This window comes from Pedobacter frigiditerrae (assembly GCF_032678705.1).
GTDB classification, from domain to species: Bacteria; Bacteroidota; Bacteroidia; order Sphingobacteriales; family Sphingobacteriaceae; genus Pedobacter; species Pedobacter frigiditerrae_A.
This window is the reverse complement of sequence record NZ_JAVTSS010000002.1, coordinates 1,557,133-1,672,475: the sequence shown is the minus strand read 5'-3', so window position 1 is coordinate 1,672,475 and position 115,343 is coordinate 1,557,133. Positions and strand designations below refer to the sequence as shown.

The 115,343-nt window shown below is 40.4% G+C and carries 97 protein-coding genes and 1 tRNA gene (2 of these 98 only partly in view); 28 read left to right on the top strand and 70 right to left on the bottom strand.

Going from position 1 to position 115,343, the window contains the following annotated elements:
* Positions 1-1,513, top strand: partial view of an NRDE family protein gene (locus R2Q59_RS17845; protein WP_316786676.1) — the 3' portion only. The gene continues 278 nt to the left of window position 1, outside the view; only the last 1,513 of its 1,791 coding nucleotides appear in the window; the start codon falls outside the window, past its left edge; the stop codon is at positions 1,511-1,513.
* A 114-nt stretch (positions 1,514-1,627) separates the two neighbouring features.
* On the opposite strand, the gene R2Q59_RS17840 is transcribed toward R2Q59_RS17845, so the two are convergent.
* Both R2Q59_RS17840 and R2Q59_RS17835 read right to left on the bottom strand, forming a co-directional pair.
* Positions 1,628-2,614 carry a glycerophosphodiester phosphodiesterase family protein gene (locus R2Q59_RS17840; RefSeq protein WP_316786674.1) on the bottom strand — a complete coding sequence of 329 codons (987 nt, stop codon included), beginning with the start codon at positions 2,612-2,614 and terminating at the stop codon, positions 1,628-1,630.
* Between the two features lie 784 nt (positions 2,615-3,398).
* Positions 3,399-4,220 (bottom strand): hypothetical protein, encoded by an 822-nt coding sequence (locus tag R2Q59_RS17835; RefSeq protein ID WP_316786672.1) that lies wholly within the window; start codon positions 4,218-4,220, stop codon positions 3,399-3,401.
* A gap of 95 nt (positions 4,221-4,315) precedes the next feature.
* Between R2Q59_RS17835 and R2Q59_RS17830 the strand changes: the two genes are divergently transcribed.
* Positions 4,316-4,522, top strand: coding sequence for a hypothetical protein (locus tag R2Q59_RS17830; protein ID WP_316786671.1), 207 nt, complete (start codon positions 4,316-4,318; stop codon positions 4,520-4,522).
* Between the two features lie 62 nt (positions 4,523-4,584).
* Here the strand turns inward: R2Q59_RS17830 and R2Q59_RS17825 are convergent, their stop codons facing one another.
* The 7 genes from R2Q59_RS17825 to R2Q59_RS17795 are packed head-to-tail and all read right to left on the bottom strand — an operon-like array spanning position 4,585 to position 8,970.
* A complete protein-coding gene (locus tag R2Q59_RS17825) occupies positions 4,585-5,319 on the bottom strand; it encodes a metallophosphoesterase family protein (RefSeq protein WP_316786670.1) in 735 nt (244 codons plus the stop codon).
* A gap of 3 nt (positions 5,320-5,322) precedes the next feature.
* Positions 5,323-6,093: a metallophosphoesterase family protein gene (locus R2Q59_RS17820; RefSeq protein WP_316786669.1), complete on the bottom strand. Its 771-nt coding sequence runs from the start codon at positions 6,091-6,093 to the stop codon at positions 5,323-5,325.
* 19 nt (positions 6,094-6,112) lie between these two features.
* Positions 6,113-7,192, bottom strand: coding sequence for an ACR3 family arsenite efflux transporter (gene arsB, locus R2Q59_RS17815; RefSeq protein ID WP_316786667.1), 1,080 nt, complete (start codon positions 7,190-7,192; stop codon positions 6,113-6,115).
* Positions 7,193-7,195: 3 nt separating this feature from the next.
* Entirely contained in the window at positions 7,196-7,615 is a 420-nt protein-coding gene (locus R2Q59_RS17810) for an arsenate reductase ArsC (RefSeq protein WP_316786666.1), read from the bottom strand.
* Between the two features lie 6 nt (positions 7,616-7,621).
* Positions 7,622-8,107, bottom strand: coding sequence for an N-acetyltransferase family protein (locus R2Q59_RS17805; protein WP_316786664.1), 486 nt, complete (start codon positions 8,105-8,107; stop codon positions 7,622-7,624).
* Positions 8,108-8,116: 9 nt separating this feature from the next.
* Positions 8,117-8,584, bottom strand: coding sequence for a DUF6428 family protein (locus R2Q59_RS17800; RefSeq protein WP_316786662.1), 468 nt, complete (start codon positions 8,582-8,584; stop codon positions 8,117-8,119).
* Between the two features lie 56 nt (positions 8,585-8,640).
* A complete protein-coding gene (locus R2Q59_RS17795; protein WP_316786660.1) occupies positions 8,641-8,970 on the bottom strand; it encodes a metalloregulator ArsR/SmtB family transcription factor in 330 nt (109 codons plus the stop codon).
* Between the two features lie 286 nt (positions 8,971-9,256).
* Here R2Q59_RS17795 and R2Q59_RS17790 point away from each other — a divergent pair, with 286 nt between their 5' ends.
* From R2Q59_RS17790 to R2Q59_RS17765, 6 genes are all read left to right on the top strand, one after another.
* Positions 9,257-9,736 (top strand): HYC_CC_PP family protein, encoded by a 480-nt coding sequence (locus tag R2Q59_RS17790; RefSeq protein ID WP_316786659.1) that lies wholly within the window; start codon positions 9,257-9,259, stop codon positions 9,734-9,736.
* A 77-nt stretch (positions 9,737-9,813) separates the two neighbouring features.
* Positions 9,814-10,296 carry a DUF3347 domain-containing protein gene (locus R2Q59_RS17785; protein WP_316786658.1) on the top strand — a complete coding sequence of 161 codons (483 nt, stop codon included), beginning with the start codon at positions 9,814-9,816 and terminating at the stop codon, positions 10,294-10,296.
* Positions 10,297-10,362: 66 nt separating this feature from the next.
* Positions 10,363-10,929, top strand: a complete 567-nt coding sequence (locus R2Q59_RS17780; protein WP_316786657.1) for a DUF3347 domain-containing protein — start codon at positions 10,363-10,365, stop codon at positions 10,927-10,929.
* 1 nt (position 10,930) lies between these two features.
* Positions 10,931-11,398, top strand: a complete 468-nt coding sequence (locus tag R2Q59_RS17775; protein ID WP_316786656.1) for a heme-binding domain-containing protein — start codon at positions 10,931-10,933, stop codon at positions 11,396-11,398.
* A 23-nt stretch (positions 11,399-11,421) separates the two neighbouring features.
* Positions 11,422-14,163, top strand: a complete 2,742-nt coding sequence (locus R2Q59_RS17770) for a multicopper oxidase domain-containing protein (RefSeq protein ID WP_410478932.1) — start codon at positions 11,422-11,424, stop codon at positions 14,161-14,163.
* Positions 14,164-14,183: 20 nt separating this feature from the next.
* Positions 14,184-16,739, top strand: coding sequence for a heavy metal translocating P-type ATPase (locus R2Q59_RS17765; RefSeq protein ID WP_316786653.1), 2,556 nt, complete (start codon positions 14,184-14,186; stop codon positions 16,737-16,739).
* 977 nt (positions 16,740-17,716) lie between these two features.
* Here R2Q59_RS17765 and R2Q59_RS17760 read toward each other — a convergent pair.
* From R2Q59_RS17760 to R2Q59_RS17735, 7 genes are all read right to left on the bottom strand, one after another.
* A complete protein-coding gene (locus tag R2Q59_RS17760; protein WP_316786652.1) occupies positions 17,717-19,723 on the bottom strand; it encodes a heavy metal translocating P-type ATPase in 2,007 nt (668 codons plus the stop codon).
* Positions 19,724-19,738: 15 nt separating this feature from the next.
* The gene (locus R2Q59_RS17755; RefSeq protein WP_316786651.1) at positions 19,739-19,915 is read right to left on the bottom strand and encodes a hypothetical protein; all 177 of its coding nucleotides are present in this window, start codon (positions 19,913-19,915) and stop codon (positions 19,739-19,741) included.
* A gap of 55 nt (positions 19,916-19,970) precedes the next feature.
* Positions 19,971-20,384, bottom strand: coding sequence for a Fur family transcriptional regulator (locus R2Q59_RS17750; protein WP_316786649.1), 414 nt, complete (start codon positions 20,382-20,384; stop codon positions 19,971-19,973).
* A gap of 1 nt (position 20,385) precedes the next feature.
* Positions 20,386-21,585, bottom strand: coding sequence for an efflux RND transporter periplasmic adaptor subunit (locus R2Q59_RS17745; RefSeq protein WP_316786648.1), 1,200 nt, complete (start codon positions 21,583-21,585; stop codon positions 20,386-20,388).
* Positions 21,586-21,587: 2 nt separating this feature from the next.
* Positions 21,588-25,961, bottom strand: a complete 4,374-nt coding sequence (locus tag R2Q59_RS17740) for a CusA/CzcA family heavy metal efflux RND transporter (RefSeq protein WP_316786647.1) — start codon at positions 25,959-25,961, stop codon at positions 21,588-21,590.
* A 73-nt stretch (positions 25,962-26,034) separates the two neighbouring features.
* Entirely contained in the window at positions 26,035-26,352 is a 318-nt protein-coding gene (locus R2Q59_RS20605; RefSeq protein WP_410478924.1) for a DUF6660 family protein, read from the bottom strand.
* A 614-nt stretch (positions 26,353-26,966) separates the two neighbouring features.
* Positions 26,967-27,929, bottom strand: coding sequence for a toll/interleukin-1 receptor domain-containing protein (locus tag R2Q59_RS17735; RefSeq protein WP_316786645.1), 963 nt, complete (start codon positions 27,927-27,929; stop codon positions 26,967-26,969).
* 248 nt (positions 27,930-28,177) lie between these two features.
* Between R2Q59_RS17735 and R2Q59_RS17730 the strand changes: the two genes are divergently transcribed.
* The 7 genes from R2Q59_RS17730 to R2Q59_RS17700 all read left to right on the top strand — a co-directional run bounded on the left by R2Q59_RS17730 (position 28,178) and on the right by R2Q59_RS17700 (position 41,622).
* Entirely contained in the window at positions 28,178-30,094 is a 1,917-nt protein-coding gene (locus R2Q59_RS17730) for a DUF262 domain-containing HNH endonuclease family protein (protein ID WP_316786643.1), read from the top strand.
* 188 nt (positions 30,095-30,282) lie between these two features.
* Positions 30,283-31,878 (top strand): DNA (cytosine-5-)-methyltransferase, encoded by a 1,596-nt coding sequence (locus R2Q59_RS17725; protein WP_316786641.1) that lies wholly within the window; start codon positions 30,283-30,285, stop codon positions 31,876-31,878.
* Positions 31,879-31,898: 20 nt separating this feature from the next.
* A complete protein-coding gene (locus R2Q59_RS17720) occupies positions 31,899-33,419 on the top strand; it encodes an ATP-binding protein (protein WP_316786640.1) in 1,521 nt (506 codons plus the stop codon).
* A gap of 3 nt (positions 33,420-33,422) precedes the next feature.
* The gene (locus R2Q59_RS17715; RefSeq protein ID WP_316786639.1) at positions 33,423-36,599 is read left to right on the top strand and encodes a Z1 domain-containing protein; all 3,177 of its coding nucleotides are present in this window, start codon (positions 33,423-33,425) and stop codon (positions 36,597-36,599) included.
* Positions 36,600-36,608: 9 nt separating this feature from the next.
* Positions 36,609-37,580, top strand: a complete 972-nt coding sequence (locus tag R2Q59_RS17710; RefSeq protein ID WP_316786638.1) for a PD-(D/E)XK motif protein — start codon at positions 36,609-36,611, stop codon at positions 37,578-37,580.
* Positions 37,580-39,970, top strand: a complete 2,391-nt coding sequence (locus R2Q59_RS17705; RefSeq protein WP_316786637.1) for an AIPR family protein — start codon at positions 37,580-37,582, stop codon at positions 39,968-39,970. The genes R2Q59_RS17710 and R2Q59_RS17705 overlap by 1 nt, the downstream gene beginning before the upstream one ends.
* Positions 39,971-40,071: 101 nt before the next feature.
* Entirely contained in the window at positions 40,072-41,622 is a 1,551-nt protein-coding gene (locus R2Q59_RS17700; protein ID WP_316786636.1) for a hypothetical protein, read from the top strand.
* A gap of 16 nt (positions 41,623-41,638) precedes the next feature.
* Here the strand turns inward: R2Q59_RS17700 and R2Q59_RS17695 are convergent, their stop codons facing one another.
* The 35 genes from R2Q59_RS17695 to R2Q59_RS17525 all read right to left on the bottom strand — a co-directional run bounded on the left by R2Q59_RS17695 (position 41,639) and on the right by R2Q59_RS17525 (position 72,652).
* Entirely contained in the window at positions 41,639-43,378 is a 1,740-nt protein-coding gene (locus R2Q59_RS17695) for a hypothetical protein (RefSeq protein ID WP_316786633.1), read from the bottom strand.
* Positions 43,379-43,416: 38 nt separating this feature from the next.
* Positions 43,417-45,183, bottom strand: coding sequence for a DUF4209 domain-containing protein (locus R2Q59_RS17690; RefSeq protein WP_316786632.1), 1,767 nt, complete (start codon positions 45,181-45,183; stop codon positions 43,417-43,419).
* A complete protein-coding gene (locus R2Q59_RS17685; protein WP_316786630.1) occupies positions 45,183-45,926 on the bottom strand; it encodes a hypothetical protein in 744 nt (247 codons plus the stop codon). The genes R2Q59_RS17690 and R2Q59_RS17685 overlap by 1 nt, the downstream gene beginning before the upstream one ends.
* 11 nt (positions 45,927-45,937) lie before the next feature.
* A complete protein-coding gene (locus R2Q59_RS17680; protein WP_316786628.1) occupies positions 45,938-47,377 on the bottom strand; it encodes a hypothetical protein in 1,440 nt (479 codons plus the stop codon).
* A 130-nt stretch (positions 47,378-47,507) separates the two neighbouring features.
* A complete protein-coding gene (locus R2Q59_RS17675; protein ID WP_316786626.1) occupies positions 47,508-48,146 on the bottom strand; it encodes a hypothetical protein in 639 nt (212 codons plus the stop codon).
* An 8-nt stretch (positions 48,147-48,154) separates the two neighbouring features.
* Positions 48,155-48,961, bottom strand: a complete 807-nt coding sequence (locus R2Q59_RS17670) for a DUF4099 domain-containing protein (protein WP_316786624.1) — start codon at positions 48,959-48,961, stop codon at positions 48,155-48,157.
* A 28-nt stretch (positions 48,962-48,989) separates the two neighbouring features.
* Positions 48,990-50,216 carry an ArdC family protein gene (locus R2Q59_RS17665; protein ID WP_316786622.1) on the bottom strand — a complete coding sequence of 409 codons (1,227 nt, stop codon included), beginning with the start codon at positions 50,214-50,216 and terminating at the stop codon, positions 48,990-48,992.
* A complete protein-coding gene (locus R2Q59_RS17660) occupies positions 50,206-50,367 on the bottom strand; it encodes a hypothetical protein (protein WP_316786621.1) in 162 nt (53 codons plus the stop codon). The genes R2Q59_RS17665 and R2Q59_RS17660 overlap by 11 nt, the downstream gene beginning before the upstream one ends.
* Before the next feature lie 4 nt (positions 50,368-50,371).
* Entirely contained in the window at positions 50,372-50,863 is a 492-nt protein-coding gene (locus R2Q59_RS17655; RefSeq protein ID WP_316786619.1) for a M23 family metallopeptidase, read from the bottom strand.
* 10 nt (positions 50,864-50,873) lie between these two features.
* A complete protein-coding gene (locus tag R2Q59_RS17650) occupies positions 50,874-51,302 on the bottom strand; it encodes a hypothetical protein (protein ID WP_316786617.1) in 429 nt (142 codons plus the stop codon).
* Positions 51,303-51,349: 47 nt separating this feature from the next.
* Positions 51,350-53,389, bottom strand: coding sequence for a TraM recognition domain-containing protein (locus R2Q59_RS17645; RefSeq protein ID WP_316786615.1), 2,040 nt, complete (start codon positions 53,387-53,389; stop codon positions 51,350-51,352).
* A 54-nt stretch (positions 53,390-53,443) separates the two neighbouring features.
* Positions 53,444-54,286 carry a conjugative transposon protein TraN gene (gene traN / locus R2Q59_RS17640; protein ID WP_316786613.1) on the bottom strand — a complete coding sequence of 281 codons (843 nt, stop codon included), beginning with the start codon at positions 54,284-54,286 and terminating at the stop codon, positions 53,444-53,446.
* Positions 54,287-54,297: 11 nt separating this feature from the next.
* Positions 54,298-55,509, bottom strand: a complete 1,212-nt coding sequence (traM, locus tag R2Q59_RS17635) for a conjugative transposon protein TraM (RefSeq protein WP_316786612.1) — start codon at positions 55,507-55,509, stop codon at positions 54,298-54,300.
* A gap of 2 nt (positions 55,510-55,511) precedes the next feature.
* Entirely contained in the window at positions 55,512-55,937 is a 426-nt protein-coding gene (locus R2Q59_RS17630) for a hypothetical protein (protein ID WP_316786610.1), read from the bottom strand.
* Positions 55,915-56,535, bottom strand: coding sequence for a conjugative transposon protein TraK (gene traK, locus R2Q59_RS17625; protein WP_316786608.1), 621 nt, complete (start codon positions 56,533-56,535; stop codon positions 55,915-55,917). The genes R2Q59_RS17630 and traK overlap by 23 nt, the downstream gene beginning before the upstream one ends.
* Positions 56,535-57,686: a plasmid transfer protein gene (locus tag R2Q59_RS17620; protein WP_316786607.1), complete on the bottom strand. Its 1,152-nt coding sequence runs from the start codon at positions 57,684-57,686 to the stop codon at positions 56,535-56,537. Before R2Q59_RS17620 ends, traK begins: the two co-directional genes overlap by 1 nt.
* 6 nt (positions 57,687-57,692) lie before the next feature.
* Positions 57,693-58,475 (bottom strand): hypothetical protein, encoded by a 783-nt coding sequence (locus tag R2Q59_RS17615; RefSeq protein WP_316786605.1) that lies wholly within the window; start codon positions 58,473-58,475, stop codon positions 57,693-57,695.
* Position 58,476: 1 nt separating this feature from the next.
* Complete coding sequence (locus tag R2Q59_RS17610) at positions 58,477-59,148, bottom strand: hypothetical protein (protein ID WP_316786604.1); 672 nt, start codon at positions 59,146-59,148, stop codon at positions 58,477-58,479.
* Positions 59,149-59,151: 3 nt separating this feature from the next.
* On the bottom strand, positions 59,152-59,805 hold the full coding sequence (locus tag R2Q59_RS17605; protein WP_316786600.1) for a hypothetical protein: 654 nt from the start codon (positions 59,803-59,805) through the stop codon (positions 59,152-59,154).
* The gene (locus tag R2Q59_RS17600; protein WP_316786599.1) at positions 59,802-60,464 is read right to left on the bottom strand and encodes a hypothetical protein; all 663 of its coding nucleotides are present in this window, start codon (positions 60,462-60,464) and stop codon (positions 59,802-59,804) included. The genes R2Q59_RS17605 and R2Q59_RS17600 overlap by 4 nt, the downstream gene beginning before the upstream one ends.
* Positions 60,461-62,959 carry a TraG family conjugative transposon ATPase gene (locus R2Q59_RS17595; RefSeq protein ID WP_316786597.1) on the bottom strand — a complete coding sequence of 833 codons (2,499 nt, stop codon included), beginning with the start codon at positions 62,957-62,959 and terminating at the stop codon, positions 60,461-60,463. Before R2Q59_RS17595 ends, R2Q59_RS17600 begins: the two co-directional genes overlap by 4 nt.
* Complete coding sequence (locus R2Q59_RS17590) at positions 62,931-63,239, bottom strand: DUF4133 domain-containing protein (RefSeq protein ID WP_316786595.1); 309 nt, start codon at positions 63,237-63,239, stop codon at positions 62,931-62,933. Before R2Q59_RS17590 ends, R2Q59_RS17595 begins: the two co-directional genes overlap by 29 nt.
* Positions 63,239-63,550 carry a DUF4134 domain-containing protein gene (locus R2Q59_RS17585; RefSeq protein ID WP_316786593.1) on the bottom strand — a complete coding sequence of 104 codons (312 nt, stop codon included), beginning with the start codon at positions 63,548-63,550 and terminating at the stop codon, positions 63,239-63,241. The genes R2Q59_RS17590 and R2Q59_RS17585 overlap by 1 nt, the downstream gene beginning before the upstream one ends.
* Before the next feature lie 41 nt (positions 63,551-63,591).
* Positions 63,592-63,912 carry a DUF4134 family protein gene (locus tag R2Q59_RS17580; protein ID WP_316786591.1) on the bottom strand — a complete coding sequence of 107 codons (321 nt, stop codon included), beginning with the start codon at positions 63,910-63,912 and terminating at the stop codon, positions 63,592-63,594.
* Positions 63,913-63,918: 6 nt separating this feature from the next.
* A complete protein-coding gene (locus R2Q59_RS17575; protein WP_316786589.1) occupies positions 63,919-64,248 on the bottom strand; it encodes a hypothetical protein in 330 nt (109 codons plus the stop codon).
* Entirely contained in the window at positions 64,245-64,610 is a 366-nt protein-coding gene (locus tag R2Q59_RS17570) for a hypothetical protein (RefSeq protein ID WP_316786587.1), read from the bottom strand. Before R2Q59_RS17570 ends, R2Q59_RS17575 begins: the two co-directional genes overlap by 4 nt.
* A complete protein-coding gene (locus R2Q59_RS17565; protein WP_316786585.1) occupies positions 64,607-65,242 on the bottom strand; it encodes a ParA family protein in 636 nt (211 codons plus the stop codon). The genes R2Q59_RS17570 and R2Q59_RS17565 overlap by 4 nt, the downstream gene beginning before the upstream one ends.
* Before the next feature lie 13 nt (positions 65,243-65,255).
* Positions 65,256-66,470, bottom strand: a complete 1,215-nt coding sequence (locus R2Q59_RS17560) for a relaxase/mobilization nuclease domain-containing protein (RefSeq protein ID WP_316786583.1) — start codon at positions 66,468-66,470, stop codon at positions 65,256-65,258.
* On the bottom strand, positions 66,467-66,874 hold the full coding sequence (locus R2Q59_RS17555; protein ID WP_316786581.1) for a plasmid mobilization relaxosome protein MobC: 408 nt from the start codon (positions 66,872-66,874) through the stop codon (positions 66,467-66,469). Before R2Q59_RS17555 ends, R2Q59_RS17560 begins: the two co-directional genes overlap by 4 nt.
* Positions 66,875-66,885: 11 nt before the next feature.
* Positions 66,886-67,866 (bottom strand): DNA cytosine methyltransferase, encoded by a 981-nt coding sequence (locus tag R2Q59_RS17550; RefSeq protein WP_410478931.1) that lies wholly within the window; start codon positions 67,864-67,866, stop codon positions 66,886-66,888.
* Positions 67,867-68,605: 739 nt separating this feature from the next.
* Positions 68,606-69,589 carry a toprim domain-containing protein gene (locus R2Q59_RS17545; RefSeq protein ID WP_316786578.1) on the bottom strand — a complete coding sequence of 328 codons (984 nt, stop codon included), beginning with the start codon at positions 69,587-69,589 and terminating at the stop codon, positions 68,606-68,608.
* 24 nt (positions 69,590-69,613) lie between these two features.
* The gene (locus tag R2Q59_RS17540) at positions 69,614-70,429 is read right to left on the bottom strand and encodes a hypothetical protein (protein WP_316786577.1); all 816 of its coding nucleotides are present in this window, start codon (positions 70,427-70,429) and stop codon (positions 69,614-69,616) included.
* A 24-nt stretch (positions 70,430-70,453) separates the two neighbouring features.
* Positions 70,454-70,732 (bottom strand): hypothetical protein, encoded by a 279-nt coding sequence (locus tag R2Q59_RS17535; RefSeq protein ID WP_316786575.1) that lies wholly within the window; start codon positions 70,730-70,732, stop codon positions 70,454-70,456.
* 301 nt (positions 70,733-71,033) lie between these two features.
* The gene (locus R2Q59_RS17530) at positions 71,034-71,312 is read right to left on the bottom strand and encodes a hypothetical protein (protein WP_316786573.1); all 279 of its coding nucleotides are present in this window, start codon (positions 71,310-71,312) and stop codon (positions 71,034-71,036) included.
* A gap of 170 nt (positions 71,313-71,482) precedes the next feature.
* On the bottom strand, positions 71,483-72,652 hold the full coding sequence (locus R2Q59_RS17525; RefSeq protein ID WP_316786571.1) for a hypothetical protein: 1,170 nt from the start codon (positions 72,650-72,652) through the stop codon (positions 71,483-71,485).
* Positions 72,653-73,029: 377 nt separating this feature from the next.
* On the opposite strand from R2Q59_RS17525, the gene R2Q59_RS17520 reads away from it, so the two are divergent.
* Positions 73,030-73,257 carry a hypothetical protein gene (locus R2Q59_RS17520; protein ID WP_316786569.1) on the top strand — a complete coding sequence of 76 codons (228 nt, stop codon included), beginning with the start codon at positions 73,030-73,032 and terminating at the stop codon, positions 73,255-73,257.
* A 56-nt stretch (positions 73,258-73,313) separates the two neighbouring features.
* On the opposite strand, the gene R2Q59_RS17515 is transcribed toward R2Q59_RS17520, so the two are convergent.
* From R2Q59_RS17515 to R2Q59_RS17470, 10 genes are all read right to left on the bottom strand, one after another.
* Positions 73,314-75,053, bottom strand: coding sequence for a TetR/AcrR family transcriptional regulator (locus tag R2Q59_RS17515; protein ID WP_316786568.1), 1,740 nt, complete (start codon positions 75,051-75,053; stop codon positions 73,314-73,316).
* Between the two features lie 4 nt (positions 75,054-75,057).
* Complete coding sequence (locus R2Q59_RS17510; protein WP_316786566.1) at positions 75,058-76,311, bottom strand: aminotransferase class I/II-fold pyridoxal phosphate-dependent enzyme; 1,254 nt, start codon at positions 76,309-76,311, stop codon at positions 75,058-75,060.
* Between the two features lie 253 nt (positions 76,312-76,564).
* Complete coding sequence (locus tag R2Q59_RS17505) at positions 76,565-76,912, bottom strand: hypothetical protein (RefSeq protein WP_316786565.1); 348 nt, start codon at positions 76,910-76,912, stop codon at positions 76,565-76,567.
* Positions 76,913-76,947: 35 nt separating this feature from the next.
* Positions 76,948-79,485, bottom strand: a complete 2,538-nt coding sequence (locus tag R2Q59_RS17500; RefSeq protein WP_316786564.1) for a prolyl oligopeptidase family serine peptidase — start codon at positions 79,483-79,485, stop codon at positions 76,948-76,950.
* A gap of 107 nt (positions 79,486-79,592) precedes the next feature.
* Positions 79,593-80,936: a RagB/SusD family nutrient uptake outer membrane protein gene (locus R2Q59_RS17495; protein WP_316786563.1), complete on the bottom strand. Its 1,344-nt coding sequence runs from the start codon at positions 80,934-80,936 to the stop codon at positions 79,593-79,595.
* Between the two features lie 100 nt (positions 80,937-81,036).
* Complete coding sequence (locus tag R2Q59_RS17490) at positions 81,037-84,378, bottom strand: SusC/RagA family TonB-linked outer membrane protein (protein ID WP_316786560.1); 3,342 nt, start codon at positions 84,376-84,378, stop codon at positions 81,037-81,039.
* A gap of 121 nt (positions 84,379-84,499) precedes the next feature.
* Complete coding sequence (locus tag R2Q59_RS17485) at positions 84,500-85,633, bottom strand: FecR family protein (RefSeq protein WP_316786559.1); 1,134 nt, start codon at positions 85,631-85,633, stop codon at positions 84,500-84,502.
* Positions 85,634-85,704: 71 nt separating this feature from the next.
* The gene (locus R2Q59_RS17480) at positions 85,705-86,319 is read right to left on the bottom strand and encodes an RNA polymerase sigma-70 factor (RefSeq protein WP_316786557.1); all 615 of its coding nucleotides are present in this window, start codon (positions 86,317-86,319) and stop codon (positions 85,705-85,707) included.
* A gap of 496 nt (positions 86,320-86,815) precedes the next feature.
* Positions 86,816-88,072: a phage integrase SAM-like domain-containing protein gene (locus R2Q59_RS17475; protein WP_316786556.1), complete on the bottom strand. Its 1,257-nt coding sequence runs from the start codon at positions 88,070-88,072 to the stop codon at positions 86,816-86,818.
* 237 nt (positions 88,073-88,309) lie between these two features.
* Positions 88,310-88,383: transfer RNA gene (locus R2Q59_RS17470), tRNA-Asn, on the bottom strand.
* Positions 88,384-88,527: 144 nt separating this feature from the next.
* Between R2Q59_RS17470 and R2Q59_RS17465 the strand changes: the two genes are divergently transcribed.
* The 3 genes from R2Q59_RS17465 to R2Q59_RS17455 all read left to right on the top strand — a co-directional run bounded on the left by R2Q59_RS17465 (position 88,528) and on the right by R2Q59_RS17455 (position 92,663).
* Positions 88,528-89,451: a PfkB family carbohydrate kinase gene (locus R2Q59_RS17465; RefSeq protein WP_316786555.1), complete on the top strand. Its 924-nt coding sequence runs from the start codon at positions 88,528-88,530 to the stop codon at positions 89,449-89,451.
* 228 nt (positions 89,452-89,679) lie between these two features.
* On the top strand, positions 89,680-91,317 hold the full coding sequence (locus R2Q59_RS17460; RefSeq protein WP_316786553.1) for a TldD/PmbA family protein: 1,638 nt from the start codon (positions 89,680-89,682) through the stop codon (positions 91,315-91,317).
* A gap of 8 nt (positions 91,318-91,325) precedes the next feature.
* Positions 91,326-92,663 (top strand): TldD/PmbA family protein, encoded by a 1,338-nt coding sequence (locus R2Q59_RS17455; protein WP_316786551.1) that lies wholly within the window; start codon positions 91,326-91,328, stop codon positions 92,661-92,663.
* Between the two features lie 97 nt (positions 92,664-92,760).
* On the opposite strand, the gene R2Q59_RS17450 is transcribed toward R2Q59_RS17455, so the two are convergent.
* The 5 genes from R2Q59_RS17450 to R2Q59_RS17430 all read right to left on the bottom strand — a co-directional run bounded on the left by R2Q59_RS17450 (position 92,761) and on the right by R2Q59_RS17430 (position 96,124).
* On the bottom strand, positions 92,761-92,994 hold the full coding sequence (locus R2Q59_RS17450) for a cytochrome b5 domain-containing protein (RefSeq protein ID WP_316771342.1): 234 nt from the start codon (positions 92,992-92,994) through the stop codon (positions 92,761-92,763).
* Positions 92,994-93,671: a lycopene cyclase domain-containing protein gene (locus R2Q59_RS17445; RefSeq protein ID WP_316771340.1), complete on the bottom strand. Its 678-nt coding sequence runs from the start codon at positions 93,669-93,671 to the stop codon at positions 92,994-92,996. The genes R2Q59_RS17450 and R2Q59_RS17445 overlap by 1 nt, the downstream gene beginning before the upstream one ends.
* Positions 93,672-93,794: 123 nt before the next feature.
* Positions 93,795-94,322, bottom strand: coding sequence for an RNA polymerase sigma factor (locus R2Q59_RS17440; protein ID WP_131554874.1), 528 nt, complete (start codon positions 94,320-94,322; stop codon positions 93,795-93,797).
* A gap of 157 nt (positions 94,323-94,479) precedes the next feature.
* The gene (murB, locus tag R2Q59_RS17435) at positions 94,480-95,496 is read right to left on the bottom strand and encodes a UDP-N-acetylmuramate dehydrogenase (RefSeq protein WP_316786550.1); all 1,017 of its coding nucleotides are present in this window, start codon (positions 95,494-95,496) and stop codon (positions 94,480-94,482) included.
* A gap of 40 nt (positions 95,497-95,536) precedes the next feature.
* Complete coding sequence (locus tag R2Q59_RS17430; RefSeq protein WP_316771334.1) at positions 95,537-96,124, bottom strand: TMEM175 family protein; 588 nt, start codon at positions 96,122-96,124, stop codon at positions 95,537-95,539.
* Between the two features lie 434 nt (positions 96,125-96,558).
* Here R2Q59_RS17430 and R2Q59_RS17425 point away from each other — a divergent pair, with 434 nt between their 5' ends.
* The 4 genes from R2Q59_RS17425 to R2Q59_RS17410 are packed head-to-tail and all read left to right on the top strand — an operon-like array spanning position 96,559 to position 103,147.
* Positions 96,559-97,179, top strand: a complete 621-nt coding sequence (locus tag R2Q59_RS17425) for a helix-turn-helix domain-containing protein (protein ID WP_316786549.1) — start codon at positions 96,559-96,561, stop codon at positions 97,177-97,179.
* A gap of 6 nt (positions 97,180-97,185) precedes the next feature.
* Complete coding sequence (locus R2Q59_RS17420) at positions 97,186-98,523, top strand: TolC family protein (RefSeq protein ID WP_316786547.1); 1,338 nt, start codon at positions 97,186-97,188, stop codon at positions 98,521-98,523.
* A gap of 20 nt (positions 98,524-98,543) precedes the next feature.
* A complete protein-coding gene (locus R2Q59_RS17415) occupies positions 98,544-99,629 on the top strand; it encodes an efflux RND transporter periplasmic adaptor subunit (protein WP_316786545.1) in 1,086 nt (361 codons plus the stop codon).
* A 56-nt stretch (positions 99,630-99,685) separates the two neighbouring features.
* On the top strand, positions 99,686-103,147 hold the full coding sequence (locus R2Q59_RS17410; protein WP_316786543.1) for an efflux RND transporter permease subunit: 3,462 nt from the start codon (positions 99,686-99,688) through the stop codon (positions 103,145-103,147).
* A gap of 452 nt (positions 103,148-103,599) precedes the next feature.
* Here R2Q59_RS17410 and R2Q59_RS17405 read toward each other — a convergent pair whose 3' ends face one another.
* From R2Q59_RS17405 to lpdA, 3 genes are all read right to left on the bottom strand, one after another.
* On the bottom strand, positions 103,600-104,790 hold the full coding sequence (locus R2Q59_RS17405) for an MFS transporter (RefSeq protein ID WP_316786541.1): 1,191 nt from the start codon (positions 104,788-104,790) through the stop codon (positions 103,600-103,602).
* Between the two features lie 239 nt (positions 104,791-105,029).
* On the bottom strand, positions 105,030-106,562 hold the full coding sequence (locus R2Q59_RS17400; protein WP_316786539.1) for a choice-of-anchor I family protein: 1,533 nt from the start codon (positions 106,560-106,562) through the stop codon (positions 105,030-105,032).
* Between the two features lie 242 nt (positions 106,563-106,804).
* Entirely contained in the window at positions 106,805-108,211 is a 1,407-nt protein-coding gene (gene lpdA / locus R2Q59_RS17395) for a dihydrolipoyl dehydrogenase (protein WP_316771322.1), read from the bottom strand.
* Positions 108,212-108,553: 342 nt separating this feature from the next.
* On the opposite strand from lpdA, the gene R2Q59_RS17390 reads away from it, so the two are divergent.
* The 5 genes from R2Q59_RS17390 (at position 108,554) to R2Q59_RS17370 (ending at position 115,012) form a co-directional block, all read left to right on the top strand.
* Positions 108,554-110,431 (top strand): CocE/NonD family hydrolase, encoded by a 1,878-nt coding sequence (locus R2Q59_RS17390; protein WP_410478923.1) that lies wholly within the window; start codon positions 108,554-108,556, stop codon positions 110,429-110,431.
* A 10-nt stretch (positions 110,432-110,441) separates the two neighbouring features.
* A complete protein-coding gene (locus R2Q59_RS17385; protein WP_316786537.1) occupies positions 110,442-112,100 on the top strand; it encodes a M1 family metallopeptidase in 1,659 nt (552 codons plus the stop codon).
* A 148-nt stretch (positions 112,101-112,248) separates the two neighbouring features.
* Positions 112,249-112,986 (top strand): head GIN domain-containing protein, encoded by a 738-nt coding sequence (locus R2Q59_RS17380; protein ID WP_316786535.1) that lies wholly within the window; start codon positions 112,249-112,251, stop codon positions 112,984-112,986.
* Positions 112,987-113,536: 550 nt separating this feature from the next.
* Positions 113,537-114,199 (top strand): hypothetical protein, encoded by a 663-nt coding sequence (locus R2Q59_RS17375; RefSeq protein ID WP_316786533.1) that lies wholly within the window; start codon positions 113,537-113,539, stop codon positions 114,197-114,199.
* A gap of 147 nt (positions 114,200-114,346) precedes the next feature.
* A complete protein-coding gene (locus R2Q59_RS17370; RefSeq protein ID WP_316786531.1) occupies positions 114,347-115,012 on the top strand; it encodes a hypothetical protein in 666 nt (221 codons plus the stop codon).
* 205 nt (positions 115,013-115,217) lie between these two features.
* Here the strand turns inward: R2Q59_RS17370 and R2Q59_RS17365 are convergent, their stop codons facing one another.
* A protein-coding gene (locus R2Q59_RS17365) for a hypothetical protein (protein ID WP_316786529.1) crosses the window boundary here: on the bottom strand, positions 115,218-115,343 show its 3' portion. 765 nt of this gene lie beyond the right edge of the window; only the last 126 of its 891 coding nucleotides appear in the window; its start codon lies beyond the right edge, outside the window — the gene reads right to left on this strand; its stop codon occupies positions 115,218-115,220.

The window sequence follows — 115,343 nt, the reverse complement described above, 5'->3', positions numbered from 1 at the left end:
AAAGTTTCCTGAAAAAACCTTTGATCAAATAAGTTTAGCTGAGATTGAAAATTTCACACTCATCCTTTATAAAAAAGGTAGCTTAATGGAATGCAGGTGGGATGGGTTTCAAAAACACAAGAAATCGATAAATGTTAATCAACCTTGCATTTGGTCTTCTGCTACGCTTTACTCTCGGCCAATAAGAGATGAAAGAGAACAGTGGTTTGCCAGTTGGTTAGAAAAGGAGCCAAACATCAATCAAGACAAAGCCATTCGCTTTCATCAGTTTGCAGGCACCGGCGACCAAGAGAATGCATTGGTCATGGCACGTAGCAACAATATTTCGACAGTTAGCATTACGTCTGTAAAAATTACCTCAGCAACTGCTGATATGCTTTATAAAGACCTTAAAAGTGGGATCGATAAAGAGATTAGCTTTAAAATACCTAGAGCTAAAACCAAACTATCAATCTTTGAAAATTTGAAGCTGAATTTCAGAATTGCAACCATCAAAACCTTTAACTGGGAATATTGGCCTATGCACCTAGTTTATGCACCGATGTATATTTATTGGCTATATCTAAGTACTAAAGCACGTACTTTCTTTTTCTTTAGTGCAGCAAACCCAATGAGGCTTAACTCAGGCTTTGCCATGGAAAACAAAAGTGATAGCTACAAACATCTTGATCAGCAGTTTTACCCAAAAACAGTCTTATTCGCCAATGGCACCAATGCCCCAGAATTAAAGGCAAGGTTAGCGGATAATGAAATTTGTTTCCCCTTAATCGCTAAGCCGGATATGGGAGAACGAGGCACTGGTGTAAAATTGATCAATAATTTGGCCGACCTTGTTGACTACAGCAGGCAGAGCAAAGCCAATTTTCTAACACAAGAGTTTATTGACTATAAAAATGAAGTGGGTATCTTTTATCATCGCTTACCAGATGAAGATTATGGTAAAATTACTGGAATCGTTGGTAAAGAATTTTTGATGATTACTGGAGATGGGAAATCAACATTGGAAATGCTAATCAGAAAAAATGATAGGTATATTTTGCAATTTAAAACCTTAAGAAAGCATTATGGAGATCAGTTGGAACAAATATTATCGACGGATGAAGAAAAGGTTTTAGTACCTTTTGGCAATCATTGCAGGGGTGCTAAGTTTATAGATTTGAGTTACATGATTAGTAAGAATCTTACACAGGTTATAGATAATGTTTGCAAGCAATTACCAGAATTCTATTTTGGAAGGCTCGACATTAAGTTTAAGAATTGGAATGATTTTGAACAAGGAAAGAATTTTTCAATCATTGAATTGAATGGCGCAGCAAGTGAACCAACTCACATGTACGATCCAAGGCATTCGATATTTTTTGCTTGGGGAGAAATTAAAAAACATTGGGATTTACTTTATAAGATCAGTAAAAGTAATGCTAAAAATAAATCTATCCCATTGATGACTACTGTTGAAGGTATGAAAATGCTTCGAGCGCATAGCCAGCACATCAAAGGGCTTTCAAAAATATAACCTCCCTGTTAACTCTTTAGTTGAAAAATTATGATTAAAAAAAGCCTTACAACTTACGTTATAAGACTTTCAACCTAATTTATGATTTGATGGGGATTTAAAAACCTATAAAGATTATTTTGATTTTTTCTGATAACTACCAAAAAGCTTAATTAAAATATCTGGACTATTAGTGATGATTCCATCGACACCAAGTTTGCCTAAGGCAATCATATCTTCTTCTTTATCAACTGTCCACGGAACAATTTGCATCTTTTTATCGTGTACTTTTTTTACCATTTCGGCATCTACCCCACTATAATATGGGCTATAAATAGCTGGCACAAAACCCAAAATCGCTAAATCTCCTTCTAGTCCACCTTTATTAGTACTCAATTGCTTAAAATAATCCTCAACTTCTTTAGCTGAAAGGCCATACTTTTTAAGTTGTTCTTCAGTAAGATTCATTTTCCCTTGAACCAAAAGAGATAGTTTTAGTTCTGGTTCAGTTTGATGCAAAATCTTCAGCGTTCTCACATCAAAAGATTGAATAATGACTCTTTTTTTGATCCCTTTTTGATTAATCACATCCATCATTGTTTGCACAAATATGGCTGGAGAAGGATTATATTTTCCATCACCCATAGGAGAACATTTCGTTTCAATGTTATAATAAACCGGCTTAAGCTTGTTTGCTTTCACATAAACTTCCACACTATCTATTAGATCACTTAACAATGGCTTATGCGTTTTTAACTTTAGTTGTCTAGGAAACATAGGATGTGTTTTAACTCCTGATTGATAGCGACTAATACTTTCATAAGACATTTGAAATAAACTCAATGTCTTCTCTTCTTCTTTAGTAATTTCAGAGCCATCTGGTTTAGTCATAAAAACTGCTGACATATAGCCGTCATGAGATACAACTACTTTTCCGTCTGCTGAAATAACCACATCCAACTCTAATGTTTTAGCCCCTAATTTCACAGCATTTAACATTGCCGGAATAGTGTTTTCAGGAATTAAAGCCATACCACCACGATGCGCTTGAACATCTAATTTTTGCTGACAAAAGGCAGCTCCGCTAAATAACATACTTACTATTACTAATACTCTTTTCATTATTTTATCTGTTTAAGATGGCTTAAATGCATTATCTTTCCTTTTCTTAAGGAAGGATTTCATAGCACGAAAATAATGGTGGGTATAGCTTAATTTTGTTATGTTAATATTAAGTTTAGTATTGATTGGAAATACTTAGGTTGCGAGGTTAAGAGAATGAATATATAGACATAGAGCAAAAACCTTTAAAAACAAGAAAGCCTTACCGGGCATGGTAAGGCTTTTTCTTGATATTGGCTCCCTCTGCTGGGCTCCCCGATAAATCGGGATAAACTTCTCGTCCAGCTATAAACGAAAAAAGCCTACAACTTTCGTTGTAGGCTTTGGCTCCCTCTGCTGGGCTCGAACCAGCGACCCTCTGATTAACAGACAGACGCTACCCATTTCTAATAATTTGTATATCAATTAGTTACAAGCCTTCAAAGAAATCCCGTAATGTATTTGTAACGGTTTTTTTTATCAACTCAAATTTAAAATTTTTTCTTGAACGCATGCCTTATGGTTCAAATTTTTTGAAAAACCAACAAGAATACTACACAAAAGGAAGAGAAGAAAACAATAACTTGATAATATGTATGTAAAAAAAGAAGGTCAAAAGCTCGGATGAGTCATAAGAGTATTAGGCAATATTCATTAGTTGTATCAATATCTATGGCAAGAAAAAAATGGAAAAAACATAAAATGATGTTTAGGTGCCTCGCAACCAATTTGGCCTAAGTCGATGCTTCGATCGAAAGAGCTCCATTTTACATTTGTACTCTTAACCATTCAAATCAAAATTTTACTACTGTCTCTTACGTTTCGCCCGGTGTTTGGTTGGATAACGCTTATTCACAAAACCTTCAGGAAATGCACTTTGACTACAAAATTCCTGTTCCGGCTTCTTCGGTTTGGCTTCCTGCTGGGTAGGGGGATTTTCTGAATCAGTCCTTCGTAGATAATTCATGATCTTATAGTCCTTGAGATACTCAAACGGATCGCAGCACTGGTACCATTTCAGGTGGCGCTCATAAAGTTGCCCGTCCACTTCCTGCTCTACGGTGTCCCAGAACCGGAGCATTTCCTTTTGGGGAAGAAAGCCATAATTGTCCGCAATCAAAAATATCCGTAGGTGCTTAGCGCTGGGATTATCGAAACGAGGGATGATGCGCGGCCTGATGATTCCTTTACCAATCCACTGTGTCAGGGCTTTTCCGTGCACATTAAAAAGTGATTCCAGATCATAATCGGTGTAAAAACTCTCGTGGTCATTAGTCAGTTCGCCATGGATCAGTCCAGATTCCACAGCTTTCTGACAGTGCATACACTTAAGTCCATATTTATCATACCACATGCCAACATCCGACCCACCTCTATTGCACAGCCTGCAGCTATACCCCTTGGGTTCAAAAGCATACCCTTTTGGCTTTCCTTCAAGTTTCTGTTCCCATTCATGTTCATCCATCACCTGGTCGAGAGACAATCTCGCCAGCTGGTACATCAGCTCGGCAACATCGGACACTTCTTTGTCCGTGAAATCGCGACCGTGTTCCTTTTCTAGGCTCAATTTAATTTCATTCAGCCTTGCGGCAGGGATCGTGAATTCTTTTCCTTTAAAGTCGAACATAACTTTGGGGATAAAGTTAAACCTAAGTGAGCGTAGCTTCCTGTCATCTGGCACATCGCAAACCAACACTAACTATCTAAAAGTTCAACGTCGAAATGACAGGAATAATTGCCCAAAAACAAAAAAAACTGACCGTTTCCAGTCACGTTCTTACCCAAATTACTATCGCTTACTTTGCATTTTTCCTTTCTGTCACCTCTTTTCTGATTCGGTTACCAAAACATTTAAGTCCTGTATCGCCTTACTCATTGTGGCTGTTGCAAAACTCCATTCAGAAAAATGAGCTAGCTCTTGGTTTCTAAATACAATACAAATAACAAGGCCGGAGTTGATCCGGCTTTGTTATTTGAAATCTCATTTATGGTTATTTAGCGAAGCGTAACGAAGCTGCAAACTCATCGGGTAGCATACTATCTTCAATCGATTTTGCAGATGCTTCGACATCATATTCAACTCTTCTGAATTCTATCATTATGCAATCATTGGTTAATGCTGAAGAGTCTTTATCCAAGGTAACCATAACATAGCAACCCCTTGGATCACCATCTTTTGGTTTTCCAACAGAGCCAAGATTGATAACGTGTTTGAACCTGCCATCAGTTTGTATAACGCGATGGTATGGTTTATGTGAATGCCCCACAAAAAGTAGATCAGCATCTGCTTCTTCCATCATCTGTAATACATAATTTTCATCCGTGTCAAAAAGCACATATTCGTCGATAGTTCGAGTACTTCCATGTGCAAATACAAGGTTGAACTTTTCGTTATTCATTTTAAAGTCAAGTCTGATATGGGCTGGAAGTGTCCTTAAATATTCTTTGTTATCTTCACGGATCAAATGATATGCGTATTTCTTGCCTGGTTCATTAAGGCTTTCCGCATTAGTGATGATGTTTTCAACCTTTTCATCATGATTGCCTTTAAGAGTTGGTATACCCCGTCTCCTTATTTCATCAATAACTTCATTGGGGTAGATGTGGTAGCCAACCAAATCTCCGAGGCAATAAACAGCATCAGGTCTTAGACTGTCCATATCTTTTAGCATAGCTTGGAAAGCTAGAAGATTGGCGTGTATATCTGAAAATAGTGCTATCCTCATGATCTATCCGTTGCGAAGCATATCAGCGTATTCATTTGGTAGCGGACTATCCTCTACTGCCTTTGCTGCTTTTTCAACATCATATTCAAAGCGGATAAACTCTACTTTTATACTATCCTTGTCCGTTACAGTACTGTCAGGGTTTATGGTCAGGATCACATAACCACCTCTTGGGTCTTTATCCTTTGGTTTTCCTACAGATCCGATGTTTATCGCATGCCTGAAATGATTACTACCATCCGTTCCAGAATTTAAAATGCGGTGATAAGGTTGGTGGGTATGACCAAAACACATAATATCAGCTTCTGCCTGCTCCATGATCCTTAACATGCTTTTCTCATCACGATCTTCAAATAGGTATTCATTTACCTTTCTTGGACTTCCGTGTACAAAAAGGATATTGCGTCTGTCATGGTTCAGCTGGTACTCCAGCCTAATGTGGGCAGGTAGCGTTCTGAGGTAGGCTCGCTGTTCGTCTTTTACCACTTCATTAGTATAGGAAATGGAAACTTTTCCCATTGCTTTTTCTTCATCGGTCTTATAGGCACAACCGCAATCGTCACTTGAACGGCCAATGCCCCAATCATAATTCCCTGCTATGGTGGGAATGCCTCGTCTTCGGATTTCATCAATCACCTCATTCGGCCAGATGTTATAGCCGACAAGGTCGCCCAAACAATAGATGGCATCGGTATTTCTGGTTTCAACGTCTTTAAAGAATGCTTCCAGTGCCGGAAGATTGGCATGGATGTCAGAGAATAAAGCAATTTTCATAATATAATTGTTGGTTTTCTTAATTGTTGATTTTTGGTGTGCGATAGTATTTTTTCCTGAACCAGAAAGCCAGGTTTACCAAGGCGATCAGTGCAGGAACTTCAACCAAAGGGCCGATTACACCAGCAAAAGCTTGCCCTGAATTGATCCCAAATACACCAATTGCAACTGCAATGGCGAGTTCAAAATTGTTTCCCGTAGCGGTAAAGGCAATGGAAGTGCTTCTTGAATAATCTGCACCAAAGTACTTGCCCGCAAAAAAACTTACTACGAACATAATAGAGAAATAGATCACCAGAGGTATGGCGATACGGACTACATCCATTGGTATCTGCACGATAAGGTTACCCTTTAGGCTGAACATAATTACAATGGTAAATAGCAAAGCGATCAAGGTGATTGGCGATATAAACGGAACGAACTTGTTCTGGAACCAGTCTTCACCTTTAAGTCTGATCAGGGCATACCTACTGATAATGCCCATTGCAAAAGGCAGTCCCAAATAGATGCCCACACTTTTGGCAATCTCTCCAATAGTTATATCTACTTCTAGGCTTTTAAGTCCAAAATATGGCGGCAGTACGGTGATGAAAACATAAGCGAAAACGCTGTAGAGCAAAACCTGAAAGATGCTGTTCAGCGCAATAAGTCCAGCGGCATATTCCCTGTTGCCCTCTGCAAGCTCGTTCCATACCACAACCATAGCGATGCATCTTGCAAGACCGATCAGTATAAGGCCGACCATATATTCGGGATAATCCCTTAAAAATGTAATGGCCAAAAAGAACATTAAAAGTGGGCCAATTAACCAGTTAAGCACCAATGAAACGCTCAATACCTTGGTATCCTTGAATACTTCGCCCATTTTTTCGTACTTCACTTTTGCAAGTGGTGGATACATCATAAGTATGAGGCCGATAGCCAAAGGTATATTGGTGGTTCCCGAAGAAAAGGAATTGATAAGGCCTGAAGAGGACGGGATAAAGTATCCTGTCCCTACACCGATTGCTATAGCTATAAAGATCCATAGGGTCAGGTAACGATCTAAAAAGCCCAGTTTTTTTCGTTCGGCCACAGGGGCACAATTGTTAGCACTCATGATTTATTCATTTATATATTGATTTACAAAATCTGCTGAAAAAGCTTTGATCAGGTCACGCACCCTTCTGAACTCGTCCATGATTTCTTCTGGTGTTCCAGTAGCCTTTGCAGGATCGGGAAAATTCTGGTGAAGACGTTCCACTTTTCCGGGAAAGAATGGACACGCTTCATTGGCATTATCGCAAACTGTTATTACCATATCGAAGTCGATTTTAGAATATTCATCTACATGGTTAGAGGTATTACCTGAAATGTCAATATGATCTTCTGCCATCACCTGTACCGCTTTGGGATTTACACCATGTGTTTCTATTCCTGCACTATAGATTTCTGCCCGATCTCCTGCATAAAACCTCAGATACCCTTCTGCAATTTGGCTTCTGCAACTATTTCCGGTGCACAGCACTAATATTTTTTTCATATATATTTAGGTGATAATTTTACTTCTTCTCTCCAACAGTACCGTATCCCGCCAAGCTCCATTCTGCTTGCCGATCCTTTCCCTTGTTCCAAGTATCCTAAATCCAGCTTTCTCATGGATACGAAGACTGGCCATGTTTTCGGGAAAAATTCCTGCCTGTAATGTCCAGATTCCTTCGGCTTCGCTCAAGGCAATAAGACGATCTAACAGTGAAAGACCGATGCCCATTCCGGAAAATGTAGGGTCGATATACACGCTAACTTCCGCAACTCCTGCATACACGCAACGTGAAGATACTGGCGTTAGCGCCGCCCAACCAGCAACATTTCCGCTTTCTTCAGCCACAATTCTGCACGAAGAAAGATGCGAACTATCCCACTCCTCCCATGATGGCGCCGAGGTCTGAAAGGTAGCATTACCTGTAGCAATGCCCTTTTCGTAGATCAACCTTACTGCCTCCCAATCGGAAGCCACTAAACTTCGTATTTCCATAATTGAGAATTAGCAGCAACCACCGCCAGGAGTACAACTGCTTGCTGAACCCGCAAGATTGACCATTCCTTTTTTGGGAGCATCTTCCACACCACATGCTTCTTTTGCAAGGCAGGCAGTCTGTTTTGCAAGAAGCAGAAAGTTTGTACCATCAAAGCCAAGGTCATACTTTCCGATAGTGTTCGACTGGTATTCAACTTCAATTTCCAAGTCCTCCATGCCCAATACCTTTTCCGAAAGGGAAATGATCCCTAAAAGTTTCCCAGCTTTCAAACGGTGCTCATAATCATCGGCATCCCACAACTGAAAGTTCGCCACTTTCTCATGGCGCACCTTGCCGCCACAGTCAATAAAATCCTTTGTAACGATCCCCACTTCGGTAACATGGAAATGTTCAGGTACGGCACTGCCATCTTCCAACTGGAAATTCACACTTTCCGCGCTTGCTAAAATTTCTTTTATTTCTGATAATTTCATAGTTTATATATTTAAAGTATTATTGCAATTTAACGATTGATACGAGCAAAAAAAGTTTAACAGCAGGTTGTCTCACCTTTGTAAGAACCTAGAAAAGCTCCAAGCTGGTCTTCCAGAAGCTTCCACGTTTTAGGGTTGATACAGTAGCAGACACTGACACCCTCTATAGTGCCCTGTATGATCCCGACATTTTTCAGTTCCTTCAGGTGCTGCGAAATGGTCGCCTGAGCCAGTCCAAGTTCACCTACCAGATCACCACAGATACAGGTGTTAGAAATGATAATTCTTTGGAGGATTGCGATACGTGCTGGATGCGCAATGGCTTTCAACAATGTTGAAAGTCGGTTCTGTTCATCTGTGAATATTTCACTTTTTGTAAGTCCCATAATTTTATATTGCAATATTACGATATATAAGTAGCATACACAAATTATTTGCAAAAATCAACCACTAACATACCCATGTCACTGACTGTCAATTGGATAATTTCAACCTTAAAAATAATTATCTTTATTCTAAAAATAGAACAGACTACCATATCCCATGCGACATCATATGGAACATTTTTCCCATAATTATATAAATCTTCGTGGAAATTGTGTAAATTTAATCAAACATAGTAAAGCTATCTTTGTGTTAGACATAAAGGACATCAGCCATAATCTTTAAAAAATGAAGATCCGCCCATCCGTTAGAGCAAAAGCCATATTTCTCACATTCGTTTTTCTTTTGAATACGATGGTGGGCTTTGCCTGTTCGCTCGGGATAGGCATGGGTTTCAATAAGGGACATCATGACCTGGGACATTCCACTGTCCAAATAGCTGAACATTCCCATCCGCCAGGTACAAAAAAGCACGGCCATTCACATGCTAAAGCTGAACAGCACGACCATCCGGCAAAAGAGAAAACTGCAACCAAAGACAACTGCTGCAAGGACGAAGTTGCGAAATTTGTCGATGCAGATAAACAGCTCAATAAAGCTATCGACATAAAACTTCCCTTGCTTTTCCCAGTTGCCATTGTTCCTGCTTTTTTACAGTTCGTCAGCATTGCAACTGGCATACATTCACCGAATAACAGCTATTTTGTAAGGCACCACCATCCACCCATCCCCGATATCCGTATTGCGGTACAAAGCTTTCAGATCTGATTTTTTAACCATTTTTTATTTTGATGCAGCTTCGCTGATATCAACATGATAATCTATGTACATTAAAAATCAAGGAAATGAAAAAAATACTAATATTGGTTGTCGCAATGGCTTCAACCCTAGTGCAAACAGGTTTTGCACAGAACGATCATAATACCCACCATCAAGCACCAACTGTCATTGCTTCCTACTACGGATTAAAGGATGCCCTAGTCAGCGGCGATGCATCAACTGCTTCGGCAAAATCGGCTGAACTTACAAAGGCTATCGAAAGTTCGGATAGCAAGACAATCGGCGATAAGGACAAATCCGACCTTCTAAAACACGTTGCTATGATTTCTGGCGATAAGGACATCAATTTCCAAAGAGCGCATTTTGCTCCACTTTCAAGCAGTATCATTACGCTGGCCAAATCTGCCAAGCTTTCGGACGCACCAATCTATGTCCAGTACTGTCCGATGAAAAAGAGCAGCTGGATCAGCAGTGAAAAGGCCATAAAAAATCCCTACTATGGGTCCTCGATGCTGACCTGCGGAAAAGTAACAGAGACCATAAACTAACTTAAAGGCTGCACCCTTGGCAAAACATCCCAAGGGTGGTTGCCCACATCCACAAAAAAATCAACAATGAAAAATATCATATTTGGTATGGCCATGGCCAGCCTTTTGTTTGCTGCATGCAATACTACTACAAAAACGACCGACAAAAAAGTATCTGATACCACTAAAAGTACGCTCGCGTCTAGTCCGGCAAAGAAAGATGCAACTGCAAACCTCATCAGCGATTACCTAAAGCTGAAGAATGCCCTTGTACAAGATAACGATGGGCAGGCAGCCCTAGCAGGCAGGAGCCTTGTCGTTTCCATTGGTAAGATCGACACCTTATCCCTTGCTGCGGCACAGGCAAAGGTATTTGCAGATATCAGTGCGGATGCCAGGGAACATGCCGAGCATATCGGAGCCAATGCAGGGAACATCAGCCACCAGAGAGAACATTTTGAAACCCTCAGTGGAGAAATATATGACCTGTTGAAAACTGGAAACTCTACTGGAAAAAAACTCTATTATGCCAATTGCCCTATGTACAACAAGGGTAAAGGAGGTAATTGGATCAGTGAGACCAAGGAAATTCACAATCCCTATTATGGGAAGGCCATGCAGGACTGCGGCAGCCTAAAGGAAGAGCTCAACTAAAATGAAAAACAGCAGTAAGGTGTTCATCGGGATTGCAGCATTAATTATCGGGTTGCAGTTTATCCAACCGTCCCGCAATGACCAGGGCGATCCTTTGCATGGGGATTTTCAAAGGGAGTTCAACGTCCCACAACAAACTGGACAGATCCTTAGTAGATCCTGCTTTGACTGCCACAGCAATAGGACCAGCTACCCATGGTATACCATGCTGCAACCGATAGGTTGGTGGATGGGATCGCATGTCAATAAAGGGAAGGTGGAACTTAATTTTGATGAATTTAGCACCTACAGCCTGCGAAGAAAACAGAGTAAGCTAAAGTCCATTGCAAACCGTATCGGGGATCAGAGCATGCCACTTCCTTCTTACACCCTGGTCCATCGCAGTGCAAAGCTTTCGGACAGGGAACAAAAAATACTGACGGACTGGGTCGATGGCACATTGGACAGTCTCAATCAAAACAAAAGATAATGAAAAAATTAATCCTATTTATAATGGCAATCTGTACCTTTCAGGTTGCCCTTGCCCAGCACTCGGGACATAAAACTGTAAGTGCCAGTCCAAAAGCTGAGATCTACACCTGCCCAATGCATCCTGAAATTAGTAAGGCCGGACCGGGCAAATGTCCCAAATGCGGTATGGCCCTGGTCAAAAAGAAACCTGTAGCAGTTAAAAATATAGCTCTGGCAAAAAAGCCTAGCACTCCCCAAAAGATGCAAATAATGGCTATGCCAAATGCAGACCAGAACAATAATCAGGCTACAAAAACAGAATCTTATACCTGTCCCATGCACCCTGAAGTCCATCAGACTGGACCTGGAAACTGTCCTAAATGTGGCATGAAACTGGTGAAGGAGAAACCAAAGGCAGATGCAATGGTTAATGTCGGAATGCAAATGCCCCAGAAAACCAAAGATGAGAAAATGGCTGGAATGGGCGGCATGGACATGGGAGTTGGTGATATGGTCATGGCAAACATCAAAAAGGCAAAGGCGAACCTTGGCCCAATTAAAACAATTGCCGACGGTTCGAAGCCCAGAACAGTTCGCTATGATCTTTACATTGCCGATACAACCGTAACATTCGGGAAGAAAACAAAACGGGCAATTGCAGTAAACGGACAGATACCAATGCCAACCTTAACCTTTACCGAAGGTGATACGGCATTGATCTACGTACACAATAACCTGGATGAGGAGACAGCTTTGCACTGGCATGGCCTGTTTTTGCCGAACCAAATGGATGGAGTTCCTTTCCTTACACAAATGCCTATTAAGCCCCATTCAACCTATATCTACAAATTTCCCATCGTTCAGAATGGAACACACTGGTATCACAGCCATAGCGGATTGCAGGAGCAGATTGGTATGTATGGCGCATTCATTATGAACAAAAGGAAAGAATGGGATATTCCAACCCTTCCGGTAGTATTGAGTGAATGGACGGATATGAAACCAGAAGAGGTACAGAGAAGCTTAAAGAATGCCAATGATTGGTTTGCCATTAAAAAAGGAACGACCCAAAGTTATGCCGAGGCAATCAGGACAGGACACTTCAAAACCAAAATCAATAACGAGTGGAAGCGCATGAATGCTATGGATGTTAGTGATGTCTATTATGATGCCTTTCTAATCAACGGCAAGAACCAAAATGTTCAGCCCCAGTTTAAAGCAGGCGACAAAGTAAGGCTTCGTATAGCCAATGGTGGCGCATCCGATTATTTCTGGCTAACCTATGCCGGTGGTAAGATCACCGTAGTGGCTACAGATGGAAATGATGTAGAGCCCGTAGAGGTAGACAGGTTGATCATTGCCGTATCCGAAACGTATGATGTGGTAGTAACTATTCCAGAAAATAAGAGCTACGAATTTTTGGTAACGCCCGAAGACCGCACCAAATCGGCATCATTGTGGCTGGGCGAGGGAGAAAAAGTTCCGGCCCAGAAGCTACCTAAGTTGAAGTACTTTGCCGGAATGAAAATGATGAATGATATGATGGACATGAGTGGCAACATGATCGAAATGGAAGGTATGAAAATGCAAAACCAGGTCATGGATATGAATACCGTCATGTACCCAGAGGTGACGGGAGAAGAGAAGCCAAAAAAAGAGAATAAAAAAGCAGCCATGGCAGGTATGCAAATGCCGAACGATAAAAGTATGGCAGGGATGAATATGGCCGCTGATAACCCGGATATCGTTACTTTAAACTATGGAATGCTCCGTGATCCGAAGAAAACAACTTTACCTAAAGGACCGTGGAAAGAGCTGAAGTTTGACCTTACCGGGAATATGAACCGTTATGTATGGTCTTTGGATAACAAAACGGTTTCTGAAAGCGATAAAATCCTCATTAAAAAAGGTGAAAATGTAAGGATTATCCTATTTAACAATAGTATGATGCGCCATCCAATGCACCTTCACGGTCATGATTTTAGGGTAGTTAACGAACAGGGTGAAAATGCACCTATGAAAAACGTTATCGACATTATGCCGATGGAAAGGGACACCATTGAATTTGCTGCTACGGAACCCGGAGGTGATTGGTTTTTCCATTGCCATATTCTTTACCACATGATGAGCGGTATGGGCAGGGTATTCAGCTATGAAAATTCGCCACCTAACCCCGAAATCCCAAATCCTAAATTAGCACAGCGCAAATTGTTCAGTGATGACCGGGAATTTCATCCCATGGCAAGGGTTGGAATAGAAACCAATGGTAGTGACGGTGAAATTATGCTGGCCAATACCCGCTATCGTTTCACAACTGAGTGGAGAATTGGCTTTGATAAAGAAATGGGCTATGAAAGTGAAAGCCACTTTGGAAAGTATATCGGGCGAAATCAATGGCTATTACCTTACGTGGGTTGGGACTTTAGAAAAAGGACTATTGATCCATTGGATAAAAATATTTTTGGACAATCCCTATCACCAGGCAACAACCTTTTCGGACAGAGCAATTCTAAAAACTTTAGGCAGGTATTTCATTTAGGGGTACAATATACTTTGCCAATGTTAATTATCGCAGATGCTTCTGTGGATCACAAAGGGAACGTCAGATTTCAGTTGATGCGGGAAGATGTACCAATCTCCAAAAGATTACGCTTTCAGTTTATGGTCAATACAGATAAGGAGTATATGGCCGGATTTAGATATATCGTTACCAAATATTTTGGCCTATCTACCCACTATGATAGTGACATGGGCTATGGTGCCGGACTAACCTTAAACTATTAACTTATTAAAATCATCACGTTATGAAGCATATTTATAAAATAACCGGAATGACCTGTCAGGGTTGTAGAACAAAGGTTGAAAACGCATTGAACGGGATTGGTGGTGTTTCTGCAAAGGTTACCTTGGAAACTGCGGAAGCAACAATCACAATGGATAAGCACATTCCAATCGAAAAATTGCAAGAAACTCTTTCCGCTGCTGGAAATTACACGATCCAAATGTCAGGATCGCATAAGATTACCGAGGATAAACAAATGCATAATCACGGGCATCAGGAGTATTCTAATTCTGTCCATCATCGCCATGATAATGCTCCATTAAAGGCTCATGAAAATGAAACTAGCGGAGTATACTATTGCCCCATGCATTGTGAAGGGGATAAAACCTATGATAAACCAGGTCATTGCCCAGTTTGCGGGATGGATCTACTAAAGCAACCTGAATTAAAACAAAGAACACAATTTACCTGTCCTATGCATCCCGAGATCATTAGAGATCAGCCTGGTGCATGCCCTATATGTGGAATGGATTTGGTGCCGCTGGGTGTTAATTTGGAAGAGGAAGATAAAACCTACGTGACCTTGTTACGTAAATTTAGGATTGCCACCATTTTTACCGTTCCCATTTTTTTAATCGCAATGTCAGAAATGATACCCGGTAATCCGATCTTTAAGTTAATGGAACTGAAATATTGGAACTGGGTTCAATTCGTCTTTTCTATGCCGGTGGTTTTTTATGCAACATGGGTGTTCTTTGAGCGTGCATGGCAATCGATGGTCACCTGGAAGTTAAATATGTTTACATTAATTGGAATTGGTGCGGGGGTCGCTTGGCTATTTAGCCTTGTGGCCCTGCTTTTTCCCGATATTTTTCCAGACCAGTTCAAGACCCATGATGGTACCGTCTATGTTTATTTTGAAGCGGCAACCGTGATCTTGACTTTGGTCTTGCTCGGCCAGCTTTTAGAAGCTCGTGCGCACGGCAAGACCAATAGCGCCATTAAAGAATTATTGAAATTGGCACCAAATACAGCCACAAGGATTGTAGGGGACAAAGAGACAATTGTTTCCATAGATGACATCCAAAAGGGAGACCTGCTCAGGGTAAAGCCCGGTGAAAAAATACCTGTCGATGGCAGTATCAAAACAGGAGAAGCCGTCATAGACGAATCCATGATCTCTGGAGAACCTATTCCGGTCGAGAAAAAGGTTGGGGACAAAATCAGTTCAGGAACCATCAATGGCAACAAGACCTTTGTCATGCTTGCCGAAAAGGTAGGCTCGGAAACCCTGCTTTCCCAGATCATTGAAATGGTTAATTCCGCTAGTCGTTCAAAAGCACCTATCCAAAAAATGGCCGATAGGATTTCGGGATATTTTGTGCCTGTGGTGGTATTGATTGCCATAGTAACGTTCATCGTATGGGCAATCTATGGGCCTGAACCTTCTTATGTATACGCCTTTGTAAATGCCATTGCCGTATTGATCATTGCCTGTCCATGCGCACTGGGTCTCGCTACGCCAATGTCTATAATGGTTGGTGTTGGTAAAGGCGCCCAGTCTGGCATATTGATCAAGAATGCGGAATCCCTTGAAAAAATGAACGCCATTGATGTAGTGATCATTGACAAAACAGGGACGGTTACCGAAGGAAAACCTTCAGTTGAAAGCGTTGTTAGTGTAAATCCGGATTTTGATGAAAAGGAAGTCCTTGAAAGAATAGTGTCGCTAAATAGTAGCAGTGAACATCCTTTAGCGCAGGCAACATTACGTTACGGAGAAGAAAACAAAGTAAAGGCTCAACCAATTTCAAATTTTGAAGCGGTAACCGGCAAAGGTGTAACTGGCACATTGAAGGAGGAAAAACTTGCTTTGGGTAATCAGAAATTAATGGAACACGTTAAGGCCAAAATTGATCCCGAATTGCAAGAGCAGGTCAAAGCTGCCCAAAAACAAGGCAAGACGGTCTCTTATTTAGCCGTTGGAAATAAAGCTGTTGGTTTTGTGGTAATCTCTGATAAAATCAAAGCATCCAGTGCAACCGCTATCAAAAAACTTCAGGATGAAGGCTTGGAGGTAATTATGTTTACTGGCGACAATGAGGATACTGCAAGGGCAGTTAGCGGAACCTTGAATTTAGATGGCTTCAAAGCTGGGATGCTGCCAGAGGATAAATTGAACGAAATCAAAAAACTACAGGCCCAAGGAAAAAAGGTAGCTATGGCTGGCGATGGCATTAATGATGCCCCAGCATTGTCGCAGGCAGATATTGGTATCGCTATGGGGACAGGAACCGATGTTGCTATTGAAAGTGCTGCAATTACCCTTGTAAAGGGAGATTTGAATGGGATTGCAAAAGCACGATTGTTAAGCCACAAAGTAATGGGTAATATTAAGGGAAATCTCTATTTCGCCCTTGGATATAATGTATTGGGGATACCTGTGGCCGCTGGACTTCTATATCCATTTTTTGGAATTTTACTATCACCAATGATAGCTGCACTTGCCATGAGTCTTAGTTCTGTTTCTGTCATTCTGAATTCCCTACGCCTGAGAACTGCAAAGCTGGATCAATAAGCCATGACATCACTTTTAAGCACATGCTTTTGTTTTGGATCCAGTTCACCTGCTTTTGTCATAATTACAATGAGCCATCAATAATTTGATAGAAATGGAAACTTATCAATCTGAAATTACGTTATTTGTATTATGAAGCCGATCGCTTATTTTCTGGCAGCTTGTCTATTGTTCCTTTCTTCCCTTCATGGAAATGGAAGCGTTACGCAATCGACTTCGATTGCAGCTTGCTGTAAGGGAGTTTCCTGTAATCATGGGAAACACACACAGCAGGATAAGGGTTGCGATAGCAAGGCTTGCAACAGAATGGCTTCCTGTGGCCGTTGCGGTTTCGTCGTTACAGAACAATTGTTATTACTGGATCAGATTGACTTAGCTACGGACAAACCTATTCTATTCTCGACTATCGGTATCGTCACAGGCTATCCGCAGATTGGCTGGCATCCTCCAAAAGTTTAATAATAACTTCAGTACATCTACCTGTAGGTAAATATTATTAATCATTTAAAATCAAGATCATGAAAAAATTTCTTTTCATCACCATGGTGATGCTATCGTCTATATCCTCTATTTCTTATGCCAACACCCCTTGCTGTAACAGCAAGATGAACAGTTGTACAAAATGTTCAAAGACCTGTGGCAAGCCAAATTGCCTGGATACCTGTAGCAAGGCCTGTAAGGCATCAGGAGAATGCAAAAAGACCTGTAAATAGGAACAGGAAGCCGGGATTTAAAATTCCCGGCTTCTTTTATTTTGTCTATTATTCCATCATCATAAAAAACAAGCTTCCAAGGATACGCTGTTAATTAAAAACATGCATATTAAACACATGCAAAAGTTTCATAACGGCCGCAGCACCAAGTACAATCCACATGATCCAAAAGAATACCGTTTTTATCATATAGGCTGTTGAACGCTTTCTTTTGGCTTTCTGCTTCGATGATCTGGTAGTTTTTTTATGCACAGCTTCGCGTGATCAGATCTTTTTCTTTTGAATCCTTATTGCATTCAGTATCGCAAGGAATGCAACCCCCACATCGGCAATAACTGCTTCCCATAAATTGGCAACGCCAAAAGCTCCCAATGATAGCACTGCCACTTTCACCGCCATGGCTAGGATAATATTTTGCCAAACAATATTGCGTGTTAATTTTCCAATTTTCAATGCAGATACAATCTTTAAAATCTGGTCGTTCTGGATCACAATATCAGCCGTTTCAATTGCCGCATCACTGCCCAGCCCGCCCATTGCAATACCTGCATCAGCAAGGGCAATAACTGGAGCATCATTGACCCCATCCCCAACAAATGCAATATGTCTTCCTTCCTTAATTAGTGCCTCTACTTTTTCAACTTTACCTTCTGGTAATAAATCTCCAAATGCATTATCGATACCCAGTTTTTTCGCTACATAATCCACCACTGCCTGTTTATCTCCAGAAAGCATAACAGTTCTTATGTTTAAGGAATGCATCTGTTTAATTGCTTCAGCGGCATCTTCCTTTATTTCATCCGCGATGGTAATATAACCTGCATATTTTTTATCGACAGCAATAACAACGATCGTTTCAACAATGTCTTCTACTTCCTTTGGGTAATCTATCTTGTATTTTTTTAAAAGCTTCAGGTTTCCGGCCAATACATCCTTACCATCAACTTTGCCTTTTAGACCATGACCAGATATCTCTTCCACGCCAGTTGCCTTTTCACCATCTGCTGCTTTTCCGGCATATTCAATAATTGCCTGTCCAACTGGATGCGTAGAGTTCTTTTCCAGCACCGCTGCTAACTTCACCAGTTGTTTCTCTGTAAAACCAATAGGAACTACCTTTTGCACCTTGAATACACCCTTGGTTAATGTTCCTGTCTTATCCATCACGATGGTATTGATCTTTGTCATCACATCCAGAAAGTTTCCTCCCTTGAAAAGGATCCCATTTTTAGATGCCAATCCAATTCCCCCAAAATATCCAAGCGGGATAGAGACCACCAGCGCACATGGACAACTGATCACCAAGAAAACCAAAGCTCGGTACAGCCAGTCATTGAACACATAGTTCTCTACCACAAAATAGGGAACAAGCGCCAGTGCTAATGCCAAAAAGAATACGATTGGCGTGTAAATCTTCGCAAATTTCGAAATAAAAAGCTGGGTCTGGGATTTACGGGAAGAAGCATCCTGCACCAGCTCTAGTATTTTGCTGAGTTTACTATCCTTGAATAATGCCGTTACCTTAACTTCTGAAACGGTGTTCAGATTGATCATTCCTGCAAGCACAGCTTCACCCTTGTATTTGCTATCAGGGCGACTTTCACCTGTAAGTGCCGCAGTATTGAAAGAACCCTTGTCCGATAAAAGTTCACCATCAAGCGCCACCTTTTCCCCAGCCTTAACCTGTATCGTTTCATCAAGAGAAACCTCAGCCGAGGGGATAACCTGTGCTTTTCCATCCCTGATTACCGTTACCTCGTCTGGCCTAATATCCAAAAGCGCTTTGATACTTGCCGTTGCCCTATCTACCGCAGAATCCTGGAACCATTCCCCAATGGAATAGAACACCATCACCGCCACACCCTCCGAATACTCACCGATATAGAAAGCGCCCAACGTGGCAACACTCATCAGCACGAACTCATTAAAGAAATCGCCCCTAATTGCTTTTCTGAAAGCAAGGTTGAGCACACCCCAACCTGCCAGTAGAAATGCCGCACTGTTTACGCCAAGGGAAACCCATTTGGAAAGCTTAATGCCAAAACCGTAATCTGCAACCAGCACGCAGACTAATATAAAAAGCCCAATAAGCAATCCCAGATGTTGTTTCCATTGGGGCTCGTTAGGATCGGAATGCCCATGGTCATGTTCATCTTTCCCTTCATTTTCCTCGTGCGTATGCCCTGCCGCCTCTTTTTTTGCCGAAGTATTCGGTTTCTTCACCGTATGCTTAGCATTTTTCTTGGTCTCTTTTTTTGTAGTAGCCTCCATAACAGTATTTTTAATTTATCCTTCTGAATCCATAAACCAATTTTCTGCCTGCTCGATCGCCTTTTTTATTGCCGATTTTTGATCCATCCCGGTTTCAATTGGCATAGCATTCAAAATTTCCAGTGCCTTTTTCCTAACGGCAGGCTTAAGATCTTTCAATTCCAGTTCGATATTTTTAAATTGATTGTTCATATTTTTTATTAATAACAAATCTAACCCCAATACGATTGCAATCGTATTGCAAACATTAGATTCCACATTCTCTACATATTCCCTTGACCATCAATTGGGTTTCTAAGGATTGGTATCCTTTGGGCAAGCTGATTTCTGGTATCATAGTTTTTGGCAAACAATGGGTCTGCTTACATACCGTACAATAAAAATGCAGATGAAGATCGTGGTGTCCCTTTACATCGCATCCAGCTGCACAAAGTGCAAACTTGGTTATGCCACTTCCATCTTCAATACGATGCACCAACCCATTTTCTTCAAAAGTCCTGATCGTTCGATAAAGTGTTACCCTATCGGTACGAACCATTTTCAGTTCCATATCGGTCAGGCTCTGGGCTGAAGATTGGCCAAGCAAAAAATCCAGGACTACCAAGCGCATAGCGGTTGGATTGATTTGTTTATCAATAAGTCGTTGCTCAAGCTCTTTCATTTTACTCTTCCTCCGCTCCACCAGCACCTTTAGATTCCAGATAAAATGCACCCTTAGTTACCACTTTTGTATTTTTCGGCAATTCTTCCAAAGGCGTAACCTGAATATAGCCAAGTTCTAAAACGCCGGCTTTCACTTCAGCTTTCACAAAACGGAATGTACCCGTCTTTGAATCCTTATTATCGTCGGAAACAATGAAAATATACTGTTTGCCTCCCGAGCGGACAATGGCCTCAACGGGTAACGATGGCGTCATCTGGCTGCCCGTACTGATCAATGCCGTTACGTACATCCCTGGTATAAGGTTCTTTTTGGTCGCATTATCGATTACCGCATGAACGATTACACCTTTGGTCTCGTTCTGGAAAGATTTGTTGATCCCGTTGATCTTTCCGGTTATTACCTGATTGCCCTGGTTGGTCAATTGGAAGCTTACTTTTTGTCCAATTTTTACCGCCATCAAATCTTTTTCGAAAACAGTAAGGTCGCAGTGTATCTTTGAATTATCGACCACTTCCATAATCGAGGTTCCAGGTTGAACGAATGCACCTGTATTTGCTGTAATCTGTCCAACCGTACCATTGATTGGTGAAATCACAGGAAACTGTGAAATGATCTTTCCCTTTGCAATACTGGATGGAGAAACGCCAAGTTGGCTGAGCTGGCTTTCATAGGCCATGAGCTTAGATTTTTCTGCATTGTAGGTAGCCTCTGCTGACTGAAAAGACTTTCCTGTTCCTGCACCAGCATCCTTTAACTGTTTTTGGCGCTCATATTCTGCCTGCACATAGGTAAAACTATTTTTGCTAGATAGATAATCTTGTTGGATCTTGATCAAATCCTGATTGTTTATTGTTGCCAAAACCTGCCCCTTTCTTACCTGTTGTCCTTCCAGCACGTTTATACGTGTAATGATGCCTCCAGAAAGGATACTAACGTCAGCCTTGTTCTGCGGCGGTACCTCTAACTGGCCATTGGCCTTTACAACGGCATCCAAGTTCCGGTCTTCGATGCTGCCAATTTCTATTCCCACGGTTTTCATCTGGGCGGTAGTGAGTTCAAGCCCTCCTTCGGCTGGATTTGCTTCTTCTGTAGGGGATTCAGTTTTTGTTTCGCTTGACTTGTCGCCAGAACAGCCCAGCATCAGGCCTAAGCTTAACAGGGTAGATAGTGCTATATATTTAAATTTGAACGTATGCATGATTAATTTCCTTTTAGATATTGTAATTGAATTGCAGATTGATTGAGTTGGCTTAACGCTTCGAGATAGGCCAGTTTGGTTTGGACAGAACCAGAGATGTGCTGTATGTATTCCACATAACCGATCTCTCCAAGATTGAACGATACCTGTGCGATCCTAGACTGTTCATCCGCAAGCTTGATCCCAGAATTAGTATAATAATCGACAAGCTTTTTAAATGTCAGATAATGTTGCTGTTCCTGCTCATAGGCGAGTTCAACTTGAGATTTTTGGCTCTCATAATTTGATCTGGCCACCTCTATGGCTATCTTTTCTGCCCTTACCCTAGAGCGGCCAGCACCATTGAAGATTGGAACTGCAACACCGATCTGAAAACCTGCTATGCGAGTTCCTGGGGAATAGGTTCTGGAAATGCCTGCGGGATTGAAACCAGAAATAATGAGCTGTTGGCTGTAGCCGAGTGAAAAGTCGGGGAGCGATTTGGATTTTTCTACTGCTAACCTCGCATCCGCAACTTCTATGTTCTGCAGCTCGACCAGGGCCTGCGCATTTGACGAAAGGTCGGTATTTTCTTTTTCATTAATTGGTTGCATGGTAAGACCGCTTTCGGCTATCTTCAAAGGTTCAGAAATATTCAACAACTGTTTTAGGACTGCTTCGCTATTGCTGAGTTCTGCTTCCGCATTTGCTTTCAATGCCTGCACTTCCTGAAACTTGGTCGTGGCACTGATCAGCTCAAGTTTAGAAGTTTCGCCCGTTTTCCACCTTATCTCGGCCTTTTTAACGAAACTGCTATAGACGCTATCCTGGTAATTTAGCACACGAAGGGTTTCTCTGTTCAACAGATAGCTATACCAGGCAATGCGAACATTACGGATAATCTCGGTCTGAACGGATCCGCTGTTTCTTTCCGCTAATATCGTTTGCTGGTTCAGCAGCTTTTTATTGTTTTTATATAGACCGGGCCAGGCAATATTCTGGGTAATCCCAAAGGAATTATCCATGTTACCTCCACTTGTTGGATCTTGGGTCAAAAGCAGTTCGGTTTTGGGAATATCGACACCAGATTTCTGAAGCGCCTTGGCCTGTTCTATCGAGAGTCTTGAAGTGCGGATTTGTAGGTTATTTTTCAAAGCCTTTGCAATGGCACTGTCCAGTGTAAGCTTAGTTTGTTGTGCATTTGCATTAGCTGACTGGGCAAAAATCAAAGCACCAATCAATAAAATAACTGCAATCGGTTTTGGAACTTTCACTTTGATCGTTTCCTTTCTGTTAAATAAAAGATATAGACATGGCAGTACAAAAAGTGTGAGCAGGGTTGCGGTGATCAGTCCACCGATCACAACCGTGGCCAGTGGTTTTTGCACTTCTGCACCAGCACTGGATGACAATGCCATGGGCAAAAACCCTAATGATGCCACACAGGCTGTCATCAGTACAGGCCGTAGCCTTGTTTTTGTTCCTTCCATTACCCTTTGGTAAATGTCGCTCATCCCCTCGTCCCTTAGCTGGTTAAAGTAACCGATCAGTACAATCCCATTCAGTACCGCAACTCCAAAAAGTGCAATGAAACCAACACCGGCAGAAATACTAAAAGGCATTCCCCTAAGAAGCAGTGCAGCAATGCCACCCATTGAAGCAAGTGGAACAGCAGTGAATATCAAAAGGCTATCCTTTACCGATCTAAAGGTTACATAAAGTAGTAATAGGATTAAAATTAGGGCAGCTGGTACGGCTATGGATAATCTTTCTTTGGCCGCTTGCAGGTTTTGAAATTGCCCACCGTAAGTGGTATAGTAACCACTGGGCAGCTTAAGCTCTTTATCCAATTTTGCCTGTATTTCTTTTACCGTAGTTTCGATATCACGACCTTTTACATTAAAGCCAACGTATATTCTCCTATTACCGCCTTCACGGGAAACCTGTGCTGGTGCATCCTTAAATTCAACAGTAGCCACTTGGTTTAAAGGTACTTTGTTTCCAGATGGCAACGGAATCAACAGGTTTTCTACGCCCGATATATTTTCCCTCAGATCACGATTTAATCTTACCACCATATCGAAACGCTTTTCGCCTTCAAAAACCACCCCTGCCACATTGCCGGCGAAGGCTGTTTTTAGAATGATGTTCACATCTTGGATATTTAGTCCATATTGAGCCATTGCATCCCTGTTATAGGTAACCTGGATTTGTGGCAATCCATTTACCTTTTCAATATAGGGCTCGTTTACCCCTGCAACTGGAGCGATCAGTTTTGCAATTTTGTTGGCTTGCAGGGCAAGAATATCAAGGTCGCTGCCATAGATCTTAATGGCCACATCCTGCCTGATACCTGTCATCAGCTCATTAAAGCGCATCTGCATGGGCTGGGATATTTCTACGCTTATTCCTGGAATAATGGCGAGTTCTTCTTCCATCTTTTCCATGAGCTCTTCCCTTGTTCTGGCTGAAGTCCACTCATCTTTTGGCTTCATGGAGAGCATCATGTCACCTTTTTCCATTGGCATTGGATCGGTTGGGATTTCAGAACTCCCGATACGGGTAACTGCCTGCTTGATTTCCGGGAATTTATCTTTAAGCAATTTTTCTGCCTTTCCAAAGATCTTTACCACTTCGGAAAGTGAGGTTCCCTGCATCATCGAGATTTCTACGGTAAGGTCACCTTCTTCCAGCGTCGGGATAAACTCTCCACCCATATTGGAAAATGCCCATATCGCAAGGGCAAAAACTGCAATTACAATGGCAACCGTTATTTTTTTGATTTTCAGAATTCTAATAAGTGCGCTTTGATAAATTCTTTGCAGGAACTCAATCAGCCTATCGGAAATATTTCTTTTGGGCGCAGTGTTCTTGCTCAAAAAGAGCGCACTCGCCATTGGCACATAGGTTAGCGAAAGAATAAATGCCCCGAGTATGGCAAAGGCCACTGTCTGTGCCATTGGTTTAAACATCTTTCCCTCTATGCCGATCAATGACAATAAGGGAAGATACACGATCAGGATAATGATCTGTCCGAATGCGGCAGATTTCATCAGTTTGCTGGCACTGTCCCTTACCTCAACATCCATCTGTGCAGAAGTAAGTTTCAATATGCCTTCCTTTCGGTATCGTCCTGTGGTAATGTGATGCACCACGCTTTCCACAATGATTACCGCACCATCAACGATCAGCCCAAAGTCAATTGCTCCCAAGCTCATCAGGTTTCCGGAAACACCGAACAGCTGCATCATGGAAAATGCAAAAAGCATCGCCAAAGGAATAACCGAGGCTACCACAAGTCCTGCTCGCCAGTTTCCTAGCAGCAGCACCAGTACGAAGACTACGATCAGTGCACCTTCAAGCAAATTCTGTTTAACCGTTCCAATTGCCCTGCCCACCAGTTCTGTCCGGTCAATGAAGGGTTCGATTACCACGCCCTCGGGCAATGATTTCTGTACCTGTGCCATCCTGTCCTTTACGTTCTGGATAACCTCGCTAAAATTCTCTCCCTTTAACATGAGGGTCACACCAGCTACAACTTCTCCTTCTCCGTTCCGTGTTACAGCACCATACCTAGTGGCACTTCCAAATTGTACGATAGCAACGTCACGAACCAATATTGGCGAACCATTGCGGTTTTTGACTACTATTTTTCTGATGTCGTCCAAGTTCTGAACCTGTCCTAGGCCACGGATAAAATAGGCATTCTGTTGCTGCTCTATATAGGAGCCACCAGTATTTTCGTTGTTTTTTTCAAGGGCTTCATAAACTTCTGGAATGGTAAGGCCCAGCGAGTTCAGCTTATCGTTATCCAGGGCAATTTCATATTGCTTTACATAGCCGCCCCATCCACTCACCTCGGCAACCCCAACGGTTCCGGCAAGCTGTGTCCGCACCAGCCAATCCTGCAGGGTACGCAGGTCGGTCGCTGTATATTTTTCTTCGTAGCCTTTCTTGGCATGTATCACATATTGGTAGATTTCGCCAAGTCCCGTTGTGATCGGTGCAAGCATAGGTTCGCCCAATCCCTTTGGGATTGAATTTTCAGCTTCCTTTAGCTGTGCATTTACCTGTGATCTTGCCCAATAGATATCGATGTTGTCATGGAATACAATGGTGATCACAGATATCCCAGACCGAGAGATGGAACGTTTTTCTACGATCCCCGAGATATTGGCCATTGCCAGTTCTATTGGCGCAGTGATAAACTGTTCAATTTCCTGTGCGCCAAGACTGGGGGCTTGGGTTATAATTTGAACCTGATTGTTCGTAATGTCGGGCTGTGCATCAATAGGAAGGTGATAGGCAGAATATATCCCGACAAGGATAAGTGCCAGGGTAGCCAGCCCAATAGTTATTTTGTTCTTTATGGAGAACGATATGATTTTATCAAACATGAAATATGGAATTTAATACATACAGAATTACCGTCCAATCAATTGGCGGCAAAAATTTAGAAATGTAAACGTATTAAGAGATTTGCGGAGGTTGGTAAATGTCTAGCGGTTGCTCTGCAATTGCTGGCATTTGATATTCGCCGTAGGGAATTTCAATATGGTAAACTATAACCTTATCAGCCTTGGACTGAATGAAATCCCGTGAAACCGAACAGCAGGAACAGGTGCAGAAGGGTGGACATGTTTCCTGTCCATAATGTTCAACACCTTTTGCTGTTTTTTGGACGGATGACTTACTTACCTTGCCATCTGTAAAATCCTCCCTATCCTGACAGGGCAGAAGGGTTAACATCGTCATGTATAGACAGAATATGATGGCTAGGTATTTCATCCGATACAAATGTAGAAAATAATTTAACAAGCAGAAATTTAGACAGTATTCAAGTCTAATCTTTTGTCAAGCATAATGGCAATCCCTAGAAAACGTAGAAAATAGCTAAGCTAATGTACCTTTCGAAGTAAATGATTAGTTTAGAAATAATATTCTTAGGTATTGCTTATGGTTCTGCCAATAGTCTAATTACTTCCGCCTATGACTTTTGATGGATGCAAGCTAAATAAGCTTATCTAACTTATAAGCTGATAAATGCTTTTTGTTATGGGGCTAAAATACCCCATCCGATTAACAGACGGACGCCACCCATTTCTAACAATATGTTTATCAACTAGTTACAAGCCTTCAAAGAAATCCCATAATGTATTTGTAACGGTTTTTAATTATTTAATTAAATATATAGCTTTTTATTGAGGAATAAAAGCAACAATCCATAGCTTAGGTCTCTATGCCTTAAAATCAGCTTTTCAGTTCGCAATAAAACCAGTATTCGTCAGCACATATTTACTTTTGGCGAGCTATTAAAATAGATAGCTCGCCAAATCTATGATATCGAATTCTTATACGGTGATTGTAGGGATGGCTGTAAAATCTCACCAGAAACACGAAATCTATTCCGCAGCCTTACCATAAGTTTCAACCAATTTCCTTTTTAGCTCTGGTACTTTTGGTTCAAAGTGATATTCATCGCAAAACTCATTCATAATCTCAAATTGCTGGGCTGGAGAAAAAGCTCTTAAATTGTCTAAAAAACCACTACGTTTATTACCTCCTGCACCAATATTAAAGATTACATTAGTGTGGGGGATATCAACATCATACTCAATTGCCTTGTCCAAGAATCTTCTAACTGAGATTGACCATGACAATTTAGAACTGGTGGCGGCTAAGGTCTCAGAAGCGGCAGTTAAAAACATTGGTTTAATGGGGCTTCCATTGTAAACATATGTTATTTTAGGCATTTTGTTTTCAGGAACTTCTATAACAACTGCCTGGCCTTCAGTAGGTAAGAAATCTTCTACGGCATTAGAAACTGATGTCGGCTCCACCTCATAAGGCTCTATTTCACGTGCAACTATTTTTGGCCTTCTTAATCCAACTGCAGGCAAAGTTATCATAGGTTCATCATTTAGTTTAGCATACAATTTCTGCCAATTATCTGCATTCCGTAAATCAACAACAAACCTATCTTTGAAAGCAAGTGGTATTAGCTCTTCGCCAAACCCGTCAAATGATACTAAAATGTACTTTTTTGGTTCCTCATCAATTAGCTTCCTAATTAATTGATACTCTATCCATACACCACCTTTTTCCGTGATGGTCTTTGCTTTGTATTCGGAGGATAATACTACGATTACTTTATCTGCCTTCTGCAATTGGCCATGCATCATATCTCTAAAATCAATGCTGGAGTGGTCCTGCATCAGTATTTGATCAATCGTTGCGTTATAACCCTCCATTCGTAGCTTAGCAACAAAGCGTTCCACTTTGTCAGCATGCTCTTTGTTGTCGGAGCAATAAGTTACAAATATAGTTTCCTCTTTAACTAGCTTATCTTCAACAATATCATTCATAAATTTTCCCTTATGACACAAAGTTAAACATCTCATTGAAAATTAAATTGAAAAATTTCCTATCGAAAGATTGGCCTTTTAGCTTTTAATTTTATATAATTTTGGGACAAACAATATCCTGTTGCTTACCAAATTTCTTGAGCACCTATATTTTCGATTATAATCTACGCCATACTTTTCAACACAAGTTGTCCAAGAGACATCAAACACCTATATTGACAAATTAAAATCAGACAAATCTTCGATAAGTGAAAGCAATTAACCTCTCAGAACTCTTTGGACAAAAAATATTTAGGATACCGGATTATCAACGCGGCTACTCATGGGAACATAAACAACTAAGTGAGCTTTGGGACGACATTCAAGAAATACCGTTTAAGGAAACTGAATTCCGGCCACACTACACAGGCACAATATATGTTGAAGCTAGCGAGCCCCTTGATTCTGAAAAGTGGTTATCGGGTACAACATTCTTTAGTGTAGTCGACGGTCAACAACGGCTGACCACTATCAGTATTCTGCTTTATGAGCTGCTAAAGCGCTCTGGAGCTGGATATTGTAACGAAGAAAGTACTGATTTGAAGAAAGCATATCTATACAAGCCAAATCTAACTGGCGAAAGCAAAATTTATCGCTTTAGTTATTCGCCTTCTGATCGAAACCAGTCCTACTTGCTTAACAAGATTTTTGAAGACGATAACGTTATATTTGATCAAAGTCATTACAACTTGTACAGCAAGAACTTGGCTTATGCAAAAAACTTTTTTGCAGAAAAGATTGGGCAAATTGAGCATTCAGAGAGAGAAATCTTATTCAGAAAAATCACTACTGCACTGAGGTTTGACTTTAGGGAGATTGAAAAAGATTTAGACGTCCAAGCGGTTTTCGAAACCATGAACAACCGTGGCAAATCATTATCAACCCTAGAAAAGCTAAAAAATAGACTGATGCACCTTTGCGAAAAGCTACCGTCACCAACAGAAGACAGAAAAAATCTGCGCGAAAGAATCAACCAATCTTGGGGTGTAATGTATGGTTGGTTGGCCAGAAATCCTGAAAACATACTCGATGAAGATGAATTTTTATCAGCTCACCTATCCCTACTAAGAACACCCAAAGAGGCTGTCTTTTCTGAAAAACTAGCGGAAGAAAAATTATTCGAGATGTTCTGCAATCGACCTGAGCAATATGAAAACGAAATTGGATCGAAAGAAGAAAAGGTGACATTTGAAAAAATACAATCCTACATCCAAAGCCTTTCCTCATTCGCACCAAAATGGTACGATGTACATAATTCCAAAATAAAACAACTCAACAAAATATTACTACTCAATAGAGGAAAAGAAATCAGAATTTTCCTTACCCAATTAATGAGCCATAGCCTAACTGTCTCTCAGCTGATCGAGTTACTCAATAAACTTGAAGCCATATTCTTTAGAAACCGTATCCAGGGCATTGGGGTTATTGACGAACGTACCTTCGCGAGCTGGGCAAGAGAATTGTTCCGCGCAGAATACACAATTAGTGAAATATTGGAGCGCATGGACAATCTTCTGGCAATCCCAGTACCTACTGCAAATATGGTGCAATTTTTCAATGGTCTTTATAATTACGAACGTGGGACCAAAGGTTTTCATAGGTGGGGAAACTTAAAATACTTCCTTTTTGAATATGAAGATTACTTGAAAAAGATCTTTGCGGAAACAAATGACAAAGTAACATTGGAAGATTTTGAATCCACTACTATAGAGCATATAATACCGCAGCATTTTATTGAAAATTGGCATGAAAAAGTCAATGAGGTGTCCATATCCCTAAAAACGGAGCACATTCATCATGGAGTAAAAGTCATGTTGAATACCTTAGGTAATCTTACCATACTAAAAAACGGGAAAAATTCGTCATTGGGAAATCGTAGTTGGGAACAGAAAAGACATAGGTTTCAAACAGGATCCTACAACGAAATCCAGATCGCCCGTTATGAGGTATGGAACAGAAATTCCATATGCAATCGCGGTGAAGAGATGCTTAGATTTTTAGTTTCCAAAATTCCTGGCCTAGCTTTACAAAGTGTCGACATCGACACCATTTTATATTCAGATCAAAAAACTAAAGCCGCAATAAAGGATGGTTTAAAACTTGTGGAAGAAGTTATCCTGGAATAGGTGTAGGCCAAGAGTTGTCGTATAAAAAGACAACCTTGTAACTAAGTGCTATTTGACTGACTATGCGCCCTTCATTATCCACATAAAAATGAGATTTATGGCTCTTTTAATTCTGCTTGCAGTACATCATTTTATTGGTTAATTTTAACTCCTAATTTCTAATTCAACAATCAAGAACTAAAAAAGATATGGCCGTTCCAATAATTGACATATTTGCGGGACCTGGTGGGCTGGGAGAAGGATTTTCGGCCTTAATAAACGAAGAAAATCAAAGAGTGTTCAAAATCGCTCTTTCCATTGAAAAAGACACGCTTGCTCATGAAACATTAAGGCTCCGAAGTTTTTATAGGCAGTTCGATCATGGCCAAGTTCCAGATGACTACTATAGTTTTATAAGAGGGCTACTAAGTATTGAGCAGCTATATGCTAATTGGCCGGAACAAGCTGATCATGCTGAAAGAGAGGCTTGGTGCGGGACATTGGGAGACCCAGATGAAAAGGATCAAAATGCCGTTTCAGACGAAGAGGTGGACACAAGGATTAGGGCGGTACTCAATGGTGAGCAAAATTGGCTGTTGATCGGAGGACCTCCGTGTCAGGCGTACTCGCTTGTGGGGAGATCGAGACGGCAGGAACGCATTTTAAATGAAGGTACTGATAAACGAGTCGGCCTATATAAACAGTACCTTAGGATTCTTGCAAAACATAGTCCTGCTGTATTCGTTATGGAAAATGTAAAGGGAATACTCTCAGCGGAAACTACTGAAAACCATGTTTTTCAAAAAATTCTGCAAGATTTGGGTGACCCTGCAGCATGTTTTCCGGAGAACTACCGTATAGAACAGGTTTGTCCAGGTTATAAAATATACTCTCTGGTGAACTTGCCAGAAGGTTTCGACATCTACGGAAATCCAACCTATCAACCAAAACAATTTGTTATCCAAGCCGAGCATTATGGTATTCCACAGACTAGACACCGTGTGATCCTTTTGGGGGTGCGAAATGATATAGATATTAATCCAGGTATAATCGGACAGTCTGATGAAATTCCGGTAAGATCTGTAATTGGTTCGCTGCCCCGCCTGCGCAGCGGACTCTCAAAAAACAAAGATAGCTTTGAAAACTGGCAAAATGTAATCAAAAGACTTTTGGATAGTCAGGTGTTAGTCCAAATGGACAAGCAGATCGCTGACAATATAAGGCAAAATGTGCTGCAGTTGGACAACCCACTATTTGGAAAAGGAGCCGACTACCTTCCTACCGGTGAGCTAGCAATAGGTTACCTTGCAGATTGGTATTTGGATACGCGGATCCAAGGTGTACTTAACCACGCCTGCAGGTCCCATATGGACAGTGACCTTCTTAGATATATGTTTGTGGCGTGCTTTGGCAATATCAAGGAACAATCACCAAAGCTCAGTGACTTCCCAACTGAGCTTCTACCGGCCCATTCCAATGTGAAGGAAGGAGTTGACGATAAAAAATTCGCAGATCGTTTCCGAGTGCAGTTAGCTGGGAGAGCAGCAAAGACAATCACAAGCCATATTTCGAAAGATGGGCATTACTATATCCATCCCGATCCTACACAATGTAGGAGCCTAACGGTCAGGGAAGCTGCCCGGATCCAGACCTTTCCGGACAACTACTATTTTTGCGGACCACGAACATCCCAGTTCCACCAAGTAGGAAATGCAGTCCCTCCCTATTTGGCCTACCAGATTGCTGGAGTGGTTGGACATATTTTTCAACAACTTGAAGAACCTGTGGCGCAGGAAAATCAATAAAACTCGTTAACGCTCTATAGATGAAAAACGAAAACCCAGACCAAACTGAAGATGTAAGCCCAAATCCTGAATTCCTAATCAAATCCATCGCCGAGCAGGGATATACCCTAGAAACCGCGCTTGCCGACCTAATGGACAATTCGATTTCTGCCGATGCCAATAAATTAGAAGTGATGATTCGAATGGATAAGGAACCATTTACGCTATACTTGGCCGACAATGGAAAAGGCATGAGCGAAAAAATGCTAAAAGAGAATATGTGTTTTCCTAGCAAGTCCCCAGATGCCATTCGTGGCCTGATCGACCTTGGTAGGTTCGGGTTGGGAATGAAAACCGCATCCTTTTCCCAGACAAGATGTTTTTCTGTGATATCTAGGCCGAAAGGCACCTTAACTTATTCGGCCAGGACTTGGGACGTGGCAATTTTAAAAGAAGAAGGTTGGAAACTCAAAATAAACACCGCCGAAGAAATCGAGGAAATGCTTAGCGAGTACCAAGAGTTGAGTGCTTTACACCTGAACTCCTTCGATAATTTCCAAGCAAACACAATAGTGGTATGGAAAGGATTGTACAAATATGAAGAATACCTAAGTTCGGAAAATCGCCAAGATGCGCTTAAAAAACAAATTACCGAAGTAACATCTGATTATCTTTCATTGGTGTTTCACCGTTTCATGGAACATAAGGAGAACCCTTTGCAGATCAGGATAAACAACAACCGTATCGATTCATTTAACCCGTTCCCGACCGAACAAAAAGATTTTCGGCCGATGGAATATAAGCAGAAAAATTTCAGCACCGACACGATACGCATGGAAGGTTTTATCCTACCGGCGAGAAGCGTAAATGAAAGCAAGGAACGCCACTCTATCTGGACAACCAAAAACCGCGGGTTACTCGATATGGAAGGCATATATATCTATCGCGCTGACCGGATTATTCTTTTTGGCGGTTGGAATGGACTAATACGAAAGGGACCTAGGCTTCAGCTGGCTAGGCTCAGAGTCGATGTTGGCAACAGCATAGACAACCTATTGCACCTCAATGTGGCAAAATCCCAGATTGTTATCCCTCACGACCTTAAAAATGCATTTGAGCAATATATCGATGAGCTGAAAATTGAAGCCGAACGTGAATATTTCAATCGGGGTATCAAAAAATATAATGGCAAAAATAAGCAAAATAATGCACAGCTTTTTGAACGCACAGCATCAAACAAAGGCATTCTACTTAAACTCAACCCTGAGTTTGCACTCCTCACTTCATTATATAAGACTTTCGATGAAAACCAACTTTCCCTTTTTAAGCTCATTTCTAAGATGGTCAACACCCAGTTAAACCAAATCAGACAGTCCCACCAAGACAGTGATTTCACGGGGATACCGGAAAAGGATGACATTGCTTTAACGGATCTTGAAAAATGTATCTTAGAACTAAAAGCCAATGGCATTTCCTCCGAAAGTATTCGTGAAGACATACTTCCGAGCCTAGGATTTCACATTTCCAGTATTCCAGAAAATATCATTAACCTCTTAAAATAGAATATGAACTACTCTAGCTATATTGAGATCCTAAAAAATCTTATCGCTACAAAAGCCAAAGAACACGCTGTTGGCAATAAGCTCGACCATGCTTTCTTTGATGGGATTTTTGAGTCGGTAAAAGCATCAGCTAATACCATCTTCTCGCTCCTAAAATATCCTCTGATTGATGATACTACCCATCTGCAATATTTTGCTACTGCGCTCAAAGAATACCTTTCTGTGAATCCGATCGTCATCGAACCCAGTCATGCACTAACCAAACAAGGTTTCCAGACTTGGCTGACGGACGATTATCTTGGGCCAGATTTCGAGTGGAACTATACTAACCGTTACCTAAAGTTGCTAAGCAAAACGGGACGGAGCGAGAAAGTGGTAAGCGAAATCTCAGATTCCAGTCTTTCAATTGTCGAAAAAATGGGCAATCCTAAGGGGACAAAGGCTTTTTATACGCGTGGTCTAGTTGTTGGTAGCGTTCAATCTGGCAAGACAGGAAATTTCAATGCGGTAATTAACCGCTCGATTGATCTTGGTTACGGCCTAATTATCGTCCTTTCTGGAATCATGGAGGATCTGCGAAGCCAGACACAACTCAGGCTGGAAAGTGATGTTATCGGAGAGGGGCAGAACCTTGAAACACAAAAGAACCAGACCAAAGGTGTAGGAAAAATCCATAGGTTCGGAAAGCTCGGGGACAATAACGTCGAGCAGGTGATTGCGATAACATCGGCAAAATCCGACTTTAACAAAAATCTTGTGGACGCAGATTTCTCTATCAACCATACCAGCATCCTTGTATGTAAAAAAAATGTTGGGGTGCTGAAAAACCTCATCATCTGGCTTCACGACTTCATCGGCGAAGACGTAGCCAAACATGATATACCACTGTTGATTGTAGACGATGAGGCCGATAATGCGTCGTTGAACAATGAAGGAAAGAAAGGAAGGGAATACGCCTCCAAAATAAACGGCCACATCCGTGCATTGTTGAGCCTCTTCAACAAAAAAACCTATTTGGGTTATACGGCAACACCTTTTGCGAACGTTTTACAGGATCGAAACCTAGCAAGTGAAGCTAAATGGGTCATCGATACCAAACTGCTTGAAGCGGATGGAACCTTCAAGCAAAAACTGTTGGACCAAGAAGATTATCTTTTCCCAGATGATTTTATTGTCCTTTTAAATCCACCATCTAACTATATAGGTGCAAAACAGATCTTTGAAACTGCAATTGAAGATTACCAAACCGAAAAAATCCCACTTGTAGAAGTAGTCGATGATTATATGGCTTCCTTTCCGTCAAGGGTATGGAGGAACGAAGATGGCGAACTTGTTCCTATAAAACATTACAAAGATCGATTCGAATTCGAACAGGATGGTGGCTACATGGAGTTTGAAGACTATCACGATTACAAAAATTCCACAAGAGCCAGTAAATCTGACGATCCGTTTCCAAGAGTATTGCCCAAGTCGCTCAAGGATAGCATCATTTGTTTTATCCTAGCCACGGCAATCCGTGAGAGCAGAAAAAAGAATATGCTCCAGTCTGCGCTCTTCAATCCGCATAATACCATGCTTATTCACATTTCTAGGTTTACCTTTTGGCAAAACCGAACTAGGGATCTTGTTCAAGACTTCGTAAGCGACCTAGAAAGCAAAATAGGCATAGACCTTCCGACGTCGCAGAATTCGGTGTATGCGCTTTTCGAAAATTACTGGTATGAATACTATGCGACGATCATCGAATCCATCCAGAACTATCTGCCCGTTAATTACGAAGATAAGTTCATGGCGCCCATCAGCTTTGAAGCATTGAAGTCCTATATCCCGGAAGCGGTCAAAAATATTGAAATAAAAGCTATCAACAATGTAACCAAGGACAAACTTGAATACCCTTCAAACGCACCTAAGAAAGTGATTGCAATAGGTGGAAACAGACTTTCTCGGGGCTTCACCTTGGAGGGATTAACCATAAACTATTTTATCCGCTCCACCAATTATTCAGATACATTACTACAGATGGGACGATGGTTCGGATACAGGCCCGGTTACTTAGACTGTTGCAAACTGTTCATCACACAGGACTCTGTTGACAAATTTAACTCTACTACCAGAGCCATAGAAGAACTCGAGGTAGAGTTCAAAAAAATGGAGGCCAAGGAAAAAACGCCTGCTAGTTTTATATTGCGCGTGAAAAAGCATCCAGGAACTCTTAAGATAACCAGACCAGCCATCCTGAGGGGGACAAAAGAAGTGAACTGGTCCTATCAGGATCAACTCGAACAGACCACGTCTTTTCAGATTAATAGCGAAAAAATTCAAAATGTCTGGAGAAGTTTTAGGGACAACATTATTGCCAAGCATACTTTTAGTACATCTGAAAACGGTTTCCTTTCTACAACTACAGATGCCCAAGGCGTAATCGAGATTATACAGGCTGAGAATAACTTTACTCCAGCTGACCGAAGCACGATGGTAAAATTCATCGAGCTATGCAGGGAAAAGAAATATCTTACCAATTGGACTATCGCCATAAAAACTACCGGACAGGCCAATGTGACCACGGGGAAGGGTAAGCTTACCAAACTCGAAAGCGGACTTCCTGAAGAGATTACCTTGAGTATTAGACGCGGTCCTGGCGCAGGTTCGCCCAGCGCAAAAAAGTTCCGAAAGAAATTTCAGGAGACTAAAATATTTGACGCAGCCGGAAAATCAGCCAACATCATCTCTTCTGGTGCCGATTTGAGCATTTTATTAACCCAGCAAGAAAAGGATGCGGCAATTGCCGACTTCAGAAGCCAGCGGTCGGCAAACTTCAAACTCGCAAATAGGGATTGGTCAACGCAGCAAGCCGAAGAAGCGGCACAGAAGCTCACCATACCCGAAAGAGTCTATAGGGAGAAAATGCCACCACAACAGGGGCTGTTGATTATTTATCTGTTTGATTCGTATTATACATTTCTACAGGAAAAAGGTAATGAGGACCAAGAATTCGCTGAGCTTGTTGATCAAGAAAGGATTGACCTCAATATCCCGATTGTTGGTATGGCGATTGGTTTCCCGCCTATCGAAGATGACCCTGGTGGGAGATATGTTCATGGAGATTATGAACTTGATCTTGATGAAGAACTTGATGAGGTCGACGAAAGCGATCTTGCACTACCTGAAGACAATATTTAGCCGCTAACGATGACAATAGAACAATTAACATCTCAGTGGGCAAAAGTAGAAGCCCTCGAGCCCCTAGATAGCGGTTTCCGATCGATAAGGATTTCAAGCGAAAGCATCCCAGACATATATCTTGCCACAGATAGAACCGATTGCAGAACGCTAATCCTTGTCTGCCCAGAAAACCGTGACTTCAAATTTAAGGGAATATTTAAGGAAAACCTTTCAATTGATTTTTATCAGGAAAGCAACCATGTGGTCGTGAAACTTGCCAATCCTGAATTCAACGACCTTTTTAACGATCTGGTTATATCTCTGTACCATAAGGTGTGTGATATGGAATCACAGGATGAATATGTCAATGAGTTCATCAAGTCATTTTACAGGTGGAGTGGCTTCTTTACTGCGCTTGATATGCAGGGTTTGTCGGACGAGATGATCAAAGGTCTCTTTGGCGAACTAGTGCTTCTGCGAGAGATGATTTCTCAGACCAGTCCAGTCGACATCGACCTGATTCTTGAGTCATGGAAAGGACCCTTTGATGCTAGAAATGATTTTGAGTTACAGGGGCGATTTATTGAGGTAAAAACAAAAGCTGGCTCAAAAAACAAGATCAACATCTCTAGTGAGTTCCAATTAGAAACAACCGATGACAATGATCTTGAGCTTTGTATTATTAGCGTAAACCAAGATTATCTTATTGGAATATCACTTTCACAGCTAATCAGCACGCTAAGAACATTAGTGTGGGACAAAAATGGCGATTTCAGCATCTTAGTGAAGGCCTTGGCACAAAAAGGTCTCCTTGGAGACGGTTTAGTGAGATATGAGCATCTCAGATTCGTAGTAGAAAAGATAGAGACTTATGACTGTTTGCATGAGGATTTTCCAAAAATCACGCCCTCAATGCTCCCCTCAGGGATTGCTGAGGTATCCTACAGCTTAGATGTCCGTCAATTGTTCAATTTTAAAACTTCAGAAAGGTACATGTAATGCAGATAGAGGAATTTTTAAATTTTAGGAAAAGGTTACTGGATGAAGCATTAGATAGCGAAGGCTTCATAAACCAGAACCGTTTCATTGCACAGGTACTCCCCCTGATGTTCGATGCAAAACTTGTTGATAGCGACGAGTGCAACGAAAGCTATTACCTTTACAACGAAGAAAACCTGAAGATCAATGGCTATTCCGAGAACGATTCTGGGGAAAGGCTCCAGCTTTTTCTAGTGGATGAAACCAAAATCGATCTGGCAGCCAACAACGAATCTTTAACAGTATCGACAAGATCTTCCTATGAAAGCCAATTCAAACGGGCAACCAGATTTGTAAACAAAGCTTTTAAGGGCTACCTCAACGACGAGCTCCAATTGTCAAGTCCCGTTAGGGCGCTCGCGGCAAAGATGGCATCAAACCAAGGTACCGAGCAGTTTGACGTAGTCGAAATCTTTCTTATTTCTGCCACTGCAACAGTTGAAAACCGTGGAACGCTCCCGCAGCCAAAAAAATTCGAATTTGAAGATGAAGAGCTGACTATTAGTTTTACAAAAGACCGTACGAAAAGAACAAAGAGCCTATTGATCATTAAAAGACTGATAGACCTGAATTTTCTTTATACAGTAGAAGTATCACGCGGACAAAGGGAGGCGCTTGTCATCGATTTTGAAAAAGATTTCAATTACAAGATCGAGGCGATAAAGGCCGCCGATGAAGACCATTTTGAATCATATTTATGCGTACTTCCTGCAACTATCCTTGCAGACTTATACCGTAAGTTCAGTACCAGATTGCTTGAAAAGAATGTAAGGTCGTTTCTACAGTTTAAAGGTGCCAATGCTGGTATTAGAGAAACCATACGGCTGAACCCAGAAAAATTCATTGCTTTTAACAACGGCATCACAGTTACTTCCACTGGAAAAGAAACCGTCGAAATCGATGGAAAGACCTACATCAGATCGCTTACCGATTTCCAGATCGTCAATGGAGGACAGACTACTGCTAGTATCTTTTTTACCAGAAAGGATGGTTTTTCCGTAGACAAGGTAAGGGTGATGGCTAAAATCAATGTCGCAAAAAATGTAAGTGAGGAAGGTCTCGATGACCTGATATCAAAAATCAGTAAGTATTCAAATTCGCAAACAAAAGTTTCCACTGTTGACCTAGGCTCACGCAATCCCCAGCTGAATAAAATAAAGGCGTTGTCGGATAGTGTGATGATGCCAAGTGGCAAAAAATGGTTCTTTGAGAAATCAAAGGGAGAATTTAGTACCCTGATTCGTATGGGAGGAAAGGCGGAAAAAGATTACCCCAAAGAGGTAAGGTTCTCCAAAGAACAGCTTGGCAAGTACTTCACCGCTTGGGGAGATCAGCCCTATGTTGTGAAAAAAGGAGGAGATAAGGTATTCAAATATTTTATCGAAGCGTTGAGCGGAGATGAAAATGGGAAAGGAAAAACCGATATCGACAGGAACTTCTATGAAATGCTTATTTCAAAGATCATCCTTTTTAGAAATCTCGAAGAGCTGTATGGACAGGGCAAAAATGCTATTGGGCAGATTCGCTCTGCAGTGGTACCCTATTCGATTTCCGTTCTTTATAAATTTACCGACGGCAGCAAAGGCGGGAAAATTTTTGACCTCGGTAAGCTTTGGCTCAAAGAGGATTTGGAAGATGACTTCAACATCTTTATGAAAAAAATGATGGAACTAATGAACGATCTTATCAAAAAATATGCGGATAGCGACGATTTTGGAGAGTACTCAAAACGTAAGGAACTTTGGGAAAACATCTCCCAAAGCCAAGAGATCGCAGCCTATATGGGTAGTCATGATGCGGCCAAGATATTAGAAAAATATACGATTACGAAAGAGGCTCTAAAAGCAAGACTATCCAAAAAATCAAAACAAAAATTTGCCGACTTCAGCATTTTGAAAAGAAATGTAGAGATCTTTGCCAGAACTGCAGAATATTATAAGCGGCTTGGATTGCTCCTTTCTGAAACACTTCAACCAGGGCAACGGAGTAAGATAGATCACATCATCAACTGTATCGTCAATAAAAACGATATCACTTCTGATTATCTGGATTTTGAAGAGGAAACCATACAGCTTGTAAGAATTTCACATCCCGAGTTTTTTGACAAGAATAGTACAACCAATGATGTAGATTGGTACCGTTCCTTTGAAATAGTCGTTGGAATATACAACAAATGCATCGAAAATTCGGAAAATATAGTTTCAGCCTTTCAGCGTCAACGAGAAATCGCCAAGGTCAAGGGAGCAAAGTTCTACTCGGTATATGATGAGATTGCAAAACAGCTGAATGAAGGTAAAAGTCCGACTATGAAGCAAATATGGAGCGTGAAGTCAAATATTATGAACCTTTAATTAAAGCGGAAATTTTGTGTCCTACTATTACACATTCCTAAAATATTTAGGTGCAAAAAAGCCTATTGTGTATATGAGTATCTAAAAACCCAACCTCAAGCATGCAAGAATTAATGACAAACTATCTTATAACAGATTTTGATAAAAACTGCATTGATCAATTAGTGGAGGAAATCTTGGCGGAAAAAGCCTTTGAACTCTCATTTCCATTGCAATCGATTGGTTTTTCTCAAAGTATTTTGGACATTGTATCCGACTATTCTGAGGTTTCGTATTGTTGTGAAAAGTTAGTGCCTTTCATTATTGTTTTAGATAGTAAACTTGTAACAAGAGAAAAGTATTATACAGATTTTAAAATTACCTGCAAATGTCATGATCTGAAATCTTTTATTAGCTATATGACATACCTCAAAGAAATGTTAACACAAGAGTTTGATGTATACGGCGAAATTGATCGAATTTCATTTATGGATGAAATCCTATCTTACGAAACCTGTATCGAAAGCATTGAATTCACATTTCCCGAGCTGATAAATGGATATTGGGCCAACTTAATCAATCAAGGCTATTTAGAATTAGCCTCCAATCAAACACAACCAGAGAATTTATTTTTAAGCAGGATTTACAAGAAAAATCCAGAACACCGCTATGGTTATTGGAAAAATCCTATCAGTAAGTCTTTCAATGAAACTATTTATTTCTCTATTGATAATTGGGTCATACCTCCCCATACGGACTTGACAACTACATTAAGCCTCTATTCGGGACTTGAAAACCAAGTTATACTTGAGGCTGCAGATAGGATTAATTATCAATATTCGACAATTTTACTAAACAATTTTACCGCAATTTATTTCAGAAAGATGCCTGAATTAATTAATGGCATCAATTTCATCGAAAATTTAATTACCTCACAAGAGTCCGCAACAATAGCCAGTCAGATAATTGTTCAATATGATATATTCGGTGGCAAAAAAAGGAAGACACACTCAACTAAAAAAAAGCCAAGAATTATCTCAGTCATAGATGAAAAAAATCTAACATTTTATTTATCACAATGTGGTGGTGTTACATCTCTTGAATACAAGTCATATAAACTTGTTTTTTTTCAGAATGAGATGTTGAATTTTGGTGAACTTAAGGGGATTTACGAATATCTAAATCCAAGATTTTCAAAAATACAAAACCTTATAGCATCGGCGATTACAAGCGATTGCAACTTTTCTATATTGAATGATAATTCATTTGAAGAGCTTTGTTATGACATATTGTATTGCCATCCTAATTTTGATTCTTCAACTATTCAAAAGATGGGCAAATCTCGTTCGAGAGACGGAGGAAGAGATATAGTTGTCAAAACTAGGAGGACTCCTACACAAGAACAAGAACTATATATATTTCAGTGCAAGTTTCTTTCTGAAAACTCATCACTTTCTGCATCAAAGATTGGTGATGCGGCAAATGTTATCATTCAATACGGGGCAAAAGGATATGGTGTTTTTACTACAGCAGTGATTGATGCAACATTATATGATATGCTCGACGGCTTCAATCGAAATATTGGGGTGAATGTATCACATTGTTATTCCAAATACGAACTAACAAGACTGCTCAATCTGAATTCAGCAATCAAGAGTAAGTATTTTAAATAGATGTTAAACCTTGTAATTAATATAATTTTCTTATACGTGGGTCTAGCTTCATTGTTAGTCGTCGTTCGTTTTTGAAACCGAGACCGGTGCTATAAAGTTTATCAAAAATTATATCGTCGCTTGCTACAAATCTGTAAGTGACCTTATTATATTGAAATCTTTTATTTGTTAAAAAATGTCCCATCACTCGGCCTTCATCATTTACAACAAGATTGCCATGTAACTGTGACCTAAGTTTTAAATATCGAGTAAAATCAGCTAGAGAGAAATTTAGTTTTTTCATTGCCAGAAGAAAAATCTCCAAGTCATCCACACACACAGACCAAGGATATTCGTCATCTTCATCAAATAAGTCTAACATGAGCCACAAGTCGTTTTGAGCATGCCCAAACTTATTATATGTTACAATTATTGAAAAAACATTTTTATAAATACCAGGATCAATTGAATGCAAAATCTTCTTTTTGTCATCAGTAATATCAAAACTTTGTTTCTTCAGGAATTTTTCCTTCACGGAAAACGTTTGTTCATAGCCATAGTCGATTGTATCTTTGAAATCAGACCATATTTTTGCGTAAGCTTTATCTGGATCAAACATTGGTTCCCGAATGTTTCCGGCTTTGGCCTCAATAATCAAAACAGTATCTTTTGATAAAACCAGAAGATCACGTTCACTACCATCCAGATAATATGACGAAAATATTTTAGCATTTTTATCCTGTTTATAAAAATCAGTAAACACTTCGGTTACTTTTGTTTCCAAGTATTTATCTTTTGCACTTGTTAATCTATTGGGTTTTTTAATTATTTCCGAACATTTCTGCTGTAAAAATGAAAACATTGCACTAAGGAGTAGTCTATAATCCACAATTAGGTAGTTGCCACTACCTAATTCGTAAATAGGCTTTTTGAGAATTTGGTTTGGCTGGCTAAAAAATTGGAATGAGTCTATTTCCGCTCTCTTAACTGTAAAGTTCGCAAGCAATGCATCTGACAAAGCTTCAGAAAAATCGTCTAAATCAGCTTTACAGAATATATTAACGCTTGATGGATTGCTTTGATATTCAAAAATTGAAGTGTCAAAAGGTGCAGCTTCCATCATTGCCTCTTGAAAAGACTTGCCATTTTTCAGGGCATCGTTGATATTTTGTTTAAACTCCTCTAAACTCGGTTCTTTCTTTTGCGGTTTTTTCATCAAAGCACTGTCTTCCTTATCTTGACGCAGATTATCCAGACCGTCATATAAAGACAAAAACTCTACAGAATCCCACCCAAATTTTATTTTCAGTTCAGAGTTGAAGTTTTTAAATATCTCTGCTATTTTTTCAATTAGTTGCTCCTCAAAATGTAGAGGCCCTTGATGAAAGAACGCATTATACGTTGATACGCCAATCAGCCTTCTCCGCAAAACTTCATCCTCAGATAGATCACTAAACAATTCATCAGCGAACGGTTTCAATTCACCATATTCATTCTGATGAATGATTTCCATTTGCTTTAGCAATCCTACCAAATGAGTCCAATCCGAACCTTCAAAAAAAACCTCTTTGTACTCTTTTTTTACCGGAGATGTCAAATTTAAATTGAGCAAATAAAGTAACTGTCTTAAAGGAGAAACTAACTCCTTAATTACTGACTGATTCCAGGGATGTGTCAATCCATGAATGATCGAAACAATGCGGCTGGCAAACAAATCTGGGTGGTATTGGCCGATTTCAGCCTTTAGTTCTTTTGCAATGCTTTCTAAGTTTCCCATGCTTCAACCAAAATTTTAATTTACAACTGTATTTAACATCATTCTTCAATCTCTTTGATGAAAGAAAGACAAAGTAGGGCATGAATTAAGCGGTCAGCTGTTTTATAGTTAAATTCCTCAAAATCAGTCATACCATGACAAACATTATTTCTCAAATTCCATCCACGCTGATCTGTAAATAAAATTTTAAAATAGTTGACAAGTTCCGGGTCAAGCGCTTCTGAGATAATGGGATCACGCAAAATATCATCAAATGTTCGCACATGAAATCCCCCGCTTCTTGATTCCTTTAAAACATTACCCCCGGCCAGTTCAACTACATTTCTGATTGCTTCTTCAATTTGCGGAACAATTAGGTGGACCGCTACCATATAATCACCTGCAAAATAGGCGTCTAACCCTCTCTCAATAATTTTGGTCCGGCTACCATAAATAACTGGACATTCTTTCAACATTAAAAGAATATCGTTGCTGTTGAGGCCGTATTTGTCTATGAGATTATCTACAAGAATTTTTAACATTATTGCTTGAATTACCATGTCGTTAGATATTTCGCGCAAAAGATGGCTTTCAAAATCTTCGGCTAAAGGTGGTATGGTAGTAATAACACGTCCCTTATTGTCAACTAACTGTTGTGTAAAAAGGTAGGAAATCGGGGCTTTGCTGAATCTATCTTGTAATTGTTTCGTCGCAGTTTCGGTTACGGGGATATAGGTAATCAATAATCTGTATAACGATTGTTCCAGACTGCCTGAAGTCATCCCATCGAGATATTCTTTTATTTTTTCATTCGGTATTGTTATTTCAGCTCCCACACGCTTCATCTCGGCGGGCACTTTTGTACTATGCTCTCGTACTTTCAAAAGCATTTCTGCCGCTTCCTCCTTCATGTTGTATTTCATATACAACTTGTAGATTTCTTCTGCATTGCCGGCGATTTGGGGTACTGAACTATCTTTGTTTGCTAATATCGATGATAATGCAAACTTGGATATTACTCTTTTGACGGCAGCTTTATCTGATTTTTTTCTGTAGTAATCACCCAACCGAGTGGCGGAATTTTGCGCAGACCAGATATAATTAATTAAATCTGGTTGATTAAAAGACAGCAACCGATCAAGTTTTGCTTCCAATTCATCAATTATTGATTTTTCTTCTGAAACCGTAAGTTCAACTTGTTTATTAAAAACGAGCATGTCGAACGCATGTCCCCAAATACCGGGTAAATTATCAACCGAGACGGCATTCTCAAATGCAATGATAGTATTCTTGCATTCGCTTATAAGAACTTTGTCCTTTAAAAGAATAGCTATTGATAGAGCTCTTTTTAGCTTAGTAAAAACATATACCTCAACTTTGTAATATCTCTCATTTGCTATGCGATTTACGGCATTTATATATATTCTTGCAACAGTGGCTAAGGGCTTTTTTTCGGTAACATATTTTGTAAAATCCCAAACCAATCCGCTGTATCGGGCTACTAAAATTGGGTTCTGTGCTGCTTCTGAACGTCCAAGCCAGTAAGTTAGCATTTCAGGGGTAACTAATCTAATGGATGGAGACTCTGAAACTGTACCATCCCCGTTTGGACGAACAATCATCGGACCGAAATATGTACCCCATCCCGTATTCCTGTCTTGATAATCTTCATAAAATCCAAAGGCCATTAATTCGCCAATATCCTCAGTTGGCAGTTTCTTTTCTCCCAGACCTGGCAACCGGTTGAGTTCAGAATTAACATCCGTTTCATCAAATATCTTTAATGTAGGATCATCATATTTTGCTAAAATGTCTTTAATGCCCATTAGTATTCATATTCTATAATTCGTTCACAACCAATTTCAGTTTGTAATAGATAATGCCTTGCTTGCCAAAAATCCGCCCGTGGGATTCGGGTTCCTCTAAGACCATGTTCGATTAGGTCATTTGGTAGTATCATCCATTCATCGTTTTTATCAGCTAATTTATTTGCTCTTTTATATTTGGCTACGTTCGTCAGATCAGACATGAACATAGATGGTTTTACCAGCATTAGGCTATGCAATTTTGAGACAGAGTCACATAACGGACAGGTACTATACCGAAGTGCAAAAGTCCTTAAATCATCACCGGGAATATTTGAGCTTTTAAGATCTTTATTACAGGCATAATTAAACTCCCAAACTCCTGTAGATATCACTTTTAATTCGCTTTCTGGTATTTGTATGTGAAACACATATCTGGTTTCGGTAAAGGGTAAAGTGCAGGTAACCAGTTCGTCAGGTTTTAAATCAGCAGACCAGCGTAGCGCAATCTCCTCTTGCCCTGAAAATGAAATATAGTCGGTGATCTTAAAATAGTCCTTTTCGTAAGATTTTAAGTGATCGATATGTTGTTTTACCGTTTCTAAGAAACTTATTCGTTCAATATTCTTGGGGTCTCCACCGCCTCCAAACGCACTCGAAGTAAGCCCTTCTGATCTATACCTCGCTGGTTTTGATTTCGTATTAAATATACTGTCGCCTCTATATAAATTAAGCATGGTTATCTCTTTTGTCGTTAATTTCAATACTTAAACGGTTATCTATAATCATCTGGTAAACGCAGCGTTGCTTCGCTATTTAAGAATACTCTTAACATTAAAAGAATGTGTACAAATACCCCCAATAGGATTATACTGCCAATATTCAAAAGCAGTTGGTCATTGAAAAACAATTTGTAGGTGATGGGCCAAATCACTGTTAAAAAAATAATGGAGACTGCTGAATAAAAATAATAACGTACCGAAATCGGTAGCCTGTCTTCGTTAAGTACTAATAGGTGATAAAGATTTGGGAGTACCTGGTTCTGAATCTCATCCGCAACGGCGATTAGTAGTTCTTTAGAATATGTTGCGGCAGCAAATTTTACTGGATCAATACGTTTTGCTGCTTCGACGATACTGGTGCCCGAATTGGTCTGACCGTTGTATTCTGGAACGTCCGTCGTTTTATCAAGATAATTATATATTTCGTTATATTCAATAAAGTCTAAAAATTCGTTTATCTCTTTCAAAGAATAAATTTTAACAGGTGGGTGCTTTGTATATAATAAATTCAGGTTTTGCATTGGGTTTAAATCTGCAAACATATTTAGCTGCAAATACAACCAAATAACATCTGTGCGATGCCCAGGTAGCCCAATTAATGACCTGTAATAATTAAAATGCGCATCATCCTCATGGGCAACAAGGCTTTTTGAATCCCAGTACGATATTCGATTACTTATCTTTTTTGCGTACTTGTAATCTTGACTATCCCGCCAAAACCGATGGTCATTGATTAAATGGTAACAAATCTTTTGGAACTGTGCCAATTTTTCTGACAAAGCCTTTATTTGAGGAGCTCGCTTTATCTTTTCCTGACGAAGATTTAATACCCTCGTCATTAAAAACGTCATGATAAATGATCCGAATATTCCGGTTACAAATGTGATGCTCTGGTTTATTGCCTCGATCTTGGTTAGCTCGATCTCATCAGCTTGATAAAAGTGCTGGACTGATGCAGTTATGAGTACTGCAGTAATTAATGAGGCAATCAGCGTTGGCCAGAACCAAATACTATTATAGACTTTTTGGCGAAATGTTAATTTCCTCGGTTTTTTAGACCCGTTTAAAAGTGTAGTTCCATAAAATATCTGAACGTTTTCATTATAAACATCTTCTTCACCATAATCTACATTAAAGCTGATGTTGTTCAGTCTGGTTCTTAAAAATATCGAAGCATGGTTGTTGTCAAAGTATTCCCTTATTAATCTGCTAACCTCCTTAACTAAGTCCTCTGGTTTACCATTCCAACTGTTATTTTGTGATAGATTGATGGACACATAATTCATACTTTTGCGAACTGTGCTTATTACTCTATTTTTTGGCTTTGATTTCCCTATTAGGTTGGTTAGGATTTCGTATACCAGCTTGTCAAGTATTTTCTCAAATTCATTTCGTTTAAAGTAGCGAATTATTCTTCGGAATGTATTTTTCATTGTACTAGGTTGAGTTCGTCTGATAAAACTAGTCATTTAAAAAATAGAATCTTTACTAGCATCTTTACCAAGCCTTAACTTGGTACACGGCAAAGCACCCTGGTCCGTAGGAACCAGGGGACATTTGCTGTTATCTTCTATTTTGGTTGCTCACGAAAAACTCGTGATAAGAACCTGGGCAGCCTTTCGGTTTATGGGTACGGATTTTACTGCGGATACCTATGGCAGTTTCAAATCTATTAAGTGAAAAGACCGCTACGGGAATTTTGTATCGACGGTTTTTGTAGGTGATCTGGACCTGGTCGTTAATTACCATGAAACTGGCATCTTTACCTTTTTGCCATAGAGCAATTTTACAATCGGTCACCCTGCCCGTAATTCCATTTTCAAAGAGAGTATGTATTTTGGCATTGTGGAATCGTTCTTTTAAAAAAACTATCTGGGCGGCGTTTGGCAATAGTCCCAATGCAGCAAAGGCTACAGTACAATCACCCTTTAGCCAGTCAGGATTGAACTGGCAGAAACAAAGGATGTCGGCAGCGGACCCGCCTATAAACAAATACCTCACTTGTGCTGCAAATCCTTCGTATACTAGCCAGATGCCAGATGATACGGGAACCAGGTGTCTTGGTGGCGCCCAATATTCGGTTGCTAGGTTCACGCGCTTGTCTTGATAAAAAAACAGCAGAACACCGTTTTTTACAGTTACCCAGTTTAAGAAAAAGACCTGCACGGCGGGATTAAGTCCGGCCGGAAAAATATCGCACAAAGGAAACATCAACGAGAGGCAGTGCGCCCATAACCTCGGCTATGTTGGGATGATCGGGAGTGATCAATATGCTCTCCCACTGTCATTTCAACTTCTCTTTTAGGCTTGCCTACCATGCTGTCCGCAAGTGCCTGGTTGTAGCCTTTGGTATATCCTTCTTTCTGTTCATCATTGTTTCCTGCTAGGTTGCGGATGCCGCGGAGCAGCAGATAGGAAATTCCGCCGTCCAATAGTACCGATAATATCAATGCCTTTCGGTCCGACCTGATTCCCTTACTGTCTGTTGCACTATGCTGTATACGTGTGCCGTCTTCCAGTTCGACAAGACCTCCACTTTGGAATACCTTTTTTTGCTTTTCTGACAGGTTTTCCCCGTTGACCTTAACAGGTACCTCAACCTGGTCTGGATCATAACCGACAAATTCCCTGGTCTGCTGGTCGTACTCTATGATAAGTTGCGAAAGTTTTTTATCGGCCTGCTCATAGGTTTTCTGCACGGACTGTAGTTTGCCATCCAATAGCACTTTAGTTTCTGCATCGCTTAGCAAGGGATGTGGCTTAACCTCTTTATAGATCGGATGCAGGTTCACCGCGATGCTACCATCTTCATTTCTATTGAGCGATAGTTTGGCATCTAGTTGACGGATTGCAAATCCGTCCATCTTTAAATGGACCAAACTGCGCATATCTGTTCTTCTTCCAGCAAGCAATGCGTCGAGGTCTTCACTACTCAGGTTCATTTGTCCGTCCTGGTAAAGTCCGAGCTTTTCGAGTTCTTTAAGCGGCAACTCGTTTTCCTTGATCAATGTTTCCATAATTTAACTGATTGTAATTCTTAATGGTTTAGCGTCGCACTCCGTAGGCGGCGGCCGATTCAGTATTCTTGGTTACCGATATTTCTTTTTCAGCCGTGGTGGTGGCCTGTCTTGCATGGTTTTGTTTGGCATCTAGCAGGGAGCCGTACAACGCATCGTTTTTGGAAAGGATAAAGTTTTTTCCGGAGCCTTGGTCTTCCATCTGAAGACGTCCCTGTTTTAAATGGCCCTTGACCTTGTAGGTGGTGTCGTTATAAGCGATCTCATCCCCAGCAATCAGATATTTGGAACCTGCTCTATTCTTGGGAAGATGTTCTGCGGCAACGTGTTGCACTGTTGCGGTGATTTCCCTTTTTTGTTCCAGTGCGGTGAGATAGTTAAATATCTTTTCCGCATCGGCCGCCGCGGCATGGATTTCAAATGGCGTATCTCGCAAGATCTTGATCCAACTGTCTACGTATGCGGTATGCTGGCCGGGATCGTGGCCAATCCTTAATTCCTGTCCAATCAATAGGGAGGCAATTTCCGCCCGTAATTCTTCGCGGGCGTAGGCCTCGCTGCCGAATTTGTTCATCATACTGCGGTCAAGCCGTTCGCTATGTCCGGTCCAGTGTCCCAATTCATGCAGCAATGTCGCGTAGTATTTATCCGGAGCATCGAACTGCTCCTTAATGGGCATGGTGATCTTGTCACGAACAGGACTGTAATAGGCATTATCACCCGGCTTATGGATGATATTTGCACCCGACGAGGTTATCAGTTTTTCGGCCCGCTCAACCGGATCCCAGCCAAGTTTGCCGATTTCCTGCTTTTGCAGGGCAGGTATCCCGTTTACCTGTGCGGCATTGAATACCCATGCACTTGTAATGATAGGACGGTCAAGTTTTACCGAAATCTTGACGGGCTGTCCTTCACCGTTTAGCACAGGTTTTCCGCTTTCATCTCTTTTGACCACCAAGTCGGTAGTTTTCACGAATTGGATCAGCGAAGCTTTTTCTCCTTTTTTGACGTTCCAATCGTTCGCCGATGCCTGGTTAAAAGTCATCCAGCGTGGGTCCTCATAGGCGGCAAGTATTAAGGAAAAGGTATTGATGCCCTTATATCGGTTTCCGGTAATGGCATTGTAGGGCAGCTCAAAAGCAGGCACATTGTCGCTGGTCCATGGCTTTTGCCAAGGAGCGGTTCCTGCTTGGAGTTGTTCAATAAGTTTTTCCGCAACCTGGACGTGTAGCGCCTTTGCTTTATCACTGCTCATCTTCAACCTCCTGTTCGTTGTCATCATCTTCGGGCAGTTCATCTGCATAATCCACTCCGTAAATGGCGGCTTCAGCGGCGGTGAGACCGATGGCCTGGCCAGCTGCAAGTGTATCTAACTTATCTTCCAGTGATCTTGAATGTTTTTTCATAAAATTATTTGATGTTTGGGGGGAGCTGTTCGGGCAATAACAGCGACCCTAAAAATTGAAGCGGATTGAGGTATCTATTCCCGAAACGGATGCTGAAATGCAGGTGCTCCCCGGTTACCCTGCCGGTTGAGCCGGTTATCCCGATGAGCTGACCGGCTTTTACGTGTTCATTTGGGTTGACCAGAATTTGTGAAAGGTGCCCATATATGCTTTGGAATTCGCCATGTGCAATTCGGATATAACTTCCCAGAAAGCGGTTAAATCCTATTTCGCTTACTGCGCCGTCCATAATGCTGAGAACTGGCTCGCAGCGGGCGGCCAGATCAACTCCCTTGTGTAGGTCGACCTGCCCCGTGACAGGATGAATACGCATACCAAACGGGGAATTGACACGTAATTGCATCAGTGGGAGACTGACATTTGCGGATTGCTGTGCATGGGCATCCAAAAAAAATTGCGCCAGTAAAATCAGAGACCCCATAAAATAGTTTTTCAATGGTCGGTGCTTATCGGCCAACGCCGGCGGTGATCTGTTGTTGGTGACTTTCTTCCCTGACAAGACCAAGCTTATCCTGAAGTGAAACCGTACTGTAGGCCAGTGTCCTTTCATTGGTCGCCGCCAGTTCGATGGCATCGCGAAGGGAGTTTACCGAGCCTTTTTCCTGAAGAATGGTAATTTCCATCAGTGTTTTAAAGTCTGGTGTATCCATATTTTTGATATTGGTCAATATATCCTGATAGAGATCATTGTGGGGTTTAAGCACCAGTAAGGCGTTTGTTGAATAAAGGCCAAGCGGGCTGTTGCCAAAACCGACGTACACCTCATCTTTGGCGAGGTCTGCGCTGGTGATGATCCCGACCTGCGCCTGACGGTTTACGGGATCGTTTTCTAATTTAGGGTGTACCATGACCAGGTTCCCTGTTAAATCGTCCATAATATTAGAGGTTAAGTGAAAAAATTGTCTCTCAAGGTTGGCTGCATTTACTTTTTAAAGGTCTGTTTCATCATTCCTTTAGGCTGTGGTATGGTGGCAGTTGGCGGAGAGGGCCTGAAGAGGCTTACAAGCTCCTGGACCTCCCGGTTGATACGGTGAAAATTCTGCCGAAGGACTTCGTCTTTCCTTCCGCTGAAATCATAATAGACCGGTAGGTCGCGATATCCCTTCTCTTCTTTTTTGATGGCCTGCACATCTAGATTGATGCGGCAGTTAACCGCTGATGGCTGGTATTTCCCGGTATAGGTTTCTACGGCATCCGAAGCGATCAGTCCTACCATTTCCCCAGCCCGCAGCGTTGCTATCTTGCCTGCGGGAATTAATGGTTCGAGCTTTTCGCTCAGGGAAACTGATACCTTGCTACGGTCAATGCTCAAACTTTCGCCTTCCTGTTTTACCTTGCCGAAAAGTCTTTCCAGCCATTCAAGCGTATCCTTATTCTGCACCGAGCCAGAGAGAACATTCCCGACAACAGAAGTGATTGTAGCGGCTGTTTCCTTGCCATACTGCTGCTGGAATTGCTGAAGGCTCTGGATGCCCAGCACAGATGCCACCAAATTGCTCCTGGCTTGGCTCAAAACCTGTTCGATGCGATAGATATAAAGGCTTGGTGCCTCATCAATCACCAGTCCGACGGGAAGGTTGCCCTTTGTATTTACAAGCTTGGTCACCCTGTTCAGCACAACCGAATAGCACGCCGAGTTGATGCTCTGCGTCGATGGATCGTTGGCAAGAACAAGGATCGATGGGTTTTTGGGATCGCTGATCTTTAGCTCAAAATCATCTCCGCTAAATACCCAAAAAGTTTCCTTTGTAGCGAGGCGACTGATAAAGATTTTAAGGGTTCCAACCTGTCCTTCGAGCTGGTCGAAAGCTTTGGCATCGTAAGCACTCCTGAATGGGGACAATAGCGATACCAGTTCAGTTTCTGAAAAAAGCGTGCTGAAAATCTCATCGTATTTTAGGTTCAAAAAAGAAAGTACATGTGGCAGGCTCGAATACCGCCCATCCTCGTACCTGCTAAAAAAATAGATGCAGGCAGCCAGAAAATTAATGGCCGATTGGGTAAAAAACTGGTCGCTGCCACCTGAGCGGTCGCCCTTCTTCATGGCTTCGACCAAAGCTTCGGCAGTTTCAGATGCATCGGCAAGCGTCTTTAGGTACTGCCTTTTCCAGGGGTTTAACCGCCGGCTTTTCTCGGGCTCATTAAGGTTGATGACGTGAAATTTATAATCGAGGCATCTGCCATTCTGTTTGGCCAGAAGATAATGATGATAGGCAACCTTTGCAAGATCCGGGTATTTGATATCGTATACACATAAGGTGAAAGATTTGGCAATGAACTGCTTGATGATGGGTATGATCACCGAAAAAGTTTTCCCTCCTCCTGGCACCGAAACCAAAAGCAGGCTCCTGAAGAGATTTGCCAAGGGTATGAACCCTTTTCGCACTTTCTTTTTATAATAGAACAGCATTGGTATGTTCACCGAGTAGGGCGTGTCTATTGGCTTTACAGGCTGCATAAATGATTCGCCCTCTATGTTCCACTTATCCTTGCCCAGTTTTGAGCTGATGATCTTGGAAACATTATCCATGGCAACATGGATCAGCAGGGTTCCGGCTATCGCGCTTGCGATATAGGCAAGATCGGACCAACCGGCGCCAATCCAAATGGCGGGCGGTTGCCTTCCCTGGAACCATATCCCCGAGAAGAAGATGAGAAGTCCCGCGGATAGTGGATAAACGATATGGTTTTTGGGGTTGAGGTCCTTATTTTTTCTGCTGAGCGTTCCTACTGAAACCAGGCAGATCAGCAGCAGGGTAAATAGCTTGCTGTAAAGTAGCTGATGATAGAATGGTATCTTGGCGAGCCTGACAGCGAAAAAGCGCAGGCTGTATTTGTCCACATGATCCTGAGCAAGTAATCTATCGGCATAAAAAAACAGGAAGATTTCGATCAGTACAGACAAATAGATGCCAAACTGCAGGAAGCGGTGTAGGCTCTGCTGTTCTTTGGTTTCTTCCATAAGTAGTTTGCATTTGATGGGCGGAAAAAGCCACTGGCTTGCCTCCCTGGAAATTTATAGACTGTCTGCTTTCAGTATATCGCTGTATCTGATCTGAAGGGTGAGCACCCTGCCTGAAATCTGTTTTTCGGTCAGTTCGATATTCAGAATCTTGTTGCCTGGAAAGGTTGCCTTTTTCAGCACATATACGTTCCTGTACCGTTTTTTAAACGATGTATTCGTATACAGCTGCCAGACCGGACTGATTTCAACGGACTGGACATTGGTCGCTTTGGTGATTTTTTTATCCTCTATCTTAAAGCGCTGTTCATCGATCTGATAAGACAGGTTGCTCTTATTGAAATAGCTGATGTCCAAAAAAATGTGGTCTCCAACTGCATAGATATGATTTAGTCTGGACTGTAGTCCATATGCCTTGGATTTACGAAGGCTGACCCCTGTTGGCTCAGTTAGGATCTTTACGGCAAAATCCTGCATTTCTTTGGAGGTCAGGTTTATTCCCGGCACTTCCAGCGGGCGGGTATGTTCCGGCAGGATATTGATCTGCGCGGGAACTGTGGGCGCAGGGCTGTCGATGTAGAGCAGGTTGTACTGTGCGATAAAGCTTTCCCCAACGATCGTAACGATACCCGCCATTTTACCTGGTAGCTCAAAGTGCTTGGCGGAATCAGGCACGATCTTTAACCGCAGCACATTCTTTAACGGCAGGTCTCCCGCAATGGCATTCGTGGATATATCCACATACTGAATGGGCTCAGGGGAAATAAAGTGCAGTGAAATATTTGGTCCGATAGCTATTTCGGGCAGGTCTTTGCGGTTCATAACTGGCTGTTGCTGGGCATAGAGCCCTTGGACCATCAAAAAGATGGCCATCAAAAAAACAATAGATTTCTTCATAATGAGGTGGGTTAATATTTGCTTTGGGTATTTTTAAGTTCTTCGGGGTCGATAAGATAGACCTCTGTATTGTACTTCAGTTTTGCCTTGTTGCTTCGTACCAACTTGCTGACGGCAGTGGTGGTAGACTGGAACATCTTTTGGACCATGCTCATCACCAGCTGGTTGTTGTTTTCAGCCTGTTGCTGAATGGTGAAGCCCTGGCTGGCATCGCTTCCAAGTGCTTTTGAAAATTCCCTGAAAGCAGATGCAGGCACATAAAGCCCTGGCAAGCCGTCATTGTCGTAAATATCCAATCTGACCGGCAGGATATTGTTTTCCTGAAAAACAGAACTGATCGACAGGTTGACCCGCTGGCCTGTAAAACCTGTGATCTGGGCGTACAGATAAGTTCCTTTTTTTATCAGGAACCTTCCTGCGCTCATATCATCCAGTAGGCGGATGCGAAGCCTTGACCCTGCATACCCTGTGATATTCTGATCTACAATGGCTCGGATAAAGCTTCCTTCTGTAACTGGTGAAATGGTATTGAAAAGCGATGCAGATGCCGAGGTTTTGGAAACACTCAGCTTTTTCGCATTTCTCATCTCTTTTTCTGCAAGTGCCATAGCTTTCTCCCTGGCCTGCTCGGACCTGTATTCGGGATCATTCGCCTTGCCCATACTGTCGATCAGCGACATCTGTTCCCGAAAAATCTTCATCGGTTCTGTCTGCGCTGAACTTGTAGACTGCATTGGAGCTGGAGGTTGCTGTTTAAGTTTGGAAAGTGCGGTTGCAAGGTCTCGGTCCGGATCATAATTCCTTGCCTGCCGTGGTCTGGGGTTGAGGTCGGTAAATGAAGTATGCATCTTGCGAGGTTCAGAGATGCCGTTGCCGTACTTACGTTTCATTTCCCTTTCGATTGAATCTAGCATGCGCTTTTCCGTCAGGTTATAGAGATCGGGCACATTTTGCCTCCCGGTCTGTTCTTCGCCTATTTCGCCAACGGCGGTATAACCGTCCGCATCTTTATACTGCTTTCGGTAGGCATCCAATTTATCTTCAAGGCCCTTGTTCTTTACATCTTGGGAAACGTCTGCAACATTTTCCTGTAGTGTATTTCCTTTTTTATGTACGGGTGCCTCTTTGCCGAAACTGCTTTTCCATGCGTAAAAGAACAGGCACAAAAAAGGCAGCAGGATCAGCGGCAGCATGTACCGAGGTTGCTTAAAATTGATTTTCATAATTAATGGTTTGATTTTGTATTGAGCTCGTGATGGATGTTTTCCAGTTGTCCGATTGCGTTTTTGACAAGCAGGCTGTCCTTTGCCGTAAGGCTGTCCTTATGCAGCACGGTATTGATCTGGTTTTGCAGGTCGAGTACTTTTTTAAGTGCCTGCCCAGCGCCGACGATCTGGCCCAGTCCCTGTGACATATCCGAACCGGAACCGCTGATAGACGGTAGCGGCTTGGTAACCTTAACCCTCATAACGGTAAAGGCAAGTATGCCCGAAAGCAGGATGCTGGTTACCATGACCGCAAATATCTGCGCAGGATATCTGGCACTGATCCGCTTCCAAAAAGCTCCAATCTGAAGAAAATAGCTTCCGAACTCTTTGCCGAGTTCCTTGTATAGATCAGGGCGGGTCTTAAAATGAGTTTTTCTGTACATTTTCGAGGTCTTTATTTTCCAATGTTTTCCAGCGGGTAATGAGCACTGCATGGGGATTGTTGTCCGAGCGGATTTCGAGGTCTTTCAGATACCCCTCTGTTACCAGCGAGCGGATGATAGTAGAGCTACGGCGGTCTATTTTCTGCCGGCCGTAATAGCGGAAATATTTTCGGACATCATCGATAAAGATGGAATCGGTCTGAAGGGTCAGCACCGCGCTGGAAGAAAGGATAGAATTGAAAAAGCCTTTCTCTTTGAGGTTATTGTACTGTAATGCTCCGCTCTCGTCAACCAGGTACATCGCCTTTTTCATCTGGTATTCGATGTACTTGTCGTCAGGGGTCAGCGAAAAGAACAGGCTGTGGAAAAGATTGACATGCGAGCGGTATTCTGCGGCACGGTTCATCTGCAGGTTGGTCTGCCTTGCCAGTAAGGGTACGCTGTTCGCGTCCAGTACATATACGCTCTTGCGGGCATCGGAAACTTGGCGATAGGCAAAAAAGGAAACGATGAGCACGATAGTCCCGGCCATAACAAAACTCCCGGCAGATAGAAAAGTGGCGAGGCGCACTTTGGCCTCTATGTTTTTGATAATCATTATTTCATCATTTTGGTGAGCAACCTGGACATATTGGAAGCACCGCGCCCCATTGTTGATGCGGCGGAACTGATACCTGAGGTAGATACTATCCAGGTGCTGATGCTTGGAACGGTCAGCATGGTCAACCCGCCGATCAAAAAGGTCACGATTACGATCCCGAAAGAAAGTAGGCCGTTACCTGCGAACCAGCCCAGCTTTTCTAGGCTTTCACCAGATGTGCCGACCAGTTCTTTATATCGGCTGATCTCTGCTTCCATTGCATAATGCTGGAAAAGACTGGCAACATAGAGTACCAAAAAACCGATGCCGGTATATAGGTTGACCGAAATAAAACGGGCAACCCAGGTACTGAAGCTGTCCCTGAACGCGGGAAGGATGCTGATCGCAACGGAAAACGGCCCGAGTATAATCAGTATGGTAGAAAAAATAATCTGTATGATAAAGATGATGTATACGCAGATGCGAAGGATCCAAAGCGCCAGTGTTTCAAGGATCGAGCTGGCCAGTAGCTGAAGGCCGACCTGCATGCGGTTGCGCAGTTCCACGATCGGATTCCATACCTCGGCAAAGCCTTCCTTGACCGTCGACTTGACAGATTCCCAGGCATTTTCATACCAGGTATCAGCTTCCTGTTTTGCGGTTTCGGTCTGCGCCTGTACGGTCAGCAGTTGATCGGCTACCTGTACCATAAGCTGGGCACGTTCCATACGCAGGTTATTGACTTCTGTCTGGCTATCGTTGAACATGAGCTCAGTTTTGTTTGCTACTAGATCGGTCGGATAGGCGACCACCCTAGTAAAAGTGGACCACCAGAGAATGACCATCACCAGCCCGAAAGGTCGGAGCAAGGGCATGATTTCCATTTTTTTATCCCCGGACATCATTTCATAGGATTTGACGGCGAAAAAAATGAGCATAAAAATTGCGGATAATGCCTGTGCATCGGCAATAAAGGCATCATAATGTGTCCATATGGTATTCTTCATCGCTTTCAGAAAATGCATCATACCTTCCTCGTACACACCGTTGCCCTGCAAAAAATTAAAGGTCTTTTTAAAGGAATCCGGCACTTCACCGGAACCTGATTGCACAAAGAGAACGTTCTTAAAACCGGCGGTGCCGGTCAGTGAATTGATTATGTTCATCATGTTGATCTAAAGTTTTGATTTGCGAAGGATATCATCTGCGATCTGTTGATCGGTACGGTAGCCTTGGCTTTGGACAATGGGCTGTTCCCTGGACTTCATCTTGCCGGCCGATTCGCTCAGTGAGAGGAATTTCCGGGCATACTGTTTTTTGGCTTCCCAAGCGGTATTCAATTTTCGGTATTCCAAAAACAGACGGTGATAGGCCAGTATCCTAGAGCCGCGGTCCACCGTAGTATTCATGGCTCCGTCGAGGCGTTCCCTGATGCCATCAGATTCTTCGAGGTACCATTCGTAGACCCCGGTTCGGACGAGATAGTCTCTTTCCTTTGTTGAAACATTTGACAAAAGCTCTTCATCCTGCTGGTCTAGGAGCGGTTCAAATTCGTGTCTGTAATACAGCATCCATAAGGGATCGGCATTGGAAAAGATGGCAGAATAGTTAACCGCTTCGGTAACTACTGTATTTCTTAGGGTATCGGCATGGAGCTTATAGGCATTTTCGGTATTCTGCATTGCGGCCGCAAAGGCCAGTCTTTGGGTCTGCGGCCCGGCAGGCCCCAAAGGGCGCAGGTCGTTTTTGGGGTAATCAGGGTGCCATGCCCAGGTTAGCAGATAGTTTGGGTTCAGACCCAGGAAACCACTGGTTGGGGTAAACTTGCTCTTGCTCCATTGCTTGAACACCATGCGTTCCTGCTGATTGACGATATGCCTGTCACGAATGATACGCTGGGCGGATACTGCCAAGGTTAGCAGGCTGAGCAATGCGATTAAAAGGTATTTCTTCATCATTTTATTGTTTTAAAAGTTGATAATTGCGGATAATATCATCTGCCATCCGGGCATCTTGGTTGACAAAATTCCGATAGGGATTGGCTGTTTTAAGTACGCCGTTTACTTTGGCCCAATACATAGACCTGCCCATGCTGTAGCACAGGGCCCTCATAACTTTCAGCTCCAGAATAATCTTGCGCAACAGCGCGTCCCTCTTCTCATAATCCATCAGTACGTTGCTCCCTTCCTTAAGCACAAAGGCCGATACTTCACTGACCAAGGTGATTCCGCGGGATTTCATCTGGCGAGCCACGTCCTCGGCGAAAAGCAGCAGGTAAGGCTCAGAGCTTGCAATCGCAATCATTGCGTTGCTTTCTCTGACGATATCGGAACTTATCTGGACTATCTGGGTAGCAGCGATTCCACTCTTGAGCGCCTGATTGACCTGGGTAAGGGAATTATGAATGAGGGTCTGGACCAATACCACCGAACTGATATTCAGGTTGATATCGTCCAGCCGAATGCGAATGGTATTCAGATAGTTGTTATGGGTATTTTCGGCCGCCAGGCGTACGGCACCATTTTCATTTACAATTGCAAAATGTTCGGGATCAAAGACCACGGACTGCGCTCTTAACGCTTCTCCGGTAATAAGCAAGAGAACGGCGGTTATTAATATCGTATACCTCATGTATTATGGATTTTTAAGGATGGCTGCGTTGCGGATTATTTCATCGACAAGCTGTTTATCCTGGTTCACGAAATCAGCGAATGGATTATTGGAGCGCTTATAACTTGCCTGTAACATGGCTACCGCCAGTCCTTTGCTCGCGCCCTCTATCAGCCGGAGTTCGGTAAGTGCGTGCGAAAAAAGAATTTTGCGGTCGCTCGCCTTCATCTGGTTGATATCGCCAATGCTCAGCGCTAGGCCAGCTATATAATTTGCCAGCATCCTCGCGCGGTCGGCAAGGTCTTTTTCTGTCTGAAAAGCAAGCGCGATCAGGATAGGATTATCATTTGCCAATTGGTAAATTATATTTTGCTGCCGGATGATTTCCGAGACGACCGGGACAGCTTCAAGTCCGATTTGCGCCGCATCGATAGCCAGCCCTACGGTATGAAAACGTTGTTGCAGTTCACGGTACTTTATCTTCAGCTTGCCCATCTGTGCCCTATTGACCTCTTCATTGGCGGAGGCAATCGCCTGCTTATTCTTTGCCTCATCCTGCCTGCTGTGTTCGCTTTTGCTCTCTGAAACCAATTGATGGATCAGTTCCACGTTAAGCTGGCCAAATGACTTTTGGTGCAGGACCAAAAGCAAACAGCCTATAAAAATTATCGCTCTCATTGTTTTAGGTATTTAGCGTTTCTGATAATGTCATCTGCGATCTGCATATCAATATTGATATAGCCTGCATATGGGTTCAGGGAGTTCAGTATGCCGCGCTGTTTTGCCCAGAACATCGTGCGCTGCATACCGTAGGCGACACCTCGTAGTATCATCAGCTCCGTCCTGATCCTATTGAGCAATTTGGCCCGTTCGCCCGAATCCATCAGGTTATTTACGCCTCCCTGCAATACAAATGAGCTTACCTCCGTGGCAAGCGCAGTTCCCCTTCGCTTGAATTCTCGTGCGCCACCCTCTGCAAACAAAAGCAGTGCGGGGTTGCTTTGGGCAAGTGAAACGGCCTTGTTTACATCTTCAACGATATCCATACTGATCTCTGCAATATCCTGGATGGCAAGCAGCGAACGCACTGCTCCGGATACTTCACTAAGTCCGCGATAGATCTGCTGCTGCAGATCGTTGACAATGACCAACTGGCCTGTTACAGCCAGCTGCCCTCGCTGTATAAGTGTAAGGTTGTCATTTGTCCTATTTAGCTGGCCGTTGATCACCCCAGAGTGGGCGGCCATGGCACCAGCTGTTGTAGGATCAATATAAATCTGGGCAAAAACTGGGCTTAAGGAAAAGCTAAGCGCAGCTATAAAAAGTATTCTTCTCATTTAAAATCGGGTTTAAAATATTCTATTGAACTATTATAGAGCGAGCCGTTGCTATTGACCTTGCGGACAAAAGCTTCCAGGGATAGCCCGCTTTTTTCAAGGTCGGACACAAAGGCTTCTAGGCCCTTCTGGTAGGCCCCATATGTGTTTGCATATATTTCTACGGCGGCCTTTTCTGGTTTTTCGGTAGTGTAAGTGAGATACTGATAGATCGAGTTTTCTACGCCGTAGACTTCCCCAACCGTGCCCCGGCGTATATACACCTCTTTGAAGCGTCCGCGTCCTTCCTTGTTATCAAGCTTATTGATCGTAAATATCTTTTTCTGCTCGGTTTCGGTAATGGACAATAGTTGTGCAATCTCCTTATAGTTCTCCTTGAACTTGCTCTGGTCAAGCAGAAATATAGTATCGGAATTGCTCAGGATGCTGTCTTTTACAACGGCATTCCCAATGATATCGGCCAGCTCCTGGGTCACTACGATGGCCTCGCCCCAAAATTTGCGAACGGTTTTATAGAGGTACAGAATGTACCCTGCCATTAACGGTGATGCAATCGCCTTCCATGCTTCCTCGATGATCAGGGCTTTGCGTTGGGATGCCCTGTGGCGCATCTTTTGGATAAAAACATCCATGATGATCAGGGTAACGATTGGAAACAGGATCTTATTTTCCTTCACGTTGTCTATTTCAAAGACAATAAAACGCTCAGAAAACAGCGACTGATCGGCAGGTTCATTAAGGATGCTGCCAAACTCACCACCCAAATAAAATTTTTTCAGCACATAACGGAATTCGTCCAGGTCAAAGGGTATCTGTTCCTCGCTTTTGATCTGTGGGATTTTCTTTAGGGCAAACTCATAAAATGAATTGAAATTCAGTTGTGACATCTCTTCCCCTTGCCTATCGGCATTAAAATATTGGCCGTAGTATGATGAGATCAGGCTGGAGATAACGTCCCTTTCCACTGTGCTCACCGTTCCTTCCGCACCTTTCCACAGCAGGCTGATGAGTGTACATAAAAAGTCCTTTTTCTCAATATTGTATTCACTTTCATCAATGGCAAAGGGGTTCATGGTGATTGGCCTGTCGTCCGACCAGGTGATGTACTTTCCCTGATAGTAGGCACATAGGCCAGAGTAGGAATGCCCAGTGTCCACGATAACCACATCCATATTGTACTGCATGTACTGCTCAACCAGAGAATTTATCAGGAACGATTTTCCAGATCCCGATGGGCCTAAACAAAACCGATTCCGAGCGTTAATTCGCCCGGAACGCATGGGCAGGTCCGAGAGATCGATCCCCACGGGTATGCCTTGGCGGTCGGTAAACCGTACCAGAAAATCTGAGGGTTCGTCCGTTAAAAGGGATTCCTTAAAGAAGAAACATAACGCTGCATCGGCGGTGGTGAGAAACCAGTCGTATTTTTTCAGTTCCACGCCGTTGCCCGGCAGGGCACAGCGGAACAGTTCCAACTGGTTGTAGGCATTTCGTGATGGAATAATTCCCTGCTGGAAAAGTGCCGCCTCTATGAAATTGGTTGCCTTTCTGATCTGTTCTTCTGCGGCGCAGATTACCATGGAATAATGCGCGTTGACAAGAAGCTGGTTTTCCCGGGCCACATCGACCAGCAGCAGGTCAATGTCTTCCACGCAGATCAGGTTGGCCGGATCGGGAACACCAGAATGGCGCTTGCGTTTCAGTTCCAGTTTGTTGAGCGTCATCTGCTGGGCGGGTATTTCCAGCAGCTGGTTATAGATGATAACCCGGTACCCTGGAACCTGGTGCAAAAAGGAAAGGTTGTCAACGGGAAAATCCCGCATTCCCTTATTATCCTGCTTTTCGATATAGGGACCGATCTTTTCAGGAAGGTCAATGGAGTCGGTATTGACCAGGCTAAGACAGCGGATAGCCAGATTTCCCAGATTCAGCTGTTCGTCCCCGCACCGCATATTGTTAAGTACAATATTGGGAGCGGCAAATTCCATGCTTAGCACCTTGCTTACATAGCGGTTAATCTCGGCCTCGTTCAGGTAGCGCGGATTAAATCCCGCATTGCCAAGCAGGTCTGAAAGCTTCGCCGTATTCTGGTAGAAGTCGGCCAGCACCTTTTTATCAAAAGTGTAAAAGGTACCACGGCCAGTCTGTCGGGTGATGACCAGGTAGGTTTTTATTTCGGTGTATTCCCGACCTTCAAAATGTGCGTGGTACTTTTGTTGGAGAAATTCTCCTGAAGTTGCACCTTTATATTTTTTGCGGATGAATACATCCTGCTTTTGGATAATATGCCCTTCTCCCAAAATCTTGATGATGTTCAGCAATAGGCTTTGGTAGGCTGAATAGGCGTCGGGGTCGGCACCATATTGGAGCACGGGGTTGGTGATGTGCAGGATCACAGAGAAATCGCCTTTATCACCGTACAGAATGTCCAGCCCGTTATAGGTATCGATCCCGGCATAAGGCATTCTAAATGCCGTTTTTCTTTCTCGTTGCATGATTTATCTTTAAATGGACTGGATGGATAATGATCCCGGAGTTGCGGGTTTTGGCGTGCAGGCCGCCCTTTTGGCGGAAATAGGTATAACCAAGGCCCGAGCAGATCAGGGCAATGGTCAAAAAACCTCCGAGGTACATACTGGTGAGTGCCCCGACCAGGCCACCCAAAATGAGGCCACCGGCAAGGGAGCCGATTCCCCAGTAAATGAACTTTCCCTTGAAACCGCGGTAGATAAGGGGCTTTTGAAGCCCCTTATAGATTGAATACCTAGTTGTCATTAAACGCCGAAAAACGCTTTGATAACCACAGATACGAGCACCAGAAAAAGGCAGGAACCGCCCCAACTCATTAGTTCCTTGTTGATGTCCTGATCTCCCGCATTCCATTTGATGTACACGCGAACCCCGCCGATCAGTCCGACCACCGCACCGATGGCAAGGATCAACGTAGACACGGGGTCAACATAACTTGTCAGTGAAGAGGTGGCGGCATTGATCCCGGTTGAACCGCCGCCCTGGGCGAATGAAGATTGAGCTGCCAGAATGGAAAGTGCAGCGATTGCGAACAGTTTTTTGTTTTTTACTGTCATGGATTAAGAAATTAAAAAGTGAATAAAAATTGATAGGCTGTTTAATGCACCCCGAAGAGGGCTTTGAGCGCCGCCCCCATGACCGAAAGGAACAGGCAGGAAAAAAACCAGCCCATGACCTGGGCATCTATGTGGTGTTTCCCTGATTGCCAGTTTGCATAGACCCGAAGGCCACCCAAAATTCCACTGATGGCACCTAGAACTAGCACCATATCGGAAAGGCTGAAATACCAGCGGTGCATTTCCCCGCTAACCTGGTAAAATTCACCGATCCCGGGCGGCGTCTGGGCGAAGCCCAAAAATGGCAGGGCCAAAAAAAAGACAACCAGAGTTGTCTTTAAAAGAGGGTGCATGAGTTTCATTGGCGTCTAGTAAGGGATGGCTTTGGTGTATTCGATCAGATCGGACTGCGCCAGGGAGAAAAGCTGTTTTAGGCTGACCCCGCCAGTGCTTTGTAGCTGACCTGAAGAAATAGACTGCCTGCCTTCAACTCCAGGAGCAGAGTCTTTAGCTAAGCTGGCAGCTGTTCCATCGGAATTGATTTGCGTGGGCTGGTGTTCTTCGGAAAAGATAAGCTCTTCCTGGCCTGCCTCGGAGGCAGATTGCCCCCTTGACCTTAACAGGTCGAAAAGTACATTTAGCAAATAATACAGGCAGTAAACAGCAGCGAGGCTGAGCAGAAATTGTGTCCAGTTCATAATTCTATGGTTTTGATGTTTTCTTTAACGTATTGGATAAGTTCGGGATGTCGATGGAGAAAATCCTGCAGGCAATAGGCGATCAGCTTGTTCATATCAATGGACTTCGCGATTTTAAGCTGCTTCAACAGGAATATCGTGCGGTCATCAAGGCGTATCAAAAGCTTCTCCCTGCCTGTAAGTTCAAAGGTTAGGATACTTTTAAACAGGTTTTCGAGCGATGGATCCACTGGTTTTTTAGTAGATTTTGCGACGGTATTTTTTTTGCCGGCCGCTGATTTGACAGGATCATTCTGCCCTGGGTTGCCGTCTTTTTTAATGGTTTCCCTAAGCTCATCGGCCAGTGATCTGATGCCTGTCATGTTTGTTCCTCCCAATCAAGGTACTGACCATAGATCAGGTCAAGAAGTGGCAGCACAACGGGATAAAGTATCAATGGAGTTTGAAAGGTACTGATGCGCTGAAAATCCACCCGGTCGGCAAGGCCTGGGGCCATCACCCCGAATCGCTGCATTACATTTTCTATTTCGGCCCGTGTCTCATATTTTACCGTGTTCTTGATGCGGTTGGGAATGAAGATGAATGGAGCCTTGTTGTTGATCTTCCGCAATACCATTGCAAAAAGCACGGTTGAATCCACCGAGAACTCGTCGTATGAAAACGGACAGAGCACTAGGTCAGCTGCTGCGAAAAGCGGCAACAGCCCGTCATCATCCATTTTGCCGGGCAGGTCTATCAAGATAAGTTCTCCGGACCTATTGCTGAGCGCACTGTGAAGGGAAGGAAAATGTTTCAGGTCGGCGGGCACTACTTCGTACAAAGGTTCGTTTTCCAGGATCTTTGCCTTTTCCGCTTTTGAGGCAAGGGATTGTTGGTAGTCCATGTCTAGAACAGTTACTTTCCGCTTTTTGATCTGGGTCAGATAGTTAGCGAATAGCAGGGTAAGCGTGCTTTTTCCAGCACCGCCTTTTTGGTTTCCAATGAGTATGACCATAATAGTAGATTTTTTAGCGTGTGTTCGTCCTAGCCTTGCGCTTGCGCTGCCGGTTGCGGCCAAGTATAGCCTCATCGTCAATGTCATTGGCTATATCCAAATTGATTTCTGGCAGCCATGTAGCAAAAACCGAACTTTCGGAGGATCCGGAAATTTCTGTAGGCAGATCCATTCCGGAAGGAAGATCGGGATAGGCCTGTTGGCCAGTTTCACTTCGGACCAGTGGGCTTATCGTAGTTTCAGGCTCAACAATTTCGGCAATAGGATGCTCCGGATCGCTGGTGCTGCTTTTTTGTGGCCCGATAAATTCCGCTATCGGCATCAGTTCACTGCCTTTATAGACAGACTTTTTTGCGTGGTCTATCAGGGTATAGCCGTAAGGTGACTTTCCCGGTTTTCCATGGAGAAGTACCTGCAATCCGAATTTCGAAGCAAGTAGGTCGACGAGTTCCGAGGAGTAGCCTGGAGATTTAGCGGATGTGCCTTTGGCCGTCAGGTGCGTTACGGGAATTGCGCTCGTATTATGGCTAACCATGTACTTTTCGGTAATGGTCCGCAATTGCAACAGCCGATCAATGTCTTTTTGATACTGAGCTGTCCGGGTATCTATTTTGGCTGCCTCAATTTCTCCCTGCAGTTTGCCAAATTTGAAAACCTTGTATTGATTACCGTCAAGTTTTAGGGAGTATCCCTGGCATTCCAACAGCATCATAAACTGGGCGCGGGTAGAAATATTGTAGCCGATGGCATTCTCTATGTCTTTGCTGAGCTGCTGTTTTTCAACAACGCCCATTACCTGGTTCAATATCTGGTAGGCGCGTATCTTCTCATAGCTGTCATTGATCTTTTTGCCGTTCTCATCGATGCGCGTAGATACCATGTGAATGTGGTTATTGGCGGTGTCCTTGTGAAAAACCAGTAGGTACGGCTGGTTGCCATATCCCATGCCATTAAGCCATTGGCTTGCCAATTCGGTAAGCTGTTCCTTACTGTGCGATTTTCCCTTGCAGGAGATTACCGCATGGAATTGTGGATATTTGATACGGGCACTTGTTTTTGACCTTGCCTCTAGATAATTGATATAGTCCTGTGGCCTCAGGTGTTCAAAAGCCTGTAATACGCCAAAATTATCAACTTTCATCAGCTCGCCTTTATCCTTCTCTATTTTGTTCGTGTTGTAATTTACGCCCTTAAAGGTAGCAGAGGGAGGCAGAATTTTGACTATCATAATTGACCTTTCATTAGGCGGATGATCTGCCGGATGTTCTTTTCGAGTTCCTGTTGAACGGTAACATAACCTCCCAGCAAACTGGCGAATTCGGTGGCCACGCTCTGGTTAAGCAGGCCTTGTTTCTGAAGTATGTTTGCATGCTTGGCAAGCTGGTTAATGTTATTCCCGGAACGACCGAGTTCGGCTCCGATGGCATCCAGCTTTTTCATCAGCTCTTTTGTATTGGTCAGCATATTGACGGCATTCTTCAATACTCTGATGCGTACAATATCAGATCGGCTGATGCCCAGTGATTTTTCCAGCTCAAGGAATTGCATCATCTCCTGATCACTCAGCCTTAATTCGAAGCGGCGTATCTTAGGCGCGAGAGCCCTTTCTCTTGCTGGATGGCTATTTCCCATAAGAGATGAATTTATGTCCCTTGGCTCACAGACTGGATGGCACGGAATATTTCTAGGGCAACCTGTGGGACTATGGCGTTGCCGTAAGCTTTTACGCTTTCTGCACGCCAAGTAGGAAAGGCAATTCCGTCCAGTTCGGCGGGAAGCCCATCATCTCCGCCACAAAACGGGGGTTCAGCTGGCCACTTTTCCCAGCCGGGAACTTGGTTTTGCCAATCTGTTCCGCTTTGGGCAACCGGATTTTCAGGCGTTCCAATATGGAGACTGGCGTATTTTTCTGTCTCGGACCGTAGGCATTCGACTGGTCCAGAAGCGTGTAGTAGACCAGAAAATCCGTCAGGGAAACCTGCCCACCGTTGCCCTTGTCGTTCTTGCGGTCGCCGAGCTGCCGCTGTTCCATTACCTCGGACAGTGTTGCCGAGTTGTTGCTCATCTCTGTCGCTGTTGGCGTGGGCAACAAACCAGACCCGGTCCCTTTGGTGCGGGGCGTTGAGGGCAGCAGCCGGAATACACAGAACGACTGGTGTGCCGTCTTCAAGTTGCGGTAGTACATATCCTGCGGCACTGATTTCTGAAATGATGCTTCCGATAACCCTTCGTTGGAGTCGGACGATTGTGCTGTCCGCCTGCTGATGATCGTCCTGACAAAAAAGCTCAACCGCTTTGATTTCCATTTCAGATAGACTGTCTGGTTCGAGAATGCTGAACAGTCCAGCAACGTTTTCAAGAACGATCCACTCGGGCCGTGCTTCTGTAATAATTCGGCAAGCCTCTGGGAAGAGGTAGCGGTCATCCGCTTTGCCCTTCCGCTTTCCGGCCTGGCTGAATGGCTGGCACGGAAATCCTCCGCTGATGATGTCAACGCTTCCCCTAAACTGAGCTGCACTGAATTGAAAGATGTCGTCATAATGGTGGGAGTTTGGCCAGTAATGTTGCAATATGGTCTGGCAAAACGGGTTCCTTTCACAGGAGAAAACATTTTGCCATCCCATCCAAGTAGCGGCGATATCAAAACCGCCGATACCGCTGAATAAGCTGCCGTGTCTAAGCATAGGCGGCGCTTTTGAATGAACAGGGGGCTTGAAAAAATTGGCATGGAGAGGCCCTGATGACATTGGTCATCAAATAATTGCATAATAACATAGGATAAAGTTTAAGGTTAAAGATTTAATGGGCGATTGCCCAATGGCGATGGTATGAGCGCTTCGCCGGAAAAAAAGTGAGTTGCGAGCTTTTTTATTCCCTCAGAAATGCTTTTCCCAACGGGGTTAGCAGGGCGAGGCAAGTTCGTTTTTGTACGTCAGCCCAGCCGAAGGCGGGCTGTACGGACAAAAACACAACTTGCAGAAAACAAAACAAAAAATGGCAGTATTACCGTTGGTAAGATAATAGGGGTTTCTAAGGAAGTAAAGTTGCGTAAGTCGCCTTGAACAGTTGTATAAACAGATAGGTCGATAAATTATATGCAGTTATATGAATAGATATTCATAGAGATAGTTATATATCCGAATGCTTGTACAGCTATCTATCCCGATATAAAATATACCGCCTAAATTTAGCTGAACATACAGCTATAGGAATAAGGGAATAACTGCATATGGTGATATCCATACATTGGGATATATCTCTATACAATCATCTATATATCTATATAAGGGGTTAGCTGTCTATCCAAAGTGTTGATTAGCTATATATATTGATATAGGTATATACAAATAATTGTATAACTGTTTACCTGCTACGGCCTGCTTTATGGTTTGCCATCTCTTGGGGTGCTTCTACTTTTTGGACACTTCCATTTTGCATTTCGTACATCAGCTTTTCGTTATAATCTTTATGAGTTTGGTATTCGCCAGATCGATCTATAGCATGCGGTACATTCGCAATCAGATCGCTCCTACATTTTTGGCCAGGGGCATCGTTGTCGAAATATACATCGACAACAGGAAAATCCTTTACAAGCTTAATTGCACTGGCTAACTGCGTAATTGAATTGAGTACGATTATCGTGGGCATTACCGCTGGCTGATGCATTTTCAGCCAGCTCAGAAAATCCATATAGCCCTCGAATAGGGCAACATGGTTCGTACTACCTTGAATGAATGAAATATCTTTTCCCCCGATGCTGCTCTTAAACCCATTGGCGGTAGTGAACTCCCATCCCTGGTTTTTATTTTGCCATCCAACTGCATAAAAGGTGCGGTGGTCCTCCGGATCATTTTTGTGGCGATAATAGATATCATGGAGATAACCATTTGCTACATCTAATATGCCCCTTGACAGCAGATAGTTTCTTAGGATAAAATTTGAGCCGGCAGGACTTGTTCTCACAATTTCGTATTTAAAATCAAATTGGTTGGACTCTGTCGGGTAATTAGCGGGCGGCAGATAATTTGGGATCTGCAAGGGGTCAAGGTTGCAGACCTCGCTTATTTTGTTTAAAAGTTCTACATAGGGCATCCCCGGCCAATAGGCCATACCCAGTTGGATGATGCCACCACCAAAAATATTGCTCTGGTTTGCGCCACCCCAGTCTTTCCATTTTCCCGCTTCATCCCAAACAGTGAGCGAAGGCGTGTTTTGGCCAGTTTCCCTGAGCATGCTATGGTAAAAATGATCACGTCCCGTCTTGCGGACCGGATGGTGACCAAGCCTGGCCAGAAACTCAACGATGGAAAAATCCTGCAATGCGGATATATCAATAAATTTTGACATGATGTGAACTGATTTAGGAGATGATTAAAGATTAAGCACAGCATTGAGCTGATCTGCCAATTGCCGCTCTTCGGCCCTAATTGTTACGTCTTTAAATTTGGATAGGCGCTTGCAAGCGGCAGTTAAAAAATCAGGATCGTTCAATACAAGCACACTGGCATCAGAAGTCTTAAACTCATACCTCCAATTAAGATATTCAGTGTAATTGCCGAAAACGACGAGCTTATTTTCCTGGCCCTGTATAAACGACATACCTTTGGGACCAAGACAGCTGGAGTAATTTCGTCCCCTGACTTCCCATCCACCGTTTTCGTTTTCCCATCCGGCAGCAAAAAAGTCTTTACGCTTTTTTTTTTCGTCTATTACATAATAATAGACCTCTTTTAGATGTCCGAAAGAAATTTCCCAAATTCCTTTGCTTTTGAGAAAATCTGAAATTTCCGAATTGCCTCCGAGTTGCCGGATTTCTCCAATATGATATTGTGGTATTTTAACAGCTCTTCGTTTTCGTGTATGCTGCTTATCTGCTCTGGCCTGTAAATCCTTGAACGGACCACAGAGCTGGCCGATTTTTTCCGACACCTCTAGCGGTGAAAGTTCGGCCCAAAAGGCCATACCAAAATCAAGTAGGTCACCGCTACGCTTGGTTAAACGGTCGAACCAAAGGCCGAGCTGGCTGTTTACGACCAGTGTCGGGACCTTTTCGAATTTATGTAGGACATTCTTGTACAAAAGTTCTTCACCCGAGCTTTTTGCTGGATGGTATCCCAGTCTCGACAAGAGTACACATAAGGTTGCCTGTTCTCCATTGGAACCGCGTTCTGTAATTTTAGTTACCATATTCGTATTTATTAAATGAAGATTTCAGAAGTGGCGCATGGTGTCTATTGATTTGCAGACTGCTGCTGCTTCCAACCGGTCTATTCGCCAACTGGCTGAATGGTTTCCATCCTTGCGGGGGGTAATCAGCCCGATAGCTATCCAGTGTTCTACGTTTTTTCGGCCATAAAGTCTAAAAGCTTCGGATTTTTTCAGGTAGGGTTTGATCTTGCCTGTTTTGGCCAACGCCATTTGTGCGCCCATTTCGGCTGCATCCTGCAAAAGCATTTGCAGCTGATAGCCGGATAGTTGGATATTGCTCATGAAAATATATTGTAAGAAAGTAATAGTGTAGTGGGTACAAGTGTCCTGGAACCGGCAATGGGCAACGAACCCATAGCAATCCGCTTTTGCCGGTTTATAATTTCGGGACTACCCACGTCGGTTCCTACGAACCGGGCTTTCGCCTGCCAATGCGCTTTCAGTTTCGGTGCTTGATCTTTTTGTCCACGCGGGCAAAATGCCAGTGTAACAATGGATACCTAACCCCACTTTCGCAGAATTTCCTGTTTACACAGGATAATGCTTCATCCCCATACGTCAAAGACCTAATGGAAATGATGGTTTACCGCTCTGCCACTGGCAGGTAGGTTTTCCGGTTACTGGATGCTGCAACAGCTTCCACTTTTTCCCGGTCTAGACATTTTGAAGGATTTTTACCGATGGTTGCAGATGGTTTTATTAAACCTTCGCTGATCCATCGGTCTACGCTGCCCCGTCCATAAAGGCGATAGGCTTCGGCCTTGCTGATCTGGTCCGCTAATTGACCACATTCTGCAAGGGCTTTTGTAGTGCCCATAGCGGTGGCGTTTTTTAAGAGGATTACCAGTTCTTTCAGCTTCATTTGCGTTCCTTAAAATGTTGTTTCTTTCATCATTTCCGAGACAAAGCAAAAAAAATGGGGTACGCCAAAACAGGGACAGGGGGAGACAAACGGTTGTCACCTAAGCTGATTGGGATTGAGATATTCTGAAAATCCGCAGAGGAAATCTGCACCAGAATGGGCAAGGGATATTATTTATAGTTTGAAAGGTTATGGTTCTCGTTGAGCCAATTTAACATTGCAATAAGTTGGGATTTTAGTTTTTGAGCTGTAGTGAACTCCACTTCAGTCGATTTTTTTCTCAGGCTATCTCCTGATATAAATTTCGTTTTGGAGGTGTAGAAATGTTCAGCGAAGAAATTAAACAGCCCGCCGATATTTTCTTTTTCAAAAAATCCTTTTTCCAGTTGAAGTCTAATGAATAGCGCTAATTGTGCAACAGGTAGATTAACCTTTAGTCGTTTTGCTGATTTCACCAATGGATCATCTTCTAATGCCAACCGTCTTAATTCCAATATCTGGACAGTATGCTTTTGCTTTTCGTCGAGATAAGCATAGAGCTGTTCTTTTATCGGTGACGCCCCTTTGAACATCCGAAGGTTTTCATTATCTGGTATTCCGTTCAGCTTATCTTTTTCTAAAATCAGCATTTCGAGCTGTTCATGGAGACCACCAATATCATCTAATTTTTGTTTGAGATGTGTAACGTAATAGAGATAAAATTCTGGGATATTAAATCCATTTTTGGTCAGCAAAACAAACATTAAATTTATATCCAGTTCATTAAGCAAATTTGTTTCATTCATTAAGCGAGTGCAATATGCTACGTTTGCTGGTGTTATTTCTTTTTTGTTTATCATAACCTGTATTGCTCTTTTTAATAAGTGCATAAGGTTATTTTCCAAGCCAGCCTGATCAAGATGGTTTGAAAACTCAATGAATTTGATTTTAAGGTCCATTTTAACCTTCGGAAGTGAATAGTGGGTTATTGGTACTTCCATATGTATTGGCGGTGATATTTTTTTTACTTCTTCAAGAACTTTTTCCAAACAACAAAGAAGACATATATAGAATGATTTTATTTTGGTTTTTGACACTGTTGTTTTCCAAGCCGGTTTACTGCGGTAAAGATAGCTGTGGATTGTATTACTGATGTTCACAAGCTGCCTAACACCATGCGCCGCATCCTTCTTTGAAAGTACCATCTGCTCAAACAGTAATTCTCTGAAGTTTATTAAACCAGAAACGAATGTCTGATGAAGAAAAGGGGTATAGCTATCTAATTCTGGGAGATTATTCATTAGTTCTGGCCGAATATTTTCTTCAACCCAAAGTATTAAACGAAAAGGTTTTACAATCATAATGTCCGATTAGGTGGGTTCTGTTTAGTTTTTTTCTGGCTAACTTTCATTCTACAATTACAGTTCAAAGAACTTTATTTCCCACCTAGGGAAAAAGTGGATGTATGAAACATCTACCCTTATTTAAAAACCTTATGCTTATATTTGCTACAATTAAAATATTGTATAGCGATAGCTATTTGACTTGTTCTAGAAACCCGCTAAATTTCAAAAGACAAACAAGGAAGAATAGACTGATCGTCTGCGCTAGAGCGCGGGCGCAGTTTGTCTTGTTTGTCGGGTTCTTAGCGGGACCTCTAGAGCGGATATGACTTGTGTCCCGCGCTATATCGTTTTAGAAAACCTGCATTTCGGGATGGCAGACATAAACCAATCTTATGAAGCAATCAGAAACGGTGGATATACTTGACCTACCAATTGCACAAAGCCCACTTAGTAATGAATTTAAGGCAGTAACGGAAATGCTAGGCTTCCATAATTTCTCAGACCTGCAACAACACCGGACGGTTCAACTGCAAAACCTTCCAGATTTTGACCAACATTTGATCTATGAGTATGTAGAGTTCATGGAAACAAACCAAATGGGACATTTGGTCGACCCATAAAAAAGGCCGAACAGAATAATCTGCCCGACCCCAACTATACTAAACTAATAACTTTATTATACCAAAAAACTGCGCAGGTCTTCCAGAACCGCAGCCACCATTGGTTCCAGAGGCTTGATTGCACAGATATCTTTGGTGTACATTTTTGATTTTACACTTGGCGCAGAAAGAACATCCTGACTCTTGGTGGAAAAATTACAGGCAATCTTTTCTGAAAAAACATCAAGATTGGGTTCATCATAAAATCCGTGCGCATACAGGGTCTTTTCAAACAATGCCAACTGCATCGCTGTCAATCTAGTTTTTAGTTTCAATGGATTTAGTTGAATATCCTGCGGCCTCTCGGTCAAGCCTTTAATAGTTGCATCTATCCATTTGGCCAAGGCTTCATCCACGGGTTTTCTATCCTGGTCAAATACCATTTTTGTATGTAGGTTGACCTGAAACACCTTAGTTCTTTCTGTTTTCAACAGCGATTTTGCTTCTGCTCCGCCAAGGCCATCCATCTTGGCAGAAAAGAGCTTGGTACAATAGTTCTCAAATCTAACATGGTTAAAACCCAGACCTATGAGCAAATGCATCAACTCGTAATTGTTCCGAGGAAGTTCTTCACCTGTTTCGTTAAACACCTTTTCATACTTCTTAAGGTACTTATAGTTGTGCCAGCGCATTTTTCCATCATGGGTAAATGTATCGAATGGTATTCCCATTACCAATAAAAGCTGTTCATCTATTCCTTTTTTCTGAAGCCAGTTCTTGAGAAACTGCCATTTTTCAATATAGATCAAGGACTGTTGCTTGCAGAAAAGTTTGGGTAGGCTTAAGGTGTCTGGCAATAATGGCTCGACCTGCGAAGTCAGGTGATCCATTAGGTTAAGTATTGCCTGTGCCACAATGTTCTCTTTTCTTTTTGGATCAAAATGGTTATCGCATATTTCACCCATCCGATACAGGTTGATCTGCAGGAAATTACTTATCTGCGTTTCATTGGACAGTTCCAATAATTGTTTCAGCAGAACTCGTTCCAAGCGTTTGAGTTCCTTTTCCAATTTATTCAATACAGTAGTGTCCCCTTGATCTTTAAGCAGGATTTCCGATAATTCTTCGAGTAGTTCAAATTCGTAATTCATCTTTTCGGTAGATTGTAATTTATCATTATGATCCTCCTGTGCATATTGCCATGACCATTCCACTATTTTTTCTATCGCCACCAGTACATCAGCTCTGTCTTTTTCGCTATTGAGATCGATGCCACAGACCACGCCATTGATCGCCTTGTTTTGCAGCACCATGAAATAGCTTCCTCCCAATATCAGCGCAATGATTGCCTTGAAATTCACTCCGCTTTCCCTGAAATAAGGTGTTGCCATTTTCAACAGTTTTTCTCCCTCAACCTCACGTTCATCGGAAATGCTCCTCATCAATGCGCTTGCCTCTGAAATCTGCCAATGGATGATCTTCTGCATTTCCTCACTTGCAGAGAACACCTTAAAGTTCTCCTGCATCAATCCGACAAACAATCCTTCAATTTCCTTGGCATCTGGATTGCCAGAAAACCGGAAACGCTCAAAAAATGGCTTCCAGTAATCCTTATCCTGTATATAGGTTTTCAGTAGTCCATTTAAACTTCCAAAATGGTAACGGATCAGGTTCTTATCCTTTCCAAGTAACCTTGCAATGTTGTTTGTCCTGATTGCACTAAAGCCCTGTTCGGTCAAGATTGTGCCTATTGCATCCAAAAATTTTCTTTTTGTTGCATCCGCATCTCTGATCTTATTTAGGCGTCTTTTTGTCAAACCGTTATTTTTCCAGATGTGTTTTTTTGATTACCCATTCCCAAGCATTAAGCACCTTGTCAAGCTGGGTATGCGTATGGGTTGCCATCACGCTCATCCGCACCCTGGCATCTTTTCTAGAAACTGCTGGATAATTGATCTGGTTGGCATAAATACCCGCTTCGAGTAACATCCCACAAATTTTTGCATTCAAACTGATGTCCCCAATCTTTACAGGGATGATCGCAGATTGTGATATCCCCGTATCCAGTCCCAATGATTCAAGCCCTGTTTTCAGGTATTCGATATTGTCCCATAGACGGTGCATCCATATCGGTTCTTCATCCACCAGATCAATTGCCTTTGAGATACATGCCGATGCAGGAGAAAGTGTTGCAGAAAAGATGTGTTGCCTTGCCTGAAACTTCAAAAAACCAACTAGTTCTGGACTGGCGACAAGGTAACCGCCAACATGCGCAAAGGTCTTACTGAACGTTCCTGTAATGATATCTACTTCCTTGTATAGATTATGCAGTTCAATTACGCCCCTTCCAGTTTCACCGATCACCCCAGTACCATGCGCATCATCGACAACCAGATATGCTCCGTAATGCTTGGTCAGCTGAATAATTCTATCGAGTGGCGCCAAATCTCCATCCTGGGAATAAACGCCATCAATGATTACCATTCGGGTTCGGTAGTTGTCCTTTGAGGTTTTAAGTATCCTTTCCAAAGCTTCCAAGTCATTGTGAAGAAAGGTCTTAACATTGGTATTTAGGCAACCTTCGTAAACACTTGCGTGAACAGCCATATCCAATATTGCAAGGTCTTCCTTTTTTAGCAAAGCCTGCAAAGAGGAACTATTCGCCGTATAACCCGTACTGAATACAATGGCACTATCCCTTTTGAAGAATTTAGCAATCTTGTTCTCAATTTCCTGATGGAATAGGTAATGGCCACCTATTGCAGGAGAAGCACCAGCTCCAGACCCATATTTTTCGATGGCCGCAATCGCAGCTGCCTTGACCTTTGGATGCTGTGTAAATCCGAGGTAATCGTTTGAAACCAAACTCACAAAATTGCGGTGAGGATTACTGGGCAGGTTGAGCTCTATTTCCGGTCCACAGCCAGAAAGGTTTTCCTGCCGATAATTGAACTGTCCGTTTTTGCTACGGTCAGTTACATACTCTCCCCAAAGTTTCGCCCATCCATAGGGATCCATTTCCTTAATGTTCTCGAAGTCTTTAAAACTTGCTTTTTCAAAATCAATGTTTTTCATGCTTATCTGTTTTTTTAAAGCAAGTTCGTTATGGTTTATACCCTAAGTGGGGAATTAAGGGCAAATGAGATATATTATTTCTAAAAGTTGATCAGTAGATAAAGATTAACATAAGGTTCTTAACCAAATTCGTCGTGCTAAGGAAAAATCTAATTATTATTACACTTTTTCATATATGGCAAGATTGTAGAAATCTAAAAAAAGGGGGCTTACCATCCAGCAGTTTCCCCTTTATCATTAACTATTATTTAACCTAATTTATTCTAATTACCATACCTGTTGAAATAATTTCCCAACGCCCAACTAAAAAGGCATTTCTCGTAACGAAACAAAATGTTACCCAAAATTCTTCAAACTCCATATATTGTGATTTTGCATATTTTTTTTGTAAGTCCATCGGCACCAACTTTGATTCTTGAATTCTTTGCATGAATAAAGGAAAATCACTTCCACTAACAGCAACTCGTAATATTTGTCGTGAAGTTTCATCAGCTTTGTAAGCTAAATGTCTTAAATGACTACAACTCGAACAACAGAAAACAAATAGACAAAGCAGTAGCTTTGCTACCCATAGACAGTTGCATAAAATCTCTTTCTTCATGTTAATTTAATTCTTCAAAAAAATGTTACCATTCGTCACTTCCGATACCGGTCTTGTTCAGGTTTTGCCCAATCCGGATAGTTTTCGTCTTTCAGATAATGGTCAAACCAAGCTTCGATGCGACGAGTTAAATCTACAGCATCTTCCTTCGCTGCCAAATCATGTCCACCATTAGTGTAAGCAAGTAGAATATGTGTTTTTCCAAGTCTTCGCAGTGCCATGTAGAATTCAAAACTTTGAGTAGGCAAAACCTGTGTATCTCGAAGCCCAGTCCATGACAATAATGGCGTTGTCACGTTTGCAGCATATATAACAGGTGAGTTCTTAAGGTAAATGTCTATATTTTCGTATGGCGACACCTTCATTCTTGCTTGGCCATATTCCATTTTGTAAAAATTTGGCCCGCCAATAGTTTCAGAAACTGCAAGGTAAGAACTCAAGAAATTAGTTGTAGCTGCGCCAGAGACGGCACAAGCAAACATTTTGCTTTGGGTGAGTATAAAATCTGTTTGAGAACCTCCAAAAGAATGTCCAATAAGACCGACTCTTTTTTCGTCTACGTTATATTTTTCCAAAACCACTTTCACAGCGGCTTCTACAGCATCCACAGCAGATAATCCAAAATTACCTATCTCATATGTAATATCTGGTAACAACACGAAATAGCCCTTTGAAGTCAGGTTGCCAATATTAAAGCCATCAAAGTTATAAAGATTTGGCAGGCGATAATAATGTGCCTGACTGGATTGTGTTTCGTAGATGTTGACTACCATTGGATAAAGTTTTCCTTTTTGGTAATCGGCGGGATAATACAAAATTCCCTTCAGGATTTGTCCCTTACTGTTCTGATAGGTGATCATTTCCCTTTTTGTCCACATAAATTTATCTTGATGGGTGTTACTGCGAAGCAAGACAGTTTCTTCAGTCCTGATAGATTTAACTTTAATTTGCCATGGCAAATCTGTATCTTCTTCCATCCAAGCAATAACGTTATTTTTACTTCTTAGGACAGTGCTTACCCTTTTGTCGGTATAACAGATTTCCGACAGCCCCTTTTTAACATCCCATAAAAATATACCGTTATAAAAATGATCTAAACTGCGTGCTTTTAGTAAAAGTCCCTCATTCAGGTCAAAAACTCCATTAGTTTCAGCCCAACTTTCAGTAAATCCTCTCTGACTACTTTTTTCAGATATGATCCGATAAACAATCCCTTTTTCACGCCCTTTGGTTAGCCGCTGAGCTTCAGTACCATCGGACGAAACCTTCCAGATATCATATTGGTCATAAATCAACAGATAACCATCGCCGGTTGTCCACCCAGGGTTTCCATAACAATCGTCTCCATCTTCTTTATCCGTATCAATTCGAAGCGAATAGGGAATGTTTTTGTTAACCAGTGTATGTATACCTGTAGATATATCGTAAACATACCAGTTCCCACCGGTGAAATAGGATATAAACTTGCCTCCAGGAGAAGCCAATAAATTAGTTGTACTGTAGATGTGTTTTTTGAGCAATAGTTTCCTCTTTCCAGTGGCAAGCTCTGTGATATAAATATCCCTATCGCCTACAGCTTTACTATGCGGTGAGTAGTCTCCTGGGTTAAAGGTTAATGCATAAGTTCCATTACCAACTGCAGCACCATGTGGTAATTTGATATCTGTAAATTGCAGAAAACGTCCTGTTTCTGGCTCCCATAATGCATGCTTGTCTATCGAAGTCCATTCATGAATATTTATTGCTTCAGGGTAAATCTTTTTATCGGCAGCATTCCAAACTTGAACTTGATCACTTTTATGGCTTGCATCAAGAATTTTGCGTTGTCGAATTCTGAAGAATACTTTTTTATTGTCTTTCGAAAATTTAATTTCCCTGCGAAGTGTGATGTTCATTGTTTCGGGAAAAATACCCTTATCTGCTGTAGAAAAACTACGAATATTGTTCTTTTTTGCGTCATAATAATACAATTTGGATTCTACCTCATCATAATGCATGAATGCCAATGCGCTTCCATCATTAGACCATTTCAATCGTTGAAAGGGGCCACCATCAGTTTCTATAATTTGCTTCCTTTCTACAATATTCTCAACATCCACGAGTAGCACAGTACTTTTCTTTCCATCGCTAATAGAAATAGCTATCTTTTTTCCATCGGGACAGGTTGCATACTCAATTAAGTTATCTTCCGTATGCAGTAATCTCCCTTCTAAATTATAGATTGAGAAAGGACTACTTTCTTTTGAATTACGAATGCCAATGATATTAGGACCGAAAACCTCAAAACTTTTGATGTTTTTCAACACTTGTTCTTTACCATTGTTCAAAGCTAAGGAATGTACAACACCATCACCTGTGAGACATACAAAATGATTGTCCGAAACAAATTCCCCCTTGCTACCCTGAGCGAAAGAATATACTTTGCCAGTCTTTCTATGTTGCACAAACAGTGAGTCGACTACATCATAATATTTGGTATAACTGGTCCAATCCCCATTACTCGAAATTGCTTCTGCTTCAAGATAACTCCATAAGGGATAATCCTTTTCAGTAACGAGTTTTTTAACGGTCATTTGACCTCTTGTAGAAGAGGTTATTAGCGTAAAAAAAAGCATTAGTAGATATAGTAAACACTTCCCATCAGAAAAGTATCTGTTGATATACGAATATAATATTTTCATTAATAACCGAGATTTTGAGGTGCGATATTTGGGTTTAAATTGATTTCCCCTTGTGGGATTGGTAAAAGTTTGTCAGTAGATTGCCAAGAAGCTTTACTAACTGATAAAGCTGCATCTATAGCATTGAAGCGTTTGAGATCTATAAAACGATGTCCAAATTCGGTAAACAATTCTACTCGTCTTTCTCTCAATATCGCCTCTAGAATGTCGACCTTCGTAACGGCAGAAGTATTCGCAAGTCCAGCAGTATTTCTAATCTTATTCAAGTCATCAGCTGCACCACCCAACTCTCCTTGTTGTGCTCTGGCTTCAGCACGGATAAGATACATCTCAGCTAAGCGCAATACGATAGTAAATTCAGTTTGTGGTGTATTACTACCTGTTTTTTTGTACTTAAACGAATGATACCAGGTGCTAGCCCCACTACTTCTTGAACGAAGCCACTTAACCTTTCTTTGATCCCCATTTTCGAAAGCATTTACAAGACTGGTTGTAAGTGCAACTACCGAGGGTGGACCTGAATTAAAAATAAACGTTGTTCCGTCATCAGTGTTCCTTGTTGCTGATCTAGGGGCATATTGCCAAATTGTCGTTGTGCTTTCTTTCAGGAATACGTTGTTAAGTTCGGTAACCCAAACGAATGTTGCCGTATTGTTCAATACCTCAGAAGCGTTACTAACCGCTTTCGCCCAATCACCTTTATAAAGATACACCCTTGCTAACAATGCTTTAGCGGCATAAAAGTTTGGGTGTACTCTTGTGGGATTTAGGTATTCTTTTGGCAATAGTATACTTGCTGCCTCAAGGTCTTCAATAATCTTTGTATACACTTCCATGGTCGGAATCCTCCGAACATTACTATTGAAACTATAATCTGTTCCTGTCAAATAGGGTATCTCACCCCAAAGTTGAGATAAATATAAATGTAAAAATGCTCGAAGAAACTTCGCTTCACCAGTAAGCTGATCTTTGTCTATTTGTAATAATTTTCTTGAGGCCGAAACTCCTTCGATTACAGCATTAGCTGCATAAATCTGACTGTAACAACTATTCCACCATGTTGCAATCGTTCCGTGGGTTGGTATAATAGTATTGTTATAAAAATTTGCAGATGCCTGTGCACTGTTTCCATACCATGTCAGTTCATCGGCATAAAGACCTATCTCCCTGGTCATGCCATTAGTTTTACCCGTTAGCATTCCATTATCGCGTATCTCGGCGAAAATATTGGCAAGTGCAGCATATGCAGTATTTTTTTCTTCATATACTGATTTTGCGTTGAGTTCCGCAAAGGGCATATCAACCTCAGTAAATTTTTCACAACCGTGAAATACAATTGTCAAAAAAAAGAAAGTCAAGATGGTGAAAAATCTATATATCCTATTGTAATTGTCATGATAGTGATTAAAAAGCTTATTATTTTTCATTTCTTTTGCATTTAAGTTAAAAATCGAACTGTAACCCTGCAGTGATCATCCGAAGGGGAGGTAAGTAGCCTATTCCAGCAAACTCAGGATCCGAGCCTTTGAATGGGGTTATGGTTAAAAGATTTTGGCCTTGAAGGGTAGCTTTGCACCCTATTTTTTTAAGCCATCTTTCTGGAAATTCGTAACTGAGAGCTACGTTCTTTAATTTGATATAGGATGCATCCGTAATCCCAGCGTCACTAGCAGCATATCTGTATAATGCGTTCTCAGCGTCCCCATTTGCTCCTGAGGTATAAATTTGAGAAACACCTGACTTTTCTGGAGATTGCCAATGGTCTAATACCGCCACAGACTGGTTAATCATCGTACCCGCTATGGCAAGTGTTCTAGGAATGTCGTAATTTTGCTGCTTTACAAATTGGAATAGAAAATCCAACTGCCATCTTTTATAACGTAAATGGTTATGCAATCCCCCAAAAAATCTAGGACTTAAATCTTTTACGGTCTGCATGTCTTCAGCTTCCGTAAACTGACCATCGCTATTTACATCAATAAAAGTATAGATACCTGTTGTCGGATTGATGCCATCATATAGGTATGTCTTCACAATGTTGAGTGGTTGACCGATGACATACTTATCTCGGTAAGTTGAGCTTTCCAGATTAGGAAATGATAATAGTTTGTTTTTTGAAGCAGAGAAATTAATGGTCGTGTTCCACTCAAAGTCTTTACGTTCAATATTCTTGGTCATTAAGGTAAGCTCAACCCCGGTATTTTGAACTGTAGCATCTAGATTTGCTCGTATCTCTGTAAATCCAGTCGTTCCCGGAAGTGGTACACCTACCAATTGATTGGATGACCTATTTCGATACCAAGCAGTAGTTAGGAATATTTTATCTTTCAAAAAGCCTGTTTCAAGGGCAACTTCCAGTTTCTTGTTGGTTTCCCATCTAAACTGGTCGTTATAGAGCCGTGTCGGTTTCAAGCCTATAACATCAGCATATGTGGCACTTGAGGCTGTATAAGTGTTTAGAAATTGATAGTTCCCAATCTGATCATTGCCAGTAGTCCCGTAACTTGCCCTAAGCTTTCCAAAACTGAAAACTGAATTATCCTTTAGCAATTTTTCCTCCGAAAATAGCCAGGCTGCCCCCACAGCTCCAAACCATGCAAAATTCTTGCCGGACCCAAAACGACTTGAGCCATCTCTTCTTCCTGTCAAATTCAATAAATAGCGTTCTTTCCAGTTGAAATTTGCACGAGCAAACACCGATTGATATTTATAAACTGAATCATCAAAGCCTAGTATAGAAAGGTCTGTTGCGGCGGACGGATTGTAAATCATACTATTGCTCGAGTAGCCGCTACCTTCGGTAGACATTGATTTGTTGTTTTGTCTTTGGTAGGTAGCTCCAATAAGCAAATCTGTCTTTAAAGATCCGAACATAGATCTCCAATTCAGTTGTGGTTCAATAATCCAGGACTGCCTTGCCATATCAGTATAATAGATACGAGAATTTTTACTATCCAGCCCTTCGGATGGATTGAATATAGTAGATGGAAAAGTACTGCTTTCACCATGTTTAAGGTCGGTATAACCAAAACTGCTTTTTATGTCAAGACCTTTAGCTAAGCTATAGGAAAAAATACTATTAGCTACTAGATCATACGTTCTAGACTTAGACAAACCATTAAGATGCCTTAATGGATTTTGAAAAGTATTGTTCTCCCAATTCAGTTCTCCGTTAGCATTATAAAGAGACGGTGCATTAGGAGCCAAAGCCCAGGCTTCAACCGTAAGATCAGTTGAAGCCTGGTTATTATCCTGAATATTATAAACACTGGTAAAACTCACCTTAAAACGCTGATCTTGGGATGTGTGATTAAGATTTACTCTTACATTAGCTTTGTTATAACCGAAGTCTCCTGGCATCACGGTAGTTTCCCGATTATAATTACTAATAATCATAAATTGCGTCTGTTCTGAACCTCCCGAAACAGAGGCATTGATATTTGTAATCTTTGCAGTACCCCCTAATAATTCTTTCTGCCAGTTAGTGTACTGGCCTTTATCCCATGTTCCATTAATATCATAGGCATTTGCGGGGTACTGTGCAATGCCATCATTGGCGAATCCCTCTGCACGCATTGATAAGTACTGTTGGGTATTCATCATCTTCATAAAGTGGGCGACGCTACCTAATCCTTGTGATAGTGAAGTGTTAAAACGGGTCTTGCCCTTCTTGCCCTTTTTGGTAGAGATCAGTACCACTCCATTTGCACCACGGGAACCATAGATTGCTGTAGCATCGGCATCTTTAAGCACTTCCAAGCTTTCAATATCTCCTGGGTTTATATTATTGAGCGGATTTGTATTCATCGACATGATCGACATTGATAACCCGTTTCCTATTTCTTCGCTGGAATAAGGTACTCCGTCAATAATATACAAAGGTGAATTCCCATCTCTTCGTACACTATTTTGTCCTCGTATCTGGATATTGAAACCACCGCCGGCTGTACCAGTTTGCTGTATTATATTTACCCCCGCCATTCTTCCCTGCATTGTTGCTAGAAAGTTTGTGACGGGTTGCTTTTCAATGTCTTTAGAAGTTATTCTTGAAATACTCCCAGTCAATTCACGCTCTTTAACTGTATAATATCCAGCATTAACCGTTACTTCATCCAATTTTCCAACAGCTAACGCCATTATTAAACTTCCTAAATCTTTGGAAGCCTTTACTTCTTTAATCTGGTATCCTAAATAAGAGATTTGTAATACAGCATCATCTGAAATATTTTTTAGGGAGAAAAAGCCATTGGCGTCAGAAATAGCGGTTATAGAAGTTCCCTTGACTTTAATTGTAGCTCCAGCAATGGGCTGAGCGTTTTCGTCAACCAGTTTTCCTGTGACATCTAATGGAGGACTATTTATTTTTGCTTGTTCAGATTTCTTATTGACCACAATAATCATCTTATCCTCCATCGAGTAAGTGAACGGCTGATTTTCAAAACATTTATTTAACACATTAATCAAATCATCACCATTAACCAAAATAGTCACTGGTTTTGCGATCTTGATCTGGTCTTTGTTAATCACGAAATCATATCCGCTCTGTTTCCTTAGCTCTTTAAAGATTTCGGTAAGTGGTGCATTCTTTTTTGACAAAGAGATTTTTTGAGCATTTGCGGCAAGAGAAACTTGCATAAATGCAATCAATAACATTAAGCATGTCAGATTTATCCTCATAAGCCATTTTCTGATATTGGGATTCCATGCAATCTGCCACAAACTGGTTGCGGACTTTCGGATATAGCTGGTTACACCATACCCATTTGTATAGTAAAATTTATACATTTGTTTGTTTAGTTTAGTTGTTGAAATTGTGTTAGTAGCATTATTTATCCGATTAGCTAGACTTTTTGATCGGGGGCGCTTCCAACGCCTCCGTTCTTGTTCTGGCTAACCTCAAAGGTTTCTAAGGCATAACCAAAACCCTCCTTCCCTCAACTTTAAAATGGATTCCCTGATTGATCTGTAGCGCTTTCAAAACATGCGACAATTTCTTGGTTCGGGAAATTGTACTTACTACACCAGAAGAATTTATATTTCCTTGATACTCGATCTCTACATCATACCATCTGGCAACCTGACGCATTACGGCTTTAAGATCCTCGCCAACAAAAACGAAATCACCATTTTTCCAGCTCATAGCCTGATCGACATCTGCATCACCAACTTTGATGTCACCACCCTTTAATGTTGCCTGTTGGCCTGGCTTTAATATTTTTGAATTTTTACTTTTTAGATTGGAGACATTTACCGAACCTTCGAGCAGGGTTGTCCTAACTTCCGGTTCATCCGCATAACTGTTGATGTTGAAATGTGTACCCAATACCTTCACTTCCTGCTGCGCAGTCTTAACGATAAAAGGATGCTGTTTATCCTTTGCAACCTGAAAATAGGCTTCTCCCAAAAGCTCTACTCTTCTTTCTGTAAGCAATGCAAAAGAAGATGGATATTTTAGTGACGATGCGGCATTCATCCAAACATGCGTTCCATCTGGAAGTGCGATTTCATATCGACCGCCATTTGGCGTTTCGATTGTGTTGTATTCTAACTTGGATGAAGCAACTGAATTATTTTCAGCAATTACGTACACCAATTGTCCATCTGCAGTTTTGGTAATCTTTACATTAGCTTGTTCTGCAATAGTACCGTTGCTCGCACCTGTAAGTGCGATGCGTTTTCCATTGCCAAGGGTCAAATAAGCCTTATTGCCAGCAGGATCAATATCTGCTAACTCAACATTTGCTTGTTCAACCTTATCAGGAGATTTAGAATTATAAAAATATAGGCTTAACCCAAGAACGGCAAAAAAAGAAGCAGCGACTGCAACCCTCGGCCAAAGCTTAGATCCTTTCTTTTCTTCTGCACCAATAATGTGCATAAAGTTCTGATCAAGTTTTGCTAGATTTTCTTCTAGGCCCTGATAGTTCTTATTAGACCTGACTTCGCTGATGTACCAACTTTCCAGCATAGCCTGTTCCTCTAAGGATAGCGTTCCGTTGTTATAACGTTCGATCAGTGATTTTACATCTAGGTTTTCCATACGCAGTAAAGGAAATTAATCCCCCTTTAAAACGTCAGACAGATGAAGGTGCAAAATGGAGTAGAAAAATTTTAAAAAAAATAAAATAGCAGGATAGAAAGGTTAATCTTTAACCTTAAGATGCGCACAGCATTACCAACTTGCTTCTTAACCGTGGTATCGGAAATACCCAAGACCTCGCCGATTTCCTTGTGTGAAAGGTCTGTATTGCGGCTGAGCAGAAATACCTCACGCATTTTTTTTGGAAGTGCGTCAATCTCTTTTTCGATAATTTGGTTCAGTTCTTTTTCCCTGATCAAGTTGTCGGTAAAAAACTCACCCTTTTCAAAAAAGCTTTGGATGGATTTGGCGTAGCGGTCTGTAACATTTTGGTGGGCGATTAAATTAAATACCCTGTTTCTTACTGCTCCATAAAGATAATTGTCGATTGAGGTGGTGGGACTAAAGCTCAATCGTTTTTCCCAAAGATTGGTAAAGACTTCTTGAACGATATCCGTGGCATGGTCTCCATCCTTGATTGTCCTTAATGCATGAAGGTAAAGTGATGCTTTGAATTTGTTGTAGATGAAAGCAAACGTACCTTGATCTCCATCCCTTAAAAGGGATGCCAATTCCTGGTCGGTATGTTTGTTATAGTCTGGCATTTCACTAACTGTCCCCTCTAATTTACTAAAAATCAGGGTCAATATTAAAAAATATTTATCTATTAATTCCCCACTGCTGAAATTTTTCAGTAAAAAGAAAGCGGAAATAGTTTTTATGGACTATTCCCGCTTATCTAAATTAACGCTCTCGTATATAAATACGCTATATAATTACATTTATTGCTCAAGCTCAAATTTTATTGTCAAGAATCCGCCACTTTTGGTTCTACTTTAAAAAAGTTAAATAGTTCGACAAATAAAAGTTCAGTTCAAATAAATATTAAGCTTTTTTATAAAAGCTATTTTCTCGCAATTCTATATAAAAAAAGCATCCAAAGAACGAAAGCCACAATAAAAGCGGGAAGTGGATTTTTCATAGTTGTACCAGCTAGAAATGCTCCCGTTCCAATAATGCAAGTCAGAAAAAATAGAATAAGATTTTTCATGATGTTTAAAATTAAGATTTTCAATTATTAACTAAATCTATACGGCTAAGAAATAATGCCAGGCAAGTGCTATTTAAACTGTTTCCCCTTCATTAGTTTAAAAGACCGATAACCTTTTTCTGCAGTTCATCAACGATACTCCAATCTTTATCTACATAGATGTCCGTTGTTTTTCGTCCATGATCCACGTGGTTCAATGCAAGCGCCACATCATCTTTACTCATTCGACATTTATTTCTAGCCAGATTACCGACGGTATGTCTCGCCCAATAATAAGTGATGCCATCAACTGAAACCAGTTTGCAGACCTCTTTCATTCCGCTACTTAATGCTTTATTTAACCCACCGATAGTGCTATATCTTTGAGAAAGATTATTCATATATTTCTTTAGCAATGGCTTGGCCTCTTTAACGATTTTTATGCTTATAAAGGCATTATCTTTTCGTTTGTCCTTCGTTTTTGATCGGTTGTATTCCAGCCTACCCTGAACAATATTTGTTTCATTTATTTGAAATAGGTCTACAGCATTTACCCCACACATATAAAATGACAGCATAAAAAGATCTCTAGCAAGCTCTGCTCTACTATTACATTTAGGAGTACAATCCCTAATATCCTTAATCGTTTTCACTTGGGTGTTTCTCTTTTTTGTTTGTGGTGCATCAACAATCTTGAACTCTTCAAAGGGATAATGTTCAATCCTTATTATTCCCAAACTTTTTCTATTGTATCTTTTGCGTGCATGATTAAAAAGCCCACGCAAATCACGCATATAATTGTGGACGCTGGAATCTGTCAATGCTTTTTGCACAGTAGTGATTGGATCATTAAATTGATTTAATCTTTTAATAATCCGCTCAGTTCGGAGAAACCTTTCCCAGTCGTAAAGCATGTCTAAATTAATCTCGTCAACAAGCACTTTTTCCCTTTTGAAAAAATCAACTATGCTATTCTTAACTGTATTGAAATTGGCTGCACTCTTATCTTTTTTTCCGTCTTTAAGCTCTTTAACATATTCATTACAGAATTTAATGAAGTCGATATCTTCATCATGGTTGGTTAAATAATTTTTGAGCTCGTCGGGGTTAAATAATTTTAATCTAGTGCCTAAATTGCTAATTGCGATTCGATAATCCTCAAGTTCATTATTCAACAATTTCTTGATAAAGGGATCTTTGATTAGATACTCTGTTTTGTTTTTTGGATGTTTTTTTACTTGTTTTTCAGACACAAAGTGCTCTGTGTCTAAAAATCTAACCTGGGTTTTGTGAAACACTCTGATCTTCACATTCCAAGTGCCATCATTTTTGTAATGGTGTGCAAACACTTTTGCTTCTACAGTTGCCATTTTTCTTGTAGGTTTAATGGGTTTAAGGATGCCGGAAGCCCTACATAACTGGATTTTTCTGTAACGATTTTTGTAACGATTTTTCGAGAAGTTTAACATTTTTTGGTGTAAAACTTGACGAATAACAGCAATTGAGAAACTGTTCGAGTGGGTAGGAGAATTCCTATATGCAAACAAAAACCCCATCCTATTGCTAGAAATGGGGTTTTTTGCGATTTTCGGACTTGAAAATCTGAGCTCCCTCTGCTGGGCTCGAACCAGCGACCCTCTGATTAACAGTCAGATGCTCTAACCAGCTGAGCTAAGAAGGAGTACTGGTTTATTCCTAAAACGGCTTTGGATTAATGTGCAGCACATAAAGCCTTGTTCGTTTTGGGAATGCAATATTAGGGCTTTTAAATTATTTATGCAATATTTGCAGTGAAAAAAATTAAAAAAAATTTAACAAAAATCATATGAGCCTGATAATCATAGGTACTGTGGCTTTCGACGCCATTGAAACTCCCTTCGGAAAAACAGATAAAATAGTAGGTGGAGCTGCAACTTACGCAAGTTTAGCTGCTTCTTACTTCTATAACAAAACAAAAATTGTGGCTGTTGTGGGTGATGATTTCAAAAAAGAAGACATCGCTTTATTAGAAAATCATGGGGTAGATACTGAAGGTTTACAAATTAAGGCAGGCGAAAAATCGTTCTTTTGGAGCGGAAAATATCATAACGATATGAATAGTCGCGATACTTTGGTTACCGAATTAAATGTATTGGAGCATTTCGACCCAATTATTCCAGAAAGCTACCAAGACTGCGAATATTTAATGTTAGGCAACTTAACCCCTCAAATACAACGTACCGTTATCGAAAGGTTAAATAAACGTCCAAAGTTAATTGTTTTAGACACGATGAACTTCTGGATGGACATCATGATGGACGATTTATTGGAGACCATTAAATTAGTAGATGTATTAACCATTAACGACTCTGAAGCTCGCCAGTTATCTGGAGAATACTCATTGGTTAAAGCAGCTAATAAAATCCTAACAATGGGACCAAAGTATCTTATCATCAAAAAAGGTGAGCATGGCGCTTTGTTATTCCACGAGGATAAAATTTTCTCAGCTCCTGCTCTTCCATTAGCTGATGTTTTTGACCCAACTGGCGCAGGTGATACTTTTGCTGGAGGTTTTATTGGTTATTTGGCACAAGTTGGCACTGTGAACTTTAACAATATGAAAAATGCATTAATTTATGGTTCTGCTTTAGCATCATTCTGTGTAGAGAAATTCGGAACAGAAAGATTATTAGAACTAGATAAAGAAGCAATCGCTGCTCGTTTACAGGAGTTTGTAAGCTTGAGTAGTTTTGAGATCACACAAGACTAAAACTAAAAACATATAAGTATAAAAGCAGGCTACGCCTGCTTTTATTGTTTTAACGCATTCTCTAGTATAGAATTATACAAAAATACTCAAGTCATAAAAGAAAATATAGCTTAATCCAATAATAATACACTCTGGGTTTATGGTTAGTATGCAACTAAAATGTTAGCTACAAACTTTGTTAAATGAAACGCATTTAGCTACATTTAGTAAACCTTAAAACAAACTCAATTGAAACGTAGAGACTTTATTTATTTAACTGGCGCAGGGGCAGCGGCTGCCATGCTTCCGGCTATTCCCATTTTTGGACATGACATATCTCAAGAACGGGCACTCGAATATGTAGACCCCGCAGCCAAAAAAATCCTGTCAGACATTGCTCTAAATGCTGCTCGCTCTAAAGGAGCTACTTATACTGATGTTCGTGTTGGTAGATACCTAAACCAATATGTGGTTACACGTGAAGATAAGGTAGAAAATATAGTAAATACTGAATCTTATGGTATTGGCATCAGGGTAATTGCAAATGGAAGCTGGGGCTTTGCTGCAACCGACAAAATGGATAAAGACAGCATTGCAAAAGCGGCTGAACTAGCCGTATCCATCGCCAAGGAAAATGCTCGTTTACAAAGCGAACCCGTGCAATTGGCTCCCCAAAAAGGATTCGGCGATGTAACCTGGAAAGCTCCTATCGAGAAAAATGCATTTGAAGTGCCAATTAAAGAAAAGGTAGACTTACTTTTATCAGTAAATGATGCTGCCATAAAGGGTGGTGCCGATTATATCAATTCCATTTTGTTCATGGTTAATGAGCAAAAATACTTCGCATCATCTGAAGGATCATATATCGACCAAGATATTCATCGCATTTGGCCAACTTTCTTTATTACAAAAATTGATAAAACAACAGGGAAGTTTGAAACAAGGAATGCCTTAAGCGCCCCTTCTGGCAAAGGTTATGAGTATTTGGAAGCAAGACCTCAAGATAAAATAAAAACCGCATCAGGCACGCTTTACAAAGGCCGATACGATATGCTCGAAGATGCCAAGCAGGCAGCCATCCAAGTAGGCGAAAAAATGAAGGCAAAATCTGTTGAAGCCGGCAAATATGACTTAGTACTAGACCCCTCACATTTGGGCTTAACTATCCATGAATCATGCGGTCACCCGACCGAGCTGGATAGGGTTTTAGGCTACGAAGCTAATTTTGCAGGCACTAGTTTCCTCACCTTAGACAAATGGCAATCTAAAAAATTCCAATATGGCAGCAAGGAGGTTAACATTACTGCCGACAAAACTGAAGTAGGGTCTTTAGGCGCCGTAGGTTATGATGATGAAGGCGTGAAATGTGGCAAGTGGGATGTTATAAAAGAAGGTGTTTTAGTTAATTATCAAGCCATAAGAGATCAGGCTCATATTGTTGGATTAGATCATTCACAAGGATGTTGTTATGCCGATAACTGGAGTAGTGTACAATTTCAGCGGATGGCAAATATCTCTTTACAACCTGGTAAAAAACCTTTGAGCATTGCAGACCAAATTAAAAACGTAGCAAAAGGCATTTATATAGTTGGCGAGGGTTCATTCTCTATTGACCAGCAACGTTACAATTTCCAATTTGGCGGTCAGCTTTTTTATGAGATCAAGGAAGGTAAAATTATAGGTATGCTTAAAGATGTAGCCTACCAGGCCAACACTCAAGAGTTTTGGAATTCTTGCGTAGCCATTTGCGATGAAAGCGATTATCGTTTAGGTGGAACGTTCTTTGATGGCAAAGGTCAACCAAGCCAATCAAGTGCAGTATCTCATGGGTCTGCTACTACTCGTTTTAATAATGTTAATGTAATCAACACTGCTAGAAAAATCTGATAGAAATTATGCCAATATTAACTAAAGAACAAGCTAGAGCTCTTTTAACTAAAGTGCTTAGCTACTCAAAAGCAGAACAATGTGAATTAAACCTATCAGGTTCTGACAGCGGCAACGTGAGATATGCCAGAAACTCTGTTTCTACAAGTGGTGGAATTAGCACCAATAGCTTGGTTGTTTCTTCTGCATTTGGAAAAAGATTAGGCGTTGCCACGATTAACGAATTCGACGATGCTTCATTAGAAAAAGTAGTTCGCAGAGCTGAAGAATTGGCGCACCTAGCGCCAGAAAATCCAGAGTTTATGCCATTTTTAAGCCAACAGCAATATGGTCCTGACTCGCCCACCTTTTCTGAAGCAACTGCTTCAATGGGTGCCAAAGAAAGGGCAGATGCTGTACAAGCAAGCTTAACTCAAGCAAAAGATAATAAGCTAGCTGCAGCCGGTTTTCTTTCCAACAGCGCCGGATTTTCAGCAATGATGAATAGCAAAGGTTTATTTGCTTATAATAAATCAACCGATGTTGCTTTTAACATCACCGTAAGAACAGATGATGGAAAGGGCTCCGGATATGCAACTAAAGGATATAATGATTTTAAAAAGTTAAATACCAAAACAGATACAGCAATAGCTTGTAAAAAAGCATTATCTTCTGTTGCAGCTAAAGCCATTGAACCAGGAAAGTATACAGTTATTTTAGAGCCTACAGCAGTTGCAGTAATGTTAGAAAATCTATTTTTTAGTTTAGATGCAAGGCAAGCAGATGAAGGAAGAAGCTTCATGAGCAAACCAGGCGGCAAAACAAAAGTAGGAGAACAACTGCTTGATGAGCGTGTAAATATTTACTCTGACCCTTGGAATACTGAACTACCAACTTCCACTTGGGCTGGAGATGGGCGTGCCCAAAACAAGGTAAACTGGATTGAAAAAGGGGTCGTTAAAAACTTATACACTTCTCGCTATTGGGCAGAGAAAACAGGAATTAAATCTATTCCAAGTCCAGATGGTGCTATCATGATGGGCGGAGCCAAATCATTGGAAGAGCTAATTAAGGGAACTGAAAAAGGAATATTAGTAACGCGATTATGGTATATCCGTCCGGTTGACCCTCAAACTTTATTATTAACAGGCCTAACTAGGGATGGTACTTTTTATATCGAAAAAGGAGAGATTAAATTCCCGATAAAAAACTTCCGCTTTAATGAAAGCCCAGTGATCATGCTAAACAATTTAGAAGAAATGGGTAAGTCGGAAAGAACGGTTAGCGCAGAATCAAATGCAAGTTATTTATTGCCACCGTTAAAAATTAAGGACTTTACGTTTACTTCGCTATCTGATGCCGTATAATTGAATAAGCCTTGTCAACTTAATGGTTACCTATAAGTTGGCAAGGCTTTTTAGTATCATAGCGATCTAGCGAAGCTCTTTTCGTATAATTTGAAACTTACTTAAGAACACCAATTACCTCAAACTTTTCAAAAACCGTTTCAGTATGTGGTGCATCAGGTAATTCATCAGTTAAATCTTGGCCTGCCCAATGCTCATAATGTTTACCATTTTTCCATAATCGGCTGCTGCCAACATCATAAATATTTCCTTTATAAGCAACCCAAATTTCAGGCTTATCTTGTCCGTTACGAAGGGCGAGTTGTTGTTTGCTATAAGTTGGCAAATCCATTAGACAGCCTTTCTAGATTTAAAAAATTCCAATAAGTAAACACCTAATAAAAGCATCCCCATTGTAAAAAAGTAATTTTCTAACGGGATTTTGAACAAATCGAATCCTAAATTTTCGGCTGCATTATAAGTTGTTATGGGCAAATTACAAATAACTCCATAGCAGCTATAGAATAGAATTAACGAGGCCACGAATGCCCTATAAAATTTATACATGAACCTTAAGGTATTGATGTATTCTACACCAATTAAAAGCATCATCAAAAATGCAAATGTGATAGCTGGATACCATTTAGTGTAGGCAAAAAACAACATAGCTATACAAACTCCCATTAAAGCATGGCTTAAGGCTAAACTATATTTTTGTAGGTCGTTTTTAGGAAACTTAGCATTTAAGTAATTGTAAATTCCTAATCCAGTAAAGCTGAAAGTAAAAATGAAAAGATATTCTTCCAAAGGAAGTTCTCTGTAATATACACCAACCAAGTAAGCTGGATTAAATTCCCAAACTTTTAATCCAGTGAAAAAAACAGCAATCTCAGAGAAGATAACAGTTACTATTAGTGAAGGAACGATTAGAGAACGAATATTTTTAATTGGAAATACTTTTTTATCTAATGCGAGTGCAAATGGAATCAGGAATAAAAATAAATTGAGGTATAAAAAAGTGTTGGCCATTCGAAATCTTTTAATTCAGATTTTCAAAAGTAATGATTTGCCTTCGTTTAAAAAGCCACAAAATAAAAAGGTTCCCTAATCTGCGACTAGAGAACCTTTTCGGTATATGTTTTTCAGGTTTTATTATGCTTCTGTAGATGCAAGGTCCTTTGCATAAGTTTTTAAATATTTTTTAAGTATGCCACGAGCTACGTGGATACGAGTTTTTACTGTTCCAATTGGAATATCTAATTCTTCGGCAATTTCATGATATTTAAATCCCTCAAAATATTTGATAAACGGTACGTAATATTCTGGCTGTAAAGTAGCTAGGGCTTTATGGATATCTCCCAAAACAAATTTACTTTCAACATCATTACGAGTTGCACTGTAATGCAAGTTAGCTGAAGAAATATCTTCGCTTTGCGTAATTAATGTATTAGTTTTTACCATACGTCTGTAGTTATTGATAAACGTATTACGCATGATAGTAAATAACCAGCCTTTTAGGTTTGTACCTTCCTTAAACTTGCTGTAGTATGTTACAGCTTTTAGCATGGTATCCTGTACCAAATCATTGGCGTCTTCTACGTCTTTAGTAAAATTTAAAGCGAATGACTGTAATGAACCAGAATAGTCGTGCAATTGGTGGTTAAATTGTAGCTGTGTCATAGTTTTTAGTTTTAAGTTTTAAAAAAGAAACAGAAACTTTTATTTGGCTCGAAGTAACTGTTATATCTGATTAGACTTATACAACTATAATACCAAAAAATTAAAATCTGAATTAACTTTAACGAAAACCCTACTAAAATGGTCGAAAATCAACTTGTCACAATATGTTTACCTCACGTTCTAGCTGAACGTTGAATTTGGTATAGACAGTTTTTATTATTTGTTCTGAAAAATTATACACTTCTTGTCCACTTGCATGACCATGGTTTACCAAAACCAATGCCTGATTTTTCCATGTTCCAGTTTCGCCTACAACTTTCCCTTTAAAACCACATTGCTCAATTAACCAACCAGCAGCTAATTTTACTTTGCCGTTTGCTACTGGATAATTAACCACTTCAGGAAATTTTTTGATTAACTCATCGAAAGCTGCTTTTTCGATAACAGGATTTTTAAAAAAGCTACCTGCGTTGCCAATAGTTTTTGGATCTGGCAATTTACTAACCCGAATATGAGAAACCACTTTAGAAACATCTGCGATAGTTGGCTCAATGATATTTCTATTTTCCAACTCTGTTGTAATGGCTCCGTAATGTGTTTGTAGATTGGCCTTATTACTTAAATGGAAAACTACAGAAGTGATGATATATTTTCCTTTAAGTTCATTTTTAAAGACACTATCTCTATAATCAAACTTACAATCGGCATAAGTAAATGTTCTTATTTCGCCAGAAGCGATTTCAAATGCTTGGCAAGAATGAAATACATCTTTAAGCTCTACACCATAAGCGCCAATATTTTGTATGGGCGATGCGCCAACAGTTCCAGGAATTAAACTTAGATTTTCAATACCTGCAAAACCATTATCCACGCAGTAATTTACTAAGTCATTCCATACGATGCCGCCACCTGCAGTAACCATCACATCATCACCTTGTGTAGTAAAACTGATGCCAGGAATACTTACTTTGACAACCAATCCATCAAAATCTTTAGTGAACAGCATATTACTGCCCCCTCCCAGAATGAGTAATTGTTTTTCTTTCGCTATTGAATGACTGAAAACTTCCTTTAAATCTGCTATGCTTTTTATTTCTGCAAAGTATTTCGCATTTACATCAATACCAAATGTGTTATAATTTTTTAAGGAAATGTTTTCTTGTAAGATTGGCATGGGGCAAAGATATTAATTAGCTAATTGATTAATTAGCTAATTAGCTAATTTCTTCTTCGTGAATAACCCTTTCAATTCTCTTATCAGGAATTAACCAAAGTAATGCTACTAACACAAATAAAGCTCCAGAAATCCAAGTGTGAATAAAGGCGCAAGGAATGGCGATGATGTAACATGCCAAGGAGATTTTCCCTTTAAAATCGCTTCCTAAGGCTCTTGACAGCAAAGAATTTTCCCCATGATGCTTAACCAAAATCATAGATAAAATGGTATAAGCTATTGCATTCATTAATAACACAAAGCCATAAAGTGCTGTTGGTGCTGGAGTGAAATGGTTTTCTCCCATCCATGCTGTGGCAAAAGGAATCATGGATAACCAAAACAACAAATGCAAATTGGCCCAAAGCACAGCACCGTTAACTTTATTTACCACCATAAACATGTGATGATGATTGTTCCAATAAATACCTACGTAAATAAAGCTCAAAACATAACTAAGAAAGACAAATAGCAACGGCATTAAATCTTTTATAGAATCTCCATGTGGAACTTTTAACTCCAATACCATAATGGTTATAATTATGGCAAGCACACCATCGCTAAATGCTTCAATTCTTCCTTTTTTCATAATATACTATGGGTTACTGGGTTCTCCGTTATGGGTTAATATGTTATAACTTTTATCAATTTCGAAGATAAAGAAATCCCATTTATAATATAATTTATTGTTTTGGAAAATTACTCGCAACTCATAACCCACAACTCTTAACTCCCTTATTTCACCTACTCAAATCCTTAATTCACCGAAAAAGCATATATCAAATCAGTTGGTTTATCTTTTTTTGTAGCATGGAAACAACACAGAATGAGCTAACGCTCGCAGAAGAGATTAAAATTTTAATCAGGAAACTTTGGAATTAAAAAAAGTTTCCATAGTTTTGCTCCATCATTTAAGATTATGTTGGAATATAATAAAGTAGAAACCACAATAGCTGAGGAGATAGAAATTTTAATCAGAAAAATTTGGGGCTAGTTTTTACTAAAAATAATTAAGGAGCAAAATTGGAAGTTAAAGAATATATAGTTGAGGAGGCGGATAAGCTTTTTTGCCAATACGGTTTTAAAAGCGTAACCATGGATGACATTGCCAAACACTTGGGTATGTCGAAGAAAACCATTTATCAGCATTTTAGCGATAAAGATGAATTGGTTAATATTCTGATAAAGGATAAGCTATCTAATCAAGATTGCACAATGGACTTTTGTGCAAAGAGTGCAGAAAATGCGGTGCATGAAATATTTTTTGCCATAACTAATATTAATGAGTTATTGACTACAATGAACCCTAAGCTATTTTATGATTTACAAAAGTATCATCCAAAAGCTTGGTTGCACTTTAGAGAGTTTAAGGAAAACAAACTGGGTAAATGTATTTATGTAAATCTTGAGCGTGGTGTAAACGAAGGACTTTATCGCCCTGAGATTAACAAAGAAATTTTAACACAAATGCGTTTAGACCAAGTTGATTTAATTTTTAATCAACACGACCAATATAAAATGGCAAAATATAACCTTGCTCAGGTGATGGCAGAAATAACAGAGCATTTCCTTTATGGCATTTGTAACCATGCAGGATTAGAAAAAATTAATTATTACAAACAACAATCGTCGCAAGCATTATAAACCTTTATGAAACATCAACTTTACATCTTCATCTTATTTTTGGGCTTAGCCATTCCAGCGACAGCGCAAATAAAAGACACCACAGCAAGTTTTAGCTTACAAGAAGCTATTGCGTATGCACAAACCCATCAAGTTAGTATAACAAATGCTAAAATAGATGAGCAAATAGCTATAAACACTGTTAAACAAACAATTGGAATTGGCTTACCACAAGTAAGTGCCAACGCAAGTTTTCAAGACTATTTGAAAGTACCTACAAGTTTATTACCTGGAGAAGTTTTTGGCCAACCTGGCACACAAATTCCAGTTAAGTTTGGTGTGAAATTTAACTCATCTGTAGGTTTAGAAATTAACCAGCTTTTATTTGATGGCTCTTACCTTGTTGGCCTCAAAGCGTCTAGAACTTACAAAGAATTATCTACTAAAAGCACAACCAGAAGCAGGATAGAAACAGCAGTGGCCGTAACCAAGGCCTATTATTCAGTATTAGTTAGCAACGAGCAATTAGCTTTGCTCGATGCGAATTTAGAGCGTTTAAAAAAATCACTAAACGATACTGAGCAAATGTTTAAAAATGGTTTTGTTGAGAAAATTGATGTTGACAGGCTAAGCGTATTAAACAACAACTTATTGACAGAACGTGAAAACGTAATTAGATTATTGGCCCTTAATGTTAACCTATTAAAGTTTCAAATGGGAATGACAATTGGCAGTAAACTAGCGTTAACCGATAAAATTAGTAATGTTAATATTGATAAAAGTCCAGTATTAGGCGATAGTCAAGCCTTCAATAAAAGGATTGAATATTCTTTATTGCAAACTCAAAAGAAACTGAATGAGCTAGACGTTAAACGTTACAAAAGCTTGTTTTTACCTAGTTTAGGTGCTTTTGGAAGCACTTCTTCAAACTTCCAAAACGATAAGTTCTCTAACTTATATGACACTCGTTTCCCAACTACGGTGATTGGTTTAAGACTTTCGGTTCCTTTAATTTCTGGCGGACAAAAACTTTATCAGCTTCGCAATGCGAAATTAGCATCGCTTAAAACTGATAATGAACTAATCAACTTACAGAATGCCATTAATTTAGAAGTTAATCAAGCGCAAACTGTTTATTTTAACGGTCAACAATCTTTAGAAAACCAAAAAAGGAATATGGATTTGGCTAAAGAAGTATTGCGTGTAACTAAAATCAAATACGACCAAGGTGTTGGTTCTAGTTTAGAAGTAACAACTGCCGAAACTGCATTAAAAGAATCTCAAAATAATTACATCAACGCTTTATATGATATGCTGATTAACAAAGTAAATCTTGATAAAGCTTTAGGAAACATAAACTACTAACCTTACAAAACAAATTTATAATGAAAAGAATATTATTTATAGCAGCCATCGCATTTTTAGCGGCTTGTTCTTCTGAGAAAAAGGACCCAAAAGCTGAATTAGCAGAATTAAAAAAACAGCGTTCAGAATTGGATGCTTCAATTGCAAAATTAGAAGCAACAGTAGGTAAAGACTCATTAGCTACAAAAGATGTAACGGTTTATGATGTTAAAACTGCACCTTTTAACAATTACATAGAGATACAAGGTAGGGTTGATGCAGAACAAAACGTTTTGGTTAATCCAGAAATGCAAGGCATTGTTACTGCAGTTTATGTAAAAATTGGTCAAAATGTTGGCAAAGGGCAAGTTTTAGCTCAAATTGACGATAATGTTTTACGCCAAAGCATGGCTCAATTACAAACTCAAATAGATTTAGCTAATAACTTATTCAATCGCCAAAAAAATCTTTGGGATCAAAAAATTGGAACTGAAGTTCAGTATCTGAATGCAAAGACGCAGAAAGAAGGATTAGAACGTCAAATGAATGTTTTAAGGTCTCAACAAGCTATGTACAAGATTAAATCTCCTATCTCTGGAACCGTTGAACAAATGGACTTAAAGGTAGGTGGAGCTGCAAGCCCAGGTATGTCGGCAATTAGAGTTATTAACGCCAATTCTTTGAAAGTTAAAGCACAAGTTGCTGAAGCTTATTTAGGCAAAATAGACCAAGGAGATGATGTAAAAGTTATTTTCCCAGACATTCCTGATAGTTTAAACACGAAAGTTTCTTTTGCCGCTAGAATAGTTGACCCTGCTTCACGCAGTTTTAACATCGAGGTAGTTTTACCTTCGAACAAAAAATATCGTGCAAATATGATATCGGTATTAAAAGTTGTAGATTATAAAAACCCTAAGGCGATAACAATCCCTGTTAATGCAATTCAAAATGCAGAAAATGGCAAATATGTAATTGCTGTAATTAATGGAAAGGCACAGCGAGTTACAGTTACCGTTGGAAGAACAATTGAAGGTAAAAGCGAAATCTTGTCGGGTTTAAAAGAAGGCGATAAAGTTGTTGTTACCGGAGTGGATGACCTGAACGAAGGAGACCCAGTTAAATATTAATTAGCTAATCGGCTAATTTGCTAATGAGCTAATTAGTCTCTCAAATTATATAAAAAATGAAAGACGTTAACAAAGAGTTTAAACCATCGAGTTGGGCTATAGATAACAAAACCGCTATTTATATCATTACCATAATGATTACCATAGCTGGTATATTTGCCTATAACTCTACTCCAAAAGAGAATTTTCCAGAGGTAATCATTCCGAAAATTTTCGTACAAACTGTATACCCAGGTACTTCTCCACAAAACATGGAGACCTTGGTAACCAAACAACTGGAGAAACAAATCAAAGGAACGCAAGGATTAAAGAAGATCACTTCAAACTCTTATCAGGATTTTTCGATCATTACTGCTGAATTTGGTACTGACGTAGATATTAAAGATGCTAAACAGCGTGTAAAAGATGCTGTAGACAAAGCTAAAACTGATTTACCAAGTGATTTACCTGATGATCCAACGGTACAGGATATCAACCTTGCTGATTTACCGATTATGTATTTAAACATCTCGGGTAATTTTGATTTGAAAAAATTAAAAGAGTATGCAGATGATATACAAGACAAAGTTGAAGCATTACCAGAAATTTCTGGAGTTGACATTGTAGGAGCGCTAGACCCTGAAATTCAAATTACTGTAGACATTAATAAAATGAATGCAGCACAAATTTCTTTCTACGACATTTATAATACTATACAAAAAGAAAACGTAACTGCCTCAGGTGGTACAGTAAAAATGGATGGTTTACGCCGTACATTAAACATTAAAAAAGAGTTTAAAAATGCTGAGCAAATCTCCAATTTGGTTATAAAAACACCAACTGGTGCTGCTGTATATTTAAGAGATATTGCTGAAGTAAAAGATGCATTTAAAGAGCAAACCAGTTATGCCCGTTTAGCTGGCAAAAACGTAATTACGTTGAACGTTAAAAAACGTGCTGGCCAAAACTTAATTGAAGCTTCAGATAAAATTAATGCAATCATTAAAGACATGAAGGAAAACTCCTTGCCTAAAAGCTTGGAAATAAAAGTTACTGGTGATCAATCTGATCAAACACGTGTAACCTTACATGATTTGATCAATACCATTATCATTGGTTTTATCTTGGTTACCATCATTTTAATGTTCTTTATGGGCGTTAAAAATGCAATTTTCGTTGCCTTGTCTGTGCCACTCTCTATGTTCATCGCATTCTTATTTATGCCTGTACTAGGAAGCATAATGGGCTTCAGTTTTACCATGAATATGATTGTACTCTTCTCCTTCTTACTAGGACTGGGAATTGTAGTAGATGATGCCATTGTGGTAATTGAAAATACACACCGTATTTTTGATAATGGAAAAGTGCCAATTGTTAAAGCTGCTAAAATGGCTGCCGGGGAAGTATTTGTACCAGTATTTTCTGGAACATTAACCACATTAGCACCATTCTTCCCTTTATTATTCTGGCCTGGAATTATCGGTAAGTTCATGTATTTCTTACCCTTAACTCTAATTGTAACTTTGTTTGCTTCACTAATTGTTGCTTATATCATTAACCCAGTTTTTGCGGTTGATTTCATGGAGCACGATGACCATTCGGCTAATAAAAAACCAACTTTTGACAAGAAAACGAGTAAAACAGTTATCATTTTAGGCGTAATTACTGTTGTGGCCTATGCAATTGGTTTAATGGCTGGAAGTTTTGGTTTAGGGAACTTTATGGTGTTCATCATCATCATTTATTTACTAAATCATTTCTTCTTAGAAAATGCGGTTAAAACATTCCAAAACAGAATCTGGCCAGCATTTCAAGACAAATATGTAAAAGTATTACATTGGGCAGTAGAGCACCCTAAAAAATTAATTTGGGGAACATTCGGTTTGTTCTTTGGTACAATTATCTTATTCGTGGTACTTGTAATAAGTGGCAGACAAAAAGTAATATTTTTCCCATCAGCTGACCCTAACTTTGTTTATGTGTATGTTGGCTTACCAGTTGGTACTGATCAAGCTTATACCAACGAAGTAGTTAGAAAGGTTGAGCAAAAAGTAACCAGTGTGCTTTCTAAAGATGGAAAAGTTGACCCTGTAGTAACTTCTATCATTTCTAATGTTACTAAAGGTGTTACCGACCCTCAAGATGAAGATCAGGGTGAATATCCTAACAAAGGAAAAGTTACTGTTGCCTTTGTTGAGTTTGGTAAAAGAAATGGTGTAAATACATCTGATTATTTGGGTAAAATTAGAGATGCCGTAAAAGGAATTCCTGGAGCTGAAATTTCTGTAGCACAAGAACAAGGTGGTCCGCCAACAGCGAAACCGATTAGTATTGAGATAACTGGTGATAATTTAGATTCAATTGTAAGCACTTCAGAAAGATTAAAAAAATACTTAGTTGGTAAACAAATCGCTGGTGTTGAAGAGTTAAAATCAGATTTCCAGAACAATAAACCAGAAATCGTTTTTGATATTGATAGAGAAAGAGCAAACAGAGAAGGTATTTTAACTCAAGACATTGCTACAAATCTTCGTTTTGCATTATTTGGTGTAGAGGCTTCTAAGTTTAGAGATGATAATGAAGATTACGAAATCAATATTCGTTCAAAAGATGAGCAGAAAAATAACATTGAAGTATTGAGAAATACTAAAATGACCTATAGAGATATGGCTATGGGTGGTCAAATTAGACAGGTTCCAATTTCATCTTTTGCAACTATAGATTATGTAAACACTTATGGTGGTATTAAACGTAAACAACAAAAGAGAATCATTATTCTTTCGTCGAATGTTTTGGGAGAATATAATGCAAATCAAGTTGTGGGGAATGTTGCCCAAGAAGTTGCCCAGTTTAAAAAACCAAATGGTGTAGAAATTAAAATGGCAGGTGACCAAGAAGAACAAGCAGAAACAATGGGATTCTTAGGAACAGCGTTTTTAACTGCAATTGGTTTAATCCTAATCATTTTAGTTACGCAATTTAACTCTATCAGCAAGCCAATTATCATTTTGGTTGAGGTGTTATTTAGTTTAATTGGAGTACTGGGTGGATGTATTTTATTTAACATGCCATTCTCTGTAATGATGTCTATGCTTGGTATTGTTGCCTTAGTAGGTATTGTTGTTCGTAACGGTATCTTGTTGGTAGAGTTTACTGAACTTCTAATTAGCCAAGGTGCAACAGTTAAGGATGCAGTTATTGAAGCTGGCCGTACTCGTATGACTCCAGTGTTATTAACGGCAACAGCAACAATGCTGGGCTTAATTCCATTAGCAGTAGGTTTAAATATCGACTTCGTGAAGTTGTTTACAGAGTTAAATCCGCATTTATACTTTGGTGGTGATAACGTTGCTTTCTGGGGACCACTATCATGGACTATGATTTTCGGTTTAAGTTTCGCAACTTTCTTAACCTTAATTCTTGTTCCTTGTATGTATATCGTAATGGATAAAAACTCAAGAGCTATTAAAGGTTGGTTCAAGAAAAAACCAGCGCCTGTTGATACTTTTGCAAAAACAGCAGAAGAACCAACTCACTAATTATGTAAAACACAAATAACCTGGCCCTTTAGTCGAAAGATTAAAGGGCTTTTTTGTACCTAATAATAACAGGATATCGATAATTAGAAAAGCAATTGCAGTAATCAAATTAAAGTTAGTCAGGCTATTCGCTGCAATCTTTTATGTCCTTCACTTCGTCTTCGCTCAGTGCAAGCTCGCTCAGGATGACATAAAAGTATTTCCGCTGCTATCCCGTTTATTGAACTTCTGTTTTTGCTACTATTTAGGGTTGCAAGCTGCCAAGAACCCCTCACTTTGTTAAATAAACCTGATAGCAGCGAAAATTTTGGTTGTTGTCAGTCTGAGCGTAGTCGAAGACCAACAAGCAAAATTTGTAGCGTATAGCAGGGCTGCTCCCGATAGCTATCGGGAAGCCAAAAACCACTGCCATTGTTTTTCAAACCCTAATCTCAATTCGCTCTACTCAATTCTTATTTAATCGCACTAATTTTGGCCACAATAGCTGTAATTAAAATCCCAAAACAGCCGATAACCGCATAAGAATAACGCAAACTAGATAATGCAGAAATGTAACCAATTAGAGGCGGACCCATTAAAAAACCAAAATAACTGACACCAGAAACCATTGCAATTGCAATGCCTGGAGAAACTTTGGTATTTGTACCTGCAATGCTATAAACCATAGGCACAATACCAGAAACACCAATACCAACCAGCATAAACCCAAATACCGATGGGATTAAAAATGGGAAAATAACAGAAGTAAACATGCCAATAGAGATAATTACACCACTTACTTGTAATAATCTTTTTCTGCCATATTTTGTGATTACTTTATCGCCTAAAAACCTTCCGGTAGCCATCATGATCATAAAGGAAGTATAACCTAAAATGACTAAGGCTTGTGGCGCTTTTACTATATCCTTAAAATAAACCCCACTCCAATCGAACATTGCTCCTTCTGTGGCCATGCTACAAAAACCTATAATACCTAATTGCACCAATACGCCTTGGGGTTTTGTAAACAGTTTTGGTTTCTCTGTGGTTGTTGGTTTTTGTCCGCCTAACAAATAACGATAATTAATGGTAATATGCATCCAAGCCAATAAGGCAATAATGCAAAAGTGAATGTAGGGAGAAAGCTCAAGGTTAATCATTAATAAGCCAATTAAAGCTCCTGAAAAACCACCAACACTCCAAGCGCCATGAAAGGAAGTCATGATGGGTTTACCATAATACTTTTCGCCAGAAACGCCTTGTGTATTTAAAGCGATGTTGCATAAATTTCCCGTTACGCCAAATAGAAAAAGACATAAAGCCAATTGCCAACCCGCAGTTGCCAAGCCTATGAAAGTTAGTGCTAAGGCATAAAGAGGTGTTGCAATAGTTAACATTCTTCTGCTACCAAAAATGGTGGTTAACCTACCAGAGATGGGCATGGTTAACAATTGTCCAACGGGTAATGCTAACAAAATGCTCCCTAATGCTGCATCTGAAAGTTGCATTGATGCTTTTAAATCAGGAATACGACTTGCCCAAGAGGCAAAAACAATTCCTTGTCCGAAATAGAATAAAGAAACCGCTAGTCTTACTCTTTTCTTGCTGTAAGGATGGTCTTGAAAAGAATCTTGTAAAACTGGAGTTTCTATGATTTCGGACATAATGTGGTTGGCCAAAGATGATTATTGCGAATTGCAAAGTTCCTTAAATCTATTGGCAAAAGAAAGTGGTTTTTATCATTTGGAAATAATAAGTGTAAGTCATCCTGAGCGTAGTCGAAGGACTCTACAGTCTTCGATAAACTTAGACTTACAGCTCAAATAAAATAAATGCCAGTAATTGCTTACTGGCATTTTAATGAAATATATCTTTTCAAGTCTTTACTGACTTTCAGACTCTCTTACAATTTATTTGGTTGAAAAAACCTAACTGTTCCGTCATCTTCATTTGACACGATTAACATACTTTTCCCATTCGGACTATCTTTTGGTTTTACAAACATTAAACCTTCAGGGGCATCGCCAGTGGCAAATAATTGTACGAATACTGGTTTGGAAGGAATGCTGATATCATAAGTAGCAATCATATCTACTCTTTCCATTCCAATAAAAGCTAAGGTTCTTCCGTTTACTTTAGCTACGGTAACACCTTCTACTTCTACTCCTTTATTGTCTGAGCGGTCATCATCATATTTACCAGCATCAATTACTCTTTGCTCTAAATCTTTACCAATATTGGTAATTAAAATACCTGATGTGGCATTGATGATACTCAAGCTCCTTCCACCTGTTGCATATAATTCATCATAATCTCCATCGCCATCAATATCTCCATAAGACCTTGTAACGGTTAACCTGCCAAGGTTAGCATCTTGTTTTAAAGTTGCTGCTGTAGGGAATTTTGTTGGGTCAAGCATTAAATCTTTTACTCTTACTTCTTCATTAAATCCTGCCCAACCACGTGTATCTCCTTCATTAGCTAAAGCTAAATAGTTGTTATCGTTAACAGAAAAATAAGAAATAGCATCTGGTAAATAAAATGCCTTAATTGGCCAAGTACCTAATTGTTTTTTACTGTCTTTATCACTCACATCAAAAGCATTGTCTGCAAGGCTGATGTCTCTTGTTCCTAATGGCAATATTTTAGTGATTTTACCAGCAACTAAATCTACTTCTGCTACTGCATTATTTTCTTGTAGAGTTACAAATGCTTTTTTTGAATCTCCTGCTACAGCTACATATTCTGGTTCAATGTCTTGAGCAAAGCTTGCATTGAGTCCGTAAATTCTTAAACCAGCAGCAACTAAGGTAGCTTTTGAACTTTCAAAACCAGCGAAATCTAAGGTCTTAACGGTATAGCTATTTTTTACATCAATAATTGAGATAGAACCAATTGGGTCAATTGTATATGCATCGTTAGGTTCGCCTTCATTTGCAGAAATGATGTAGTTACCATCTGGACTAAAAGTTACCATATCTGGCATAGCACCCACACTAATTTTTTTAACTTCAGACAAGTCTGATGTTTTTAAAACAACAATATCTCCATTAGATTGAGGAGTAACGCCATTTAACGCAATTGCCAATAAACCATTGCTTACTGCTACGCTATTAATACCTGCATTGCTTGCAAAGGTTAATGTTTTTGATTTAGTAACAGTTGGATAAGCGCTTAAATCTACCACTTCTACTTTAGTGCCACCATCATTACTTACTACAAATAATTTTTTGGTTGATGGGTCGTAAGCTGAAATTTCTGAAGCAGTTGCACCACCTAAATCAATCATTGCCGTTTCAGAAAAACTGTCAATTTTTTCAGGGACTATTTCTTCTGTATCTACATTAATTGGAATTAATGGGTCGTTCTTTTTACAAGATGTGATTGCTATTGCAAAAAATGCAAGTGCAGTAAATAGTTTCGTTTTTAGGGTCATTTTTTATCTGTTTATCTAACCGCAAAAATATTCCCTACCACTCAAACCTATATTTGCTATAAGTTATGTTTGTATTAAGTTTTGAGTTTGAAATCAAACCTAGACCAGCGGCTTGTTTAATTGAAATTACCACCCCGCCCTTTGGGCACCCCTCCAAGGGAGGGGAATTGTTTAACAACAAAAAAGCCAGTAATTGCTTACTGGCTTTTCAATCTCATATCTCAAATCTAGCTTCTCACATCTTAAATATGTATCGCTCTATTTTCAGTTGCTGCCATTGCAGCTTCCTTTAAAGCTTCAGTATAAGTTGGGTGGGCGTGACAAATTCTTGCAATATCTTCTGCAGATGCTCGGAATTCCATGGCAACAACAGCTTCAGCAATCATATCTGCAGCACGAGGACCAATCATGTGTACACCTAAAACTTCATCCGTTTTTTCATCTGCTAAAACTTTAACAAAACCATCAGTATCCATACTTGCTTTTGCTCTTCCACTTGCTTTGAAAGGGAATGAACCAGTTTTATATTTCACACCAGCAGTTTTCAATTGTTCTTCTGTTTGTCCAACTGAAGCAACCTCTGGCCAAGTGTAAACCACACCTGGGATTAAGTTATAATTGATGTGCGGTTTTTGACCAGCGATAGTTTCTGCTACATAAATACCTTCATCTTCTGCTTTGTGAGCTAACATGGCACCAGTAATTACATCGCCTATGGCATAAACACCTGGAACAGACGTTTCTAGATGTGTATTTACAGGAATTTTCTTACCTCTCTCTTCAACCGTAATGCCAATTTTATCTAGACCTAAACCTTCGCTGTACGCGGTTCTTCCAACCGCAACAATACAGTAATCTGCTTCGAATGATACTGCTTCGCCTTTGGCGTTATCTGCAGTAACGGTTACTGTTTTACCTTTAGTTGTTGCACCAGTAACTTTGTGTCCCATAAAGAATTCCATACCTAAAGATTTCTTTAAAACACGCTGTAATTCTTTACCTAAACCAGCATCCATGGTAGCAATGATAGATGGCATGAACTCAATAACAGAAACTTTTGTTCCTAAACGAGCATATACAGAACCTAACTCTAAACCAATTACGCCACCACCAATAACGACCATCGTTTTTGGAACTTCTTTAATGTTTAAAGCTTCAGTAGAAGTAATGATTCGTTTTTTATCGATTGGTAAAAAAGGTAAAGCCGTAGGTTTTGAACCAGTTGCGATGATTACATTTTTAGCTGTGATTGTTTCAGTTGAACCATCACCTTTGGTAATTAAGATGGTATTTTTATCTACAAATGAACCAACACCTTCAAATGCATCAATTTTATTTTTCTTGAAAAGATAAGTGATACCTGCAGTATTTTGAGAAACAACGTCGTCTTTGCGAGCAATCATTTGTTTCATGTCAACCTTTAAATCTTTTAAGTTGATACCGTGAGTTGTAAAAGAATGTGCTGCGTTGTGGAAATGCTCAGAAGAATCTAGCAAAGCTTTTGATGGAATACAACCTACATTTAGGCAAGTACCGCCATAAGTTTTATATTTTTCTACTACTGCTGTTTTCAAACCTAACTGTGCACAGCGAATGGCACCTACATAACCGCCCGGACCGGAACCAATTACAACTACATCGTATTGCATATCTTTTTAATTTTTATGTGGCTAAGTTACGGATTACCTTGGAAAGTTGAAATGTTAGAATGTTGGAATGTTGTAAAGTTAGAGAGAGGGATTGTTAGATTGATTCATTGGTGCATTGGTTCATTGGTGCATTGGTTCATTGGTTCATTGGTTCATTGGTTCATTGGTTCATTGGTTCATTGGTTCATTATGGGATTATTAAATTGTAAGATTGTTTAATTGCTATTTCCATCTTACATTTTCCATATTACATCTTACATCCTACTACATCACAATCTTGATACTTCCTATTAAATACTTATAACTAGTTAATATATTTATGCTTTATTAAAATCCCATAAAATGATGAAGCGTTTTATACTCTCTACCCTCCTGTTATTTTCAGTTTTCGCAGCAACTAATCTGTATGCTCAAGAAACAGATTCTGCATATGTAAGAAGTCATTACACTAAAATAGAACGACAAATTGTGATGCGTGATGGTGTTAAACTATTCACGTCTATCTACATTCCGAAAGACCAAAATAAAAAATATCCATTTTTAATCTCTCGTACACCTTATACTGTTGCGCCATACGGTGAGGATAAATATAAACTGAGCTTGGGAACTTTTCCTGCTTTAATGAGAGAAGGTTTTATTTTTGTTTACCAAGATGTGCGTGGCAAATGGATGAGTGAAGGAACATTTGAGGATGTTAGACCGCAAACTACACAAAAAGGTAATAAAGCAATTGATGAAAGTACAGATACCTACGACACAATAGATTGGTTGGTTAAAAACATTCAGAACAATAATGGCAAAGCTGGTATCTCAGGGATTTCTTATCCTGGTTTTTACTCTACAACTTCATTACCAAATGCACACCCATCTTTAAAAGCTGTTTCTCCTCAAGCACCAGTAACAGACTGGTACATGGGCGATGACTTTCATCACAGAGGTGTGTTATTTTTGAATGATGCCTTTAAATTCATGAGCAGTTTTGGTGTTCCTCGTCCTAAGCCTATTACGCCAGATAAAGGGCCAAAAGGCATTAAAATTCCAATTAAAGATGATTACCGTTTTTATCTAGAAGCTGGTTCGATTAAAAACTTAAAAGACAAATATTTTGCAGATAGTATTAAGTTCTGGAATGATTTATTTAAACATCCAAACTTGGACGACTTTTGGAAAGACAGAGTAATTTTGCCTCATTTAACTAACGTCAAGCCTGCTGTAATGGTTGTCGGAGGCTTTTTTGATGCGGAAGATGCTTATGGAACATTTGCTACCTATAAAGCTATTGAGAAACAAAATCCTGGGGCTAATAACATTTTAGTTGCCGGACCTTGGTATCATGGTGGCTGGGTTCGTAGTGATGGTTCATACTTTGGCGATATCCAATTTGGTCAGCCTACAAGCACTTATTACCAACAGAATATTGAGTTGCCATTTTTCAAATTCTATTTAAAGGGCGAAGGCAATTTTAATGCTGCAGAAGCCAATATTTTTGTAACGGGTAGTAACGAATGGAAGAAATTTAAAACTTGGCCACCTGCAGAAACAGAAAGCAGAAATTTATACTTACAGCCTAACGGGAAGTTGTCTTTCGCAAAGGTTGGCAGAACCGATAGTTGGGATGAATATGTAAGTGACCCCAATGCCCCTGTTCCATATCAGGCTGGCATACAAGACAAAAGAACAAGAGAATATATGATAGACGACCAGCGTTTTGCTGCTCGCAGACCAGATGTAAAAGTTTATCAAACCGATGTTTTAACCGAAGACATTACTTTAACCGGACCAGTTTTGGCCAACCTTGTGGTTTCTACTACCGGAACAGATGCAGATTATGTAGTAAAACTGATTGATGTTTATCCAGAAGATGCACCAAACCCAGTTCCAAACCCTAAAAACCTAATTATGGGTGGCTACCAGATGTTAGTTCGTGGCGAAATTATGCGTGGAAAGTATCGCAATAGTTTCGAAAAACCTGAAGCATTTGTCCCTGGCGTAATCACAAAAGTTAATTATCCATTGCCAGATGTAGCGCATACTTTTAAAAAAGGACACAAAATTATGATTCAAATTCAAAATTCTTGGTTCCCTTTGGCGGATAGAAACCCACAAAAGTTTATGGATATTTATCAGGCACAGCCATCAGATTTTCAAAAAGCCACTCATAAAATTTACCACGATACAAATAATAGTTCATTCATAACAGTGAGTGTTCTAAAACCATAAACAAACCACAATGAAGAAAATAATTCTCTCGATTTTAGTTCTTTTTTTATTCAGTTATAGTGCAAGCGCACAACTGATGGTTAATAAAAAAGAATATACAAGAGCAGATACCTTAAGAGGTATGCTTACTCCTTTACGTATGTGTTATGATATTAATTACTACCATTTAGATGTGAAAATTAATATGGATGATAAATCTGTGAGCGGTAGCAATGAATTTAAGTTTACAGCAACACAAGATTTCAATAAGTTGCAATTCGATTTATTTGCGAACTTAAAAATTGATAAAATCATTTATAAGGGAACCGAAGTTCCTTACACTCGTGAATTTGGCGCAGTGTATGTAACTTTTCCAAAAACTATAAAAAAGGGAAGTAAGGATAGCTTTACAGTTTGGTATAATGGCAATCCGCCAATTGCTCGTAACCCACCTTGGGATGGTGGCTTTATTTTCAAAAAAGACAAATCAGGCAATCCATTCGTTTCAGTTGCTTGTCAGGGTTTAGGCGCTAGTGTTTGGTGGCCAAATAAAGACCATCAAAGCGATGAGGTAGATAGCATGCTAATTAGCATTACCGTTCCAAAAGATTTGGATGAAGTTTCTAATGGTCGTTTACGCAGTGTTGTAGATAAAGGAGATGGTTACAAACAACACAATTGGTTTATTGGCAATCCGATTAACAATTACACTGTTTCATTCTATATTGGCAAATATGCACACTGGACAGACACTTATAAAGGCGAAAAAGGCCCATTAACCCTAGACTTTTGGTCGCTAAAAGAAGATAGCGCAGTTGCTCGTCCGCATTGGGATGCAGATGTGAAACCAATGTTAAAATCTTTCGAATATTGGTTTGGACCTTATCCTTGGTATAAAGATGGTTATAAATTGGTTCAGGCACCACATTTAGGCATGGAGCATCAAAGTGCAGTTGCTTATGGCAATCAATTTAAAAAAGGTTATTTAGGCGGCGATATGTCTGGAACTGGTTATGGTTTAAAATGGGATTACATTACGGTTCACGAAAGTGGTCACGAATGGTTTGCCAATAATGTAACCACAAAAGATATTGCCGATATGTGGGTACACGAAGGTTTTACTACTTATTCTGAAGCCTTATTTACAGAATCTACCCAAGGCAAACCAGCAGGCGAAGCTTATTTAATTGGTTTACGCAGGGGAATTAGCAATCGTACCCCAATTATTGGCCCTTACAACGTGAACAAGGAAGGCAGTGGAGATATGTATCCAAAAGGCGCAAACATGATTCATACCATCCGCCAACTGGTTAATGATGATGAAAAATTCAGGTCGATACTACGAGGAATAAATAGTACTTTTTACCATAAAACAACCACCTCTGCAGAGGTTGAGGCTTATATAGCTAAACAAAGTGGATTAAAACTAGACAAAGTATTTGATCAGTATTTACGTTATTCAAAAATTCCAGTATTAGAATATAAAATAAACAATGGTGTTTTAACCTACCGTTGGATAACCGATGTAACAGGTTTTGACATGCCAGTTAAAGTTTCGCTTACGACAGAAGAATACATGCTAATTAAGCCTACCAACGAATGGAAATCAAGTAAAATTGATAAATCTGTAACGATGGATAACTTTAAAGCCGAACCTAATTTTTACGTGAGGGTGAAGAAGGGAGAGTAGAAATCTTTGTCATTCAGAGCGCAGCGAAGAATCTCATGCTAAAAATCCACCTCGTGAGATTCCTCGTTCCTCGGAATGACCAAATTATTTTTCCTAACCATGCAACTTTTACCTTACAACGCTCGTCTTATAAGAAAACATTAAAACCATGAAGAACATATTCCTATCATTTAGTCTTATTTTGGTTCTTGCCTCATTGAGCCTTGAACCAGTTTTGGCAGCTTATCCAATAGTTATTGGCAAATCTAAATTCAAAAAAGAAGATAGAGATGTGAAAAATTTTAATGGTGTTGCCGCTGGTGGACCAATTGATGTAGTAATTACTTTAGGAACTACAGAAAGTTTAAGATTTGAAGGCGACGCTGATGCAATTGCCACTTTAATTACTGAAGTAAAAGGCAACGTTTTAGTAATTAGACCTCAAAACAGCTGGACGAGCTGGGCTAGAAAATACGAGAATAAAAAAATTACAGCTTATGTCTCTGCAAAAACTATAAAGAGTTTAACAATGAGTGGCAACGGAGCGATGTCTGTAAAAGGAAGCATAAAAGGTTCAACTTTAGCTTCTACCTTAAGTGGCTCTGGTAGCATTTCTGCAGCAATAGATGTTGATAGTTATACTGGTGTAATTAGTGGCTCTGGAAATTTAAATATCTCAGGCAAAGCCGATAAAGCAACAATAACCATTAGCGGTTCTGGCTCGCTTACTAAAAAAGGATTTTCTGTAGGCTCACTAACTTCGGTAATTAGTGGCTCTGGTTCTGTATATGTTAATGCAGAAGACCATATCGATGCGGTAGTTAGCGGTTCTGGTAGTATAAATTACAGCGGCAACGCTACAGTTGAACAAAGAGTAATTGGCTCTGGCCGAGTAAGAAAAATATAAACGCTTTTGACACACAAGAAAAAGCTTAAGCTCTTCGATATTAAATCGGGGAGCTTTTTTTATACCCTCCAGTTCTCGTCATTTCGAACGAGTTCTTCACGAGGAGAAATCTGTAGCCAGTAGCCGAAAAAATTGTTGAAACCTCTGGTTGCTAATAACACCCACCAAGGAATGGAGATGAAACAACAATAATCTATCAGAATATTCTTGCATTGACTGTTTTGAAGAGCAATTTCGGTATTCCAATTAAAGCAAGCCCTGCTATTGTTGCAATCTTTTTGGCAGGGTTAACGCGGTTTACGAAAGTTTCTGCTTCAAAAAGTATTTACACGCTATCAGGTCTATACACAAATTGTAGTGCAAAAAAAAACAGCAAATGCGTGAAAGGTTAATCTAGGAAGTAATAATCAATAATATAATTAATTTAATAATCGGATATTAAACGTTTATATTCGTTTATAAATGATTAAAAACGAAATGGAGTTGCGCCAAGCGACGAGTTAGTGGCTATTTTAGGACGACACACCAATTAAAGACAGAAACAAGAAAATTGAAACAAAAAATCACATATGGACTTCTGACACTTTTGCTACTCGGTGGACTTTACTTTGGACTTCGTTTTATGTTCGGACTTTTTACGCCATACAACTTTTGGACTGCTCAACAAGATATAAAGAATGAAGAAGTTCGAATAATAGAAATTGGAGAACTGCCGCTAAACTTTGAACAAAAACAGAAACTTGCTAATTCATATGGCTTTAATTTTTCTCTCCACGGTTGTAACGTAACGACAGACATTCTCAACGGAACAGACTACTACAACAGAGTAGTTGTTGACCATTTAGAAAACAAATATGGAAAAGGCTGGTGGACAAAGTTTCAAAACCAACTTGACAGCATTGACAGGAGAACGACACGACAAATTACCACAGAAGACATCAAAGGAGAATGGTATCTCAACAAGTGGACAATGTATCACACTTTGTCATTTGCAGACACAACCGTTTTTGTGGACAATCATATTGACAGCGTTTTTACATTGCTCTATTCTTTGTCAAAGGACACACTTATTTTACACGACAACAAGTCAAACATAACATACAAAGAGAAAATAATAACTTTGACACCAGACACTTTAATAATTAAAAGTTTTGGAGAACACCGAAACATTACAGGTTATTCAAGGACAAAAAGAGAATGGACAAACGAATAAAAACAGCCACTAACAGCACATTTGCAATAGGCGGGGTTTCGTTCTCCGCAGACAGTGTAGTGGTAGCCGAAAGTTTTGTGCTCCGCATAAACATTTGTGGTAAAAATCCCGCCCATCGCAAATCTGCAAAACGTTACCTGCTATGCTATGACCGACTACGAACTGAACAATATTGACCCAGAAGACATTGGAGACTTACTTGCAAAAGTTGAAAAGTCATTTAGTATCAAATTCGTTGGAAACGAGTTGGTAGGACTTTCGACATTTGGCGAATTGTGTGACCATATTACAAACAAAATTGAACTTGACCATTCGGACAATTGCACAAAACAGCAAGCATTTTATAAACTTCGTAATGCCATCAGTTCGACACTAAATATAGACAACGTAAAAATTGACACACTTCTTGCGGACATATTGCCAAGAAAAAATAGACTTTCCGCCGTTCGACAAATTGAAAATAAATTAGGTTTCAAGCTTTCATTTTTACGACCTACTTATTTGGTTTCGGGGACTTTATTAATCGTTTTATTTGCTGCATTTGTCGGACTATTTATAAATTGGAAATTTGGACTTTCAGGACTTTTTTTTTCAATTGCAGGACTTCATCTTGCAAACAAATTTGGAAAGGAAATAGACTTAAAAACAGTTGGAGAATTGACGGAAAAAATGGCGAGAGAAAACTATCTAAAATCCAGACGCAATTCGACAACAGTTAACAAAAACGAACTTGAAAATATTTTACAAGAATGGTTTAGCAAAGACTTAGATTTGGACAAGGCAGCGCTGAGGAGAGATGCGAAGTTCGTGTAGCCCCCAGCACAGCAGCTTAAACGCGTTTGGCAATATGGCGGCTGAAGTGCTAAATTCAAGTTCAGTTCTTCGATTAAACTTTTGTACAAAACTGAACATTTGTGCTTCGATTTCCCGCCCAAACGCAGAGCCCCAAACCGTTAACTTCCAATACAAAACAGAAGTTATACTCCCACAATAAAATCTGCGAATCTGCAGCTACCCTCTAAAACTGAAATCCCAACGCCGTAAAGTTTTCCAAATATCTTATCGTTTGGCTTGCTCCATCTATATCGTCTCTTCCTGTAGTGTGAATAGCTGACAAGTCGGTAAATCCAATCTTTGTTGTATT

Excerpts from the sequence above, each read along its gene's own strand:
- R2Q59_RS17840 (WP_316786674.1), bottom strand. The coding sequence starts at position 2,614 with ATGAAAAGAGTATTAGTAATAGTAAGTATGTTATTTAGCGGAGCTGCC.
- R2Q59_RS17835 (WP_316786672.1), bottom strand. The coding sequence starts at position 4,220 with ATGTTCGACTTTAAAGGAAAAGAATTCACGATCCCTGCCGCAAGGCTG.
- R2Q59_RS17830 (WP_316786671.1), top strand. The coding sequence starts at position 4,316 with ATGACAGGAATAATTGCCCAAAAACAAAAAAAACTGACCGTTTCCAGT.
- R2Q59_RS17825 (WP_316786670.1), bottom strand. The coding sequence starts at position 5,319 with ATGAGGATAGCACTATTTTCAGATATACACGCCAATCTTCTAGCTTTC.
- R2Q59_RS17820 (WP_316786669.1), bottom strand. The coding sequence starts at position 6,093 with ATGAAAATTGCTTTATTCTCTGACATCCATGCCAATCTTCCGGCACTG.
- arsB (WP_316786667.1), bottom strand. The coding sequence starts at position 7,192 with ATGAGTGCTAACAATTGTGCCCCTGTGGCCGAACGAAAAAAACTGGGC.
- R2Q59_RS17810 (WP_316786666.1), bottom strand. The coding sequence starts at position 7,615 with ATGAAAAAAATATTAGTGCTGTGCACCGGAAATAGTTGCAGAAGCCAA.
- R2Q59_RS17805 (WP_316786664.1), bottom strand. The coding sequence starts at position 8,107 with ATGGAAATACGAAGTTTAGTGGCTTCCGATTGGGAGGCAGTAAGGTTG.
- R2Q59_RS17800 (WP_316786662.1), bottom strand. The coding sequence starts at position 8,584 with ATGAAATTATCAGAAATAAAAGAAATTTTAGCAAGCGCGGAAAGTGTG.
- R2Q59_RS17795 (WP_316786660.1), bottom strand. The coding sequence starts at position 8,970 with ATGGGACTTACAAAAAGTGAAATATTCACAGATGAACAGAACCGACTT.
- R2Q59_RS17790 (WP_316786659.1), top strand. The coding sequence starts at position 9,257 with ATGAAGATCCGCCCATCCGTTAGAGCAAAAGCCATATTTCTCACATTC.
- R2Q59_RS17785 (WP_316786658.1), top strand. The coding sequence starts at position 9,814 with ATGAAAAAAATACTAATATTGGTTGTCGCAATGGCTTCAACCCTAGTG.
- R2Q59_RS17780 (WP_316786657.1), top strand. The coding sequence starts at position 10,363 with ATGAAAAATATCATATTTGGTATGGCCATGGCCAGCCTTTTGTTTGCT.
- R2Q59_RS17775 (WP_316786656.1), top strand. The coding sequence starts at position 10,931 with ATGAAAAACAGCAGTAAGGTGTTCATCGGGATTGCAGCATTAATTATC.
- R2Q59_RS17770 (WP_410478932.1), top strand. The coding sequence starts at position 11,422 with ATGGCAATCTGTACCTTTCAGGTTGCCCTTGCCCAGCACTCGGGACAT.
- R2Q59_RS17765 (WP_316786653.1), top strand. The coding sequence starts at position 14,184 with ATGAAGCATATTTATAAAATAACCGGAATGACCTGTCAGGGTTGTAGA.
- R2Q59_RS17760 (WP_316786652.1), bottom strand. The coding sequence starts at position 19,723 with ATGGAGGCTACTACAAAAAAAGAGACCAAGAAAAATGCTAAGCATACG.
- R2Q59_RS17755 (WP_316786651.1), bottom strand. The coding sequence starts at position 19,915 with ATGAACAATCAATTTAAAAATATCGAACTGGAATTGAAAGATCTTAAG.
- R2Q59_RS17750 (WP_316786649.1), bottom strand. The coding sequence starts at position 20,384 with ATGAAAGAGCTTGAGCAACGACTTATTGATAAACAAATCAATCCAACC.
- R2Q59_RS17745 (WP_316786648.1), bottom strand. The coding sequence starts at position 21,585 with ATGCATACGTTCAAATTTAAATATATAGCACTATCTACCCTGTTAAGC.
- R2Q59_RS17740 (WP_316786647.1), bottom strand. The coding sequence starts at position 25,961 with ATGTTTGATAAAATCATATCGTTCTCCATAAAGAACAAAATAACTATT.
- R2Q59_RS20605 (WP_410478924.1), bottom strand. The coding sequence starts at position 26,352 with ATGAAATACCTAGCCATCATATTCTGTCTATACATGACGATGTTAACC.
- R2Q59_RS17735 (WP_316786645.1), bottom strand. The coding sequence starts at position 27,929 with ATGAATGATATTGTTGAAGATAAGCTAGTTAAAGAGGAAACTATATTT.
- R2Q59_RS17725 (WP_316786641.1), top strand. The coding sequence starts at position 30,283 with ATGGCCGTTCCAATAATTGACATATTTGCGGGACCTGGTGGGCTGGGA.
- R2Q59_RS17720 (WP_316786640.1), top strand. The coding sequence starts at position 31,899 with ATGAAAAACGAAAACCCAGACCAAACTGAAGATGTAAGCCCAAATCCT.
- R2Q59_RS17715 (WP_316786639.1), top strand. The coding sequence starts at position 33,423 with ATGAACTACTCTAGCTATATTGAGATCCTAAAAAATCTTATCGCTACA.
- R2Q59_RS17710 (WP_316786638.1), top strand. The coding sequence starts at position 36,609 with ATGACAATAGAACAATTAACATCTCAGTGGGCAAAAGTAGAAGCCCTC.
- R2Q59_RS17705 (WP_316786637.1), top strand. The coding sequence starts at position 37,580 with ATGCAGATAGAGGAATTTTTAAATTTTAGGAAAAGGTTACTGGATGAA.
- R2Q59_RS17700 (WP_316786636.1), top strand. The coding sequence starts at position 40,072 with ATGCAAGAATTAATGACAAACTATCTTATAACAGATTTTGATAAAAAC.
- R2Q59_RS17695 (WP_316786633.1), bottom strand. The coding sequence starts at position 43,378 with ATGGGAAACTTAGAAAGCATTGCAAAAGAACTAAAGGCTGAAATCGGC.
- R2Q59_RS17690 (WP_316786632.1), bottom strand. The coding sequence starts at position 45,183 with ATGGGCATTAAAGACATTTTAGCAAAATATGATGATCCTACATTAAAG.
- R2Q59_RS17680 (WP_316786628.1), bottom strand. The coding sequence starts at position 47,377 with ATGAAAAATACATTCCGAAGAATAATTCGCTACTTTAAACGAAATGAA.
- R2Q59_RS17670 (WP_316786624.1), bottom strand. The coding sequence starts at position 48,961 with ATGGAAACATTGATCAAGGAAAACGAGTTGCCGCTTAAAGAACTCGAA.
- R2Q59_RS17665 (WP_316786622.1), bottom strand. The coding sequence starts at position 50,216 with ATGAGCAGTGATAAAGCAAAGGCGCTACACGTCCAGGTTGCGGAAAAA.
- R2Q59_RS17660 (WP_316786621.1), bottom strand. The coding sequence starts at position 50,367 with ATGAAAAAACATTCAAGATCACTGGAAGATAAGTTAGATACACTTGCA.
- R2Q59_RS17650 (WP_316786617.1), bottom strand. The coding sequence starts at position 51,302 with ATGGACGATTTAACAGGGAACCTGGTCATGGTACACCCTAAATTAGAA.
- R2Q59_RS17645 (WP_316786615.1), bottom strand. The coding sequence starts at position 53,389 with ATGGAAGAAACCAAAGAACAGCAGAGCCTACACCGCTTCCTGCAGTTT.
- traN (WP_316786613.1), bottom strand. The coding sequence starts at position 54,286 with ATGAAGAAATCTATTGTTTTTTTGATGGCCATCTTTTTGATGGTCCAA.
- traM (WP_316786612.1), bottom strand. The coding sequence starts at position 55,509 with ATGAAAATCAATTTTAAGCAACCTCGGTACATGCTGCCGCTGATCCTG.
- R2Q59_RS17630 (WP_316786610.1), bottom strand. The coding sequence starts at position 55,937 with ATGTACAGAAAAACTCATTTTAAGACCCGCCCTGATCTATACAAGGAA.
- traK (WP_316786608.1), bottom strand. The coding sequence starts at position 56,535 with ATGATTATCAAAAACATAGAGGCCAAAGTGCGCCTCGCCACTTTTCTA.
- R2Q59_RS17620 (WP_316786607.1), bottom strand. The coding sequence starts at position 57,686 with ATGATGAACATAATCAATTCACTGACCGGCACCGCCGGTTTTAAGAAC.
- R2Q59_RS17615 (WP_316786605.1), bottom strand. The coding sequence starts at position 58,475 with ATGATGAAGAAATACCTTTTAATCGCATTGCTCAGCCTGCTAACCTTG.
- R2Q59_RS17610 (WP_316786604.1), bottom strand. The coding sequence starts at position 59,148 with ATGAGGTATACGATATTAATAACCGCCGTTCTCTTGCTTATTACCGGA.
- R2Q59_RS17605 (WP_316786600.1), bottom strand. The coding sequence starts at position 59,805 with ATGAGAGCGATAATTTTTATAGGCTGTTTGCTTTTGGTCCTGCACCAA.
- R2Q59_RS17600 (WP_316786599.1), bottom strand. The coding sequence starts at position 60,464 with ATGAGAAGAATACTTTTTATAGCTGCGCTTAGCTTTTCCTTAAGCCCA.
- R2Q59_RS17595 (WP_316786597.1), bottom strand. The coding sequence starts at position 62,959 with ATGCAACGAGAAAGAAAAACGGCATTTAGAATGCCTTATGCCGGGATC.
- R2Q59_RS17590 (WP_316786595.1), bottom strand. The coding sequence starts at position 63,239 with ATGACAACTAGGTATTCAATCTATAAGGGGCTTCAAAAGCCCCTTATC.
- R2Q59_RS17585 (WP_316786593.1), bottom strand. The coding sequence starts at position 63,550 with ATGACAGTAAAAAACAAAAAACTGTTCGCAATCGCTGCACTTTCCATT.
- R2Q59_RS17580 (WP_316786591.1), bottom strand. The coding sequence starts at position 63,912 with ATGAAACTCATGCACCCTCTTTTAAAGACAACTCTGGTTGTCTTTTTT.
- R2Q59_RS17575 (WP_316786589.1), bottom strand. The coding sequence starts at position 64,248 with ATGAACTGGACACAATTTCTGCTCAGCCTCGCTGCTGTTTACTGCCTG.
- R2Q59_RS17570 (WP_316786587.1), bottom strand. The coding sequence starts at position 64,610 with ATGACAGGCATCAGATCACTGGCCGATGAGCTTAGGGAAACCATTAAA.
- R2Q59_RS17565 (WP_316786585.1), bottom strand. The coding sequence starts at position 65,242 with ATGGTCATACTCATTGGAAACCAAAAAGGCGGTGCTGGAAAAAGCACG.
- R2Q59_RS17560 (WP_316786583.1), bottom strand. The coding sequence starts at position 66,470 with ATGATAGTCAAAATTCTGCCTCCCTCTGCTACCTTTAAGGGCGTAAAT.
- R2Q59_RS17555 (WP_316786581.1), bottom strand. The coding sequence starts at position 66,874 with ATGGGAAATAGCCATCCAGCAAGAGAAAGGGCTCTCGCGCCTAAGATA.
- R2Q59_RS17550 (WP_410478931.1), bottom strand. The coding sequence starts at position 67,866 with ATGGGATGGCAAAATGTTTTCTCCTGTGAAAGGAACCCGTTTTGCCAG.
- R2Q59_RS17545 (WP_316786578.1), bottom strand. The coding sequence starts at position 69,589 with ATGTCAAAATTTATTGATATATCCGCATTGCAGGATTTTTCCATCGTT.
- R2Q59_RS17540 (WP_316786577.1), bottom strand. The coding sequence starts at position 70,429 with ATGGTAACTAAAATTACAGAACGCGGTTCCAATGGAGAACAGGCAACC.
- R2Q59_RS17535 (WP_316786575.1), bottom strand. The coding sequence starts at position 70,732 with ATGAGCAATATCCAACTATCCGGCTATCAGCTGCAAATGCTTTTGCAG.
- R2Q59_RS17530 (WP_316786573.1), bottom strand. The coding sequence starts at position 71,312 with ATGAAGCTGAAAGAACTGGTAATCCTCTTAAAAAACGCCACCGCTATG.
- R2Q59_RS17525 (WP_316786571.1), bottom strand. The coding sequence starts at position 72,652 with ATGATTGTAAAACCTTTTCGTTTAATACTTTGGGTTGAAGAAAATATT.
- R2Q59_RS17520 (WP_316786569.1), top strand. The coding sequence starts at position 73,030 with ATGAAGCAATCAGAAACGGTGGATATACTTGACCTACCAATTGCACAA.
- R2Q59_RS17510 (WP_316786566.1), bottom strand. The coding sequence starts at position 76,311 with ATGAAAAACATTGATTTTGAAAAAGCAAGTTTTAAAGACTTCGAGAAC.
- R2Q59_RS17505 (WP_316786565.1), bottom strand. The coding sequence starts at position 76,912 with ATGAAGAAAGAGATTTTATGCAACTGTCTATGGGTAGCAAAGCTACTG.
- R2Q59_RS17500 (WP_316786564.1), bottom strand. The coding sequence starts at position 79,485 with ATGACCGTTAAAAAACTCGTTACTGAAAAGGATTATCCCTTATGGAGT.
- R2Q59_RS17490 (WP_316786560.1), bottom strand. The coding sequence starts at position 84,378 with ATGTATAAATTTTACTATACAAATGGGTATGGTGTAACCAGCTATATC.
- R2Q59_RS17485 (WP_316786559.1), bottom strand. The coding sequence starts at position 85,633 with ATGGAAAACCTAGATGTAAAATCACTGATCGAACGTTATAACAACGGA.
- R2Q59_RS17475 (WP_316786556.1), bottom strand. The coding sequence starts at position 88,072 with ATGGCAACTGTAGAAGCAAAAGTGTTTGCACACCATTACAAAAATGAT.
- R2Q59_RS17465 (WP_316786555.1), top strand. The coding sequence starts at position 88,528 with ATGAGCCTGATAATCATAGGTACTGTGGCTTTCGACGCCATTGAAACT.
- R2Q59_RS17455 (WP_316786551.1), top strand. The coding sequence starts at position 91,326 with ATGCCAATATTAACTAAAGAACAAGCTAGAGCTCTTTTAACTAAAGTG.
- R2Q59_RS17450 (WP_316771342.1), bottom strand. The coding sequence starts at position 92,994 with ATGGATTTGCCAACTTATAGCAAACAACAACTCGCCCTTCGTAACGGA.
- R2Q59_RS17445 (WP_316771340.1), bottom strand. The coding sequence starts at position 93,671 with ATGGCCAACACTTTTTTATACCTCAATTTATTTTTATTCCTGATTCCA.
- R2Q59_RS17440 (WP_131554874.1), bottom strand. The coding sequence starts at position 94,322 with ATGACACAGCTACAATTTAACCACCAATTGCACGACTATTCTGGTTCA.
- murB (WP_316786550.1), bottom strand. The coding sequence starts at position 95,496 with ATGCCAATCTTACAAGAAAACATTTCCTTAAAAAATTATAACACATTT.
- R2Q59_RS17430 (WP_316771334.1), bottom strand. The coding sequence starts at position 96,124 with ATGAAAAAAGGAAGAATTGAAGCATTTAGCGATGGTGTGCTTGCCATA.
- R2Q59_RS17420 (WP_316786547.1), top strand. The coding sequence starts at position 97,186 with ATGAAACATCAACTTTACATCTTCATCTTATTTTTGGGCTTAGCCATT.
- R2Q59_RS17415 (WP_316786545.1), top strand. The coding sequence starts at position 98,544 with ATGAAAAGAATATTATTTATAGCAGCCATCGCATTTTTAGCGGCTTGT.
- R2Q59_RS17410 (WP_316786543.1), top strand. The coding sequence starts at position 99,686 with ATGAAAGACGTTAACAAAGAGTTTAAACCATCGAGTTGGGCTATAGAT.
- R2Q59_RS17405 (WP_316786541.1), bottom strand. The coding sequence starts at position 104,790 with ATGTCCGAAATCATAGAAACTCCAGTTTTACAAGATTCTTTTCAAGAC.
- R2Q59_RS17400 (WP_316786539.1), bottom strand. The coding sequence starts at position 106,562 with ATGACCCTAAAAACGAAACTATTTACTGCACTTGCATTTTTTGCAATA.
- lpdA (WP_316771322.1), bottom strand. The coding sequence starts at position 108,211 with ATGCAATACGATGTAGTTGTAATTGGTTCCGGTCCGGGCGGTTATGTA.
- R2Q59_RS17390 (WP_410478923.1), top strand. The coding sequence starts at position 108,554 with ATGATGAAGCGTTTTATACTCTCTACCCTCCTGTTATTTTCAGTTTTC.
- R2Q59_RS17385 (WP_316786537.1), top strand. The coding sequence starts at position 110,442 with ATGAAGAAAATAATTCTCTCGATTTTAGTTCTTTTTTTATTCAGTTAT.
- R2Q59_RS17380 (WP_316786535.1), top strand. The coding sequence starts at position 112,249 with ATGAAGAACATATTCCTATCATTTAGTCTTATTTTGGTTCTTGCCTCA.
- R2Q59_RS17370 (WP_316786531.1), top strand. The coding sequence starts at position 114,347 with ATGACCGACTACGAACTGAACAATATTGACCCAGAAGACATTGGAGAC.